Source organism: Allokutzneria sp. A3M-2-11 16 (assembly GCF_024213555.1).
Lineage (GTDB): Bacteria > Actinomycetota > Actinomycetes > Mycobacteriales > Pseudonocardiaceae > Allokutzneria.
Map to the genome: position 1 here is coordinate 1 of NZ_JANAVO010000017.1, position 90,805 is coordinate 90,805.

At 70.3% G+C, this 90,805-nt stretch carries 87 protein-coding genes; 45 read left to right on the plus strand and 42 right to left on the minus strand.

What is annotated here, in order from left to right; all coding sequences use genetic code 11:
- Window positions 1-402: 402 nt before the first annotated feature.
- From NLX83_RS36090 to NLX83_RS36110, 5 genes are all read left to right on the plus strand, one after another.
- Window positions 403-1,173 carry a MerR family transcriptional regulator gene (locus NLX83_RS36090; protein WP_254239755.1) on the plus strand — a complete coding sequence of 257 codons (771 nt, stop codon included), beginning with the start codon at window positions 403-405 and terminating at the stop codon, window positions 1,171-1,173.
- 58 nt (window positions 1,174-1,231) lie between these two features.
- On the plus strand, window positions 1,232-2,266 hold the full coding sequence (locus NLX83_RS36095) for a hypothetical protein (RefSeq protein ID WP_254239756.1): 1,035 nt from the start codon (window positions 1,232-1,234) through the stop codon (window positions 2,264-2,266).
- 45 nt (window positions 2,267-2,311) lie between these two features.
- Window positions 2,312-3,118, plus strand: coding sequence for a M15 family metallopeptidase (locus NLX83_RS36100; protein ID WP_254239757.1), 807 nt, complete (start codon window positions 2,312-2,314; stop codon window positions 3,116-3,118).
- Between the two features lie 47 nt (window positions 3,119-3,165).
- Window positions 3,166-4,596 (plus strand): NADP-dependent phosphogluconate dehydrogenase, encoded by a 1,431-nt coding sequence (gndA, locus tag NLX83_RS36105; protein ID WP_254239758.1) that lies wholly within the window; start codon window positions 3,166-3,168, stop codon window positions 4,594-4,596.
- A gap of 66 nt (window positions 4,597-4,662) precedes the next feature.
- A complete protein-coding gene (locus NLX83_RS36110; RefSeq protein WP_254239759.1) occupies window positions 4,663-5,151 on the plus strand; it encodes a hypothetical protein in 489 nt (162 codons plus the stop codon).
- Here NLX83_RS36110 and NLX83_RS36115 read toward each other — a convergent pair.
- Together NLX83_RS36115 and NLX83_RS36120 are read right to left on the minus strand one after the other, a co-directional pair.
- Entirely contained in the window at window positions 5,108-6,685 is a 1,578-nt protein-coding gene (locus NLX83_RS36115; RefSeq protein ID WP_254239760.1) for an alpha-amylase family glycosyl hydrolase, read from the minus strand. The genes NLX83_RS36110 and NLX83_RS36115 overlap by 44 nt on opposite strands.
- Complete coding sequence (locus NLX83_RS36120; RefSeq protein WP_254239761.1) at window positions 6,682-6,954, minus strand: SemiSWEET family sugar transporter; 273 nt, start codon at window positions 6,952-6,954, stop codon at window positions 6,682-6,684. Before NLX83_RS36120 ends, NLX83_RS36115 begins: the two co-directional genes overlap by 4 nt.
- A 65-nt stretch (window positions 6,955-7,019) precedes the next feature.
- On the opposite strand from NLX83_RS36120, the gene NLX83_RS36125 reads away from it, so the two are divergent.
- Entirely contained in the window at window positions 7,020-8,207 is a 1,188-nt protein-coding gene (locus NLX83_RS36125; protein WP_254239762.1) for an ROK family protein, read from the plus strand.
- Here NLX83_RS36125 and NLX83_RS36130 read toward each other — a convergent pair.
- A complete protein-coding gene (locus NLX83_RS36130) occupies window positions 8,200-9,300 on the minus strand; it encodes an ROK family transcriptional regulator (RefSeq protein ID WP_254239763.1) in 1,101 nt (366 codons plus the stop codon). The genes NLX83_RS36125 and NLX83_RS36130 overlap by 8 nt on opposite strands.
- 71 nt (window positions 9,301-9,371) lie before the next feature.
- Between NLX83_RS36130 and NLX83_RS36135 the strand changes: the two genes are divergently transcribed.
- Complete coding sequence (locus tag NLX83_RS36135) at window positions 9,372-10,613, plus strand: glycosyltransferase (protein ID WP_254239764.1); 1,242 nt, start codon at window positions 9,372-9,374, stop codon at window positions 10,611-10,613.
- Between the two features lie 157 nt (window positions 10,614-10,770).
- Here the strand turns inward: NLX83_RS36135 and nadE are convergent, their stop codons facing one another.
- The gene (gene nadE / locus NLX83_RS36140; protein ID WP_305884223.1) at window positions 10,771-11,595 is read right to left on the minus strand and encodes an ammonia-dependent NAD(+) synthetase; all 825 of its coding nucleotides are present in this window, start codon (window positions 11,593-11,595) and stop codon (window positions 10,771-10,773) included.
- A gap of 58 nt (window positions 11,596-11,653) precedes the next feature.
- On the opposite strand from nadE, the gene NLX83_RS36145 reads away from it, so the two are divergent.
- Both NLX83_RS36145 and NLX83_RS36150 read left to right on the plus strand, forming a co-directional pair.
- The gene (locus NLX83_RS36145; protein WP_254239765.1) at window positions 11,654-12,091 is read left to right on the plus strand and encodes an SRPBCC family protein; all 438 of its coding nucleotides are present in this window, start codon (window positions 11,654-11,656) and stop codon (window positions 12,089-12,091) included.
- Window positions 12,092-12,185: 94 nt separating this feature from the next.
- Window positions 12,186-13,589 (plus strand): alpha/beta fold hydrolase, encoded by a 1,404-nt coding sequence (locus NLX83_RS36150; RefSeq protein ID WP_254239766.1) that lies wholly within the window; start codon window positions 12,186-12,188, stop codon window positions 13,587-13,589.
- Here the strand turns inward: NLX83_RS36150 and NLX83_RS36155 are convergent.
- The 7 genes from NLX83_RS36155 to exaC form a co-directional block, all read right to left on the minus strand.
- Window positions 13,579-15,177, minus strand: coding sequence for a phytoene desaturase family protein (locus NLX83_RS36155; protein ID WP_254239767.1), 1,599 nt, complete (start codon window positions 15,175-15,177; stop codon window positions 13,579-13,581). The genes NLX83_RS36150 and NLX83_RS36155 overlap by 11 nt on opposite strands.
- Complete coding sequence (locus tag NLX83_RS36160) at window positions 15,174-16,217, minus strand: NAD-dependent epimerase/dehydratase family protein (protein WP_254239768.1); 1,044 nt, start codon at window positions 16,215-16,217, stop codon at window positions 15,174-15,176. Before NLX83_RS36160 ends, NLX83_RS36155 begins: the two co-directional genes overlap by 4 nt.
- A gap of 34 nt (window positions 16,218-16,251) precedes the next feature.
- Complete coding sequence (locus NLX83_RS42365) at window positions 16,252-17,100, minus strand: MSMEG_6728 family protein (RefSeq protein ID WP_374118855.1); 849 nt, start codon at window positions 17,098-17,100, stop codon at window positions 16,252-16,254.
- Window positions 17,101-17,210: 110 nt separating this feature from the next.
- A complete protein-coding gene (locus NLX83_RS36170; RefSeq protein WP_254239769.1) occupies window positions 17,211-17,822 on the minus strand; it encodes an MBL fold metallo-hydrolase in 612 nt (203 codons plus the stop codon).
- Window positions 17,822-18,910 (minus strand): S-(hydroxymethyl)mycothiol dehydrogenase, encoded by a 1,089-nt coding sequence (locus NLX83_RS36175; RefSeq protein ID WP_254239770.1) that lies wholly within the window; start codon window positions 18,908-18,910, stop codon window positions 17,822-17,824. Before NLX83_RS36175 ends, NLX83_RS36170 begins: the two co-directional genes overlap by 1 nt.
- A gap of 59 nt (window positions 18,911-18,969) precedes the next feature.
- Window positions 18,970-19,350 carry a DUF779 domain-containing protein gene (locus NLX83_RS36180; protein ID WP_254239771.1) on the minus strand — a complete coding sequence of 127 codons (381 nt, stop codon included), beginning with the start codon at window positions 19,348-19,350 and terminating at the stop codon, window positions 18,970-18,972.
- Window positions 19,350-20,873 carry an acetaldehyde dehydrogenase ExaC gene (gene exaC / locus NLX83_RS36185; RefSeq protein WP_254239772.1) on the minus strand — a complete coding sequence of 508 codons (1,524 nt, stop codon included), beginning with the start codon at window positions 20,871-20,873 and terminating at the stop codon, window positions 19,350-19,352. The genes NLX83_RS36180 and exaC overlap by 1 nt, the downstream gene beginning before the upstream one ends.
- A gap of 108 nt (window positions 20,874-20,981) precedes the next feature.
- Here exaC and NLX83_RS36190 point away from each other — a divergent pair, with 108 nt between their 5' ends.
- Genes NLX83_RS36190 through NLX83_RS36200 form a run of 3 tightly spaced genes read left to right on the plus strand, consistent with a single transcriptional unit; the run spans window position 20,982 to window position 23,598 of the window.
- Entirely contained in the window at window positions 20,982-22,427 is a 1,446-nt protein-coding gene (locus NLX83_RS36190) for a GAF domain-containing protein (RefSeq protein ID WP_254239773.1), read from the plus strand.
- Entirely contained in the window at window positions 22,424-23,188 is a 765-nt protein-coding gene (locus NLX83_RS42150; RefSeq protein WP_254239774.1) for a DddA-like double-stranded DNA deaminase toxin, read from the plus strand. Before NLX83_RS36190 ends, NLX83_RS42150 begins: the two co-directional genes overlap by 4 nt.
- Entirely contained in the window at window positions 23,185-23,598 is a 414-nt protein-coding gene (locus NLX83_RS36200) for an Imm1 family immunity protein (RefSeq protein ID WP_254239775.1), read from the plus strand. Before NLX83_RS42150 ends, NLX83_RS36200 begins: the two co-directional genes overlap by 4 nt.
- Before the next feature lie 21 nt (window positions 23,599-23,619).
- Here NLX83_RS36200 and NLX83_RS42370 read toward each other — a convergent pair whose 3' ends face one another.
- From NLX83_RS42370 to NLX83_RS36210, 3 genes are all read right to left on the minus strand, one after another.
- Entirely contained in the window at window positions 23,620-23,814 is a 195-nt protein-coding gene (locus NLX83_RS42370) for an Imm1 family immunity protein (RefSeq protein WP_374118859.1), read from the minus strand.
- Between the two features lie 164 nt (window positions 23,815-23,978).
- Window positions 23,979-25,190: a benzoate/H(+) symporter BenE family transporter gene (locus NLX83_RS36205; protein WP_254239776.1), complete on the minus strand. Its 1,212-nt coding sequence runs from the start codon at window positions 25,188-25,190 to the stop codon at window positions 23,979-23,981.
- Between the two features lie 64 nt (window positions 25,191-25,254).
- The gene (locus tag NLX83_RS36210) at window positions 25,255-25,848 is read right to left on the minus strand and encodes a hypothetical protein (protein WP_254239777.1); all 594 of its coding nucleotides are present in this window, start codon (window positions 25,846-25,848) and stop codon (window positions 25,255-25,257) included.
- A gap of 328 nt (window positions 25,849-26,176) precedes the next feature.
- Here NLX83_RS36210 and NLX83_RS36215 point away from each other — a divergent pair, with 328 nt between their 5' ends.
- Entirely contained in the window at window positions 26,177-26,941 is a 765-nt protein-coding gene (locus tag NLX83_RS36215) for a glycoside hydrolase family 16 protein (RefSeq protein WP_254239778.1), read from the plus strand.
- A gap of 5 nt (window positions 26,942-26,946) precedes the next feature.
- Here the strand turns inward: NLX83_RS36215 and NLX83_RS36220 are convergent, their stop codons facing one another.
- Entirely contained in the window at window positions 26,947-28,935 is a 1,989-nt protein-coding gene (locus NLX83_RS36220) for a sensor histidine kinase (RefSeq protein ID WP_254239779.1), read from the minus strand.
- A gap of 94 nt (window positions 28,936-29,029) precedes the next feature.
- On the opposite strand from NLX83_RS36220, the gene NLX83_RS36225 reads away from it, so the two are divergent.
- Window positions 29,030-29,437 (plus strand): hypothetical protein, encoded by a 408-nt coding sequence (locus NLX83_RS36225; RefSeq protein WP_254239780.1) that lies wholly within the window; start codon window positions 29,030-29,032, stop codon window positions 29,435-29,437.
- Between the two features lie 40 nt (window positions 29,438-29,477).
- On the opposite strand, the gene NLX83_RS36230 is transcribed toward NLX83_RS36225, so the two are convergent.
- The 7 genes from NLX83_RS36230 to NLX83_RS36260 form a co-directional block, all read right to left on the minus strand.
- Complete coding sequence (locus NLX83_RS36230) at window positions 29,478-29,753, minus strand: DUF6355 family natural product biosynthesis protein (protein ID WP_254239781.1); 276 nt, start codon at window positions 29,751-29,753, stop codon at window positions 29,478-29,480.
- 83 nt (window positions 29,754-29,836) lie between these two features.
- Window positions 29,837-31,771, minus strand: coding sequence for an AfsR/SARP family transcriptional regulator (locus tag NLX83_RS36235; RefSeq protein ID WP_254239782.1), 1,935 nt, complete (start codon window positions 31,769-31,771; stop codon window positions 29,837-29,839).
- A gap of 82 nt (window positions 31,772-31,853) precedes the next feature.
- The gene (locus NLX83_RS36240) at window positions 31,854-32,966 is read right to left on the minus strand and encodes a low temperature requirement protein A (RefSeq protein WP_254239836.1); all 1,113 of its coding nucleotides are present in this window, start codon (window positions 32,964-32,966) and stop codon (window positions 31,854-31,856) included.
- Between the two features lie 28 nt (window positions 32,967-32,994).
- Complete coding sequence (locus NLX83_RS36245; protein ID WP_254239783.1) at window positions 32,995-33,666, minus strand: DUF6766 family protein; 672 nt, start codon at window positions 33,664-33,666, stop codon at window positions 32,995-32,997.
- 82 nt (window positions 33,667-33,748) lie between these two features.
- A complete protein-coding gene (locus tag NLX83_RS36250; RefSeq protein ID WP_254239784.1) occupies window positions 33,749-34,150 on the minus strand; it encodes a hypothetical protein in 402 nt (133 codons plus the stop codon).
- 9 nt (window positions 34,151-34,159) lie between these two features.
- The gene (locus NLX83_RS36255; protein ID WP_254239785.1) at window positions 34,160-34,798 is read right to left on the minus strand and encodes a UdgX family uracil-DNA binding protein; all 639 of its coding nucleotides are present in this window, start codon (window positions 34,796-34,798) and stop codon (window positions 34,160-34,162) included.
- 22 nt (window positions 34,799-34,820) lie between these two features.
- Complete coding sequence (locus NLX83_RS36260) at window positions 34,821-36,716, minus strand: ABC1 kinase family protein (RefSeq protein WP_256564993.1); 1,896 nt, start codon at window positions 36,714-36,716, stop codon at window positions 34,821-34,823.
- 184 nt (window positions 36,717-36,900) lie between these two features.
- Here NLX83_RS36260 and NLX83_RS36265 point away from each other — a divergent pair, with 184 nt between their 5' ends.
- Both NLX83_RS36265 and arfB read left to right on the plus strand, forming a co-directional pair.
- Window positions 36,901-38,649, plus strand: a complete 1,749-nt coding sequence (locus NLX83_RS36265; RefSeq protein WP_254239787.1) for a peptidoglycan D,D-transpeptidase FtsI family protein — start codon at window positions 36,901-36,903, stop codon at window positions 38,647-38,649.
- A gap of 42 nt (window positions 38,650-38,691) precedes the next feature.
- On the plus strand, window positions 38,692-39,126 hold the full coding sequence (gene arfB, locus NLX83_RS36270) for an alternative ribosome rescue aminoacyl-tRNA hydrolase ArfB (protein WP_254239788.1): 435 nt from the start codon (window positions 38,692-38,694) through the stop codon (window positions 39,124-39,126).
- A 213-nt stretch (window positions 39,127-39,339) separates the two neighbouring features.
- Here arfB and NLX83_RS36275 read toward each other — a convergent pair whose 3' ends face one another.
- Complete coding sequence (locus NLX83_RS36275; protein WP_254239789.1) at window positions 39,340-40,560, minus strand: HNH endonuclease signature motif containing protein; 1,221 nt, start codon at window positions 40,558-40,560, stop codon at window positions 39,340-39,342.
- A 290-nt stretch (window positions 40,561-40,850) separates the two neighbouring features.
- On the minus strand, window positions 40,851-41,006 hold the full coding sequence (locus NLX83_RS36280; protein ID WP_254239790.1) for a hypothetical protein: 156 nt from the start codon (window positions 41,004-41,006) through the stop codon (window positions 40,851-40,853).
- Here NLX83_RS36280 and NLX83_RS36285 point away from each other — a divergent pair.
- Window positions 41,005-41,580, plus strand: a complete 576-nt coding sequence (locus NLX83_RS36285; protein WP_254239791.1) for a phosphotransferase — start codon at window positions 41,005-41,007, stop codon at window positions 41,578-41,580. The genes NLX83_RS36280 and NLX83_RS36285 overlap by 2 nt on opposite strands.
- Here the strand turns inward: NLX83_RS36285 and NLX83_RS36290 are convergent.
- Window positions 41,577-43,238: an FAD-binding dehydrogenase gene (locus NLX83_RS36290; protein ID WP_254239792.1), complete on the minus strand. Its 1,662-nt coding sequence runs from the start codon at window positions 43,236-43,238 to the stop codon at window positions 41,577-41,579. The genes NLX83_RS36285 and NLX83_RS36290 overlap by 4 nt on opposite strands.
- 92 nt (window positions 43,239-43,330) lie before the next feature.
- Between NLX83_RS36290 and NLX83_RS36295 the strand changes: the two genes are divergently transcribed.
- The 10 genes from NLX83_RS36295 to NLX83_RS36340 all read left to right on the plus strand — a co-directional run bounded on the left by NLX83_RS36295 (window position 43,331) and on the right by NLX83_RS36340 (window position 52,913).
- Window positions 43,331-43,810 (plus strand): universal stress protein, encoded by a 480-nt coding sequence (locus tag NLX83_RS36295; protein ID WP_254239793.1) that lies wholly within the window; start codon window positions 43,331-43,333, stop codon window positions 43,808-43,810.
- A gap of 60 nt (window positions 43,811-43,870) precedes the next feature.
- The gene (locus NLX83_RS36300) at window positions 43,871-44,881 is read left to right on the plus strand and encodes a FecCD family ABC transporter permease (RefSeq protein ID WP_254239794.1); all 1,011 of its coding nucleotides are present in this window, start codon (window positions 43,871-43,873) and stop codon (window positions 44,879-44,881) included.
- Window positions 44,878-45,861 (plus strand): FecCD family ABC transporter permease, encoded by a 984-nt coding sequence (locus NLX83_RS36305; protein WP_254239795.1) that lies wholly within the window; start codon window positions 44,878-44,880, stop codon window positions 45,859-45,861. Before NLX83_RS36300 ends, NLX83_RS36305 begins: the two co-directional genes overlap by 4 nt.
- A gap of 15 nt (window positions 45,862-45,876) precedes the next feature.
- Complete coding sequence (locus NLX83_RS36310; RefSeq protein WP_254239796.1) at window positions 45,877-46,839, plus strand: ABC transporter substrate-binding protein; 963 nt, start codon at window positions 45,877-45,879, stop codon at window positions 46,837-46,839.
- On the plus strand, window positions 46,749-47,057 hold the full coding sequence (locus NLX83_RS42375) for a helix-turn-helix domain-containing protein (RefSeq protein WP_374118857.1): 309 nt from the start codon (window positions 46,749-46,751) through the stop codon (window positions 47,055-47,057). Before NLX83_RS36310 ends, NLX83_RS42375 begins: the two co-directional genes overlap by 91 nt.
- A gap of 30 nt (window positions 47,058-47,087) precedes the next feature.
- On the plus strand, window positions 47,088-48,116 hold the full coding sequence (locus NLX83_RS36320) for a hypothetical protein (protein WP_254239798.1): 1,029 nt from the start codon (window positions 47,088-47,090) through the stop codon (window positions 48,114-48,116).
- Between the two features lie 9 nt (window positions 48,117-48,125).
- Entirely contained in the window at window positions 48,126-49,496 is a 1,371-nt protein-coding gene (locus NLX83_RS36325; RefSeq protein ID WP_254239799.1) for a cytosine permease, read from the plus strand.
- An 18-nt stretch (window positions 49,497-49,514) separates the two neighbouring features.
- A complete protein-coding gene (locus NLX83_RS36330) occupies window positions 49,515-49,886 on the plus strand; it encodes a hypothetical protein (RefSeq protein ID WP_254239800.1) in 372 nt (123 codons plus the stop codon).
- Window positions 49,887-49,986: 100 nt separating this feature from the next.
- A complete protein-coding gene (gene secD, locus NLX83_RS36335; RefSeq protein WP_308209444.1) occupies window positions 49,987-52,257 on the plus strand; it encodes a protein translocase subunit SecD in 2,271 nt (756 codons plus the stop codon).
- Between the two features lie 305 nt (window positions 52,258-52,562).
- Complete coding sequence (locus NLX83_RS36340; RefSeq protein WP_254239802.1) at window positions 52,563-52,913, plus strand: hypothetical protein; 351 nt, start codon at window positions 52,563-52,565, stop codon at window positions 52,911-52,913.
- On the opposite strand, the gene NLX83_RS36345 is transcribed toward NLX83_RS36340, so the two are convergent.
- A complete protein-coding gene (locus tag NLX83_RS36345) occupies window positions 52,910-54,652 on the minus strand; it encodes an ABC transporter ATP-binding protein (RefSeq protein ID WP_254239803.1) in 1,743 nt (580 codons plus the stop codon). The genes NLX83_RS36340 and NLX83_RS36345 overlap by 4 nt on opposite strands.
- A 93-nt stretch (window positions 54,653-54,745) precedes the next feature.
- On the opposite strand from NLX83_RS36345, the gene NLX83_RS36350 reads away from it, so the two are divergent.
- The gene (locus NLX83_RS36350; RefSeq protein WP_254239804.1) at window positions 54,746-55,327 is read left to right on the plus strand and encodes a TetR/AcrR family transcriptional regulator; all 582 of its coding nucleotides are present in this window, start codon (window positions 54,746-54,748) and stop codon (window positions 55,325-55,327) included.
- A gap of 475 nt (window positions 55,328-55,802) precedes the next feature.
- On the opposite strand, the gene NLX83_RS36355 is transcribed toward NLX83_RS36350, so the two are convergent.
- Window positions 55,803-55,946, minus strand: coding sequence for a hypothetical protein (locus NLX83_RS36355; protein WP_254239805.1), 144 nt, complete (start codon window positions 55,944-55,946; stop codon window positions 55,803-55,805).
- Between the two features lie 100 nt (window positions 55,947-56,046).
- On the opposite strand from NLX83_RS36355, the gene NLX83_RS36360 reads away from it, so the two are divergent.
- Window positions 56,047-57,081, plus strand: coding sequence for a zinc-dependent alcohol dehydrogenase family protein (locus tag NLX83_RS36360; RefSeq protein ID WP_254239806.1), 1,035 nt, complete (start codon window positions 56,047-56,049; stop codon window positions 57,079-57,081).
- Between the two features lie 32 nt (window positions 57,082-57,113).
- Window positions 57,114-57,419, plus strand: a complete 306-nt coding sequence (locus NLX83_RS36365) for a DUF3024 domain-containing protein (protein ID WP_254239807.1) — start codon at window positions 57,114-57,116, stop codon at window positions 57,417-57,419.
- Between the two features lies 1 nt (window position 57,420).
- Here NLX83_RS36365 and NLX83_RS36370 read toward each other — a convergent pair whose 3' ends face one another.
- Window positions 57,421-58,788 (minus strand): serine/threonine-protein kinase, encoded by a 1,368-nt coding sequence (locus NLX83_RS36370; protein ID WP_254239808.1) that lies wholly within the window; start codon window positions 58,786-58,788, stop codon window positions 57,421-57,423.
- Window positions 58,789-59,391: 603 nt separating this feature from the next.
- Here NLX83_RS36370 and NLX83_RS36375 point away from each other — a divergent pair.
- From NLX83_RS36375 to NLX83_RS36385, 3 genes are all read left to right on the plus strand, one after another.
- The gene (locus NLX83_RS36375; RefSeq protein ID WP_254239809.1) at window positions 59,392-59,691 is read left to right on the plus strand and encodes a septal ring lytic transglycosylase RlpA family protein; all 300 of its coding nucleotides are present in this window, start codon (window positions 59,392-59,394) and stop codon (window positions 59,689-59,691) included.
- Window positions 59,692-59,704: 13 nt separating this feature from the next.
- The gene (locus NLX83_RS36380; protein WP_254239810.1) at window positions 59,705-60,304 is read left to right on the plus strand and encodes a DUF5666 domain-containing protein; all 600 of its coding nucleotides are present in this window, start codon (window positions 59,705-59,707) and stop codon (window positions 60,302-60,304) included.
- 77 nt (window positions 60,305-60,381) lie between these two features.
- Window positions 60,382-61,194 (plus strand): MauE/DoxX family redox-associated membrane protein, encoded by an 813-nt coding sequence (locus NLX83_RS36385; RefSeq protein ID WP_254239811.1) that lies wholly within the window; start codon window positions 60,382-60,384, stop codon window positions 61,192-61,194.
- 108 nt (window positions 61,195-61,302) lie between these two features.
- Here NLX83_RS36385 and NLX83_RS36390 read toward each other — a convergent pair whose 3' ends face one another.
- Window positions 61,303-62,523 carry an HNH endonuclease signature motif containing protein gene (locus tag NLX83_RS36390; protein WP_254239812.1) on the minus strand — a complete coding sequence of 407 codons (1,221 nt, stop codon included), beginning with the start codon at window positions 62,521-62,523 and terminating at the stop codon, window positions 61,303-61,305.
- A gap of 499 nt (window positions 62,524-63,022) precedes the next feature.
- On the opposite strand from NLX83_RS36390, the gene NLX83_RS36395 reads away from it, so the two are divergent.
- Window positions 63,023-64,162: a glycoside hydrolase family 88/105 protein gene (locus NLX83_RS36395; protein WP_254239813.1), complete on the plus strand. Its 1,140-nt coding sequence runs from the start codon at window positions 63,023-63,025 to the stop codon at window positions 64,160-64,162.
- Between the two features lie 51 nt (window positions 64,163-64,213).
- Window positions 64,214-65,425, plus strand: a complete 1,212-nt coding sequence (locus NLX83_RS36400; RefSeq protein WP_254239814.1) for a sulfite oxidase — start codon at window positions 64,214-64,216, stop codon at window positions 65,423-65,425.
- A gap of 23 nt (window positions 65,426-65,448) precedes the next feature.
- Here the strand turns inward: NLX83_RS36400 and NLX83_RS36405 are convergent, their stop codons facing one another.
- Entirely contained in the window at window positions 65,449-66,639 is a 1,191-nt protein-coding gene (locus tag NLX83_RS36405) for a lipase family protein (protein ID WP_254239815.1), read from the minus strand.
- A 126-nt stretch (window positions 66,640-66,765) separates the two neighbouring features.
- Here NLX83_RS36405 and NLX83_RS36410 point away from each other — a divergent pair, with 126 nt between their 5' ends.
- Window positions 66,766-67,392: a TetR/AcrR family transcriptional regulator gene (locus tag NLX83_RS36410; protein ID WP_254239816.1), complete on the plus strand. Its 627-nt coding sequence runs from the start codon at window positions 66,766-66,768 to the stop codon at window positions 67,390-67,392.
- Here NLX83_RS36410 and NLX83_RS36415 read toward each other — a convergent pair.
- Window positions 67,389-68,627 carry an FAD-dependent oxidoreductase gene (locus tag NLX83_RS36415; RefSeq protein ID WP_254239817.1) on the minus strand — a complete coding sequence of 413 codons (1,239 nt, stop codon included), beginning with the start codon at window positions 68,625-68,627 and terminating at the stop codon, window positions 67,389-67,391. The genes NLX83_RS36410 and NLX83_RS36415 overlap by 4 nt on opposite strands.
- On the minus strand, window positions 68,624-69,103 hold the full coding sequence (locus NLX83_RS36420; protein WP_254239818.1) for a MarR family winged helix-turn-helix transcriptional regulator: 480 nt from the start codon (window positions 69,101-69,103) through the stop codon (window positions 68,624-68,626). Before NLX83_RS36420 ends, NLX83_RS36415 begins: the two co-directional genes overlap by 4 nt.
- Before the next feature lie 87 nt (window positions 69,104-69,190).
- Here NLX83_RS36420 and NLX83_RS36425 point away from each other — a divergent pair, with 87 nt between their 5' ends.
- Window positions 69,191-70,543: an FAD-binding protein gene (locus tag NLX83_RS36425; protein ID WP_254239837.1), complete on the plus strand. Its 1,353-nt coding sequence runs from the start codon at window positions 69,191-69,193 to the stop codon at window positions 70,541-70,543.
- 213 nt (window positions 70,544-70,756) lie between these two features.
- Here NLX83_RS36425 and NLX83_RS36430 read toward each other — a convergent pair whose 3' ends face one another.
- Genes NLX83_RS36430 through NLX83_RS41670 form a run of 3 tightly spaced genes read right to left on the minus strand, consistent with a single transcriptional unit; the run spans window position 70,757 to window position 73,847 of the window.
- Window positions 70,757-72,337, minus strand: a complete 1,581-nt coding sequence (locus NLX83_RS36430) for an ABC transporter permease (RefSeq protein WP_254239819.1) — start codon at window positions 72,335-72,337, stop codon at window positions 70,757-70,759.
- Window positions 72,334-73,218, minus strand: coding sequence for an ABC transporter ATP-binding protein (locus NLX83_RS36435; protein ID WP_254239820.1), 885 nt, complete (start codon window positions 73,216-73,218; stop codon window positions 72,334-72,336). Before NLX83_RS36435 ends, NLX83_RS36430 begins: the two co-directional genes overlap by 4 nt.
- Complete coding sequence (locus NLX83_RS41670) at window positions 73,215-73,847, minus strand: TetR/AcrR family transcriptional regulator (RefSeq protein ID WP_308209447.1); 633 nt, start codon at window positions 73,845-73,847, stop codon at window positions 73,215-73,217. Before NLX83_RS41670 ends, NLX83_RS36435 begins: the two co-directional genes overlap by 4 nt.
- Before the next feature lie 68 nt (window positions 73,848-73,915).
- On the opposite strand from NLX83_RS41670, the gene NLX83_RS36445 reads away from it, so the two are divergent.
- The 3 genes from NLX83_RS36445 to NLX83_RS36455 all read left to right on the plus strand — a co-directional run bounded on the left by NLX83_RS36445 (window position 73,916) and on the right by NLX83_RS36455 (window position 76,005).
- Window positions 73,916-74,869, plus strand: coding sequence for a DUF5914 domain-containing protein (locus NLX83_RS36445; protein WP_254239821.1), 954 nt, complete (start codon window positions 73,916-73,918; stop codon window positions 74,867-74,869).
- Window positions 74,870-74,897: 28 nt separating this feature from the next.
- Entirely contained in the window at window positions 74,898-75,521 is a 624-nt protein-coding gene (locus NLX83_RS36450) for a flavodoxin family protein (RefSeq protein ID WP_254239822.1), read from the plus strand.
- Window positions 75,522-75,603: 82 nt separating this feature from the next.
- Complete coding sequence (locus NLX83_RS36455; RefSeq protein WP_254239823.1) at window positions 75,604-76,005, plus strand: hypothetical protein; 402 nt, start codon at window positions 75,604-75,606, stop codon at window positions 76,003-76,005.
- Here the strand turns inward: NLX83_RS36455 and NLX83_RS36460 are convergent.
- The 4 genes from NLX83_RS36460 to NLX83_RS36475 are packed head-to-tail and all read right to left on the minus strand — an operon-like array spanning window position 75,995 to window position 79,836.
- Window positions 75,995-77,485 carry an FAD-dependent oxidoreductase gene (locus NLX83_RS36460; protein ID WP_374118858.1) on the minus strand — a complete coding sequence of 497 codons (1,491 nt, stop codon included), beginning with the start codon at window positions 77,483-77,485 and terminating at the stop codon, window positions 75,995-75,997. The two genes, NLX83_RS36455 and NLX83_RS36460, sit on opposite strands and share 11 nt — an antisense overlap.
- Window positions 77,482-78,171, minus strand: coding sequence for a class I SAM-dependent methyltransferase (locus tag NLX83_RS36465; protein ID WP_254239824.1), 690 nt, complete (start codon window positions 78,169-78,171; stop codon window positions 77,482-77,484). The genes NLX83_RS36460 and NLX83_RS36465 overlap by 4 nt, the downstream gene beginning before the upstream one ends.
- 1 nt (window position 78,172) lies before the next feature.
- Window positions 78,173-78,910 (minus strand): SDR family oxidoreductase, encoded by a 738-nt coding sequence (locus NLX83_RS36470; protein ID WP_254239825.1) that lies wholly within the window; start codon window positions 78,908-78,910, stop codon window positions 78,173-78,175.
- Window positions 78,907-79,836: a phytoene/squalene synthase family protein gene (locus tag NLX83_RS36475; RefSeq protein ID WP_254239826.1), complete on the minus strand. Its 930-nt coding sequence runs from the start codon at window positions 79,834-79,836 to the stop codon at window positions 78,907-78,909. The genes NLX83_RS36470 and NLX83_RS36475 overlap by 4 nt, the downstream gene beginning before the upstream one ends.
- Before the next feature lie 287 nt (window positions 79,837-80,123).
- On the opposite strand from NLX83_RS36475, the gene crtI reads away from it, so the two are divergent.
- Window positions 80,124-81,599: a phytoene desaturase family protein gene (crtI, locus tag NLX83_RS36480; RefSeq protein ID WP_254239827.1), complete on the plus strand. Its 1,476-nt coding sequence runs from the start codon at window positions 80,124-80,126 to the stop codon at window positions 81,597-81,599.
- Here the strand turns inward: crtI and NLX83_RS36485 are convergent.
- Together NLX83_RS36485 and NLX83_RS36490 are read right to left on the minus strand one after the other, a co-directional pair.
- Window positions 81,586-82,206, minus strand: coding sequence for a response regulator (locus NLX83_RS36485; protein WP_254239828.1), 621 nt, complete (start codon window positions 82,204-82,206; stop codon window positions 81,586-81,588). The two genes, crtI and NLX83_RS36485, sit on opposite strands and share 14 nt — an antisense overlap.
- Window positions 82,203-83,273, minus strand: a complete 1,071-nt coding sequence (locus NLX83_RS36490; protein WP_254239829.1) for a sensor histidine kinase — start codon at window positions 83,271-83,273, stop codon at window positions 82,203-82,205. Before NLX83_RS36490 ends, NLX83_RS36485 begins: the two co-directional genes overlap by 4 nt.
- Window positions 83,274-83,372: 99 nt before the next feature.
- On the opposite strand from NLX83_RS36490, the gene NLX83_RS36495 reads away from it, so the two are divergent.
- Window positions 83,373-84,146 carry a CPBP family intramembrane glutamic endopeptidase gene (locus tag NLX83_RS36495; RefSeq protein WP_254239830.1) on the plus strand — a complete coding sequence of 258 codons (774 nt, stop codon included), beginning with the start codon at window positions 83,373-83,375 and terminating at the stop codon, window positions 84,144-84,146.
- Here the strand turns inward: NLX83_RS36495 and NLX83_RS36500 are convergent.
- Window positions 84,113-84,892 carry an SGNH/GDSL hydrolase family protein gene (locus NLX83_RS36500; protein ID WP_254239831.1) on the minus strand — a complete coding sequence of 260 codons (780 nt, stop codon included), beginning with the start codon at window positions 84,890-84,892 and terminating at the stop codon, window positions 84,113-84,115. The two genes, NLX83_RS36495 and NLX83_RS36500, sit on opposite strands and share 34 nt — an antisense overlap.
- 242 nt (window positions 84,893-85,134) lie before the next feature.
- Here NLX83_RS36500 and NLX83_RS36505 point away from each other — a divergent pair, with 242 nt between their 5' ends.
- The 3 genes from NLX83_RS36505 to NLX83_RS36515 form a co-directional block, all read left to right on the plus strand.
- Window positions 85,135-88,743, plus strand: a complete 3,609-nt coding sequence (locus NLX83_RS36505; RefSeq protein WP_254239832.1) for a S8 family serine peptidase — start codon at window positions 85,135-85,137, stop codon at window positions 88,741-88,743.
- A gap of 95 nt (window positions 88,744-88,838) precedes the next feature.
- Window positions 88,839-90,596, plus strand: coding sequence for an AfsR/SARP family transcriptional regulator (locus NLX83_RS36510; RefSeq protein ID WP_254239833.1), 1,758 nt, complete (start codon window positions 88,839-88,841; stop codon window positions 90,594-90,596).
- 19 nt (window positions 90,597-90,615) lie between these two features.
- The coding region (locus tag NLX83_RS36515; protein WP_254239834.1) for a hypothetical protein at window positions 90,616-90,805 on the plus strand (190 nt) is incomplete at its 3' end.

A 90,805-nucleotide genomic window follows, 5' to 3' on the forward strand; every position in this document is an offset into this window, starting at 1 on the left:
AGGGGTTCAATCTATATAAGCTCACTGGCTTACATCGGCACACTGTTGAGTTCTCAAAGAACACACGCACACCATCCCGGGAACCTTTACCAGATTCCCCGTCCGGGGCTCTCGCTCTGTTGTGTCCGAAGCTTATCCGGCTCGATTTCCCGGTGTCAAATCGGGGGTCAACCCGCTTTGTCGTCCACTTCGGAACATATTTTGTTGAGCTGTGCCACTTCGCGGTGACCCGCTCGGTGTGGGAAGAAAGTTAGCAGGACGTTCACGGGCCGTTTTCACCACCCCCCTCTTAACGTGATCTCGCAGGTCAGCGGCGTGTCGGCGAGCGAAGCCCGCCGCCGGGCTTGACCCTCACGTGGCGTGAGGCGGCACGGTGACGCGCGGAGTCGGGAGGAAACGCCAGTGGACTACACGGTCGGCCGGGTCGCGGCTATCGCGAATGTGACGGTGCGCACTCTTCATCACTACGACGAGATCGGGCTCTTGTCGCCGAGTGGGCGCACTCCCGCCGGGTACCGCACTTATGACGAGGCGGACCTGGATCGGCTGCACCGCGTCCTCGCTTACCGCGAGCTGGGTTTCCCGCTCGACGAGATCGCGGCGATCGTCACCGACCCGGGCACCGACACCATGGGGCACCTGCGCAGGCAGCGCGACCTGTTGCTCTCCAAGATCGAGCGGCTGCGGGGCATGGTCGTCGCCGTGGACCGGGAGATGGAGTCGCAGCGCATGGGCGTCGCGCTGACACCGGAGGAGCGGTTCGAGATCTTCGGCGACTGGGAACCGGAGCCCGGCTACGGCGAGCAGGCCGAGCAGCGGTGGGGGCACACCAAGGAGTGGCGGCAGGCTCAGGAACGGATGTCCGGGTTCGCCAAGGAGGACTTCGTCCACATGCAGTCCGAGCAGGCGGCGTGGGTGCGGCGGCTGCTCGCGGCACTGGACGACGGCGTGGCTCCGGACAGTGAACGAGCGATGGACCTGGCCGAGGAGCACCGGCAGCTGATCGGTCTGCTCTACGACTGCGCTCCGGCTCGGCACGTGCAGATCGCCGAGATGTACGCGAACGAACCGGAGCAGTTGAACTTCCTCATCCCGCCTGACCAGCAACGGCCGGGGACGGGGGCGTTCATCTGTACCGCGGTGCGAGCAAATGCCCGCCGATTGGGCGAATGACTCCACCGTTCAGCCCTACAAGGATCTACGGACTTTCGTAGCTTCTGGGGAGGCTGAGATGGCTGATCGTTCTGTGCACTACGTCGGGAGCCTGCCGGGTGAGGACGCCGAGTCGGCGATGTCCGGGGCCTTGGCGCGATCCGGGCCGCGACTGCGGACACTCGCGGACGGTGAGACCGGGGAACGCAACCGGTGGATCGTGAACTTCGTCGACGGTCTCGACGGTCATCCGGACCTGGAGACACTGGCCAGGGGCGCGTGGTCGAGCTATGAGGACATCCCGAAGTACCGCGTCCGCAAGGGGCGGACGCTGACCGGGGACGCGCTGAACCTCGGCTATCTCGACGAGTTCCGCCGCAGCTACCCGGTGTTCAAGAAGCTGCGCGAGGAGCACGGGAACGAAGGGCTGCGGTACCAGGTGGGCCTTCCGGGGCCGCTTGACCTGGCGATGTTCGTCTTCGGGCCGATCGGTCCCTTCAAGCACGTCGCGCCGTTCCAGGAGGCCACCGTCCGGGAGCTCCGGCAGATTCATGCCGAGGCCGGGGACGACGTGCTGTTCCAGATCGAGGTGCCGGTCGAGCTGGTGTTCATGACCAAGGCGCCGAAGCCGCTGCACGGGGTGCTCTCGCGGTGGCTGGCGAAGAAGGTCGCCGCTGTCGCCGCGGGCGCTCCGGAGGGCACGAACTTCGGGGTGCACCTGTGTCTCGGCGATCTGAACAACAAGGCGCTCGGGAAGATGAAGAGCGCCGCGCCGCTGGTGACGCTGTCGAACGCGATCGTGGCCGCGTGGCCCGCCGGGCGGACGTTGGAGTACATGCACGCCCCGCTGGCGATGGGTGACCTGCCGCCGTCGCCGGAGGAGTCCTACTACCGCGCGCTGAGCGGGATCAAGCTGCCCGCGGGCTGCCGGTTCATCGCGGGGTTGGCGCACGAGAACCAGGACTTGGAGACGCAGCGGCGGTTGCTGGGACTGGTCGAACGACTTGTCGGTGACCGGGTGGACATCGCGTGCGCGTGCGGACTGGGCAGGCGAAACCCTGATCAGGCGGCCAGGGCGATGGACCGGTGCAACGAACTGGCAGAGACGGGCTGATCAGCCGACTTGCATGACGGGGGCGGGTGGCGTACCCCCTGGGGGATGACTACGCGCCCCGTCGTGCTCGGCACCCTGCTGGTCGCGGGAGTGCTGGTGGCGTGCTCGGACACTCCGCCGCCGCCAGCACCGCCCGCACCGACCACTAGTACGACGACAACAACGACTGCCGCGAGCACGGGCCCTCTCGTGTCCATTCAGGACGTGGACCCGAGCATCCTCGTCGAGGCGCGTTACTTCACCGACCACAACTTCGTCGGCGAGCGCATCGAGGGCTATGAGGCCAACAAGTGCCTGCTGACGCCGCAGGCCGCCGAGGGGCTCAAACGCGTGCAGGCCGAGCTCAAGCCGAAGTCGCTGAGCTTGAAGGTCTACGACTGCTACCGCCCGCAGCGCGCCGTGAACCACTTCGTCCGGTGGGCGAAGAACGCGGACACGCGGATGAAGGGCGAGTTCTACCCCACGCTCGCGAAGGACCGGTTGTTCCCGGACGGCTACATCGCCGAGCGCTCCGGACACAGCCGCGGCAGCACGATGGATCTCACGCTGGTCGCCGTGCCTCCACCGCCGCAGGCGCAGTTCCGCGCCGGTGACGGGCTGGTGAGCTGCACGGCGCCGAAGGAGCGGCGGTTCGCGGACAACAGCGTGGACATGGGCACGGGCTACGACTGCTTCGACAAGCTCGCGCACACCGCGAACCCCGCGATCGCGCAGCCCGCGCAGGCGAACCGGGCGCTGCTGAAGTCCTTGATGGACAAACACGGCTTCACCAACTACGCGCAGGAGTGGTGGCACTTCACCCTGCGCGGTGAACCACATCCTGAGACCTACTTCGACCTCCCGGTGCGGTGACCCGGGAAGTCGCTACGTTGCTGACAGGACCTGAAGAGGGAGAGTGCATGGCTGCCGATATCGGCGTGACCGGACTCGCGGTGATGGGCCGCAACCTGGCGCGCAACTTCGCCCGCAACGGCTTCTCGGTGGCGGTGCACAACCGCTCGCGGGCGAAGACCGACGCGCTGGTGTCCGAGTTCGGGCACGAGGGCGAGTTCGTGGGCAGCGCGACGGCGGAGGAGTTCGTCGCGTCGCTGGCCACCCCGCGCAAGATCGTGATCATGGTGAAGGCCGGTGGGCCGACGGACGCGGTGATCGACGAGCTGACGCCGCTGCTGGAGCCGGGCGACATCCTGGTGGACGGCGGCAACGCGCACTTCGCCGACACCCGCCGCCGCGAGGCCGCGCTGAAGGAGAAGGGCATCCACTTCGCCGGGGTCGGCATCTCCGGCGGTGAGGAGGGCGCGCTGCTCGGGCCGAGCATCATGCCCGGTGGCTCGAAGGAGTCCTACGCCGCGCTCGGGCCGATGCTGGAGAAGGTCTCGGCGAAGGTGGACGGGACGCCGTGCTGCGTGCACGTGGGCCCGGACGGCGCGGGGCACTTCGTGAAGATGGTGCACAACGGCATCGAGTACGCCGACATGCAGCTGATCGCGGAGTCCTACGACCTGCTGCGGCAGGGGCTGGACCTGAGCGCGAAGGAGCTGGCGGAGGTCTTCCGCGGCTGGAACACCGGTGAGCTGGACTCGTACCTGATCGAGATCACCGCCGAGGTGCTCGACCAGGTCGACGCGGCCACCGGCAAGGCGTTCGTGGACATCGTGCTGGACCAGGCGGAACAGAAGGGCACCGGGCGCTGGACGGTGCAGACCGCCCTGGAGCTGGGCGTGCCGATCAGCGGGATCGCGGAGGCGGTGTTCGCGCGGTCGCTGTCCGGGCACGCGGACCAGCGCGCGGCGGCGGCGAACCTGCCCGGCCCGAGCGGTGGCCGGGTGTCCGGCGCGGGCGCGGAGACGCTGGTGGAGGACGTCCGGCTGGCGCTCTACGCGTCGAAGATGGTCGCCTACGCGCAGGGCTTCGACCAGATCATCGCGGCCAGCAAGGAGTACGGCTGGGACGTGGACCTGGGTTCTACCGCGACGATCTGGCGCGGCGGCTGCATCATCCGGGCGCGGTTCCTCGATCGCATCCGCGAGGCTTATGACGAGTCCGGTGACCTGCCGTCGCTGCTGGTCGCGCCGTTCTTCGCCAAGGCGCTGGAGCAGGCGCAGCAGTCGTGGCGCCGCGTGGTGACCACGGCGGTGGAACTGGGCGTTCCGACGCCGGGCTTCGCGTCGTCGCTGGCCTACTACGACGGTCTGCGGCGGGAGCGGCTGCCCGCGGCGCTGATCCAGGGCCAGCGGGACTTCTTCGGCGCGCACACCTATCGCCGGGTGGACCGCGAGGGCAGCTTCCACGTGGACTGGTCCGGCAAGCGCGAGGAGAATCCGGCCTGACCCGAAACACCGCGAAGCCGGGCCGTCCTCAGGGCGGCCCGGCTTTCGTTTTGACAGGCTGTGGCGGTGAAGGGACTGTTGTCGATCTTGGCTGCCGCCGCGCTCCTCTGCGCTGGTTGTGGTGGTGGCGGTGCTGGCGGTCGCGGTGGTGAACCCGCGGCGAAGGACCTGTGCGACGTGCTCGGCAAGGCGGACTTCCCGTGGCCCGGCGAGCCGACGTTGCAGCGCACTACGGACTCGGTGGGGCTGACCTGCACGTGGTCGGCGGACGGCTACAGCGTCGATCTGAAGCAGATGCGGGACATGCGCATGGAGCCGTTGCGGAAGGCGTGGAACCTCAAGGAGCCCGCGATGTCGCTCGGCGGGCGTGAGGTGTTCGTGCGGAAGTCCGCCTTCGACCTGCAAGCGGAGGAGCAGCTGGCGGTCGAGTGCCGCGCGGCCATGCAGGACGGGACCGGTTTGGTGACACTGCGGGTGCGCAACTACGACGCCGCCGATCTGTACGGCGATGTCACGAAGCTGGCTGAGAAGGTCGCGGAGCGCATTCCACGATGACCGCCTCGTTGGGCGCGAGCGGTCCCAGCGACGTTCGGTCCACTGTGGAGTAACGCACCCGCCAGGAGCTGTCCAGGTCGAGTTCGGCCGCGGTGGTGCCGAGGTTGGCGGCGACAACGGTGTTCCCGCAACGGTATGCGGTCATTCCGGGAGCCGTGTCCAGCCACGTCGGTTCGGTGCGGCGGAGGTCCGGCAACTCGCGGCGCACGTGCAGCAACCGCCGGTGTGCGTGCAGGATCGAACGCGGATCTTGTTGCTGCACCTCGACTGTGTCCGCCGGAGTCCGGTCGCCGAACGGCAGCCACGCCGTGGCCGCGCTGGTGAAGCCCAGGTTTTCGCTTGCGCACCAAGGCATCGGGGTGCGGGATGCGTCGCGGTTGTGCTCGTGGTTGCCGCCGCGCTTGGCCAGCGGGTCCTGGGCTTGCTCGGCGGGTACGACGCCGTTCACCAGGCCGAGCTCGTCGCCCTGGTAGAGGAAGGGCGTTCCGGGCAGCCCCATGGTCAGCGTGGTGAGCGCGAGCGAGCGGGCCGCGCCGTACCTGGTGGCCGCCCGGCTCCAGTCGTGGCTGCTCTGCGCCCACGACAGCGCGGGGCTCGCGGTGGTGGCGGCCCGGAGCAGGTCGGCCTCGGTTCCACTGTCCACTGTGGATTGGATGAGGCCGAAGTAGAAGTAGGAGTGCAGCCCGTCGCGGCCGGTCAGGTAGTCCGCGAGCGCGCTCGGGTCCACCATGTGCGTCTCCCCGACGAGGAAGGCGCCGTAGTCGTCGGCGATCATGCGCCACCGGCGGTGGATGTCGTGCAGCGCGGGCTGGCCGATGTCGTGCCGGTGGTCGTAGCGGTACCAGTCCGCGACGGCGCCGCCGATCAGCCGCACCCGGTCGTCGGGCAGGCGGGGGTTGTCCGGCAGGTCGGGGTGCTTGGCCAGGTAGTGCGCGGTGTCGACGCGGAACCCGTCCAGGCCGCGGTCCAGCCAGAACCGCATGATCGCCTCGACCTCGTCGGCGATCTTCGGGTTGCCCCAGTCGAGGTCGGGCTGCTCGGGGGTGAACAGGTGCGCGTACCACTCGTCGGTGCCGGGGTCGTGCGTCCACGCCGGGCCGCCGAAGGTCGCGACCCAGTTGTTGGGCGGCTGCCCGGGGCCGCGGCCGGGCCGCCACAGGTAGTGGTCCCGATAGGGATTGTCCTTGTCCGCCTTGGACATCCGGAACCACGGGTGCTCGTGGGAGGTGTGGTTGACGACGAGATCGCTGATCACCCGGATGCCGCGGGCGTGTGCCTCCGCGACGAGCCGGTCCAGGTCGTCGAGCGTGCCGAAGCGCGGGTCGACCGCCCGGTGGTCGGCGATGTCGTAGCCGTGGTCGTGCATGGGCGAGACGTAGAACGGGGTGAGCCACAGCAGGTCGACGCCAAGCCACTGGAGGTAGTCGAGTTTGCCGATCACACCGGGCAGATCGCCCCACCCGTCGCCGTCGCTGTCGCAGAAGGACGGCAGGTACACCTCGTAGCCGACCGCGTCGGCCCACCAGTCGCTCATCGGTCCCCCGCTCCCGTAGTCAGGGGCCGGGTGCGCGCCTTCAGCACCACCAGCACGGAGACCAGGCCCAGGGTGATCACGTTGGTCGCGGCCACCGGCACGTCCTCCAGCACGAGCCCGTAGACCGCCCACATCGCCACCCCGGTGCCGAAGAGCAGCAACCACCCCCAGGAGAGGTCGCCCGCGCTGCGGGTGCGTGCGGTGCGGAGCACCTGCGGCAGGAAGCTGAGCATGGTCAGCGCTCCCGCGGTCAAGCCGAAGACCGTCATCGCGTTCCCTCCGGTTTGTGCAGTACCAGTTTGTGCAGTAGCTGTACAAACTTAGACTACGGAGTATGGGACCCCCCGCACAAGAACGCGCCCGGGATTCGCTGGGCAGCCTGGTGCTCCAGCTGCACACGCTGGGCGGGGTGGCGAGCCGGGCCGAGCTGACCGAGCGGCTCGGCTGCGGGCGCAGCGCGATGGGCTACCTGCTCGGGGAACTGCGCTCACGTGGCCTGGTCTCCATCGACCCCGCGGGCGGACGGACGTCCTCGGCGGACGGTGGGCGGCCCTCGCACTCGGTGCTGGTCGCCGACGACGCGCCGACCGTTGTTGCCGCCCAACTGGGCGTCGACTCGGTGACGGTCGCCCGGGTCGGGCTCGGCGGCAAGGTGCACGCCCGCGTCGAGCGGTCCCTGCGCACGCGCGACACCACCGACGCGCTCGACACGCTGAGCGAGCTGATCACCGAGTTGACTGCGCCGAAGGTGCTCGGCGTCGGCCTCGCGGTGCCGTCGCCGGTCCGCCGCACCGACGGATACGCCGCGGCCGCGCTGCACCTGGGCTGGCGCGGCGTGCCTCTGCGCGAGCTGCTGCTGGAGCGACTCCCGCTCCCCCTGGCGCTGGGCAACGACGCGAACCTCGCGGCCATGGCGGAGTACCGGCACGGCGCGGGCAAGGGCGCGACGCAGCTGCTCTACCTGATGACCGGTCACGTCGGTCTCGGCGGCGCCGTGGTCAGCGAGGGCAGGCTGTTCCTCGGCGCCCGTGGCTACGCGATGGAACCCGGGCACCTCACCGTCGACCCGGCCGGGGCGCCGTGCCCGTGCGGCTCCACCGGTTGTCTGGAGGTCGAGGCCGACCACCGGGGTCTGCTGCGCGCGGCCGGTCGCACCGATCACGCGCTGCACGACGTGCCGGAGGCGGTCGAAGAGGTCTTCAAGGAGGCAGTCGCCGGAGATCCGCGCTGCGGCGCGGCGCTCGACCAGGCCGCGCGCCACCTGGGCAACGGTCTCGCCAGCTTGATCAACTTGGCCGACGCCGACCGGATCGTGCTCGGCGGCACCCTCGGCCGCCTCTACTCGTTGCGCTCGCGGCTCGTGGACGAGCGGGTGACCGGCCGGTCGTTCCTCAACGACGGCGGCGAGATCCCCGTCCTGCCCGGCGCCCTGCCGGACAGCGTGCTGCTCGGGGCGGCCGAGCTCGCCCTGCAACCGCTGCTGGACGATCCGAAGCGCGTCCTGGACGGGCTGGCTAGATAGCGAAGAGGCGCTTTTCGGCCGCGTCGAGCGCCACGCGCAACGCGCCGAGCGCCACGGCGTCGTCGATCAGCTCCGACAGCAGCAGGCGCGGTGGGATGAGGCACAGATCGGAGACACGGGCGGTCAGGCGTTCGAGGAGCGCAGGCCCGCAGTCGGCGATGACACCGCCCAGCACCACCAGCTCCGGGTCGACGGCGAGCGCCATGGTGGCGATGCCGTTGGCCAGGTCCTCGATGAACGCGGTGACCTCGGCCGCAGCGCGCGGGTCGGCGAACACGCGCGCGGGGTCGTGCTCGGACTTGACCATGAAGTCGTTGGCGGCGGCCCACGGTGAGTGCGGTAGCGCGCCCAGTTCGCCCGCGGCGCCGTGGCTGCCCCGGTGCACGCGGCCGTTGATCACCACGCCCACCCCGAGCTTGTGGTCGGCGAGCACGAAGACCACGTCGTCGACGTCGCGGGCGGCGCCGCGCCAGCGCTCCCCCATCGCCGCGGTGTTGGCGTCGTTCTCCACCAGGACGGGGCACGGGAAGTGGGCGCCGAGCTCGCCGGCCACGTCGAGGCCGGTCCAGCCGTCGAGCACCGAGCAGAGCGAGATCTTGCCGGTGCGACCGACCAGTCCGGGGGTGCCGACGGCCAGCGCCCACAGGTCGTCCTTGGTGACTCCGGCGGCCTGGAGGCACTGCTGCGCGGTGCGGCGGACCCGCACCAGGCGTTCGGGGCCGGGCAGGTCGGGGGTCAGCTCGACCCGCTTGCCGCCGACGATCTCGCCGTGCAGGTCGGCGAGGACGGCGTAGACCTTGTGCGGGCCGACGTGGAGGCCGAGCACGTGCCCGGCGTCGGTGCGGAAGCGGAACCGGCGGGCGGGTCTGCCGAGCGGGCGGGTCCCGCCGGAGACGGGCTCGGCCTCGGCGGCCAGCCCGGCGGAGAGCAGCTCCTCGACCGCGCCCTCAACGGCGGAGCGGGAGAGGTCGGTGGCCTTGGTCAGCTCGGTCAGCGTGACCGCGGCGGCGCGGTGCAGCACCCGCAGCACCCTGGCCGTGTTCAGTTTCCGCAGGGCCGTGGCGTCCCCGCCGAGCCCACGCACTCCGTCCACCGGCACAGGCTAGCCGGAGATCACACTTCAGTTACTTCAAGAATTTGTGAATTCTGTGTAGTTTGAGCGGCATGAGGATCGTGATCGTGACCGTGGGCTCGCGCGGCGACATCGCCCCGTACACCGGCCCCGCGGTGCGGCTCCGAGAAGCGGGCCACGAGGTCGTCGTCTCCGCCCAGTCCGCCTTCGCCGGCATGATCGCCGAACTGGGGCTCGGCTACCTCGCGATGCCCGGCGACATGCGCGCCCTGCTGGAGTCCGAGGAGGGCCGCGCCTGGTCGGCGAAGGGCACCGGGCTCCGCGGGGTGAAGGCGCAGCTCGACATCGCCAAGCAGATGATGGACACCGTCGCCGAGGGCGTGATGACCGCGGCGGAGAACGCGGATCTCCTTCTGCTGCAACGAGGTGCGCTGATCAACGGTTACCTGGCGGGCAAGGCGCTCGGCATTCCCACCGCCGCGCTCGAACTGTTCCCCGGTGTGCCCACCGCGGAGTTCGGCCTCGCCGGGCTGGGCGGCAAGGACCTCGGCCGCGTGCTGAACCGGTGGCTTCCCAGGCTCGCGTTGCGCGCGCCGACGCCGCTGGACGCGTCGATGAAGGAGTTCTGCCGCCGTCTCGGGCTGCCGCCGATGCGGGTCGGCCGGGTGCGGCGGATGATGCTCGACGACCAGGACTACCCGGTGCTGCACGGGTTCAGCAGGCACGTGGTGCGGCGCCCGGCGGACTGGCCGCGCGGCACGGACGTGGTCGGGTACTGGTGGCCGGAGCGCCCGCCCGGGTGGACCGCGCCCGCCGAGCTGGTGGACTTCCTCCAGGCCGGTCCGCCGCCGGTGTTCCTCGGCTTCGGCAGCATGGCGCCGGGCGAGGGGGAACGCCTGTCGGAGGTGGTGACGGAGACGGTGCGCCGCGCCAAGGTCCGCGCCGTCGTGCAGGCCGGGTGGTCCGGGCTCACCGCGACCGGCGACGACGTGATGTGCGTGGAGAGCGTTCCGCACGACTGGCTGTTCCCGCAGGTGGCGGCGGTGGTGCACCACTGCGGCGCGGGGACGACCGGGGCGAGCGTGCGCGCCGGAGTGCCGGTCGTGCCCACGCCGGTGCTGGCCGATCAGCCGTTCTGGGCCTCCCGGCTGGCGAAGATCGGCGTCAGCCCGGGCTCGGTGCCGTTCGCGGAGCTCGCCGCCGAACCACTGGCCACGCTGATCACCCGCGCCGTCACCGATCCCGGCTACCGCGCTCGCGCCCAGTCGCTGGCCGAACGCGTGCGCGCCGAGGACGGTGCTGGCGCGATCCTCCGGCTGGTCGAACGCGTGTGACGGTCTTCAAGTACCCCCGACCCCCTCTCCAGCAGTCGTTAACCGCCCCCAACCCCGGCAGCGGCGCGCGGGGGTTGGGGGGCGGTTAGTGGTGATCATCGGCGGGGTGCGTGGTACTTGAAGACGCACGAACTACGGCGGTGGTGGAGGTTGGGGGTCAGCGCCACCAGTCGTCGAACGGAGTGACGGGGACAGCGCGCTTGTGCCTGGTCGCGCGGAACATCGACTCCAGCTTCCGCGCCACCTCGGGGGTGACGTCGAGGCCCTCCAGGTAGTCGTCGATCTCGGCGTAGGACATGCCGAGCGCGACCTCGTCGGGCAGCGCGGGCCGCTCGGCCTCCAGGTCCGCGGTCGGCACCTTCTCCCACACGCTCGGCGGCGCGCCGAGCTCCTGCAGCAGCGCGGCGCCCTGGCGCTTGGTCAGGCCGGTCAGCGGGGTGATGTCGACGCCGCCGTCGCCGTACTTGGTGAAGAACCCGGTGACCGCCTCGGCCGCGTGGTCGGTGCCCACGACGAGCAGGTTGTGCTGTCCGGCGATCGCGTACTGGAGCACCATGCGCTCGCGGGCTTTGACGTTGCCGTGCACGAAGTCCCGCAGCTTCGGCTCGTCCAGGGCGCGCGCGGCTTCGGCGGCGACGACGTCCGCGCTCGGCTTGACGTTCACCGTGACCACGCGGTCGGGCTTGATGAACTCCAGCGCGGTCTGCGCGTCGTGCTCGTCGGCCTGCACGCCGTAGGGCAGGCGCACCGCGACGAAGCTCGCCTCGTGGCCCTCCTCGCGCAGTTCCTCGCTCGCGAGCTGGCACAGCCTGCCGGTCAGCGTGCTGTCCTGGCCCCCGCTGATCCCGAGCACGAACCCCTTGGCCGGTGTCGAGCGCAGGTAGTCCTTGAGGAAGTCGATCCGTTGCCGGACTTCGACTTTGGGCACGATGGTCGGCTTGACGGCCAGCTCGGCGAGGATCCGCTCCCGGAGGTTCAGCATCCTCGTACTCTACGACCGCCGCCGGTTGGCCCCCGGGCCGCTCGGGTACCCGGGCGCAATGGTGAAGACGGAGATGCGGATCGCGGCGAGCGCTGAGGACGTGTTCGACGTCCTGGCCGACGGGTGGTCCTACGCGGGGTGGGTGGTGGGCGCCTCGCACATCCGCGAGGTCGACCCGGGCTGGCCCGCCGAGGGCACCCGCATTCACCACAGCGTCGGGCCGTGGCCCCTGCACGTGCAGGACGTGACGCGGGTGCTGCACGTGGTGCACGGCAGGCTGATCGACCTGGAGGCGCGGATGTGGCCGGTCGGCAGCGCGCGGGTGCGGCTGACGCTCACCCCGGCCGGGCCGGACGCGACGGACGTGCTGATGGAGGAGGAGGTCACCCAGGGCCCCGGACGGGTGATCCCCACGCCCGTGCAGGCGATGCTGCTGAAGCCGCGCAACGCGGAGGCACTGCGAAGGCTCGCCGACATCGCCAAGGGCCGGGGGTGATCTCAGGGGCGGAGTACGCCCTTCGGCAGATGGCATGGCATGCGGATGTTCCTAGGTTGACGACTGCTAGCCAGTTGCGACTTAGGAGAAATCCGTGCGGTACAAGGGAATAGCGCTCGCCGCGGCAGTGACGGCGCTCATGGCGGGCGGGGTGGTCATCGCCCAGGGCCAGCCGATCGCGCTGTCGTGGCAGTCCTGCGGCGGGGTCTGGCAGGCGCCGCGCGTGGAGTGCGCGACCATCGAGGTGCCGATCGACTGGGAACGCCCGGGGAAGAAGATCGCGATCGCCGTCGGCAGGCTCAAGCACACGGGATCCGGGCCGAGCCGGGGCGTGGTGCTCAGCGTCCCCGGCGGGCCGGGCGGTTCCGGGATCATGGACCTGAAGGAGCACGAGGCCAGCTTCACCGAGCTGCGGCGGCACTACGACGTCGTCTCCTTCGACCGGCGTGGCCTGGAGCTGTACGACCACCTGCCGAAGGCGTGCCACCAGCGCGAGATGCCGTTGGGCGCGCCCGCCACCAGGGCCGAGTTCGACGAACTCGCCGCCACGAACCGGGCCGCCGTGCGCGCGTGCCGGGACGGCGATCCGGGGAAGCTGATCGACCGGGTGGACTCCGCCGACGTCGCCAGGGACATGGACTCGATCCGGGCCGTCCTGGGACAGGAGCAGCTGCGGATCATCGCGAACTCCTACGGCGGAGTACCTGGCTCGACCTACGCGCGCCTGTTCCCGAAGCGCGTCGCGGCGCTGGTGATGGACGGCACGGTCGACCACGTGTCCACCCATGACCAGGCGACCCAGGAGAGAGTCGAGTCCGTCAAGGAGCGGCTCGGCGCCTTCGTCGACTGGTGCGCCGCCGACACCTCGTGCGCGCTGCACGGCCGGGACGTGCGGGCCGACTGGCGCGGTGTGATCGACAAGGCCGAGCGGGAGCCGCTGCCCGTCCCGGGGACCGACATCACCTACTCCAGCGGTGACCTCCAGTGGGCCGCGGGCGCGTACCTCACCCGGGACGACAAGCGGCGGGAGCTGTCCATCGCCATCGACCAGGCCGTGAAGGGCAGCGCGAAGGTCTTCCACGACACCTTCAGGCAGAAGCCTCAGGGCTCGCCCTGGCTGGTCAGCGTCGAATGCGGTGACGGCATGGCCAGGACCTGGCGGGACCACCAGGACTACGAGCGCGAGCGGAAGGGCGCCGAGGCCGCGCTGCCGGAGTTCTGGGCGTACCTGTTGCGCGGCTCCATGTGCATTGGCACGGACTACCCGGTGAACAACGCCCGCGCCCCGCTGACCGGGACGCCGCTGCCGCCGATCATGGGCGTCCAGAGCTTCAGCGACGGTCACGGGCCGGGCGCGGCCGTGGCGCAGGTCCCCGGCTCCGGGCTGATCCGGTTCAACGGCTACGGGCACACGATGTACCTCACCGGCAACACGTGCGTGATCGACCACGTCAACAGGTACTTCCTGGACGGGAAGGTGGTCAGCGCTACCTGTTGACTCTGGACAGCGTCGCCGCGATCAAGGCCCGGTAGGCGCCGCCCCCGAAACCGTTGCGCAGCAACGCGACGTGGGCCGCCGTCCCGCCGGGTCCGCCGTGCACCGCGCCGCCGGGGTGGGCCGACGCGCTCGCTAGGTAGAGCCGGTCGACCGGCGTGTCCGGGCGGGCCAGCCCCGGGGTCGGCCGGAAGATCAACTGCTGGTGGATGGCCGCCGTCCCGCCGTTGACCGCGCCGTCGACGAGGCTGATGTTGTGCCGCCCCAGCTCTTCCGGGCCCGCGACGTGCCGGGCGATCACCTTCGAGGTGAAGCCGGGCGCGTGCTTCTCGATCGTCTGCTCGACGCGTTCGGCGGCGCGCTGCAACCGGGTCTGGTCCCACTTCTGGCCGCGCGGCACGTGGGTGTAGGCCCAGACCGACTCGGTCCCGCGCGGCGACCGGCTCGGATCGGTCGTGGTCATCTGGCCCAGCAACAGGAACGGGACCTTCGGCGTCTGCCCGCAGGAGAGCTGCGAGCTGAACCGCGCCAGCCCGTTGAGGTCACCGCCGAGGTGCAGCGTGCCCGCGCCCGCGGCCTCCTTCGCGGTCCACGGCACCGGCCCGGACAGCGCCCAGTCGACCTTGACCGTGGAGTCGTCCCAGTGGAAGCGGGTGAGGTCGTCGACCATGCGGGACGGCAGGTGCTCGGCGCCGACCAGCTCCAGGTAGAGGCTCGGCGCGGGGACGTCGGCGAGGACCGCTTTGCGGGCGCGGACCAGTTCGCCGCTCGCGTCGCGCACTCCGACCGCGGTGCCGCGCGCGATGAGGACGCGGTCCACCCTGCGGCCGCAGTCCACCCGCCCGCCGAGCGATTCGAGCCGCCGCACCAGGGCCGCGGTGATCTCACCCGCTCCGCCGACCGGGGCGGGGAAACCGACGTCCTGGCCCAGCATCGCCAGCAGCCAGCCGAAAATCGAGCTGCCCGCCGTGTCCGGGCCGAGGTCGGAGTGCAGGGCGTTGCCCGCGTAGAGCAACCGCGCGCCCTCCCCTGTGAACAGCTCGTTCGTGAGCGCGCGCACCGGCATCACCGCGCGCCGTGCGAACCGGAGCGCGTCGCCGGTGCCCATGCGGCGGAACAACCGTGCGGCCGCGCGGATCGGCGGGAACGGCCGGAAGAGCGCTTCCACCAGGTCATCGCGGATGTGTTGCCACGTCTGGAACTCCGCCCGCCAGGCGTCTCCGTCCGGCTCGGCGAACTGTGCGACCGACTCCGCTGTGCGGTCGACGTCGCGGGAGAGCAGCGCGACCCGGTCGTCGGGGAGGATGTGCGCGAGCACGTCCGGCGCGTGCCGCCAGGCCAGGCCGTGCCGCTCCAGATCCAGACCGGTCATGAACGGCGACACCGCGCTCAACGGGTAGAACGCGCTGCAGAAGTCGGTCCGGAAGCCCGGCGCGGTGACCTCGCCGCTGCGCACCGAACCGCCCGGCTCGTCGGCGGCTTCGAGTACCACGACGCTCCACCCCGCGTCCGCCAGCAGATTCGCCGCGACCAGGCCGTTCGGGCCCGCACCGATCACCACGGCATCGGCGGTGTCACCTGAGTGCGTCACGGCTCTCCTTGGGACTGATGGGTGGGCCTGCCCCACCGTAGATCGCGGAGCCTCCCCGTGGGGCCTTGATCAGGTTTCAGCGGCGGGCTCTGCGCCCCGGCACCGTGGGCCATCCCGCTGATCACCTCGGCGAGCGCGTCCGCGCTGTCGTGCTCGGGATGCCAGTCCAGCTCCGCCCGCGCCCGCGAGGAGAGCACCAGGCACGCCTTGTCAGCGAGCGCCAGCCAGCCCGGGTGCAGCGGTTGCAGCCCGAGCCGCCACGCGGGCCAGGTCAGCCCGGCCAGCGGCAGGAACGGCACCGGGACCCTGATCCCGCCGAGCACCCGGCCGATGTCGTTCGCGGTGAGCACCGGGTCGGCGGCCAGGTTGAAGGCGCCCGTGGCTCCGCGCTCCAAGATCCGCACCAGTGCGGACGCGACATCGTCGGCATGCACGAGCTGAAGCCGCAGTCCGGGCCACAGCGGTAACGGCAGCCAGCGCTTTTTCAGCAGCGACAAGGGAAACAGCGAGCTGAGCAGCCACCGCCGCAACTCCGTCCCCGCGGCGCGCTGCACGACCGACGCCGGGCGTACGCACGCGAACCGGAGACCCGATCCGGCGAACAGGGCTTCGGCCTCCGCCTTGTGCCTGCTGTACGCGCTGCCCTTGACGCCGCCGAGCGGCCAGTCCTCGTCGACCATCGCCCACCTGTCGGCGGGCTTGTACGCGGCGACCGAGGAGCCGAACACCACGTGCGGGACCTTGGCGCGGCGCGCGGCGGCCAGGACGTTCTCGGTGCCGACGATGTTGGTGCGGCGCATCTCGGGATCGTCGGTGCGCGGGTGGATCGCCCAGGCCAGGTGCACCACCGCGTCGGCCCCGGCGAACACCCCGCTCAGGTCCCCCGTGCCGATGTCGCGTTCCGTCCAGTCGGCCCGCGCGTACGGTTCCACCTGGTCAGGGCGCCTGCGCGCGACAGCGGCGACGCTCCACTCCTGTGGGAGGGCCCGGAGCAAGGCGGTTCCCACGTTCCCGCTGGCACCGGTCACCGCGATTCGCATAGGACTGGAGTTTCCCCACGCGGCGCACGGCTAATCAGTGCAACCGGAGCACGGGAACCCCGGTGTCGGGCGTGGTCGGGGCGGCGTCCAGTACGACCAGGCCGATGCCCGCGCCGACCGCGACTTCACCTCGGCGGAAGAGGAATTCCGGATCGTGGGTCCACTCGTCCCGTATCGCGGCGACCTCGCGCGGCCCGGCGGCGCGGGCGAGCTTCGGCCGGTCGCTCGGTGTCCGCGCGGGGAGGTCCGGACGCGGACCCCTGCCGACCTCCAGCGGTTCTCCTGGGAGCAGCCAGAGCGTTCGGCCCTCCGTGCGCAGCCCGGCCAGCAAGCCGATCTGCCCGAGGCGGTCGCTGCGCAGCTCGGTGGAACGACCCCAACGCGGGCACACCGGCTTCGGCCAGGCGTACGGCAGGTCGTCGGGAACGTCGGGGAAGAACCGGCGGTAGTGCTCGGGAGCCTTGCGCACCAAGGCAGATCGGTGCGACAGGTGCACCGCCTCGTCACCGAGCCACGGCGGCACGGCGCCCGCGTCGATCAGCTCGCCCTGATCGGGGACTTCCCCGCCGCTGAACTCCAGCAAGGAGTCCACAGTGGAGTCAGCGTGCCCGCGCGCTCCCCACTCGCGGCACATCTCCACGCCGTAGCCGACGAGTGCCCTGGTGAAACCGCGCCACATGGTGACCGCGGGATGGCGCTTCCAGCCGTATTCGGGCCACACCAGCGCTCGCAGGATCTGCAGCGCCTCCACGCGCTGCTTGCCGAGGCGGCGGTCGTCGAGGACCGCGGCGCTCGCGGCGAAGTCGGCGTGCGGCAGGAACGTCTGCATCCCCGCCGGGTTCCCCAACATCCGCCAGGCATGCTTCGCCCGTTTCGTACTCATAGCAGGATTTGGGAGCGCTCTCTTTCCCGCTATGAGTACGAAACGGGGTTCTCTAGACCACCTCGGCCCGGGTTGGGTGGGGGAGGAGGGTGGGGTGCATGACGTGGATTCTAGCCGCGGATGCCGGGTGCTTCCGCCGCGATCGTGGTGCTGGCGCCGTGGCCGGTGTGCACGACCGTGTCGGGCGGTAGCTCCAGGAGCCGTTTGGTGATCGAGTCGACGATCGTGTCGTAGTCGGAGAACGACCGCCCCGTCGCGCCGGGCCCGCCCTGGAACAGGGTGTCGCCGGTGAACACGACGCCGAGGTCCGGAACGTGGAAGCAGCAGGCGCCCGGCGCGTGCCCCGGGGTGTGCAGCACGTGCACCGCCGTCCCGGCGACCTCGATGACCTGCCCGTCGGCCAGCTCGCCGCCGGGGCGCACGTCCGGGTGGGTCATGTGCCAGAGCACGAGATCGGCCGGGTGCAACAGGATCGGCGCCCCCGTGGCCTCGGCCAGCTCCGGCGCGAAGCGCACGTGGTCGTCGTGCGCGTGCGTCGCGATGATCGCCTTGACGCTGCGACCGCCGATCACGTCCAGGATCGCGGCGACGTCGTGCGGCGCGTCGAAGACGACGCACTCGGAGTCGTCGCCGAGCACCCACACGTTGTTGTCCACGTCGAAGGTCTGCCCGTCCAGCGAGAACGTGCCGGAGGTGACGGCGTGGTCAATGCGCGCTGTCATCAGAAGATCACCACCGAGCGGAGCACGTCGCCGTGGTGCATCTTCCCGAAGGCGGCCTCCACGTCGTCGAGGGCGATCTCCTCGGTGACGAACGCGTCGAGGTCCAGGCGGCCCTGCCGGTAGAGGTCGACCAGCATCGGGAAGTCCCGCGTCGGCAGGCAGTCGCCGTACCAGCTGGACTTCAGCGCGCCACCTCGGCTGAAGAAGTCGATCATCGGCATCTCGATCCGCATGTCCGGCGTCGGCACGCCGACCAGCACCACCGTCCCGGCCAGGTCGCGGGCGTAGAACGCCTGCTTCCAGGTCTCCGGGCGGCCGACCGCGTCGATCACCACGTCCGCGCCGTTGCCGTCGGTCAGCTCCTGGATCGCGGTCACCACGTCGTCCACCGCGCGGGCGTCGATCGTGTGCGTGGCGCCGAACCCGCGCGCCCACTCCAGCTTCCTGGCGTCGGTGTCCACCGCGATGATCTTCGCGGCGCCCGCCAGCCTGGCCCCGGCAACCGCGCCGTCCCCGACACCGCCGCACCCGATCACCGCGACCGAGTCGCCCCGGCCGACGCCGCCGGTGTTGATCGCCGCGCCGATGCCCGCCATCACCCCGCAGCCGAGCAGCCCGACCGCGGCGGCCCGCGCCTCCGGGTCGACCTTCGTGCACTGTCCACTGTGGACGAGCGTCTTCTCGGCGAACGCGCCGATGCCCAGCGCCGGGCTGAGCCGGGTGCCGTCGGTCAGCGTCATCGGCTGCGCCGCGTTGTGCGTGCTGAAGCAGTACCAGGGCCGTCCACGCCTGCAGGCCCGGCAGTCACCGCACACCGCGCGCCAGTTCAGCACGACGAAGTCGCCCGGCTCCAGGCCGCTGACGCCCTCGCCGACCGACTCGACGACGCCCGCCGCCTCGTGCCCGAGCAGGAACGGGAACTCGTCGTTGATCCCGCCCTCCCGGTAGTGCAGGTCGGTGTGGCAGACCCCGCACGCCTGGACCTTCACCACGGCCTCGCCGGGGCCCGGATCGGGGACCACGATCGTCTCCACCGTGACCGGCTCACCACGTCCCCTGGCGATGACGCCCCTGACCTGTTGTGCCACGACCGGGCCTCCAGATTCGTCTCGACGCATGTGGATCTCCGACGACCGTAGCCCCGCCTTCACCGCCCGTCGAGTTCGGCGAGTTCGACGTCGGACAGCAGCCGGGAGCGGATCAGGAACCGCACCCCCTCCGGCGCCTCCAGGGAGAACCCGCTGCCCCGGCCGGGAACCACGTCCACGGTGAGGTGGGTGTGCCGCCAGTACTCGAACTGCGCCGCCGACATCCAGAACGGCACCGGTTCGGGCACTCCCGCTATCTCCAGGTCGGCGAGGTGCACGTCCGCGCCACCCGTGCGGAACTCCCCCGCGAGGTAGCACATGGGCGCGCTGCCGTCGCAGCAGCCGCCGGACTGGTGGAACATCAGCGCTCCGTAGGCACCCCGGAGGCGGCGGAGCAGGATCGCCGCCTCCGGGGTCACCGCGACTCGTGCGACGGACATCAGAAGAAGCCCTGCGCGTTCTCCGAGTAGCTCACCAACAGGTTCTTCGTCTGCTGGTAGTGGTCGAGCATGGCGCGGTGGTTCTCCCTGCCGATGCCGGACTGCTTGTAGCCGCCGAAGGCCGCGTGCGCCGGATAGGCGTGGTAGCAGTTGGTCCACACGCGTCCGGCCTGGATCGCGCGCCCGGCCTTGAACGCGGTGTTGGTGTCGCGGGACCACACTCCGGCGCCGAGGCCGTAGAGGGTGTCGTTGGCGGTCCTGATCGCGTCGTCGAAGTCCTCGAAGCGGGTCACCGAGACCACCGGGCCGAAGATCTCCTCCTGGAAGATCCGCATCGAGTTGTCGCCCTCGAAGATCGTCGGCTGCACGTAGTACCCGCCGGAGAACGCCCCGCCGAGATCGACGCGTTCGCCTCCGATGGCGACCTTCGCGCCCTCCTGCTTGCCGATGTCGATGTAGGACAGGATCTTCTCCAGCTGGTCGTTGCTGGCCTGCGCGCCCACCATCGTCTCGGTGTCCAGCGGGTTGCCCTGCTTGATCTTCCTGGTCCGCTCGACCGCGTCGCCCAGGAAGCGGTCGTAGATGGAGCTCTGGATCAGCGCGCGGGACGGGCAGGTGCAGACCTCGCCCTGGTTCAACGCGAACATCGCGAAGCCTTCGAGTGCCTTGTCGTAGAAGGCGTCCTGCGCACCGGCCACATCGGCGAAGAACAGGTTCGGGCTCTTCCCGCCCAGCTCCAGGGTCACCGGGATGATGTTCTCGCTGGCGTACTGCATGATCAGCCGCCCGGTGGTGGTCTCGCCGGTGAAGGCGATCTTCGCGATGCGGTTGCTGGAGGCCAGCGGTTTGCCCGCCTCCACACCGAAACCGTTGACCACGTTGAGCACGCCCGCCGGGAGCAGGTCGGCGACCAGCTCCAGCAGCACGTGGATCGAGGCCGGGGTCTGCTCGGCGGGCTTGAGCACCACGGCGTTGCCCGCCGCCAGCGCGGGCGCGAGCTTCCACGTCGCCATCAGCAACGGGAAGTTCCACGGGATGATCTGCCCGACCACGCCGAGGGGTTCCTGGAAGTGGTAGGCCACGGTGTCGGCGTCGATCTGCGAGATCCCGCCCTCCTGCGCGCGCAGCACCCCGGCGAAGTACCGCCAGTGGTCCACCGCCAGCGGAAGGTCCGCGGCCAGGGTCTCGCGGACGGGTTTGCCGTTCTCCCAGCTCTCCGCGACGGCCAGCTGTTCGAGGTTCTGCTCGATCCGGTCGGCGATCTTGAGCAGCACACCGGAGCGCTCGGCCAGCGATGCCCCGCCCCAGCTCGCCGCGGCGCCGTGCGCGGCGTCCAGCGCGCGGTCGACGTCCTCGGCGGTGCCCCTGGCGACCTCGGTGAAGACCTCGCCGGTGACGGGGCTGGGGTTGTCGAAGTACTGGCCCTTGGCGGGCGGCACGCACTCGCCGCCGATGAAGTGGTCGTACCGCGAGCGGTAGGACACGATGCTGCCTTCGGAGCCTGGAGCGGCGTAGATCGCCATCTGCTGCCTCCCACGTCTTCGGGGTGAGTGGCGGCGACGCTAGGCGGGGCGACGTTGCAGTCACGTTGCACTTGCGCCGGGCGGGATCGGGGGTCAATCATCGAGGTGATGGCCACCCCGTCTGCCGATCCGGTTGAGAGCGCCCGGGTTCTGGTCCGCGTGCACGAGGCGGTGCTCGGCGGAGGCCGCGCGCCACAGGCTCCCCGCACGGTGATCGCGGAGTCCTGGCGGCGGTCCCTCGACGCCCGCGTGGATCCCGACCGCACCGAGGCGCCGACGGTCTACGCCCAGCGCGAGGTTTCCGAGCTGCGCGCGGCGCATCCGCTGGCGGGCACGCTGCCCGCGCTGCGCGGCCTGCTCCGCGGTCTCGCCGAGGAAGCCGGTCAGATCATGATCGTCACCGACGCGGCGGGCCACATCCTGTGGTGTGAAGGGAACAACGCCGTCCGGCACGCCGCCGAGCGGGCCGCGCTGGCCGAGGGCACGCGCTGGTCCGAGGACGTGATCGGCACGAACGCGATGGGCACAGCGCTGGCGCTGGGCCGTTCGGTGCGCATCCACTCCGGTGAACACCTTGTGCGCAGCTACCATTCGTGGACCTGCGCGGCGAGTCCGGTGCGCGATCCCGACACCGGCGCCGTGCTGGGCGTCGTCGATGTCAGCGGTCCGGTGCACACCGCGCATCCCGCCGTCGCCGCGCTCGTGGAGGCCGCGGCCAAGCTCGCCGAGTCGCAGCTCCAGGCATCGTTGGCGGCTCGCGAACAGCGCTTGCGCGAGCGGAACATGCCGCACCTGTTGGGATTGCGCGGCGAACCGGGTGCTTTGCTGACGCCGACCGGCCGCGTGCTCGTGTCGGCCGTCAGCGGCCTGCCGACGCGCGTGGACGTGTCCGGCCCGGAGATCCGGTTCACCGATGGGCGCACCGGCCTGCTGGAGCCGCTTCACGAAGGCTATCTGTTGCGCGTGCCGACGTCTCCGGGGCCGCGAACTCCACGGTTGTCGTTGTCGCTACTGGAAGATCCCGTCGCGATCCTCGACGGCCGCCGGCACTCGTTGAGCCTGCGTCACGCCGAAATCCTTGCCGCACTGGCGCTTCGGCCCGATGGGCTCAGCGGTGAGGCCCTCGCTCTCGCCACGCACGGCGAGGACGGCAATGCCGTGACCGTGCGCGCAGAGGTGCACCGGTTGCGCGCACAACTCGGCATCGCCTTGGGGCGCAAGCCTTATCGACTCCTCGCAGCCGTCGACGCCGACTTCCTGCGCGCGCGTGCTGCCGCGCGGTCAGGCGATGCCGCGCTCGCCGTGCGGTCGTATCGCGGGCCGCTGCTCCCCCGGTCCGAGGCGCCCATCGTTCGGGCCGAACGCGAGGAACTGCACGCCGCCGTTCGCTCCGCGGCCTTGCACTGCGGGCGGCCAGATGTGTTGTGGGAGTTCGCCCAACACCCGCACGGCGCCGACGACATCGAGGTGCACGAAGTCCTGGCCCGCCTGCTGTCCCCCGCCGATCCGCGCCGCGCTGCGGTACTCGCGCGGCTGCGGGCACTGCATTTGTGAAGGACATCGTCGAACCGTTCCCGTTCGAGTGGATCGCTCTGGTACCGGCCCATACCGGCTCGTATGCGTCCAAGCTGCAAGTCATGGAGTCGGTTCGGAAACAGGTCGGTGCAGCTGCGCGGAACGCTGTGGCCGCTCTCCCGTCCGCTCTGCTCGACGTCGCCGAAGACGCACTCGACCAGACGGCGAGACTGTGGGAACACGCGACCCGGGGAAGCCCGTCCGGGGCCCGCGACGACGTCCACAGGTTGCTGGAGCAAGCCCTGGACACGCTGCACGAGGCACGGCGTCTCATGACGCGCACACCCGAGCGGATCGAGTCCTGGATCACTGGGCTTGGTGGCGAAACTGGTGTCACACCACCGAGCACGGCTCGTCCGGACCTGGCAGAACGCATGCCGACCGCGGCCTCCGCTGAGAGAAGGAACCGGCGCTTGGAGGAACTTCGGGCACAACTTTCCAGCGGGAAGAACGATGTCTGGTTCACCCGCACACAGGCGTTCGCCCGTGAGCGCGGAATCGCACCGCCTGTGGGCATCTGGGACATGGCGAAACACGTTGAGCTGAAGTTCGCGGTACGAATGCGTGACCAAGCGCTTCGGAACGAAGTGATCGTCATCGACAGAGACCCGTGCGAGCCGGTCGTGCCCGGCGGACCATCCTGTGCCACGCTGCTACCCGAGTTCCTGCCCCCTGGTGCGCGGCTCACTGTCATCGTGAGGTCGGGGACACGTTACGACTTCGAAGGGGATCGGTCGTGAGCGGAATCGACGTCATGTGGCGCACGCCCAAAGAGAACGGGCTGGAGACGGTGCGCGTCGTGGTCGAGACGCCCGATGACGTGCGTGCGGTGCTGCGTCGCCTGGAAGACGAGAAGGCGTTGGACGCCAGCGCGGTGCACCGCGACCGGCCACGTGTTCCCCCACGCGACATTCCCGACCACACGGTGCTTTTCGGCGTGCGGGATCAAGTCGGGGCGATCATGTTCTCCGACCGGACGGGGTCATGGGCGACGCTGGGCGACGGCCCGGACGAGGAGCCTGTCTACGCCGAGATCGAGTTCCCGTCGCGGTGCGAGATCCCCGTGCACCGGGTCGAGGCGGCGTTGACGGAGTTCCTTCGCACCCACCAGCGGCCGACCGTCGTGGACTGGCAGCCCGTCGCCGAATGAGGCGCGACGGACACCCGAGCGTCAGACCAAGCGAGCCGGTTGCCAGCTGAGGCAACTGGAGCGACGGCCCGTCACAGCGAACTCCGCCACCGCCGCGCGCACACGATCCAAACGAACGGTTGCGGAGACCGGGAAAAGTGAGCCTCCGACAAGGTCGAAGAGCAGCTGAGGCACGTCTCCGCGTTGCGCTTCGGTGCTCGCGCGACTGCGGACGATCTCCTGACGCGCGGTGGTTGGGGTGTCTTCAAGTACCGCGAACCCCCTCCTGCCATGTCTTCAACCGCTACAGACCGGAGCCAGACCGCGCGACCACACGGGGGTTTGCTGCGGTTAGCGACCGCTGGGCACGGGGTTCGCTGTACTTGAAGACCGGCGTACCGCTACGGGGTCTTTCGGCGCACGGTGAGGACGACGTGGGTGAACAGGCCGAAGACGAGGCCCCAGAACGCGGAGCCGATGCCGAACAGGGACAGGCCGGAGGCGGTGACGAGGAAGGTGACCGCGGCGGCCTCGCGGTCGCGCGGCGTGGCCATGGCGCCGCTGAGGCCGGTGATCAGCGCGCCGATCAGGGCGACGCCGGCGATGGCGGCCACGAGCTCCTTCGGCAGGCCGGTGAAGACGCCGATCAGGGTGCCGCCGAAGGTGCCGACGGCGAGGCAGAGCAGGCCGCAGAACACCCCGGCCGGGTAGCGCTTGCGGGGGTCGGGGTGGGACTCCTCGCCGGTGCAGATGGCGGCGATGATCGCGGCGAGGTTGACGGCGTGGCAACCGAACGGGGCGAGCACGAGCGAGGTGAGCCCGGTGCCGCCGACCAGGAGGCGGTCGCCGGGGCGGTAGCCGCTGGCGTGCAGCACGGCGAGGCCGGGGGCGTTCTGCGAAGCCATGGTGACCACGAACAGCGGAACCCCGATGCCGATGACCGCGGCGACGTCGAAGACCGGAGTTGTCCACTGTGGACTGGCCAGTTCCAGTGTGACACCGCGGAAGTCGAGCCGACCGCTGACCGCCGCGGCGAGCACGCCGAGCAGCAGTGCGACCGGGACGGCGTAGCGGGCGCTGTAGCGCTTGGCCAGCACGTAGCCGACGAGCACGGCGGCGGCGACGAGCGGGCCCTGGCCGAGCGCGCGGAACGCCTCGACGCCGAAGGAGAACAGGATTCCCGCGAGCATCGCCGAGACCAGCGCGTCGGGCACGTACGCCATCAACCTGCCGAACACCCCGGAGAAGCCGACCAGGGTGATCGCCAGCGCGGAGACCAGGAAGGCACCGATGGCCGACGCGTAGGAGTAGTGGCCCATGCTGGTGACGAGCAGGGCGGCGCCGGGCGTGGACCACGCGGTGATCACCGGGACCTTGGTCACCAGGCTGAGCGCCAGGCAGGTGATGCCGCTACCGATGGAGATCGCCCACAGCCAGGAGGTGGTCTGCTCCGGCGTCAGCCGCCCGGCCTGGGCCGCCGTCAGCACGATCACCACGGGACCGGAGTAGGAGACCACGACCGCGATCAGCGCGGCGACGAAGGACGACAGCGAGGCGTCGGAGAAAAAGGGCCGACGGCCTGTCCCTTGTGCGGCAAGAACTTCCTCGGTCATCGGCAAACCCTATGCAGTCCACCCCTGTGCAGTCCACCATGGCCAGTCGAGGGTGATGGTCGACTCAGTCGTCGTACACGATGCCCTTCCGGCGCCGCACGTGCCCGCGCCACCCGGCCAGCACGGTGATAACGGTCCAACCGACGACGCCGATGACCAGACCCTTGAGCCTGCCGCGCGGATCGACGTTGGCGGCGTCCTCCAGTGGCACGACACCGTCCGGGTCGCGGATCACCTCGATCCGGTCGCCCACGCGGTAGCTCGAACCGCTCCCCCGGTACTCCAAGGTCTCCGCGAGTTTGCCGCCCTTGCCGAGGAGGGTGTAGCGGTGGTGCGTGCTCGCCGTGGAACCGGCGCTGTCCGCGGTGATCACCACGCTCTCGCGGATGCCGCGGTCGGCCAGAACCGCCTCGGGCGCGTGCTGGACCGAGCCCACCAGGATCAGCAGTCCGGGCAGGACGGACAGCGCCGCGAGCCACCAGGCGCGGTGGAGCACGCGGAGCGCGATCACGAACACGAGGCACAGCGCGGTACCGATGATGATCGGAATGACGTCGTTGCCCACCGTGGCGTAGGCGAGCCCGGTGTTGCCCGCGGCGATCACCCAGCCGAACACCATCACCGTCAGCGCGGCCAGCACCGAGTTCGTGTCACGCACTCGAACAGCATAGAAGCCGCGCGCGCTTTCCTTGCACAGCAGGGGCACTTCACATTCGGAACAAGCCGAATTGACACACCGTGACGTCGAGCACCCGCCACAGATCTCCCGGGTGGCCACCGCGAGCCGTGTCGCGAGCAGTTTTCCCGTCAGCACCAAAGGATTCTCACCAATCCGAGCGGTAGTGCCGCGGAGCGCCGAGGCTTGCTCCTTCGCGGACCCGCCATTCGTTGTTCGCACATCAGCGATTCCGAAACCCCCTTCCCTCACCGGGGTTCCGTGAACAGCATGGGCACCCCCTGGCCGGCATCACGTTTCGGAGTCCCCGATGTCCAGAGCAGCCCTGCTCGCCGCCGCCCTGATCGCGGGCGCCGCCGTCACCGCGCCGCATGCGGGCGCCGTGACCGAACCCCCGACGAGCTGGCCGATCGCCTTCGCGGACGAGTTCGACGGCACCGAGATCGACCGCGACCGGTGGACCATCCACTCCAATGCCGAAGGCGACCGATGCCTTGGTAACAAAGGGAACAACGAGCAGCTGGAGTGGCACACCTGGAACGCGCTCGCCCTCCGCGACGGAAAACTGGTGATGACCGCCCGCAAGGACAACCCGGAGCCGGGTTACGAGTGGTCCGGAGCCCTGATCACCACCGCGCACGGCTGCGGCAAGGGACCGGCCCGGGAATTCCAGGTCCAGGCCGGTGACTACGTCGAGACGCGGCTGAAACTGCCCAAGGACAAGGGTTTCTGGCCCTCCACCTGGACGTGGGATGGCAGCGGCAAAACAGAGCAGGACAACTACGAGTACTACAGCGACAACCCGTTCCGGCTCTACTTCACCAACCACCAGAGCCCCGGCGGGCAGTGCCAGCACCAGAACCCGGTGGACCTGACCCAGGACTGGCACACCATCGGGCAGCTGCTCGGGCCGGACGAGACGGTGTGGTTCCTCGACGGCAAGGAGGTCTGCCGCCAGGGCTCGTTCGCCGGAAACGGGGCCCTGGTGCTGGACATGTTCGTCTACTCCAAGATCCCGCCGGAGGTCACCGAGGGCTCGATGGAGATCGACCACGTGCGCGTCCACCGCAAGTAGGGAGATCACGACAGCGGGACCAGCGCGCGGACGGTCGTGCCGCCGGGACCGCTGTCGATCTCGCAGCCGCCGCCGACCGCGCGGGTGCGCTCGCGCAACGAGTCCAGGCCGACCCCGAGGCCGAGCGGCTCGACGATCCCGGTCCCGTCGTCGCGCGTCTCCACGACGATCCACTCCTCGCCGACCGAGACCCGCAACGCGATCGACCGCGCACCGGCGTGCCGCGCGGCGTTGGCCAAGGACTCCGCCGCCACGTGGAACACCACCTCCTCGTGCACCCCGGGCAGCGGGTCCGGCAGGTCGCACGTCACCGGCGTCTCCGTGGTGGACAGACGGCGGCACAGCTCCACCAGCGCACCGCGCAACCCGTGCTCCTCCAGCAGGAGCGGCCGTTGGTTCCTCGTCACACGGCGGAAATCGGCCACGATCTGTCGCATGTGGACCATCACGGAGGCCAGCAACGCCCCGGCCTCCGAGCGCGGTGGCACCATCGTCCGCACCGCGCCCAGCTGCAACGCCACCCCGGCCAGCGCCGGACCGAGACCGTCGTGCAGATCCCGCCGCAGCCGCAGCCGCTCCTCCTCGACACCGCGTTCCAGGCGCTCCCCCACCAGCACCGTGCCGATCACCGCCGCGGTCTGGTCGACGATCGGCTCCAACGCCGCGATGTCCAGCTCGTCCAACGTTTCCTGACCCGAGCGCGGCCACACCGACAACCGGCCGGACTTCCCGAGCGCGAACACCGTCGGCTCCGCGTCCGCGGCACCGACGCCCGCCAGTTGCCTGCCGTCGACCTCGATCGTCGCGGCGGGCAGGCGCAACACGCTCACCACCGTCTGGCACACGGCGAACGGGATCTCGTTCGGCGGCACCCCTTTCAGCCGTCGTGGCAACGCGCGCAGCAACCGGTACGGCTCCGCTCGATCCCCGTAGAAAGCCCGGTCGACGCGACGGCGCACAAAACGCACGGCATCGCGCAGCCCGAACCCGGCCACACCGGTGGCCAGAGCGACCACCAGCGCTCCCCAGGAAGCCGCACCGGGGAGCACCCTCGCCAGCAACGCCGTCACCAAGAGGTAGGACAGCACCAGACCACCGATGACCGTCACCACGATGACCGTGGCGCGTGCGGCGCGGTCGAGCTGGTACAGCCGCGTCCGGGTGAGGACGAACCCCAGCACGGGCAGGCCGACCAGGACGACCAGTCCGCGGCAGGTCAGGAAGAACTCGTCGGGCAGGACGATGACCGACGTGACGTAGGACCGCGTCGCGAACCAGGTCTCCAGCGAGAAGGCCAGGTAGATCAGCACGGAGATCACCAACGCGACGGCGATCTGCCTGCGGGCGAACCGTCCTGCCCGGCGCAGCCTGGAGAACAACGACACCAGGCACAACGCCCACAGCAGGTAGTGCGTCACCGCCGCGATCTTGAAGGCCGCGTCCCATGGCGAGTCGAGCCCGTGCGCGGGCCCCTGGCCGGGAACCGGCACCGACGACGACGCCAGCGGCACCGACGCCAGCACGATCAGCAACCCGGTCGACGCGACGACGGGCAGCGCGACCAGCACCGGCCGCCACCGCCTGCCCGGCAGCCTGCCGTCCGGGAAGAGCAGCGCCAGCGCGGGGAACACCACGACGCTGGTGAAGTTCAGCGTGATCCAGGTGACGAAGATCGCCACCCGGGCCCAGGGCGGCAGCTCGAACAGCATCGCCGCGCTGAGCAGCGGGTAGCACGAGGCCGTGACCCCGGCCGTGAGGAACAGCCACGCCAGCGGCTGCCTCGGCCGGCGCGTGACGACCAGGGCACCCATCACCGAGAACGCCAGCCCCTCGACCGACTGCTCCACCATCAGCGCCCAGAACCAGGCGGACCGGGCCGGGCCGCCCGTGGCCCACGCGTACGCCGCCCAGGCCGCGACGGTCGCGACGACGCAGCCGAAGCTGATGGCGGTGGCGAGGGCCGTGGCCCGGCCGGAGAACCGCTCCCCCTGCATGCCACGACCTTAGAACCGGCGGCAAGGAGGAGCGGTTGACCAGTCGAGTCGATCCCGTTTCCGCGATCGCGGCGCTGCGTGTTAGATGCACGGCATGAGCCTCAAGCCCGGCCGTGCGCTGCTGCTGATCCTGCCGCTGACCTTGGCCTTCACCGCGTGCAGCAGCAGTCAGGACCAGTTCGCGAAGGAACTCAAGGCAGCCGGTTTCACCACGGTGGGCGAACCGAGGACCGACACCGAGAAGAAAACGAAGAAGGTCGGCAAGCGAACGGTCAAGTCGTCCCAGAAGATCATCGAGATCACCGTCCGCGTCAAGGGCTGCGATCTGGAGTTCGCCAAGGCCGCGGACAGCTCCGGCTATTGGCTTGACGAATTGCACGTCAACGGGCAGGAACCGGACTGGCCGGAATACCCGGAGAACCTGCGCTACGCCGATGCGGTCGCCCTGCTGGGCAGTGGAAAGCCGAAGCCGCCCGGATTCGCGAGCTGTTACCGGCCGTGACGCGTGTTCGACCCCGCCAACCCTCACGCTTGAACGCTCGTCAGCAGGTGCGACCGGCGTAGTGCGCCCCGCGCACCTGCAGCACGCTGCCCAGGTAGTGGTCACCGCGGCCGACGCACTTCTCGTAGTCCGGCGCGAGGACCGTGTTCACGTAGATGACGACGCGGCCCCCGCCGCAGTGGTTGTAGCGCGCTTCCTCGACCTTCTTGTAGTAGCCGCACGGGGCCGCGGACGCCTCGCCGGAAACTGCGACCGACATCCCGAGCACCGCTCCGGTGATCGACAGCACGGCGACGGCATGACGAACAAAACTCATCTTTTTCCACCTTGGAAAATAGGAAACAAATACACAAACTGGCGAATGTGCCATTTCCAAGCTGAATGAGGGTCACTTCGAAGTCAACGCGTTCGAGCCGCCGCCAACTCGGACACGCGCAGGCCCTTGGCGTCGCAGTAGCCGCGCAGGGTCAGCGCGAGCTGCCCCGCGTGCCGCTCGTGCTTCTCCCGGCGGGCGAACTCGATCACCGCGCGCAGGTTCGGCAGCTCGCGGTCGAACCACGTCACCCCGTTGCCGACGAAGGCGATCACCGCGTCCGGCACCGGGGTGAACCGCGCCCGCCCGGTGATCTGCCGGTCGGCCTCGTTGGCGGAGTACAGGTAGTGGTCCAGCAGCCGGACCGCCGCGGCGGGCTCGTCGGGCTCGTCGAGGCCGAGCGCGTGCTCGCGGAGCAGGTCGTGCAGCCGGTAGCGGCCCGGAACATGTTGCTGCACAAGGTGAACGCCGAGCAAGGCCTCCAGCGTGTCCTCGGCGTCGTCCACCGAGACGTCCAGCAGCGCGGCCGCGGCGTGCGGGGTGATGTCGACCCCGGGATGCCTGCCGAGCAGTCGGAAAGCACGGCACAGCAAGGGCTCCAGCGCTTCGCAGGAGACCGCTAACGCCGTGGAGCCCTTGCGCAGCCTGATGACCAGCTCTTCATCCGTCCACTTAGGACAGATCGCTCCGACGAGGCGCAACGCGAGCGGGAGATAGCCGCACAGCCCGGCGACGGCGCCACCGTGCGCGGAGCGGCGACCGGCCGCGCGTTCGAAGAGCTCCACCGCCTCCGGCTCCGGCAGCGGGCCCAGCGACAACGCGGCCGCGTCGAGCCCGGTCGGCCGCTGCCGCGCGGTGATCAGCGTCAGGCAACCGGGCGCACCGGGGAGCAGCGGCCGGAGCCGGTCGGCCTCGGCGGCGTTGTCCAGCACGAGCAGCACCCGCCTGCCCGCCAGCCGCGCCCGCCAGGCGGCCGCGCGCTCGCCCAGCTCGTCGGGGATGTCCTCCGGGGCCGCCCCCACCGCGCGCAGCAGCGACTCCAGCGCGTCGCCCACGGACACGGCATTCCCTTGCAGGTCGAGGAAGAGCTGCCCGTCCGGGTACCCGGCGGCGAGCAGTCGCGCCGCGCACGAGACGAGCGTGGTCTTGCCGACGCCAGCCGCCCCGTCGACGGTGAGCACGCTCGCGCCCTCGGACACGGTGTCGGACAACCACTTCAGCTCGCGGTCGCGACCGGTGAAGTCGGTGGGCACGCGCGGCAGGTCGGTTCGCGCCGTCCACGTGCGCTCCACCACGGGCGGGGCACCGCGCAGCACGCGTTCGTGCAGGTCACGCAGTTCCGATCCGGGCTCGACGCCCAGCTCGCCGACGATCCGGGCGCGCGCGTCGCGGAAGGTCTCCAGCGCCTCGGCCCGGCGGTCCGCGTGCCAGAGCGCGAGCATCCGCAGCTCCAGCAGCTTCTCGTGCAACGGGTGCGCCGCCAGCAGGTCGCCCACGTCGGCCAGCACCTCACCGGCCCTGCCGAGCCGCAGCTGCTCCTCGCCGAACCGGCACCGCGTCAGCAGCCACTGCTCCTCAAGGGCTTCCCGCGTCCGCTGCGCCCACTCGCCCTCGATCCCGGCGAGCGGCGGGCCGCGCCGGAGGGCGAGCGCCGGGCCCAGGTCCCCGGCGGCGACGAGCGCGCGGAACCGCACCAGGTCGACGTGCTCCGGCTCGATCGCCAGGCGGTAGCCGTCGTTCTGGAACACCAGGACGGAGGCGCCGTCGGCACCGGCCGCGACGAGGACCCGCCGCAACCGGGCGACGTAGGTCTGCACGAGGTTGCGGGCCCCGGCGGGCGGGCGGTCCGCCCAGACCCGGTCGACCAGCGCGGGCACGCCGACCACCCGGTCCGCCTCGGCGGCCAGGATCGCCAGCACGCACTGCTGGCGCGCGGGCCCGACCTGGACCGCGCGATCGCCGTCGCGGACCCGGACCGGACCGAGCAGGTCGATCTCCATCGCCGTCCCCCAAGTGATCAAGCCGAGTTTTCCGCGTCGTCACCAGGCGGTCCAGCGTTGTTACAGCTCCGTTCCAGCGCATTTGCCCAATCTCTGCCGCGACTTAACGTGGGCTGGGCAGACCGACCAGCACCAGCAGCCCGACGAGCACGGCGGTCACGTACAGCGAGGCCCCGGCCAGCGGGCTGACCGCGACGAGCACCGCGACCACCGGGAACGCGATCGCCAGGGGTGAGCGACCGCGCGGCAGGACGTGCAGCGCCCACACCCCGAGCAGGTACGACGCCACCGGGACCGCCGTCGCCATGCCCGCGGCGAACTCCGGGACGCCGTCCGCGCCGGTGCGGAGATCGACGGCGACTTCGAGGCCCGCGCCGACCGCCCCGGCCGAAGCGAAGATCACCAGGTGCCCGTAGCCCCACCGCAGCGAGGCGTTCAGCGAGGTCAGCAGGTCCTCGGCGGGCTTGTCGAAGTACAGCCACCACAACGAGAACACGATGACCAGCCCGGCCGCCGCGACCCCGAACAGGCTCACCGAACCGTGGCCCTCGTCGATCGCCGACCGCACCGCGTTGGTGGCGGCGAGGATCGACTCACCGAGCACGATCAGCGTGAACAGGCCGTAGCGCTCGGCGATGTGGCCCGGGTGCCACGGTGTGGTCGCGCCGCGCTCCGCGAGCGCCGGGACCGCGATCTCGGCGAGCAGCAGCACGAAGAACGCGGGCAGCAACCACTGCTGCGGCAACGCCAGCCGGACGAGCCAGCCGATCTGCACGAGGGTGATCCCGGCCGCGTAGCGCAGCGCGGTCCGCCGCCGCTCGGGGTCGGCCTTGGCGGCGCGCAGCCACTGCGTCACCATGGCCAGCCGCATCAGCACGTAGCCGTAGGTGATCACCGTGAAGTCGCCGTGGTCCAACGCCTGCCCGACACCCGCCGCGAGCACAAGCGCGCCCGCGATCTGCACGAGCGTCGTCACCCGGTAGGCCGTGTCGTCGGTGTCGTAGGCGGAGGCGAACCAGGTGAAGTTCATCCACGCCCACCAGATCGCGAAGAACACCATCGCGTAGCCGAGCACGCCCTGACCGGCGTGGTGTTCGACGACGGCGTGGTGCAGCCCCGCCGCGGCCTGGGCGACGGCGACGACGAAACACAGGTCGAACAACAGCTCGAGCGGGGTCGCGGCGCGGTGCGCCTCGTTCGCCCCGCGCGCCGTCATCGGCCGGTACCAGGTGGTCACGTGCTCCTCATCCCGCTTCGTCGGTGGTGGAGTGGGCGGCGCCGACCGGCTTGGACTCCGGCGACCCGCGCTGCCGCAGGTACACGCTGAACACCGCCATCGACCCGATCGCGAGGAACTCCGACTGCCAGTTCTGCAGGCTGCGGTTCCAGAAGTCGGCCGTGCCCAGGTACTCCGCCCACGGCACCGGGTCCTCCAGCATCGCGAGCTGGTCGGCGTTGTACGCGCTCACCCCGGCGACGGACTGCACCAGCCACGACAGCAGGAAGATCCCGCCCATCACCAGGCCGAGGGAGTTGGAGAAGACCCTGGTCCGCCAGCCGCCCGCGTGCGCCCACTTCGGCGCTTCGGGTCCGGCGTGCGAGCCGACCTGCTGCTTCTGGTCGGACTCCAGCCCGATGTCCCGCGGTGGCTTGGACTCCGGGGAGCCGCGCTGGATGAGCCAGACCGTGGCGATGATGTAGAGGAAGAACTGGAGGTACTCCGACTGCCAGTTCTCCGCGACGTCCACGGCGAACTCCGAGGACGCGAGGTAGCGGAAGAAGCCCGGTTCGGCGCCGCCGTCCGCGAGCCGCCGCTGCACCAGATCGGCGTACCCGGCGAAGGCCTGGCCCCCGAGCGCGCCGAGGAAGAGCAGGCCGAAGAAGACGCCAACACCGTTGTCGCGCAAGAACTTCATCGGCCGAGCACCCCCAGCACGAAGAAGAACACCAGCGCGCCGATGACGATGATCAAGTACGCGGAGAACATGCCGCGGGAGATCACGACCCCTCCAGCACGCAGTCGTAGGGCTGGTCGCCGCGCGGGGTGCAGCCCGCGCCGGAGATCCGCCAGCCGTGGGCGAACTCCCGCAGGAACAACGTGTCGCCGCCGGTCCGGACCTGCGCGGCGTCGCCCCACACCTCGACCTCGCGCACCGCGGCCGAGGGGAGCTTGAGCGTGCCGAGCGCGATCGCACAGCCTTCCGGCCGCAGCGCCTCCATGCGGCGCAAGGTCTTCGGCGTGAGCAGTTCGCACGCGGCCTTGGCGTCGCCCTTGGCCAACGCGCCGACGAACGCGTCCGCGGCGGATCTGACGGAGTCTGTTTCCGAGTTGGACACTGAGGCACATCCGCTCGCGAGGACCGCGGCGGCCACGGCGATCACAACCCTGGAGCCGGGCACCGTCGCACCCTAACCAGGCTGTCGCGATCCGGCGCGCTGAAGTTCTTCGGCGGCGCCCCGCAGGTCCCGCACGAGATCTTGGTAGGCGGCGTCCCGATCGGGAGCGCGGAGCACCGCCGAGGGGTGCTGCGTCGCGGTGACGCGGGCCGGGAAGTCAGGCAGGTCAAGGATTTCACCGCGGTGCTCGGTCAGCTTGAAACCGGGCCCGAGCAACGACTGCGCCGCCGTCGCGCCCAGGCAGACCACGAGCGCGGGGCGGATCGCGGCGAGCTCGGCGACCAACCACGGGCGGCACGCGACGGCCTCGGAGCGCGTCGGCTTCTTGTGGATGCGGCGCTTGCCCCGGGCCTCGAACTTGAAGTGCTTCACCGCGTTGGTGACGTAGGCGCGTTCGCGATCGATGCCCGCCTCTTCGAGCGCGCGGTCGAGCAGGCGGCCAGCGGGCCCGACGAACGGCTCACCCGCGCGGTCTTCCTGATCACCGGGCTGCTCGCCGACGAAGACGGCGTCGGCCGAGCCGGGCCCGTCGCCGAACACCGTCTGGGTCGCGTCACGATAGAGGTCGCAGCCCTCGCAAGACGCCGCCGCGGACCTCAGTTCACCGAGGTCGGCGGTGTCCGGCGGCTGCGCTCCGGGATGCTTCACCACGCCTGGGGCATTGCCCCGCGCGCTATCTCCGAAACATCAGCACCAGGACGCGCAGCACCAGGACGACGCTGATCAGCAGCAGGTTGTAGCCGAACAGCGCGTACAGGCTCACCGACGACGTCACCATCGGTCCGCCCGGCGTGCCCAGCAACATCACCGCCATGATCCCCGCCGTCGCGCCGAGCACCGTGAACAGCACCTGGTGCAGGAGAGCGGTCACGTGCGAGCGGTCGCGCTCATCGGAGAACAACCGGATGTTGACCGTGAGACGGCCGTTCTCCACGGCACCGGCGATGCGCTCGACGCGACGCGGCAGCCGCCGCAGCATCGGGAGCACGGCCGCCGCCTCCTGGATCACCGCCTCCTTCAGCGAGCCCGCGTCGAGCTGCTCGACCACGTAGCCGCGCGCGAACGACCTCGCCTCGGCGACCAGGTCGAAGCCGGGGGCGAGCTGCGCCAGCGCACCCTCCACAGTGGCCAGTGCGCGGAACACCGCGGCCACCTCCGGCGGGATCGACAGGCGGTGATCGGTGATGATCCGGAACAGGTCGGTGAACATCCGGACGCTCCGCACCGACCCTCCGCCCAGGTGGCGGGCCATGAACTGGCCGAGCGCGCGTTCGAGCCGCTGCTCGTCGATCTCGTCCGGCCGTGGCGCGATCTCCAGCAACGCGTCCCCCGCCGCGAGCGGGTCGCCGCGGTCCATGGCCAGCAGCAGCCGCTGCAACGCCGCCCGCAGCGCCGCGTCGAGCCTGCCGACGGAGCCGAAGTCCAGCATCCCCAGGCGTCCGTCGCGCAGCAGCAGCACGTTGCCCGGATGCGGGTCCGCGTGGAAGACGCCGTCGATCATGATCTGCCGCAGCAGGCACTCCACCAGGGTTCTGGCCAGCTCCCGGCGGTCCAGCCCGGAGGCGGTGATCTCCTTCTCCGCGGCGCCGAGCTGCACGCCGTCCAGGCGCTGCATCACCAGGACGCGCTCACCGCACAACGGCTCGTGCGGCACGGGATAGACGACAGCTCCGCCGGAGTTCGCCGCCACCGCCCCCATGTTCGCGGCCTCGATGCGGAAGTCCAGCTCCTCGCGCACCGCGTCGGCGAACCCGGACGCCAGCTCGCGCAGCCCGAGCGAACGACCCCATTTCGTGCGCAGCTCCAGGGTCCGCGCGAGCCGGTCGACGATGTCGATATCCCGTTCGACCAGGTCGCGGGTGCCCGGCCGCTGCACCTTGACCACGACCTCCTCGCCGTCGTGCAGGCGGGCCACGTGCACCTGCGCGATCGAGGCCGCCGCCAGCGGGGTGCGGTCAAAAGACGCGAAGATCTCGTCCACCGGCGCGCCGAACTCCTCGATGAGCACCGCTTCGACCTCGGCCCACGGGGCGGCCGGGACCTTGTCGCGCAGGCGGCTCAGCTCGGTGACGAACTCCTCCGGCAGCAGGTCGCGCCTGGTGGACAGGATCTGGCCGAGCTTGACGAAGGTGACCCCGCCGTCCTCCAGCGCTCCGCGCAAGGACCTCGCGAGCGTCGTCCGGCTCTGCTCGGTGCGGTCGCGGCCACGCAGGTAGGGGCCGAGGCCGTGGCGGATCGCGATACGGGTGATCTGCGAGTACCGGCGCGCGCGACGGAACCGCCCGCCCAGGCCGCGCAGCCACTCCAGCGGCGTCGGCAGCGAGCCGGTCGGCACCAGCGCTGCCGACACCGCGAGGAAGACCATGCCCGCGAGCACGGCGCAGCCCGTGGCCAGGATGAAGAACCAGAGGATGGTGTTCTGGTCGTCGCCCGGAGCCACCGCACCGCGCATGGCCTGCGCGATCGGCATCGCCAGCAGGTAGGCGAACAGTCCCGCGGCGAGCGTGCGCACCGTGCCGAAGGCGGTTCCGAGCAGGCGGCGCACGGCCGCGGCGAACAACAGCACCATGCCGAACACGGCGAGGCCGATGAAGACCTCCGCGAGCAGATCCACGGCCGAAGTCTAGGTATTCGGTCGTGTCCTGTACTCGAATCACCCCAACGTGAAGCCCCCTGATCGGTACGGTGTGTCGGGTGCGCGTGATCTTTCCCCGGCTCGGCTCACCCGTATCGCCGACTCAAGTCATCACCCGATGAGGGGAAGCGGCGCGCAACGGCCACGAATGGTGCTCGGCTGCGTGTTCCTCGTGCTGCTGTTGCTGGTGGCCGCGACGAAGCTGGTGTACGTCCAGGTCTTCCAGGCCGAGGCGCTCTCCGCCAAGGCCGCGCGGCAACGCGCGACCCCGCTGGACATCCCGGCCCAACGGGGCTCCATTGTGGACAGAGCGGGCCGCCCGCTGGCGTTCAGCGTGGACTCGCGGGTTCTCTACGTCGTCCCGCAGCGGCTGCGGGCGAACTGGCAGAAGGCCAGGGACAAGCGGCCGGACAAGACCCCGGACTTCGAGACCTTCACCGCGCAGATCGCCGACACGATCGTCCGCGCGGCCGGGGACGGCGCGAACCGGGAGCAGGTCCTGGCGAAGCTGCGCGGGGGCGGCCACCGCGAGGAGCTGGCCGAGAACATCGGCCCGGCCACCGCGTGGGAGATCACCAGCGCCTTCCCCGACATCGGCTCGGAGTACCGGGCGGCGCGGGTGTACCCGAACGGGTCGCTCGCCGCGAACGTGATCGGCACGACGGTGTGGCGCAAGGACCAGAAACCCGCGGGCACCCGCGGCGTCACCGGCCTGGAGAGCTCTCGCGACCAGGTGCTCGCCGGGCGCACCGGACGGCGGATCGTGGACACCGAGCAGGGCCGCGACGACGTGGTGATCCCCGGGACCGAGCGCGATCTCGAACCCGCGACGCCCGGCGCGAGCCTGGAGCTGACGCTCGACATCGACGTCCAGTTCCTGGCCCAGCAGCTGGTCACCGAGCACGCCAGGCGCCTGGGCGCGCACGACGCCGCCGTGCTCGTGCTGGACGCCAAGACCGCCGAGGTGCTCGCCATGGCAACCGAGCAGAAGATCAACACCGCCGTCTCCGTCCCGTTCGAACCGGGCGGGACCGCCGCGCTGATCACCGCCGCCGGAGCCGTCGAGGACGGCACCCTCGGCCGCGACCAGACGCTGACCGTCCCCGAGCGCGTCCGCGTCGACGGCGTCGAGGTGCGCGACCAGCACGGCCACGCCACCCAGGACTTCACCCTGGCCGGTGTGCTCGCGCGGTCCTCGGACGTCGGCACCGTGCAGACAGCGCGCAAGCTCGGCGACGACCGCTTCGCCAACCTGGTCTCCCGTTTCGGCCTCGGCGTGCGCACCGAGATCGGGCTGCCCGGCGAGAGCGCGGGCCAGCTGCCGCCGCGCGAGCACTGGTCCGCTTCGACCCTGGCCCGCCTGCCGATCGGCCACGACGTGTCGGTGACGCTGCCCCAGCTCGCCGGGATGTACCAGGCGATCGCCAACGACGGCCTCCGCGTTCCGCCGCGCCTGGTCCGGGCCGAGACCAAGCAGAACGGCCACCGCGTCGAGCTGCCCGGGCCCACCGGTGTCCGGGTCGTCAGCCCGCAGACCGCCGCGACCGTGCGCGGCATGCTGCGCGCCGTGGTGCAGGACGCCCCCGGCCAGAAGGGCACCTCGCCCGTCGCCGCCCTGCCCGGCTACCAGGTGGCGGGCAAGCCCGGCACGCGCACGCAACCGAGCGGCCAGCGCGCGTGGAACTGCTTCGCCGGGATGTTCCCCGCCGAGTCCCCGCGCTTCGTGATCGCCACGATGGTCGACGCTGCCGAGACCGACGCCGCCGCCCGCCTGTTCCGCGAGGTCGCCGACTACCTCGCCCAGCGCTACCACGTGCCCATGGCCAAGGAGCGCGCTCCGGTCCAGGATCTGGTCGCGCCCCGGTAAATCCGAATGTGCGCCGCCGGGGTGGTGAGGCATCCTTGAGGCATGGCTACCGATCTGACCGTCACTGCGTCGCTGGTGATCCCCGGCGTCGAGCTGGCTGAGCGGTTCTCCCGCTCGTCCGGCCCTGGCGGCCAGTCGGTCAACACCACCGACAGCCGCGTCGAGCTGTCCTTCGACGTGGCCACGTCGTCCGCGTTCACCTCCGAGCGCCAGCGCGAGCGCGCCCTCGACCGCCTCTCCGGCCGCTTGGTCGACGGCGTGCTCACCATCGCCGCCTCCGAGCAACGCAGCCAGCTCCAGAACCGCCACGCCGCCCGTGACCGTCTCGCCTCCCTGCTCCGCGAGGCGATCGCCCCGCCTCCTCCGCCTCGCCGGGCCACGAAGCCCAGCCGTGGCGCCCGCGAACGCCGCCTCACTGCGAAGCGCCAGCGCTCCGACGTGAAGCGCGGGCGTGGCCAGGTGCGCCACACCGACTGACTCCCAGCTGTTTCCGGCTGCTTTCCGGCGTGGGGTCGGCTTGACCTGGGGCCCCTTGCGCGTGCCCTTGGGCCTCTCGGGGGCACGGGATGAAACCCCGGCCCTCGCGGGGGAGCGTATGGCACGCGCACCCCAGGTAAAGCCTCGGTTGCGTTGCGCCCCTTGCCTTCCAGCCTGCGCCGGGGCGTCCGTCCACTCTGGACGCCCCGGGGTCTATAGCTTCAGCGGGCAGTCCACCCTGATGTTCCGCAGAGGTTCCTGGTCAGGGTCGATCCACTTCGGTGGGATGAACGCCGGTATCCCGTGGTCGAAAATGATCTCCCAGTCCTGATCATGGATCACATGGTGGTGATGCACGCACAGCAGGACGAGGTTGTCGAGATCGGTCGGGCCGCCGTCGATCCAATGCACCACATGATGAGCTTCTGTCCACGAGGGTGGCCGATCACATCCGGGGAAGGCGCATCCCTTGTCCCTCACCGCCAGTGCGCGTTTCTGGGCGAGGGAGGCCAGGCGTCGTTCGCGTCCGTAGGCGAGGGGTTCACCTTCTCCGCCGAGCACGATCGGGATGACTGCGGTGTCGCAGGCGGTCTGCCGCAGCAGGTCCGCTGACATGGGCTGGCCGGTGTGGGTTTCCCCGCAGCCGGTCCTGTGCTCCAGGTCGTCCAACCCCATGGTGACGATCAACAGGGTACGGGGCAGTCCGGGCATGTCCTGGACCGACATCGCCATGGTCATGGCCTCGATGAAAGCATCGGCCAACCGCTGCTCAAACCTACGGGGGTCTTTCTCGCCGTTGACGGACTTGGGTTTGGCCAACGCGGAGAGGAAGTTCCAGATCTTCTCGCCGTTGATCGGATCAATCATCGCCTTGAGATGCAGGCACCCGTCCTGGTCACGGCCCATCCGCGCTGATCGCCGGGCGAGCGCTTCTTGTTCGTCGCGGTAGACGCCGTCGGGGTCGACGTGCTGTCGCACGCGTTTGCCGACCACCATCAGATCACGCGGGTTCACCTTGCGTGCCGCCTTCGCCAGAGCCGCGTCGGCCTTGGCCGCGTACTGCTCGGGGATGCGCTTGATGGCATCGGAGATGACCAGCGCGTGTTCGCCGCTGATCGTTCCGGTGTAGACGGCTTGCCGGGTGCGGGGCAGTTTCGGTAGTTCGTGGACCAATCGCTTGCGGCGGTTGGCTTCGGCAGGAGCGATATTCAACTCGCTGCGCAGCAGGATCGCGAGATCCTTACAGCCGCGTGAGGTGTGCAGGCCGCGTTCCTCAGCCTGGGTGGCGACATCGGTCTTCACGGCGGTGAGCAGATTACTGATCCGCTCCAACTCCTTCAGCAACGCGACATGGTCCTTCTCGGAGAGTCGGTAGGAGTCGTTGATCTCGATCTCGGTCGTCAGCATGTCTGTGATTGCCTTGGTATCCAACATGATTCACCCCCTTCTCCGTGGATACCTCTATTATCTCAAGACGCAAGATCGACATCCAAGTACCAGTGGGTGAATCCCTGCACGCCAACGGTTCCAGCGTGTCACCGAATTCGGCATTCGGGGAGGGTCCCCCAAGTGGGCGACACCAATCGCAAGTCCCAGCGAAACATAAGGGGCGCAACGGGATCGAGGCTTTACCTGGGGAGCGCGTGCCATACGCTCCCCCGCGAGGGCCGGGGTTCCATCCCGTGCCCCTGAAAGGCCCAAGGGCACGCGCAAGGGGCCCCAGGTCAAGCCGACCCCATGCTGGAAGCCAAATTCGCTTGGACGACAACGAAAAACGCCACACCGCCGAGAACGACGACCTCGTCCTCAAGCTCTACCCGCCGGTGCACCGCGACGAATGCGCCCTGGAATCCGGCGTGCTGCGCGATCTGGCTCCTCATGACGCGCCTGCACGGCCGGAACCTGGGCGAGGTCTGGCCGGAGCTGACGGCATCAGAGCGCGACGAACTGGCCGACCAGCTCGGCGAGAGCCTGGCGATCCTGCACAGGACGACAGTGCCGACGCTGCCCGACGTGGACTGGGACAAGTTCGTGATCGGGCAGCGCGCGAAGCTGGTCGAGCACCATCGGAAGCGCGAACTCGACCCGGTGTGGCTGGACCAACTGGACGGCTTCCTGAACACGGTGGACCTGATCACGCCGCGCGCGCCGGTGCCGCTGCACACCGAGGTGATGCCCGCATCTGCTTACACACAAAGGAAAACTCAGCGGGCTCTTCGACTTCGAGCCTGCGATGCGCGGCGCGCGGGAGTACGAGTTCGCGGCGACCGCCGGGTCCTGAGGAGGGTGCTGAAGGCGTACGGCTTCACCGATCTCGGGCCGGAGCTGTCCCGCCAACTGCTGGGGATGACGATCATCCACGTGTACAGCAACCTCGGCTGGTACATGCGCGAGCTGGGCGTCCCGGCCGAGAAGACCCTGGACGCCCTCGCCCGCCACTGGTTCCCGCTCTAGGCCGTCGCCGCCGCGGCCGCTCGACCCGCCACGCGCCCGGAGAAGATGCAGCCACCGAGGAACGTGCCCTCCAGCGCGCGGTACCCGTGCATGCCGCCGCCGCCGAACCCGGCCGCCTCGCCCGCCGCGTAGACGCCCGGCAGCGGCTCGCCCGAACCCTGGAGCACGCGGGAGGACAGGTCGGTCTCCAGTCCGCCCAGGCTCTTCCGCGTGATGATCGACAGCCGGACCGCGATCAGCGGACCGGCCTTCGGGTCGAGCAGGCGGTGCGGGGTGGCGACGCGGATCAGCTTGTCGCCCAGGTAGTTCCGGGCCCCGCGCAGCGCGGTGATCTGGAGGTCCTTGGTGAACGGGTTGCGGATCTCCCGGTCGCGGGCCCGGATCTCGCGCTCGACCTGCTCCTCGTCGAGCAGCGGCTCCGGGGTCAGCGCGTTCATCCTGGAGATCAGCGTCCTGAGGTCGTTCTCGACGATGAAGTCCACGCCGTGCTTCTTGAACGCCTCGACCGGACCGGGGGCGCCGGGCAGCGCCCTGCCGAGCACCCCGCGCACGCTGCGCCCGGTGAGGTCGGGGTTCTGCTCGGAACCCGACAGCGCGAACTCCTTCTCGATGATCTTCTGGGTGAGCACGAACCACGTGTGCTCGTGGCCGCCGCGCATGATGTGCTCCAGCGTGCCCAGGGTGTCGAAGCCGGGGAACAGCGGCACCGGCAGCCGCTTGCCGCGCGCGTCCAGCCACAGCGAGGACGGTCCGGGCAGGATGCGGATGCCGTGCATCGGCCAGATCGGGTCCCAGTTCTGGATGCCCTCGGTGTAGTGCCACATCCGGTCGCCGTTGATGGCGTTGCCACCGGCCTTCTCGGTGATCCCGATCATCCGGCCGTCCACGTGCGCGGGCACCCCGCTGAGCATGTGCTTCGGCGGCGTGCCAAGCCTTTCCGGCCAGTTGCGGCGCACCAGGTCGTGGTTGCCGCCGATCCCGCCCGACGTCACGACCACCGCCTGCGCGGAGAACTCGAACGGCCGCAGCTCGACCCGCGAGCTCTTCTCGCCGCGCGCCACGTCGCTGTGCTCCAGGACCTGCCCCCGCACCCCGTCCACGGCGCCCGCCGTCACGGTCAGCTCATCGACGCGATGGCGGGTCTTCAAGACCACCAGACCCTTGTCGATCGCCGCGCGCACCCGTCGCAGGAACGGCTCGACCACACCCGGCCCGGTGCCCCACGTGATGTGGAAGCGGGGCACGGAGTTGCCGTGGCCCATGGCGTCGTAGCCACCGCGCTCGGCCCAGCCGACGACCGGGAAGAACTTCATGCCCTGTGCCTTCAGCCACGCGCGTTTCTCGCCCGCGGCGAAGTCCACGTACGCCTCGGCCCAGCGGCGCGGCCAGGTGTCGCAGTCGCGGTCGAAACCCGCGGTGCCCAGCCAGTCCTGGAGGGCCAGCTCGTGGGAGTCGCGGATGCGCATCCGGCGCTGCTCCGGCGAGTCCACGAAGAACAGCCCGCCGAAGGACCAGTGCGCCTGGCCGCCGAGCGAGGCGGGCGGCTCCTGGTCGAGCAACAGCACCTTCCGCCCGGTGTCGGCCAGTTCGGCCGTGGCCACCAGCCCGGCCAGCCCCGCTCCGACGACGATCACGTCCGCGCTCGCCTCTGCCGCCATCACCACACCCTTCGATCGAGGACGAACGATTGTCCCCTGCGAGATCCACTCACGCGTGGTAGGGCTAGTGAACCGCCGAAAGGAGGCAGCACATGTCCACCTGCTCGCACCGCAACACGATCGTCGTCGGAGTCGACGGGTCGGAACCGAGCGTCCAGGCGCTGCGCTGGGGCTTCAAGGAGGCGATGCTGCGCGACGCGTCGGTGACCGCCGCGATCTTCTGGACGCCGCCGGGGATCTCACCGTCGAGCATGCCGATCCCGGTGGTCACGCCGATGGACGACGAGACCGAGGTCTACCGCGAGGTGCTGGCCGAGGCGCTGCGCCGGGCCCGCCCCGGCTACGAGAAGGTGCCGGTCCGGGAGGTGGTGGAGCCGGGTCTGGCGGGCTCGCGCCTGGTGGAGCTGGCCGAGGGCTCGGAGATGCTGATCCTGGGCAGCCACGGGCACGGGCACGTGATGACGGCGCTGATGGGCTCGGTGAGCGCGGCGGTGATCCGCAAGGCGAACTGCCCCGTCGTGGTCATCCCGACCCGCCTGGTCGCCGAGCTGGAGCCGTCCTGCTCCCGGTAGTTCGACCAGATCCGGCCCCGGGAACAGGGAGAGCAACTTAGGTATGGCTATCCTCACCGGGTGACGTGGGGAAGCGCTCTCACCTCGCGGCGGATCGGTCTGCTGCTCGCGCTGGCCGGGCTGGCCGCGTGCGCGCTGCTGTCGATCATGGTCGGCAGCCGGTGGCTCGGCGTCGGGGCGGTGCTCGACGCCCTGCTCCACCCCGCTGGGGATCAGACCGAGGCGATCGTCTGGGGCTTGCGCGTCCCCAGGACCGGTTTCGGCCTCGCGGTGGGTGCCGCGTTGGGCATGGCGGGCGCGCTGATGCAGGGGCTGACCCGCAATCCGCTGGCCGATCCCGGGCTGCTCGGGGTGAGCGCGGGCGCGTCGCTGGCCGTGGTGCTGGCCACCGGTTTCCTCGGCGTCACCTCGCTCTCCGGGTACATCTGGTTCGCTTTCGCGGGCGCCGCGGTGGCCGCCGTGGTGGTGTTCCTGCTCGCCGCACGAGGGGTCGGCGGGGCGACGCCCACGAAGCTCGCGCTGGCCGGGGCCGGGGTGACGGCGATGATCGGTTCGCTGACCACGAGCGTGCTGCTGGCCGACGCGGCCACCCTGGACCGCTACCGCTTCTGGTCGGTCGGCGCGCTCAGCGGCCAGGACCCGGCGACGCTGCTCCAGGTGCTGCCGTTCCTCGCGGTGGGCGCGCTGCTCGCGGCGATGATCTCGCCGGGGATGAACGCGCTCTCGCTCGGCGAGGACGCCGCGCGCGGGCTGGGCCAGCGGATCGGGCTGATCCGTGTCGCCGGGGTCGTCGCGATCACGCTGCTCGCCGGAGCCGGGGTCGCCGTGTGCGGGCCGATCGCGTTCGTCGGCCTGGTCGTGCCGCACCTGGCGCGGGCGATCTGCGGCCCCGACCACCGCTGGGTGCTCGCGTACTCCGCCGTGCTCGCGCCCGCGCTGCTGCTGGCCGCCGACGTGCTCGGCAGGCTCGTGGCCCATCCGGACGAGCTGCACGTCGGCATCGTGGTCGCCGCGCTCGGGGCCCCGTTCTTCATCGCCTTCGTCCGCCGCAGCCGGGTGGCGGAGCTGTGACGGCCCGGCCGAGGACGATCGTCGCCTGCTTCCTGCTCGGGGCGAGCGCGTTCTTGTTGCTGTGCTTGGAGATCACCATCGGTGACTTCCCGTTGACCGTGCCCGAGGTCGCGGCGGGCCTGTTCGGTTCCGGTGACCCGGCGGCCCTGCTGGTGATCAACGAGATCCGGCTGCCGCGCGCGCTGGTCGGCCTTCTGATCGGGATCGCCTTCGGTGTCGGCGGGCTGCTTTTCCAGGCTCTGGCGCGGAATCCGCTGGCCAGCCCGGATGTGATCGGTGTGACCGACGGCGCGAACACCTTCGCCGTCGCGACGTTGCTGGCCGGTGCCGGGACGGGGCTCGGCATGTCCACGATGGCCGTGCTGGGCGGGTTCACGGTGTCCGCGATCGTGGTCGGCTTGTCCTGGAAGCAGGGCACCACGGGCATCCGCATCGTGCTCGTGGGCATCGGCATGGCCGCGCTGTGCGGCAGCATCACCGACTACCTGCTGCTCAAGTCCGGTGCTTTCCAGGCGCAGCAGGCGGTTGTGTGGTTGACCGGCAGTCTCAGCGGACGCACCTGGGGCAGCGTTCCCGCGTTGGCCGTCGCGGTCGCGCTGCTCGTGCCCGCCGCGCTGGCGCTCGGGAAGTGGTTGGCGGGCTTGGAGCTCGGCGAGGACACCGCCCGCGGCCTCGGCGTCCCCGTTCAGGGCGCCCGCCTGGCGATCATGGCTGTCGGCGTCGGCCTGGTCTCTTTCGCGACCGCCGCGGCCGGTCCGGTCGCGTTCGTCGCGCTGCTCGCTCCGCAGATCGCGCGGCGGCTCGTGCACCCCTCCGTCCCGCCGCTGATGACGTCGGGTCTGGTCGGGGCGGTCGTGGTACTGGCAGCCGATCTCGTTGCCCGCACGCTGTTGTCCTCCGGCGAGCTGCCCGTGGGAGTGGTGACCGGAGTGGTCGGGGCTCCGGTCCTGCTGTGGCTGCTCGCCAGAAGTTTCCGTTGACGGGAAAGGAAAACCATGAGCACGACACGACGCGCCTTCCTCGGCGGCATGGGTTTGCTCGCGCTGGGCGCCTGCGGTTCCCCGCGCGGCGCGGCGGGCGGCACCGCCTGGGAGTTCACCGATGACCGGGGCCGCAAGGCCGGTCGCCCAGCTCGCCCGCAGCGCGTCGTCGCCCAGATCACCGCCGCCGCGGCCTTGTGGGACTTGGGGATTCGGCCTGTCGGCGTGTTCGGCCCGCAGAAGCGCCCCGACGGCTCCAACGAGGTCATGATCGGCAATGTGGACCTGTCCACGACGCAGTCGGTCGGCATCACCTACGGCGAGTTCAACGTCGACAAGTTCCTGTCGCTGCGCCCCGACCTCCTCGTGACCGTGATGTACGGCGATGAGCTCTGGTACGTCCCCAAGGAGCCGACGCCCACCATCGAGTCCGTCGCCCCCATCGTCGGCATCCGTTTGAACGGCCGCTCCGCCCGCACCAACATCGAGGCTTTCGTCAAGCTCGCCGGTGACCTCGGCGCCGACCCCAATGCTCCCGCCGTCGTCGAGGCGAGGGCCGATTTCGACCGCGCCGCCGAGAGTCTTTCCGCTGCCGCCAAGTCCGGCTTGAAGGTGCTGATCGTCAGCGCCAACAAGGACAAGCTCTACATCGCCACCCCCACCTACCACGGCGACCTGAAGTTCTTCCAGGAGCTCGGCGTGGACGTCGTGGTCCCCAACGCGGGCAAGGACGCCTTCGAGTCCCTGAGCTGGGAGCAGGCCGACCGCTACCCCGCCGACGTCATCCTGGTCGACAGCCGCGCCGCCACGTCCATCCCCCGCGCCGGGCTGAACGCGATCCCGACGTGGTCCCGCCACCCGGCCGTCAAGGCGGGCCAGGTTTTCGAGTGGGCGGCGGAGACCCCGTACAGCTACAACCGTTTCGCCCCGGTCCTCCGCTCGCTGACCGAGGCGCTCGGCAAGTCCCACCGCGTCTAGAACGGCGCCGGTTCCGCGCCGAGACCGGCGTGTCGCCGCAGCAGTGGATCCTGCGCCAGCGCATCGCGACGGCGCAACGGCTGCTGGAGCTGACGGAGATCCCGGTGGAGGGGGTGGCCCGCGCGGTCGGCTTCAGCTGCGCGGCGGCGTTGCGCACCCACTTCCAGTCCACAGTGGACACCACACCGACGAAGTACCGCGCCCGCATGCGCACCTGACTGTCGAGGGCGGATGCCACAATCCCGCCCATGACGCGGACGACGATCGTCGAACTGGCCAGCCGGATGGTGTGGCTGGGCATGCTGTCGGAGGAGAAGGCCGTCGCGTTCCTGACCGACATCGGCAAGCGGGACAAGGACTACCTCGACAAGCAGGAGGAGGCGCGCGATCTCGTCCCGTGGTTCTCCGAGCTGGGTGTCGCCTTCTCGGTCCACGGCGAGGACGTCGACTCCGTGGCGCAGTACTACCGCTACCTGTTGGAGGAGGAGGTCTCCGCGGTCACCGGCGTGACCTTCTCCGACGTCGTGCTGGTGCGCGACGAGGACGGTGACGAGGCGTTGCACTTCCTGCGCGACGGCGAGCCGGTCTGGTGGCGGGTCGAGCACGTCTCGGAGGACTACGCGGATCAGGGCGCGTTCGCCACGCAGATCGGTGACCTGGAGCCGGGTGCGGCCGATCCGCGCGTGTTCCACCACGTCCGCCCGGAGAAGGTGGAGTCCTGCCAGGACGACGTCTACCTGCTGGCGACGCCGGACCAGGCGCGGGCGTTGCACGAGGAGTTCGGCTTCGACCTCTCCGGGCTCGACAGGAAGGAGGCTGTCGAAGACCCCGGCACTTGGCTGTCCGAAATGGACAGTTCACTCGCTGTGTGGCGCAAGGGGTTCCTCCCGGCGGAGTTCCCCTTCGACTTCTCCCCCGGCTCGCTCGACGCGCTGGAATCGCTCGTGCGGGCACGGTTCTCCGGCTGGGACGCGGTCAAGGACGCCGCGGACGACCCGTTCGTCGTCGGGGCCGTCCGCTACCTGGGCGAGACGGTGCTCCGGAACGCGCCCGCGCGCTGGGACTACGACGGGCGCGTGGTGCTCCGAGCAGACGTCCCGGCGGCGTTCAGCGTGACCGAAGTCCCGCTGCACCTGCTCTGCCGCGTGGCGGAGAGCAGCGAACCCGGCACGCTGCGCGAGGTCGTCGACGACGTCCGGCAGTCGACCCGCAGCTACCGATCAGCGCTGCGTCTTCTGGAAGAGCAGAGTCTTCTCGAAAAGCAGGGGGATGCCTAAAGTGTGCCGATGGCGTTCGACGCGCACGGCATTGAGCCGATCCCGACCGAGCACCGGGACTCCACTCCGTGGGAGCAGTTCTGGATCTGGTCCGGGGCCAACATCGCGCCCATCAACTGGGTGCTCGGCGCCCTCGGCGTCACGCTCGGGCTGAGCCTGGCCGAGACGCTGATCGTGATCGCGCTCGGCAACCTGGTCGGCTGCGCGGTCTTCGGGCTGTTCAACATCATCGGGCACCGCACCGCGGTGAACCAGATGGTGCTCGGGCGGGCGCCGTTCGGCAGGCGCGGCGCGATCGTGCCGGGCGTGGTGCAGTGCCTGGTCTCGATGGGCTGGGTCGGCGTGAACACCTGGGTGGTGCTCGACCTGGTGATGGCGGTGCTGCGGCAGCTCGGCGTGCACGGCGGCACCGGGATGAAGTACTTCATCGCCGCGATCATCATGGTGGTGCAGCTCGGGCTCGCGCTCTACGGCTTCTACGCGATCCGGACGTTCGAGAAGTACACCGTGCCCGCGACGGTGCTGGTGATGGCGATCATGACCGTGCTCGCGCTGAGCCAGACCGACCTGGACTGGACCACGGCGACGGCCACCGCGCCCGCCGACAAGCTCACCGCGATCACCCAGCTGCTCACCGCGATCGGCATCGGCTGGGGCATCACGTGGCTGCCGTACTCGGCCGACTACAGCCGGTTCGTCCGCCCGGGGGCCTCTGCGCGGTCGGTGTTCTGGTCGACGGCGCTGGGCATGTACGTGCCGACCGTGTGGCTCGCCGGGCTCGGCGCGTGCCTGGCCAGCTCCGGCGGCAGCACCGATCCGTCCGCGCTGGTGGTGAGCGCGTTCGGCGCGATGGCGCTGCCCGTGCTGCTGCTGATCATGCACGGGCCGGTGGCGACGAACATCCTCAACCTGTACTCGTGCTCGCTGGCCGCGCTGTCCATCGGGATCAAGGCGGCGCGGTGGAAGGTCACGCTGGTGGCCGGGGTCGTCGCGTCGGCGGTGCTCGTGGTGTTCGTGCAGGCCGATGACTTCGCGCGGGCCTTCGACCACTGGCTGGTGTCGATCCTGGTCTGGATCAGCCCGTGGGCGAGCATCGTGCTCGTCGACTTCTTCGTGCTGCGCAAGGGAAAGATCGTCATCAGCGACCTGTACGAGGAGTCGAGCTCGGTGAACGCGCGCGCACTCGTCAGCCTGGGCGCCGGACTCGTGGCGGGCTGGGCGTGGCAGTACGGCATGGTCCCGCTGATGCAGGGCCCGCTGGCGAAGGCGCTGGGCAACACCGACTTCTCCTGGCTGTCCGGGGCGCTGGTCGCGGGGGTCCTTTACTACGTCCTCTGTGGAGAACGGACTCCGGATGGCCGGAGACAGCCTGTGACGTAGCCCGCTACTGTGTGCCACATGATGCGGACGAGCGAGCGGCAGCGCCCCCTGCTGCCGACGCTGCTCGTCCTGCTCGCGGCACTGGCCGCCCTCGGGCTGGCATCCCCCGCGTTCGCCTCGGTCCCCGACGACGGTGACCAGCACGCGCGGCACGTCGTCTCCGAGTTGGCGCACCCGAGCCCGACGCTGCGCGGGCGCCAGCACGCCCACGCCGTCCCGGTGCGCGGTTACCTCGCCACCGGGCCGGTGCTGATCGCGCTGCTGCCGCCCGCCGAGCCGGTGCCGGAACCCCTTGCGCCGCTGGGCGACGCCCCGCAGGACCGGCTCTCCGGATCGTTCGCCGAGCCCACCACCGCGGTCGGCTCGCGCGCACCGCCTCCGCGCGCCTGACCCCAGCGCCCGTCACCACCCCCGTCTGTCCTTTGTGGACAGCGGCTCATCCGGAGGCTTTCCACCCATGTCGCGCCCACGCGCGCGCCGGGGACCCGTCGTGAGGGTGTTGCTCGCCCTCGCGGTCCTCGCCGCGTCCGTCTACCTCATCCTGTCCACCGCCCCGCGCCTCGGCCTCGACCTGCGCGGCGGCACCCAGATCGTGTTGCAGGCCAAGGACTCCGCCCAGGCCAAGGCCGACGCCGCCACCACCGACCGGGCCCTGGAAGTGCTGCGCCGCCGCGTCGACCAGCTCGGCGTCGCCGAGCCGACGCTGGCCCGCTCCGGGGAGAACCGGATCATCATCGAGCTGCCCGGCGTGCAGGACCCGCGCCGGGCCGTGGAGGTCATCGGCCGCACCGCGCAGCTGACCTTCCACCCGGTGATCGGCGCCCAGCAGCCCGGCGCGCAGCCCAAGCCTGGGCAGAAGGTGCTGCCGACCGCCGAGGGCGAGCAGCTGGTGCTCGGCCCCGCCGCGCTGACCGGTGAGGGCGTCGCCGACGCCACCGCGGGCCCGGCCCCGAACGGCCCCGGTTACGTGGTGTCGATCAACTTCCAGTCGGCGGGCGGCAACGCCTGGGCCAAGCTCACCGGGCAGGCCGCGTGCGCGCCCGTCGGCAGCCCGGTGCGCCGCGTCGCCATCGCGCTCGACGACAAGATCATCTCGGCTCCCGAGGTGAACCCGCAGGTCAGCTGCAACGTCGGCATCCTCGGTGGCTCCACCCAGATCACCGGCAAGTTCACCAACCAGCAGGCGTCCGAGCTGGCCGTGCTGATCAAGGGCGGCGCGCTGCCGGTGCCGGTCGAGGTCGTCGAGCAGCGCACGGTCGGCCCGACCCTGGGCGCCGACGCCATCCGCGCCAGCATCGAGGCGGGCGTCATCGGCCTCGGCCTGACCGCGCTGTTCCTGATCGTCGTCTACCGCCTCGCCGGGCTGATCTCGGTGATCGCGCTCATCGGCTACTCCGCGCTGTCCTACGCGATGCTGCTGTTCATCGGCGCGACGCTGACGCTGCCCGGCCTCGCGGGCCTGGTGCTCGCCATCGGCATGGCGGTGGACTCCACGGTGCTGGTCTTCGAGCGAACGCGGGAGGAGTTCCTCGGCGCGCGCACCGACCAGCGACTGCCGAAGGCGCTCGACCGCGGTTTCGGCAACGCGCTGTCGGCGATCGTGGACTCCAACATCACCACGCTCCTCGCCGCCGGGCTGTTGTTCTGGCTCGCCACCGGGCCGGTGAAGGGCTTCGGCGTCACGCTGACCATCGGTGTGCTGGGCGCGATGTTCTCCACGCTGGTGCTCACCAGGGCGCTGCTGTTCCTCGCCATTCGTGGGCCTTTCGCCAAGCACCCCAAGCTCACCGGCCTCGCTCACCACGGCATCGTCCGGCGCAAGCTCGAGGCGCGCGACCCGAAGCTCTACGACCGGCCGGGCCGCTGGCTGATCGGTTCCGCGATCGTGCTCGTGCTGCTGTTCGCGGGCGTGTTCGTGCGCGGCATCAACCTCGGCGTCGAGTTCACCGGTGGACGCGTCTTGGAGTACTCGACCAGCGCGCCCGCGAACGTCGAGAAGGTCCGCAACGCCGTCAGCGAGGCCGGTTTCCCGCGCGCGATCGTGCAGGCGTCGGGCCAGGACGCGGTGACCGTGCGCACCGAGCCGGTCGAGAACACCGCGCCGATCCGTGACGCGGTCGCCAAGGCCGCGGGCAAGGCGGAGCAGATCCGCGACGAGAAGATCGGCCCGAGCCTCGGTGTCGAACTGCGGAACAACGCCCTGATCGCGTTGCTGCTCGCGGTTCTGGCGCAGTTGGCCTACCTGGCGTTCCGGTTCGACTGGCGGCTCGGCGTGGCGACCGTGCTCGCGCTCACCGCCGACGTGCTGATCGTGCTCGGCACGTTCGCGTGGATGGACAAGACGCTCGACGCGGTGTTCCTCGCCGCGATGCTCACAGTGATCGGTTACTCGGTGAACGACTCCGTGGTCGTCTTCGACCGGGTGCGCGAGCTCCGCGGACTGCGGCCGAAGGAGACCTTCGCCAGGGTCAGCAGCGCGGCCGTGCTGCAAACCCTGCCGCGCACGGTGAACACGGGTATCGGTGTGCTGTTCGTGCTCGGCGCGCTGCTCGCGCTCGGCGGTGGATCGCTGGCCGACTTCGCGCTGGCCATGCTGCTCGGCCTGATCGCGGGCACGGCGTCCACGATCGTCACGGCCGCGCCGATCGCGGTGCTGCTGGACAAGCGGTGGCCCGGCGCGGGCAAGCAGCGCTCCAAGAAGAAGTCGCACTACTCCGCGACGCCGGCCCACAAGCGCGACCACACCGGCGCCGTCGTCTAGCCCCAGCGTGGTTGGCCCGTCTTCAAGTACAGCCAACCCCACCGCAGAACGTCTCAAACCGCAGCACACCTCCGGGTGCGCTGCGGTTTGAGACTTCGGCAAGGGGGGTGCGTTGTACTTGAAGACGCCCGAACCCGGGCTGGGACGGCGGGGCGGGGAACACGGATGAGGCGCGGTGGGCGGGCCTATCCGAATGATTGTCGTAAATCGATGCACAATGCTCGGTTGACGTTCTCCCTTAGGGATTCTAGGGTCGTGCTGCGTTTCTTTGGTAAATCGATAGACTGCGTTCTGAGGAGCCTTTCGTGAAGCAGTCCTCCTTCTGGCGGCGAGCCGCGTCCGTGCTGACGACAGCGGGCGTCGCGGCCGCGATGCTCACCGTCGGCTCGGGCGCGGCCCACGCGGACCCCTACAACTGCTCGGACCAGTACGTGTACTGGTCGCCCTCAACGCCCGATCCCTACTACCGAGCGATCTGCCGAGGCGGAACCGGCAGGATCCAGGCGTTCGCCACGTGCTCGGACGTCAGGGTCATGCCGCCCCGGCGCGTCCGAATCGCCGGGAACCTCGCGCGCGTCGGTGAGTACAGCCGAATCCTCTGCCCTCCGACGCACGACGCGGTCATCGACGGCATCTACCGGGTCGTGGAGCACTAGGCGGGGACGGCGATGCGGAGTGCTCCGACGAGGTCACGGTAGAGCTCGTCGGAGCGCACCAGTTCCCCGTGCGTGCCGACTGCGCGCAGCTTCCCCTTGTCCAGCACCACGATCCGGTCCGCGTCGACCACAGTGGACAGTCGGTGCGCGATGGTCAGCACGGCACCCTTGCCAGCGGCGCGCTTGATCACCTCCTGCACGGCGGCCTCGGTCAGCCCGTCGAGCTGCGCGGTCGCCTCGTCCAGCAACAGGATCTCCGGATCGGTCACCAGCGCGCGGGCCAACGCGATCCGCTGACGCTCACCACCGGAGATCGCCGCGCCGGACAACGGCGTGTCCAGCCCGTGCTCCAACCTCCGCACGCGCTCGTCGAGGCGCACGGCGCGCAACGCGGCCCACACGGCCTCCTCGGAAGCGTCGGCGTGCGTGTAGAGCACGTTCTCGCGCACGGTCCCCGGAAGCAGCGGCGTGTCCTGCTCGACGTAGACGATCCGCTTGCGCACGTCCTCGATGGACAACTGTCCAAAGGGGACACCGTCGAGGGACAGCTCGCCGTGCTCCGGCTGGAGGAACCGCAGCATCAACGAGAACATCGTCGTCTTGCCCGCGCCCGAAGGTCCGACGAACGCGGTGTGCCCGATCCTCGGGATCTCCAGGTCGACCCCGTCAAGCGCAGGCGGTCCGCCGGGCACGTAGCGCGCGGTGACCCCGTTGAAGGACAACACGTTCGGCGTCGCGCGCTCCCCCATCGAGGTCACGCTCGCGTTGGACTCCTCGACCCCGAAGCTCTCCACCTCGCGGATGCGCGAGGCGGCGGCGATCCCGGACTGGAGGTGGGTGACGGCCTGGGTCAGCATGTTCACCGGGTCCATCACCTGGAACGCGTACAGCAGGAACGCGACCAGGCCGGAGACGGCGAGCTGACCGGAGCTGACCCGCCACGCGCCGAGCGCGAGCACGAACAGGATCGCCAGCTGCACACCGAAACTGGAGACGCACCAGGCGATCGCCTGGATGTGCACGGCGCGGACGCTCTGCCGGTTGGACTCGCGGGCCTCGGCGAGCACGCGGTCGCTCTCCCGGGCCTCGGCGCGGCTGGCCTTGACCGTGCGGATGGCCCGCAGCGCGCCTTCGAGCACCCCGCCGAGGCGGCCGACCGCGGCCTGCGCCTGCCGCTGCGCGCCGGACATCGACGGCATCAGGACCGCGACGGAGATCCCGACGATCGCGAGCATGCCGATCGTCGTGGACAGCAGCACCCAGTCCAGTGTGGCCATCAGCACCAGCGAGCCGACGAGTAGCACGGTGCCGTTGACGAAGTCGACCAGGCTGGCCGCGGCGGCCTCGCGCAGCAGCAGCGTGTCGGAGGTGACCCGGGTGACCAGCTCACCGCTGGTGCGGTTGGACAGCTCGGCGACCCGGACCCGGAACAGCCGCCGCACCATCGACGTGCGCGCGTCGAGCACGATCCGCTCGGCGAGCCTGCCCAGCAGCGTCCACTGCCCCAGGCCGAACAGCGAGCCGACCACCAGCAGCACGACCAGCACCGTCACCGGCCCGCTCACCGACCCCGACAGCGCGAGCGCGTCCAGGACCGCCTTGGTCACCATCGGCGTGGCCAGCGCGGCGGCCGTCGCCCCCAGCGCCAGCAGCAGCCCGCCCAGCAGCACCCCGCGGTGCGGGTGGACGAAGCTCCACAGCACCCGCATGTTCTGCCACTTCGCCGGTTTCGGCCCCATCGCTTCCCCCTCGCGTCGAGCCCGACCGTAGCACTTTGGGACACTCATGTCCCACAAATGGAGCTGAACGTCTCTGATCGCTAGAGTGGGCGGATGCCGAGCACGACCAGGGAATCGGGAAGCAGGAGCCGGACCAGGCGGGCCATCCTCGACGCCGCGATCGCCCTGCTAGCCACCCGGCCGCAGGCCTCGCTTGCCGAGGTCGCGGACGCGGCCGGCGTCGGCCGGAGCACGCTGCACCGCTACTTCCCGGAGCGCACCGAACTGCTCTCGGCGGTGGTGGAGGACTCGATGGCGCAGCTGACCGCCGCGGTCGCCGCCGCCGAGCTGGACCGGGGAACGCCCGCCCAGGGGCTGCGCCGGATCATCCACACCTACTTCGAGCTGAGCCCGGTGCTGCTGGTGCTCTTCGGCGAGCACCTGATCGACACGCGCAAGGACCTGGTCGGCGACCTCGACGAGCTGGACGCGCCGGTGTTCGCGCTGTTGGAGCGCGGCCAACGAGAGGGCTATTTCGACGCCGAGGTGAGCAAGGAATGGCTCAACCGCGTGCTGTGGGCGGTCGTCTACGTGGGCATCGACGCGACCGCCGAGGGCACGATGACCAGGCACGCCGCGCTTGAGTCCATCACCAGGACCTTGGAGCACGGAATGCTCGCACGACCCGGAGCGTAAAAAACCGTTGCGGCGCTTGGGAGCGCGGATTTAGCCTGGCCGCACACGGGAGAGGAGGTGGTCCAACGTTGAATATCAACAGGACTCGTGAGGTGGCTGTCCGCTAGGACCGCCAACGGCCTTCACAACGTCGGCCCCGTGGTGCACCGCGGGATAAGCGTCCGGCGAATACCAGGCAGCTACCCGGCCCCCGGAGTTCCGAGCCACAGTCCAGGCTCGGCCTGCGCAGCAGGAAGAAGCCCGGGGGTCGCTGCCGTCCACGGGGCCCTCGAACCCGCACCCATCCTGAACCCGCCCATCCTGAACCGCGCGGTGGTTGGGGCGTCTTCAAGTACCCCCAACCCCCACCTGAACAGTCGTTAACCGCCTCCAACCCCCTGCGGGTCGCCGGGGTTCGTCGTCGTTGAAGACCGCTGGGGCGGGGGTGGGTGGTACTTGAAGACCGGCGAACCCGGTGGTCGTGACCGCGCGCGCTCTACCGCCTGCGGAACTTCCGCAGCGCGTCGGTCACCTTGCGGCGCGTGTGCGGGTCCTTCGCGATCCGGCGCGCCTTGTGCTGGAGTTCACGCCCCTTGGGACTGCGCAGGAAGCGCTGGATCTTGCTGAAGAGTCCGGCCATTTCGCGTCCCCTTTGTCCGTTTGTCCTCGAGTGTGCCAGGTTTTGTGGTGCAAGCTGGTGGGGCCGCCGCCACGGCTGACGATCGACCCCAGGGACACACATGCTCGCGACCACCCTCCACGGCCCCGGCGACATCCGCGTCGAGCGGGTACCCGACCCGGTGATCACTCAACCGACCGACGCCGTGGTCACCGTCACCCACTCCTGCATCTGCGGCAGCGACCTCTGGCCCTACCAGGGCGTCTCCCCCTCGCAGCCGGGCGCGCGGATCGGCCACGAGTTCCTCGGCCGCGTCGCCGCGGTCGGCGCGGACGTCTCCTCGCTGCGCGTCGGCGACCTCGTGGTGGCGCCGTTCATGTTCAGCGACGGCGAGTGCGTGTACTGCCGCGAACAGCTGCCGACCTCCTGCCGCAACGGCGGCATGTGGGGCAAGGCGAACGACGGCGGGCAGGGCGAGGCGGTGCGCGTCCCCTTCGCCGACGCCACCCTCGTCAAGCTCCCCTCGGACGTCGACGAGGCCCTGATGCCCGCGCTGCTGTCGCTGTCCGACGTGCTGCCGACCGGCCACCACGCGGCCACCATCGCCGGTGTCCGCCCCGGGGCGACCGTCGCGGTGGTCGGAGACGGCGCGGTCGGCCTGTGCGCGGTGCTCGCCGCCCGGCGCCTCGGTGCGGAGCGGATCATCGCCATGGGCCGCCACGAGACCCGCACCGCGATCGCCCGCACGTTCGGCGCCACGGACGTCGTGGCCGCGCGCGGTGACGAGGCGGTCGAGGCCGTCAACGAGCTCACCGGTGGCGAGGGCGCACACGCGGTGATCGAAGCGGTCGGCACCTCGCAGTCCATGCGGACCGCCATCTCCATCGCCCGGCCCGGCGGCGGCATCGGCTACGTGGGCGTGCCGCACCTGGGCGGGGAGGGCCTGGACGTCAACCGCCTCTTCCAGCGCAACATCGCGCTGCGCGGCGGGGTCGCCCCGGCCCGCGCCTACATCGAGGAGCTGCTGCCGGACGTGCTCTCCGGCGCGGTCGACCCGTCCCCGGTCTTCGACACCACGATCAAGCTGGACGAGGTCGCCGAGGGCTACGCGGCCATGAACGACCGTCGTGCGCTGAAGGTCCTGATCACCCTTTGACGCACCCGTGGGCGGCCGTGCCACCATCTCGCATGGCCGTCCCGGACCCGCACCTGCGCCAGATCCTCCGCTGGTGTGAAGGGCGCATCCCCGAGCGCGCCCTCCACCAGGTCCGCGTCGAGTGCACGGTGCGCGCCGCGCACGTCACGATCTTCGAGGTCCGCGCGCCCTGGGCGGACGGTCCCCGCAGGGCGATCGCGCAGCTGCGCCACGACGGCGCGCTGTGGCGGCTCTACGGGCCGGACCGCAACGCCCGCTGGCAGCGGCTCGCCGACGTGCCCCCGCACAGCTCGCCCGGTCCCCTGCTGGACGTGGTGGGCCAACCCCGCTTCTGGTAGGTCAGTGCAGGCGGTTCGGCCCGCCGATGTCCACGCCGCCCGGGTCCGGCGGGGTCGACGGCGAACTGGGCTGGGTCGTCGGCCTGGTCGTGGTCGGCTTCGACGGCGTGGTGGTCGGCTGCTGCGGGGTGGTGGTCGTCGGCTGACCCGGCGTCGTGGAGCTGGGCGTGGACGGCGTGGTCGTCTGCGACCGGCTCCGCCTCGACGTGGTCGTCTCCTCGCCGCTGATCGGGGGCACCGAGGGCTGGGTGTAGCTCGGGGAGTTCCCGGCCCCACCGTCCCCACCGCCGCCGCCCGGGTCCTGCCGGCTCATCAGCAGCGCGATCGCCAGAGCTGTTCCCGCGGCCAGGATCGCGATGCCCAGACCCGCGCCGACCTTCGCCGGAGTGCCGCGGTACCACGGCTGCGCGGCGGCCGCGGCGGCCTTGAGCGCGGGCTGCACGCGCGTCGGCTCACCCTTGACCAGGGACGCGGTCGCACCCGCTCCGGCGCCCGAGGAGACGAGCACCGTCGCCGCCTCGTCCTCGCCGAGGTCCCCAAGCGCGACGCGGCGCAGGACGCCCTCCACCTCGGCCGGGGCCGGGCGCTCCGTGGGCTCCTTGCGCAGCATCGCCTCGATCAGCGGGCCCAGCGGGCCGGCGTTGCGCATCGGCTCCGGGTCCTCGGTGAGCACCGCGGTCAGCGTCGGCAGCGCCCCCGTGCGGTCGAACGGCGGTTTGCCCTCCACGGCGGCGTACATGGTGGCCGCGAGGGACCACAGGTCGGAGGCGGCGCCGACCTCAAGGCCGCGGGCGCGCTCCGGGGCGATGTAGCCGGGTGCCCCGACCAGCATCCCGGAGACGGTCAGCGACGCGTCGCCCTGCACGGTCGCGATGCCGAAGTCCGTCAGCACGGTGCGCCCGGTGTCGTGCACCAGCACGTTGCCCGGCTTCACGTCCCGGTGCAGGATGCCGTGCTCGTGCGCGGCGCTGAGCGCGGCGAAGACCTGGAGCGCGATCGCGGCGACGCGGCTCGGCGCCAGCGCTCCGTCCCGCTCGACGACCTGGGCCAGCGAAGGCGCCCTGACCAGCTCCATCACGATCCACGGGCGGCCGTCCTCGTCGACGACGTCGTAGACCGTCACCACGTTGGGGTGGCTGATCCTGGCGGCGGCGCGGGCCTCGCGCATGGTCCGGTCGGCCAGCGAGCGGCGCTCGTCGTCGCTGACCCACGCGGGCGCGGCGACCTCCTTGACCGCGACGTCGCGGCGGAGCATCTCGTCGACAGCGCTCCACACGGAGCCCATGCCGCCGCGCCCGATCAGCTCGCCGAGGCGGTAGCGCCCGCCCAGCAACCGTCCCTGATCGTCGCCAGCCTCCGTCGACGTCATCTACTACCCCGGGTTTCCGTACTCGTCGATGCCTGTTCGCCTCCTAGCCTAGGAGGCCGGAGCCCTCGTCCGGATGACAAAACACCGGCGGTCGGGTGGCAGCGCCGAACGGACGGCCGTGACCTGCGACTACTCCGTTCGAAGGACCCTGTGGCGCAGAGCACGTGGCATTCGTGGCAACCACGGACGGGCGTGGGCCGTTAGGCGGTACCGGCTGCCACGGACGGAGCCTCCCGGAAACCCGTTCTCGGGTTTACCGTGATTTTGGTTACTCGGTAACCGTTCCCTGCGTCAGCACGCCGCTCGCCGACGCCGGGCCAGCCCGGAGACGGCGGGCTCGCCTGGCGCGTTTCGTGAGTTCCCCCTCGGGCGGCGTCGTCCGCGCGCGGCCGGACTCCCTGCCCCGGCCGCCGCGGATCTTCACCACGGGGCCGCCTCCCCTGCCTTGGTGGCCCCGTCAGTTCGCTGTGCTCCACCGTGCGAAATGAGGGCAACCACATGGCTCCAGTCACCGGGTCCACGACCTGGTTCTGTTGCGGTGCCGCTTGGGGTCCGTGCGGCTCCACCGGTAAGGGCGCTTGCGGGACCTGCAACTCCGCCAGCATGCAGTGCGCATGGCCCAACGCGTCCAACAACTGCTTCGACATCACCCGGCCGGACAAGTGCGGCAAGAACCTGGTCCGCCGCACCTGCGGGCACCAGTTCACCATCACCAGCCTGTGCAACAACAAGGCGGTCCGGGTCAAGATCGCCGACTGCGGCCCGCAGACCGACCTGTGGTGCGGTGAGAAGACGTGCTGCGGCGCCAAGTGCGGCACGAACCGGATCATGGACCTCACCCCGGCCGCGTACAGCGCGATCGGCAGTCTCTCCGGCGGGCGCCTGCCCTGCACGGTCGCGTGAGAGGGGCTGGACGATGAGTTCCTTGGGACGCAGGCGTTTCCTCAGTTCGGCGGCACTCGGCGGCGCGGCCGTCGTCGGTGCCACCGCGTTCGGTTCGGTGGCCCCGGAACAGGCGCTGGCCTCGCCCAGCCTGGAGCTGGACCCGGCGCTGCCGGACCCGAACTTCGCCGAGGGGCGGATCTCGGCGATCACCGGCTCGATGCTGATGGTGACCGGGTCCGACCGGACGCTGCACCGCATCCACGTCACCGACGGCACCAGCCTCTGGAAGCTGCGGCCGACCACCTTCGACGCCATCAAGGTCGGCGACGGGCTCTACGCCCGCGGCCTGAAACTGGACGACGGCACCCTGGCCGCCGATTCGGTGTGGGTCAACATCGTCAACCTGACCGCGCACATCACCGCGATGGAGCGGGACGTGCTGCACCTGGACCACCACGGGGACCGGGTGGTCGGGCACGTGGTCGCGGGCACCACCGCGGCGGTCTACAACGACACCCCGGCCGTCTCCGACCTGTCGCTGTTGCAGGTCGGCAAGCACGTGCAGGTCATCGGCGCGTGGCGGCCCGACACCAACGAGGTCGACATCGCGACGGTGTTCGCCGCCGCGTAGTCCGGCGCCGGACCACGAGGGATCCGGGCGGCCCTGTTCCGCCCGGATCCCTCCCCGGCAGTGGGAGGGAGACCCCGATGTTGTTGTCCTCGCAGGTTTTCGTGGTGGCGATCGTGCTCGCCTGGACGGGCGGCGTGAAACTCTTCGGCCCCGCGCCCGGCCTCGCCGCGCGCCGCACCGCGCTCGACCGCCTGGTGGGCAAGGGCCGCGAGCTGACCGCCTACCGCGCGGTCGGCGTCGTCGAACTGCTGATCGCCGCCGCGCTCGCCCTGCCCCCGGTGGAGTTCGCCGAGGGCCTCGCCGCGACCGCTCTGGCCCTGGGTTTCGTCGCGTACCTGGTGTACGCGCGGCGAGTCCGGCCCGAGTCCGACTGCGGTTGCATGGGCGGCAAGGGCGGTCCGATCGGCTGGCGTTCGCTGAGCCGCGCCTGCCTGCTCGTGCTCGCGTCCGCGATGGCCGCTGGCGCTGGCCAGGAAGCCGCTTCGCCTCTGGTCGTGCTCGCCGGTCTGGCTGTTTTCGTGGCCCTGTCGGCGGAGCTCGACCGGTACTGGCTGTTGCCGTTGCGGCGCTTGCGGGTCCGCCTCAGCCATCCGCTGGCCGGGCTTCCCGTGCGGGTCCCGTTGGCGGCGGGCGTCGAGCAGGTGGAGCGCAGCCCCGCCTACCGCGCCGTCGCGGGCTTGTTGCGTTCCGACGTGCGCGATACGTGGACCGAGGGCGAGTGGCGCTTCGTGAGCTATTCCGCCCGCTACCAGGACCGTGCCGCGACCGTCGTGTTCGCCGTCCCGACCGATCGGTTCGTCCCGGAGGAGGTGCAGGCGGCTCTGGTGGACGAGAGCACCGAGGAGACCTTGTGGAGGTTCGCGCCCACTGCCAGCGTGGGTTTGGCTTGACCTGGGGCGCGTGCGCCCTTCGCGCGTGACCGTGTGGCACGCGCACGCCAGGTAAGTCTCCTTTCCGTTGCGCTGCTCCGGGGCGTCCGTCCACTGTGGACGTCCCGGCTATAGCACCAATGGGCAATCCACCCTGATGTTCCGCAACGGCGCCTGGTCAGGGTCGATCCATTTCGGTGGGATGAAGCTCGGTATCCCGTGCTCGAAGATGATCACCCAATCCTGTTCGTGGATCACATGATGGTGATACACGCAGAGCAGGACGAGGTTGTCGAGGTCGGTCGGTCCGCCGTCGATCCAATGCACCACATGATGAGCTTCTGTCCACGAGGGAGGCCGATCGCAGCCGGGGAAGGCGCATCCCTTGTCCCGCACCGCGAGTGCTCGTCGTTGGGCGAGTGAGGCGAGTCGTCGTCCGCGTCCGTAGGCGAGGGGTTCACCCTTCTCCCCGAGCACGACCTCAGCGATATCGGCATCGCAGGCGACGTGCTGGGCCAGGTCCGGGGACACCGGCTGACCAGTGTCAGTCCGGGCACACCCGGTCTTGTCCTTGAGGTTGTCGGCGTTCATGGTCATGACCAGCAGCGAGCGGGGCAAGCCCGGGATGTCGTGGTGGGCCATCGCGATGGTCATGGCCTCGATGAAGGCATCGGCCAACCGCTGTTCGAAGGTGCGGGGGTCTTTCTCGCCGTCCACGGATCGGGGTTTGGCCATGGCGAGGAGGAAGTTGGAGACCTTCTCACCGTCGAGTGGACCCATCGTGGCACTGAGGCGCACACTCCCGTCCTTGCCTCGGGACATCCGCGCCGCACGCCGCTCGATCGCGTCCTTCTCATCCTTGTAGACGCCGTCGGGGTCGACCACCGTCCGCACGTACTTCCCCGCGCGCTTCAGGAACTCCGGGTCCAACGTCGGAGCGACATCCGCCAGCACACGTTCAGCACGTGCCTCGTGCTCCGGCGGGAGACGCTTGATGGCATCGGAGATCACCAACGCGTGTTCACCACTGATCTCACCCGCATACATCGCCTCCCGGGTATTCGGGAGTGTCGGCAACTCCCGCACCAACCGAGTCCGCCGCTTCGCCTCACCGGGATGGATCTGCAGCTTGTTACACAACAACATCGCCAAGTCCTTGCACCCGTACGTGGCGTGCAAGACACGATCGTCGGCCTGAGTGTTGGCATCGGTCTTCACCGCCATCAGGAGCCTGCCGATCGTCTCCAACTCCGACAGGAATTCGAGGTGGTCGTTTTCGGAGAGCTGGTAGGAGTCGTTGGCCGCCAGCTGCGCGGCGAGCATCTCCCGCATTGCCTTGGTATCCAACATGATCACACCTCCCTCCCATGTGGATACCTCCACTTAATCACATCTTTTCAGCATGTCAAATCGTTGCCACACAAGGGAAAACCCAGGCGCCGGACAAGCGTGAGCCGCCGCTGGAACGGTCGGCTTTACCTGGGGAGCGCGTGCCATACGCTCATCGCGAGGGCCGGGGTTTCATCCCGTGCCCCCGAGAGGCCCAAGGGCACGCGCAAGGGGCCCCAGGTCAAGCCGACCCCACCGCTGGAAGTCCAGCCAACTCCGCTGGAAGTCCAGCCCGCGAACGCTGGAAGTCGCAGCCCGCGAACGCTGGAAGCCCAGCCCGTGCAAGCCGGAAGACACCCCGAAACACCCCACCTTTACCCCAGATCCCACCCCACAAATGCTCCATTCATGCGAATACATCCGACCTTTGCTTGACCGGCGCCCGGTGTCCCGTGTACCCCTGAGAACAAGACCCGAGAAACCGAGCCTCCCGCCGCGGGCTCAGCTGGAGGAGCAACCGATGCCCAGCCCGCAGCCGTTGTCCCGCGTCGCCGTCCTGCTGGTGACCGCGATGCTGTCCTTCCCGATCCCGGCCAACGCCGCCCCCGACTGGTCGAAGTCCATTGTGGACTCGACGATGAAGCGCCACACCCCGGCCACGCTCGGCGGCTGGGGTTACACGCGGGGGCTCTACCTGTACGCGCAGTACCTGGTCTACAAGCGCACTGGCGACAAGCGGTATCTGAGCTATATCAAGGAATGGGTGGATCGCTTCGTCGCCGAGGACGGGAGCATCCAGCAGAGTTTCACGCACCTCGACGAGATGCGGTCGGGCACGTTGCTGGTGATCCTGCACGCCGAGACGGGGCAGGCGAAGTATCGCAAGGCGGCAGACAAGATCCGCGCGGCGATCACTGGTTACCCGCGCACCTCGGACGGCGGAATGTGGCACGCGAAAGGCAAAGTCGGACAGCTGTGGGCGGACGGTGTGTACATGGCGCAGCCCTTCCTCGCCATGTACGGCAAGGAATACGGCGACGGCGCGTACGCCTATGAGGAAGCCGTGGACAACATGGCCGTCTACTTCAAGCATCTCAAGGCGGACAACGGTTTGCTGTGGCACGCCTACGACGAGCAGGGCGACGAGCCGTGGGCGAACAATCCCGGCAAGCATTCCGCGGAACACTGGGCGCGGGCGATCGGCTGGTTCGGCATGGCCGCGATCGACCTGCTGGAGATCCTGCCCGCCGACCACCCGCGACGCGCGGAGCTGATCGGCATCGTCCAGCACCTGGCCCGCGGTTACGAGCGGTACCAGGACAAAGCGACGGGGCGGTGGTTCCAGGTCGTCGACAAGGGCAGCGACGCCAGGAACTGGACGGAGACCTCGGCGTCCGCGATGTACACGTTCATGCTTTCCCGCGGAGTGCAAAGGGGTTTTCTCGACGCGCGGTACCGAACGGTTGCCTCAAAGGGTTATCGCGGCGTGCTGGCGAAGGTGTCGGTGAACCCGGACGGGCTGACCGACGTGCGCGACATTTCCGAAGGTACCAACGTCGGCGACGCGAGCTATTACTTCAACCGCAAGCGCAACACCAACGACCTGCACGGCCTCGGGGCGTTCCTGATCATGTCGGAACAGCTCCGCACCTTGGGGTAGCCCTTCGGTCCACGCGGTTGTTTTCGGCTCTGTTGAGCCAATACTGCGTTCGTGGCGATAGACGAGGCGAGCTATGACCAACGGCGGCTGACGCATTGGCTGTCCCGGCGGGGTTTCTTCCACCTCGGCGCGGGACTGGGTGCGGCCGCCGCGTTCTCCGGCCTGGGCGGGCAGAGCGCGTCCGCTCAGGCCGGCTCCATCGTGAAGCCGTTGCCGCCGGAGCTGTTCATCGATCACGGCACGAACGCAGAGATGCGCTGGGAAGCCATGCGCGGCAAGGGGTTCACCGTGCCCAACGACCGGTTCTTCGTGCGCAACCACACCAAGACCCCGTCGATCGACGCGCGGACCTGGCGGCTGCGGTTGTTCGGCACGGGACTGCGCGTTGGCCCGGTGTCGTTCAGCTACGAAGACCTGCTCGGCCTGCCCGCGGAGACGGTCACCGAGTTCGTCGAGTGCGCGGGCAACGGCAGAAGCCTTTACACCACGCAGCAAGGAACTCCGGTGCCCGGAACGCCGTGGCTGCTCGGCGGGATCGGTGTCGCGCGGTGGCGCGGCGTCCGGCTCTCCACGGTCCTGGAGCGGGCCGGGATGACCTCCGCGGCGGTGGACGTGATGGCGAGCGGCCTGGACCCGGACTTCGTTGACGGGCAAGCAAACCACGGTCGCGTTCGACGTCCGCTGCCCGTGGCCAAGGCGTTGCGGGACACGCTGCTGGCCTACGAGATGAACGGCGAGACGCTTCCGCCGGACCACGGTTTCCCGGTGCGGCTGATCGTGCCGTCGTGGACCGGGATCTCGAACATCAAGTGGGTCGGCTCCATCGAGGTCTCCGCGACGCCGTTGTTCTCGCCGTGGAACACCCAGTTCTACCGCCTGTTCGGCCCGACCTACCCGCCCGAGGGCAGTGCGCCGCTGACCACTCAGGTCTCCAAGTGCGCCTTCGAACTGCCGTGGGACGCACAGTTCACCGCGGGTCGCCGCCACGTGCTGACGGGCCGCGCGTGGTCTGGCAAGGGCTACGTGCGGAGCGTCCGCATCAGCACGGATGGCGGCTCGACGTGGCACCAGGCGCGGCCATTGGGTCGCGACCGCGCCTGGTTGCAGTGGGCGTACACGTGGTGCCCGGAACGTCCCGGCCGCCACACCCTGATGGCCGCTGCCACCGACAGCACCGGTGCCACGCAACCACTTCAGGTGCCGTTCAACAAGTTCGGCTACCTCTTCGGCGCAGTGGCCCGCCACCCCGTCACAGTCACCTGACCGCCGGTGCGCACGTACTGCGGTCAGCAGGATGTGGGGGCGGGCTTGCCGGAGAAGCGGGCGGAGAGCCACTCCATCGCCAGCGGTGTGGCGACCACGTCGCCGGTGATGTGGCCCGCCAACGGGATCGTCCGCCACTGCACCCGCGCTCCGAGCGAGCAGTAGGAGTTCAGCAGGGGTTTGGCGATGCTGTGCGGGATCAACGGGTCGATGTCGCCGTGCACCAGGTAGACCGGCGCGCGCGGCGCCTTCTGCCCGGCGCGGTTCTCCGCGAGGCGCGCCTGCCACTTCGGGTTCGCCAACGGGTCGGGCACCGAGGCGATGGTGGCGAAGCTCTGGAAAGCGTTGCGCGGCACCATGACCGCGACGCAGTCCTTGCTCGTCTCCTCGACGAGGCGGCGGCCGTGGGCGTTGAGGAGGTCCTCGTAGGGCAGCTCGGGATACGCCGCCTTGTAGCCCGCCATCACGCCGACCGCGAGGCCGAAGAACGGCCCGCCGTTCATCACCGGCGCGAGCGCGGCGAGGTCACGCGGCACACCACCGGCCGCCACACCGACGAGGTTCAGCTCGGGCGCGTAGCTCGGCTGCAACTCCCCCGCGAACGCCGATGCCTGGCCGCCCTGCGAGAAGCCCCAGAGGCCGACCGGGCCGGAGCCGATGAGGTGCTGGGCGGCGCGGGCGGCGTCGAGCATGCTCCGCCCCTCGGACTGGCCGACCGCGTAGGTGTGCACACCGGGCGTGCCGAGGCCCTGGTAGTCGGTGATCACCACGGCCCAGCCCCTGAGCAGCGGCTGCGCGATCAGCGCGACCTCGTTCTCGATGCCCGCGCGGATCGTGAACGACGGCGCGCAGATGTCGCCGAGGCCGTGGGTGCCCACGGCGTAGGACAGCAGGGGGCGCGGGCCTGAAACCCAGGGCGTCGGCGGGACGAGCAGGGTGCCGGACACCGCGATCGGCTGACCGGTCGCGGAGGTCGAACGGTAGAGGATCTGCCACGCCTGAACCGGGGCGGGCAGCAACGCGAACTTCGCGACGATCTTCCGGGATCGAAGGATCTCGCCGGGCTTTCCGGCCGGAAGCGGGTCGGGAGGCTGGTAGAAGGGATCGGCCGACGGGATCGGAACCGAGGTGGCCGAGGCGGTGACAGGGATGCCGACCAGCAGGAACAACAGGGCGAGGACGGCGACGACGCGTGAGCGGGACAGCGGAGACATCGACGGCTCCTTTGCGAGCTACCCGACTTTGATAAGCGGGATTTTCACAAAGTAGCCACCCGAACACGGTCTGACAATCCCCCTGACCACTAAGGTGGTGATCACCAAGACCGCAGGAGGACCGCCATGGCTCGATCGACACGCACCTACCGGGGCGTGCCCGCCGAGCAGCGCAGGGCCGAGCGCCGCACCCGGCTGCTCGACGCCGCGCTGGAGCGCTTCACCACCGAGGGCTACCACGCCAGCCGGATCGAACGGATCTGCACCGACGCCGGGGTGTCGACCAGGAACTTCTACGAGGAGTTCCCGACCAAGCAGGCGCTGCTGCTCACGCTGCACGACCGGATCAACGAGGCCGCGCTGGACCGCGTCGCGAGCGCGCTGGAGCAGCTGACCGGCGAGGACGTGCCGAGCCGGATCGCCACCCTGCTCGACGCGTTCATGGGCAGCGTCACCGCCGATCCCCGGCTGCCCCGGCTGAACTACGTCGAGGCCGTCGGCGTCAGCCCGGAGCTCGAACGCCAGCACCAGGAGTGGGTGGCCAAGTGGGCCGCGCTGATCGAGGACGAGGCCGCGCACGCCGCCTCGGTCGGTCACGCCCCGGTGCGGGACTACCGGCTGATCTCCATCGCCCTGGTCGGTGTGGTGACCGGACTGCTGCGGGAGTGGCAGGCGCACGACACGCTGCGCCCGGTCGAGGAGATCACCGAGGCGATCCGGCACGTCATGGTCGCCGCGATCACCGCGCCCTAGCGGCCGATGTCGGCGAAGGCGCGGCGCTTCAGCGCGGGCACGGCGTCGAGAACGCGGAACGCGGCGCGCCCGGCCAACCGCGCGGCCCTGCCGCCGCTGACGGCCTGCTTGGCCGCGGTCAGCGAGGCGCGCACGGCGGCGAAGCCGTACTCGGTCATCTCCGCCTCGTACTCCGCGATGCGTTCCACCAACGGACGCTCGGCCTCGATCAGCTTGCGGCACAACAACTGTGCGTCGCGGAGCGCGATGTTCGCACCAACGCCGCGGAACGGTGTCATGCTGTGCGCGGCGTCGCCGAGCAGGGTGACCGAGCTGGCCGCCCACTTCGGCACCGGGGCGGCCGAACGGATCGGCAGCAGGGTCGTAGTGTCCACATCGGACAGTGCGACCAACGCGCGCAGCTGTGGCGCCCAGCCAGTGGTCGACCGCAACACGAGGTCGCGGAGTTCCCGAGCGCCCAAGGAATCCAGGTCCTCGCCGAAGTACTCGCGCTTCGCCGAGAACGACCAGAAGACATACGGCGCGGTGTTGTCGAACAACGCGTCCGGGTCGTCCTGATCGTTGACGCCGCCGTCGAAGTCGTGCGGGGCGATGAACATGCCACAGCTCTTGGAGGGCAAAACACTCAGCGGCCCGGCGAGGAACGCGGGCGGGATCAGCTCGCGCCTCTCCTCGGTCAGCATGTACTTGCCCGCGATGGCGACGATCCCGGTGTCGACGCGCTCGGCGTGCGGGAGGTACTGGCCGCGCACCCGCGATCCCGCACCGTCCGCGCCGACGAGGACATCGCCCACGGCCGTGGTCCCGTCAGCGAAATGCGCGGTGACCCGGCCGTCGTCGGCCACCGAGTAGCGCTCGAACTTCCTGTCGAAGCGCACCACGTCTTCCATGCCGGACAACAGGATCTGCCGCAGCGTGATCCGGCTGACGCCGTGGTGGCCGGTGCCGATGGTCTCCTCGTCCAGGTGCAGCAGGCGTTTCAGCCGCTCCGTGACCATCGTGAACTGGTTGCCGCCCTTGCCACTGCTCGCCAGGAACCGCTCGAACGCCTCGGCGGGCAGGCACTCCCGCAGCGCCGCCGCGCCGTCCGGGTTGATGTGAATCCTGAAGCCCTGCAAGCGATCCGTGCGGTGCCGGTCCCGCTCGTAGACCTCGACACCGAGCCCGGCCCCGCGCAGTCCCTGCGCCAGCGCCAAACCCCCGATCCCACCGCCGACGACGATCACCTTGGTCATGTCTCGCTCCACCCGAATCGACGTTTCGCGCGGTACGCGCGCTGGTGTTCGGTCCCCTTCTCGGCCCAGTCCGCGAGCAGGCGCTCCAGCAGTCCGTTCAGGGTGCGGAGGTCCTCGGCCGACCAGTCCGCGACGACCGCGCCGAAGACGTCCACGCCCGCCTGGACGAACTGCCGCACCTGGTCGCGCCCGGCGTCGGTCGCCTCGACCAGCGAGGCCCTGCGGTCGCTGGGATCGGTGGTCACCGCGAGGAAACCCTGCTCGGCGAGCACCTGCACGTGCCGCGTCACCGACGAGGGCAGCACGTCCAGCGCCTCGGCCACCTCGCCGGGCCGGACCTTCCCGCGCTCGGCGGCGATCCGCAGCACGCCCACCCGCACCGGGTCGTAGACCCGCGAGGTGCCCCGGCGCAGCGATTCGCCGAAGCGCTCGACCGTGGCCACCAGGGCCGCGACCTCCGATTTATGTGCTTGCATGAAACAAACGGTAGAACAGTTGTTTCACCGAAGCAAGCATCTGCCGTCCCTAGACTCGGCCAGGTGGCAGCCACCGAGATCCAGGCAGTGACCGACGTTCCCACGACGAACCGCACGCTCACCGGCTGGGGCCGCACGGCTCCCACCACCGCCAAGGTGGTGAGCACCGGCGACGTGGACGAGATCGCCCGCGCGGTGCGCACGGCCGGGCAGCGCGGGGTGATCGCCCGCGGTCTCGGCCGCAGCTACGGCGACTCCTCGCAGAACGCCGGCGGCCTGGTGATCGACATGACCGCGCTCGACAAGATCCACGCGATCAACGTGGACGAGGCGATCGTCGAGGCGGACTCCGGCGTCAGCCTGGACACCCTGGTCCGCCGCCTGCTGCCGTACGGGCTCTGGGTGCCGGTGCTGCCGGGCACCCGGCAGGTCACCGTGGGCGGCGCGATCGCCGCCGACGTGCACGGCGGGAACCACCACACGCAGGGCAGCTTCTGCAACCACGTGCTGTCCATGGACCTGCTCACGGCAAATGGTGAAATCCGCAGGATCACCCAGGACGACGAGCTGTTCTGGGCGACCGCGGGCGGCATGGGCCTCACCGGCGTCGTGCTGCGCGCGACCATCCGCCTCAAGCGCGTCGAGACCTCCTACTTCCTGGCCGACGTCGAGCAGACCGAGAACTTCGACCAGCTGCTGGAACGCTTGCAGGACAACGACGACCAGTACACCTACTCGAAGTCCTGGTTCGACTCGCTGACCACCGGCGAGCGCATGGGCCGGGGCACGCTGCTGCGCGGCTGGCCCGCGAAGCTGGAGGACCTGCCGAAGAAGCTGCGCAAGGACCCGCTGAAGTTCGACGCGCCGCAGCTGCTGACCATCCCGGACATCTTCCCCAACTGGGCGCTGAACAAGCTCACCGCGAAGATCATCAACGAGGCGTACTACCGGATGGGCGCGACGCGCTTCGGCTCGGTGCAGAACATCACCCAGTTCTTCCACCCGCTGGACATGTTCGGCGAGTGGAACCGCGGCTACGGCAGCAACGGGTTCCTGCAGTACCAGTTCGTGGTCCCGTTCGGCCAGGAACCGTTCCTGCGCACCACGATGGAGAAGATCTCCTCCTCCGGCCACATCTCCTGCCTGAACGTGCTCAAGCGCTTCGGCAAGGGCAACGCGGGCCACATCTCCTTCCCGGAGCCGGGATGGACCCTCGCGGTGGACATCCCGATCAAGCCGGGCCTGCACCGGCTGTGCGACGAGCTGGACGAGATGGTCCTGGGCGCGGGCGGGCGGCTGTACCTGGCGAAGGAATCGCGGACGCGCGCGGAGACGATCGAGAAGATGTACCCGCGGATCGAGGAGTGGCGCAAGATCCGCGCCACCGTCGACCCCGAGGGCGTCTTCGCCTCCGACCAGTCCCGCCGACTCGCCCTCTAGCACTCCGCACACCAAGTAAACTCTCCCCATGCGCCGCATTCGCCCGTCCACCCCATCCCCCGCGCGCGCCGTCTAGAGAACCCCGTTTCGTACTCATAACGGGAAAAAGAGCGCTCCAAAAACCCGTTTTGAGTACGAAACGGGATTTTGGGCTGCGCTGGTGAGGTTTCGGGGGGTGTTCACGATCGGTGGGGAGTGCTTGCGGGATACGGCCTAGCCGAAGTCGCGGCGGCGTAGGGCGATGAGGCCGCCGGAGAGCAGCACCGCGGACAACGCGACGAGCACCACGGCCGGGAGCGGGTCGAAAGCGCCTTGGGCGACCGTGTTCGGGATGTAGTGGAACGGTTCGAACGGGGTTCCGCCCCACACCCCGTACAGCGGGCCGACGACCTGGCCGAGGGTCGCCGTCGCCACCCAGGTGATCCACGAGATCGCCACGGCGGCCCTCGGCAGCACCCCGTAGGCGAACACGCAGACCGCGCCGACCAGCCACACGGCGGGCACGGTGCCCATGGCCCCGGCGAAGATGCGCAGGACGTCCGCGGGCCCTCCGACGAGCCAGGCGAAGAACGCGCCGAACACGAGCCCGGCGACGGCCAGCAACGCGGCCGTGCCGAGCCCGGCGACCACCAGCTGCCCTGCTGCCCAGTGCAGCCGGGTCGCGGGCGTCGCCTGGACGATCTCCGCACTACCACCGCGTTCCTCCGCACGCAGCCGCTGCACCATCAGCACCGGGTACAGCGCGATGACGTGCGCGAAGATCAGGATCAGCGGCCACAGCGCGGCGTCGAGCGCGGTTCCCGCCGGGTTGCCGAAGGCCGCGATGAGGTGCACCGCCGCGGGCACCTCGCCTAGCTGGTGCCCCAGGGTGCTCATCCCACCGGCGGCCGCGGCGAAGATCGCGGTCCCGGCCGCCCACTTGGCCAGCAGCCCCCGGTTCAGCCGCCACGACAGGCTGATCGGGCCGCGCAGGTGCGGTGCCTCCGCACGTCCCGCCCGCGCCGGGATCAGCCCTTCGCCGAGATCGCGCCGCTCCAGCAGCAGGTGGGCGACCGCCGAAAGCACCGCCGCGACCGCGATCGTGACCGCGAGCATCCACCACCGGTTCGTCTTGTACGGCTCGACCAGGTGGCTCCAGCCGATCGGCGAGACGTACTTCATCCACAGCTGCCCGCTCGCGTCGCCCGCGTACCGCAGCACGTAGGCGGCTCCGAGCACGGACATCGCGACAACCCTTGCGGTACGGGCGTTTCCGGCGAGCTGTGCGGCGACCGCACCAACTCCGGCGAACACCCACCCCGCGACGACGATGGCCGCCCCGTAGGCGATCGACCCCACCGGGTCGAGGCCGGTCATGATCAGCACGAGCGCCGTCGCCGCTCCTCCTGCCAGGCTGCCCGCGCCCGCGACCAGCAGCGCCGCGTGCAAACCGGTGTGGCGGCCGACCACCCCGGCGCGCACCAGCTCGGCCCGCCCGGAGTCCTCGTCCGCGCGGGTGTGCCGGACCACGGCGAGCAACGCGGCGAGTCCGCTTGCCACATAAAGGAATCCGCCGCTGCGCCACGACGAGAGCACGCCGAGGTCGGCTTCCACCGTGCCGCCGCCCAGCGCGCGGAAGAAGGCGTTGCGGTTGAGGATCTCGACGTAGGTCGCCTTCAGCTCGGGTGTGCCCATGTTCCGTTCGATGTAGGCGACCAGCACGACCGCCAAGGTGGTGAGCAGGAGGATCCACCACGGCGCGATGCCTCGTTCCCGGCGCAGCGCCAACCGGAACAGCGGCGCGGTCCCGTTCACCGTGCCGACCTGTCGTAGTGGCGCAGGAACAGCTCTTCCAACGTCGGTGGGCGGCCGGTGAAACCCTTGACCCCCAAGGAACTGAGCTGCCCCAGCACGGCGTCGAGCGCGTTGTTGTCCACGGCGAGGCGCACCTTGTCACCGCTGACGTGCAGGTCGTGCACACCCGGCAGACCGGCGAGCCCGTCGGCGGGCCGGACGAGCTCGGCCTCGATGGAGGTGCGGGTCAGGTGCCGCAGCTCGGTGAGCGTGCCGGTGTCCACGGCCCGCCCGTCCCGGATGATCGTGACCCGGTCGCACAGCGCCTCCACCTCGGAGAGGATGTGGCTGGACAGCAACACGGTCTGGCCGCGCCGCTCGGCGATCACCTCGCGGAAGACCGCTTCCATCAGCGGGTCCAGCCCGGAGGTGGGCTCGTCGAGGATCAGCAGCTCCACGTCGGCGGCGAGCGCGGCGATCAGCGCGACCTTCTGCCGGTTGCCCTTCGAGTAGGCGCGGCAGGCGGTGCGCGGATCGAGGTCGAAGCGCTCGACCAGTTCCTGTCGCCTGGCCCGGTCGGCGCCGCCGCGCAGGCGCGTGAGCAGGTCGATCACCTCGCCACCGGACAGGTTCGGCCAGAGCGTCACCTCGCCCGGCACGTAGGCGAGCCTCCGGTGCAGCTCGGTCGCGTCCCGCCACGGGTCGCCCCCGAGGAGCCTGGTCGTGCCCGCGTCCGTGCGCAGCAATCCGAGCAGCACCCGGATCGTGGTGCTCTTCCCCGCGCCGTTCGGCCCGAGGAAGCCGTGCACCTCGCCCGCGCGAACGCTGAGGTCGAGCCCGTCCAGCGCGGTGGTGCGGCCGAACCGCTTCACCAGCCCGCGCACCGCTATCGCTTCCGTCATCGCCGTTTCCTCGGCTTCCCCGGCAGGCGGGCGCGCATCGCGGCCGCCTCGTCCGGACTGAGCATCGGGTGGGAGTGGAGGTCGAGCAGGACGCGGGCCAGCAGGTCCTCGCCGTCGGGGCTGAACACGTCCACCCCGAGGCCGCGCGAGACGTGCTCGTGCAGCATCGTCACGGCCAGGGCCATCGCCGTGCTCACCGTCGCCCTGGCCTGCCGAGTGACGACCGGGCGGTCGGAGCGCTTCTTGTCGGCCTCGGCCATCCAGTCCGCGCTCAGCTCCACGACCTTGTCGAACAGCGGCTCGGCCCGCCCTTCGACCAGCGCACGGCGGATGTAGTCCCGGTACGGCCCCACCGCGGCCAGCGACACCGAGACGTAGTTGACCTCCCCCGGCGCCGGGTCGGCGCGGACCCGGTCGTTGATCTCCGAGACCATCCGCGCCAGGTGGGCGTCGCACGCGTCCCGCAACGCCTCCTTCGACCCGAAGTGGTGCCGCACCAGCCCCGACGACACCTCCGCGGTCGCGGCGATCCCCCTGATCGTCGCCCGGTCGAACCCGTGCTCGCCGAAGTGCCGCAGCGCCGCGTCGCGGATCCGCGCCCGTGCGGTGAGGTCCTCTCGACTATCCACGCGTGCAGCGTACTACACATGCGTGTAGTCAGCTGGAAGCCCGGCCGCGGCGGGCCTAGGGTCGGGGGATGAGCTGGCCGAAGAACTGGCCGATCCGGCCCATCTCCCCGCCGCCGTGGGCACGGCAGGAGCCGACGTGGCGCGGCGCCAGGCCCGGTCTGATCGCCGCGGCCCTGGACCGGGCGCTCGCCAAGCCCTCCGGCAACTGGTTCGTGCTCGCCGCCAGCTCCGAGATCACCGCGGCGCGGCCGTTCGGCAGGCACGTCGCCGGGCAGGAGCTGGTGGCGTGGCGGGCTCCTGACGGGGAGCTGCGCGTGGGTCCGGGCGCGTGCCCGCACCTCGGCGCTCCCCTCTGCGACGCGGCCGTGGACGGCGGCGCCCTGGTGTGCCGTTGGCACGGAATGTCGTTGGGAGACAAGCAAACTGCTGGTTGGGCGCGGTATCCCGCACACGACGACGGAGTGCTCGCGTGGGTGCGGCTGGACCGCGTCGGCGGCGAGGAACCGTTGGACGCGCCCGTGCTGCCAGCGCGTCCACCGCAAGGGGCCATCTCCGCGGTGGCGACCGTGCTCGGCCGGTGCGAGCCCGAGGACGTCGTGTTCAACCGGCTCGATCCGTGGCACGGCGCGTGGTTCCACCCGTACTCCTTCGCGGAGCTGCGCGTGCTGGACGCGAGCGACTTCCTCGTGGAGGTCACTTTCCGGCTCACCAAACGGATCGGGGTGCCCGTGATCGCGCGGTTCAGCTGCCCCGAGCCGCGCACGGTCGTCATGCACATCGTGGAGGGCGAGGGCGTTGGCAGCGTCGTGGAAACGCATGCGACTCCCATCGGCCCGGCAAGGACCGCGGTGATCGAAGCGACCATCGCGCACTCCGCGCGGCCAGGATTCGCCTACGCGCGACGGATGGCCGGGGCGGTGCGACCGGCGATGCGTTGGGCGGCGAAGCGGTTGTGGCGCGACGACATCGCCTATGCGGAGCGGCGCTTCGAACTCCGCAAGAACGGGCGCTGGCCCGGATAGGCGGGCGCGGGGCGGGTACCCGGGCCGCATGACACTGCGCGCACTGGTGCTGAACTGCACTTTGAAGAAGTCCCCTGCCGAGTCCAACACCGAGCAGTTGGCGTCAGTCGTCGTCACCGAACTGGAGAAGCTGGGCGTCGCCGTGGAGGAGCTGCGGCTCGTCGACCTCGGCATCCCGCCCGGCGTGGACACCGACCTCGGCGCGGGCGATCCGTGGCCCGCCGTGCACGACAAGCTGCTCAGCTCCGAGATCCTGGTGTTCGCGACGCCGACGTGGGTCGGGCACCCGTCGTCGATCGCCCAGCTGGCGCTGGAGCGGATGGACGCGATGATCTCCGAGACCGACGACGAGGAGCGGCCGGTCGCCTACAACCGGGTCGCCGGGGTGGTCGTGACCGGCAACGAGGACGGCGCCCACCACGTGATCAGCGAGCTGGCCGGAGGGCTCGGTGACATCGGCTACACGATCCCCGGCCAGGCGTGGACGTACTGGAACCGCGGGCCGGGGCCTGGACCGTCCTATGCGGACACTGGCTCGGACACTGATGACGGCAAGGACTGGTCACACAGCACCGGTCGGGCGATGGCGGGGAACCTGGTCGCTGTGGCAGCAGCCCTGCGTGACCAGCCGATTCCCCCACCGAGAAGTTGATCACACGATCGTGTGAGTACGCGGGCTCCGCCGACAGGGTAGAACCGATGCCGCCACCCAACACGCCCCCAGGAGTCCCCCCATGCGCGCACTGGTGCTCGACTGCACGCTCGACGGCCGCTCGGAGCACGCCGTCTGCTCGGACCTGCGCTCCTGGGGTGTGAACGTCGACTGCCTGCCCGCCACCGACGTGCCGGTCTCGGTCGAGGAGTACTCGGTGCTCGTGGTCCTCACGCCCAGCTGGCTGGGGCAGCCGTCGCGGCTCGCGCAGCGGGTGCTCAGTCAGCTACCCAGTGCCAATCGGACAACGGTGGCCGGTGTGGTGGCGCTCAGCGAGCTGGCCGAAGGGCAGTGGATGCGCACGACTCTGTCCTGGCACCTGTGGAATCTCGGTTACACCGTCCCGGTTCGACCGACCGCGGCGTACTTCGTGCGCACCGCCATCCAGGCGCGTCGCAACCGCGCGCTGACCGCTACTGGCTGAACCGCGCGGCGAGAGCGCGCAGCGGCGCCCATCGGCCGGCGACCGGAACAGTCCACAGTGGATGACCACGAACGCCGAACAGCTCCAGGAGCAGGTTCGCGGCGTGCGTTCCAGTGGTCGCCGCACGCTCCATCAACGCGACAGGGAGGTCGATGCGCACGAGATCTCCGGCCAGCACCAAGCCTTCCTGCGGCGTTGCCACGGTCGGCCGGTGCGCGAATCCGCCCGGCGGGAACAGCGGGCAGTCCTCGCGCAGCTCGTGACGCTCGTCGATGATCCGCGCTTCGGCAGTTTCCGGGTAGACGCGGTGCAGCTCCGCCAGCAACCTGTCGCGCGCATCGTCCACAGTGGTCAGTGCATAGCCGTGCAGCTCAACGACCGAACCACCCGTGCGCGCGGCCCAGGAGCGGGACTCTCCTTCGTAGCGGTTGAGCACGCTGATGTTGTCGAGCGGACCATATCCACTCGTACCAAGGAATCCTGGCCTCTCGGGGCGCACCGGCCGATCGAGCCACAACCGCGACACGAGAAACGGCGGTGCTGTGCGGAGGTCGTTGATCCGCGCGCGCCAGGCTTCGTCCCCGATCGTCGGCGACCGGTCGATCAGCCCGCGCAGCCCTGGCACGTCCACCGCGAGGACCACTCCGTCGACTTCGAGGCCGTCCACTGCAAAGCGGCGGGAGCCGCCGATCGCGATCGATTCCACTGCTGTGCCAAGGCGAATCTCCGCACCGCGGTTGCAGAGGTAGGCGCCGAGCGGTTCCCACAGGGTCGCGAACGAGTCGGCCGCGACGTCGAAGACCAGGCCCTCGCTGGAACCGAGGAAGTACAGGTGGAACATCGTAGCCAGCTCGGCCGCGGACAACTCGGTCGGTGCCGCGAAGAAGCTGCGGGAGAACACCTCGAACGCCAGATGCCTTGCGGCGGGCGGGAAACGCAGCTGCTCCAGGAACTCGGCGGCGTTGATGTGGTCGAGCTTGTCGTAGGTTCCCGGAACGCGCACGTCCACCAGCGGCAGGGCCGCGCGGGCGTTGAGGCGGGAGAGGTCGCGCAGGGTGAACGTGGGGCTGTTCAACGCGAAGGCGACAGCGTTGAACGGCGGGGTTTTCGGCAAGCTCTGAAAGGTGTCGCGGTAGCCGTCGCTGTGCACCAGCGGGTAGTCCAGCATCGGGGTGAGCCGTGACAGCATCGGATCGGTGCGGCGCAACAGGTCGCGGAGGTTGTAGTACTGGCGGAAGAACGCGTGGAACCCCCGGTTCATGGAGACCTGGGAACCGTCCGCCAGGATCGTCGGCCAGCCGCCGACGCGCCCGCCCAGGTACTGCTCGCGCTCCAGCAGAACGACCCGGACTCCGCGCTCCACCAACGCCGTCGCCGCCGCGAGGCCCGCGATTCCGCCGCCCACAACGGCGACGACGCGATCGGTCGCGGTCGCTCGGCCCGGGCGTGCGCGGTGCAGGACGGCACGGCGGTCCCTCACCGCAGTGTCCTCCTGGCGAAGAACGTGTGCGCGACGCCGCGCTGCCAGCCCGACATGCTTCCGGTTCGGATGGTGTCGAAACCGTTGCTGGACAAGCGGTTCTCGAAGTCGATCACTCCGTCGAAGTCCAGTACGCTGCGCCACAGGTAGCGGTAGAGCGAGGCGTCCCCGGAGGTCAGGCGGCCCGCCGGGATGATCACCGTCCAGCACACCGCCGTCCACACCGCCTTGGCGAGCACCGAATCCGCGACGGAGTACTCGTGCGCGACGAACGGGGCTCCCGGCCGCAGCAGCTTGCGGATCGTGCGCAGGCCGCCGTCGATGTCAGGCAGGTTCCGGACCAGGTAGGCGGCGAAGATCCCGTCGAAGGACCCATCGATCTTCAGGTCCTCGACGCGCGAGTGCACGAAGCTGACCGTGGGAGGCCAGTCCTTTTCCTTGGCGCGGGCCAACATTCCCGCCGATCCGTCCACGGCCACGATCTCCGCTTCCGGAGCGGCTCGCAGCAGCGCGGCCGTCGAGGCGCCCGTCCCGCAGCCGAGGTCGAGCAGGCGCTGTCCTCTCCCCCGAGCCGGAATTCCCATGCGGCGCGCCGACAGCCGTAGCTGTGCGTGGTAGCCGGGGTTCGCGCCGACCAGGCGGTCGTAGGCCGCCGCGGCCTTGTCGAAACCCTCGGTGACCCGCATGTCAGAGACCGCCCGCGATCCTGATCGTGGTGCCCGTCGTGAACGAGGCGTCCGGCGAGAACAGCCACGACACCGCGCCCGCGATCTCCTCCGGCTGCCCGGAACGGCCGAGCGGGATGCGGCTCGCGACGCGGTTGGGGCGGTCCGGGTCCCCCATGTCCGCGTGGATTCTGGTGTGCACCGTGCCCGGCGCGACGCCGTTCACCCGGATGCCGTCCTTGGCCAGTTCCTTTGCCAGGCCAACGGTCATCGCGTCCGTGGCCGCTTTGCTCGCGGCGTAGTGCACGTACTCGCCGGGGCTGCCCAGGGTCGCGGCGGCCGAGGAGATGTTGACGATCGCCCCACCGCGTCCGGCCATGTCCTTGGCCGCGCGGCGCGCGCACAGCAGGTAGCCGAAGACGTTGACGTCCAGCACCTGCCGCAGGTCCTCCGTGCTCGTGTCCACCAACGCGCCGAGTTTCCCGGTCACACCAGCGTTGTTGACCAGTCCGGAGATCGGCCCCAGCTCCGCGGCGGCGGTGTCGAAGAGGCGTTCGACGTCCGCCTCCACCGCGGTGTCCATCGCGACCAACAGCGATCGGCCGTCGCGCTCGGCGACCTCCTTGGCCACGGCCGCCGCGGCCTCGCGGTCGCTGCGGTAGCCGATCACCACGTCGTGCCCGTCCGCGGCCAGCCGGACGCAGATGGCGGCGCCGATGCCCCGGCCGCCGCCGGTGACGATGGTGATGGGACGGCTCATCGCGCTACCTCCTGGAGACCACGGGTGATCAGGGCCGCTCCGGCCACGGCGAGTCTACGCATCCTGGGCACGGCGACCCGGCCAGCGAACACGTCGTAGTCCGCGGCCACGAGCTCGTCGAGAATGCCGCTGTAGAGCCGAAAAGCCGTGCGGATGCAGGGCCGGGACTCCGGCGCGAGCAGCTCGATCCCCGGCTCGGCCGCCCGGTAGTCGGCGTAGTTCAACGCGATCAGGTGCGCCAGCGCGGCGCGCACGGCCCGGTCGGCCCCGCCGCGCGCCTGGCACCAGCGGAGGCGGTCGCGGTCCACGCCGAACGCCCCCAGTTCCGCCAGCGGCAGGTAGATCCGGCCGCGGTCCAGGTCCTCGGACACGTCCCGGAGGAAGTTGGTGATCTGGAAGGCCACGCCGAGCCGCGCGGCGTAGGGCTCGGCCTCCTCACGCGGGCCGACCGTGCCCAGGACCGGCAGCATCTGCAGGCCGATCACCTCGGCGGAGCCTCGGACGTAGCAGCCCAGATCGGCGAACGTGGCGTACTCGGTGACCGTCAGGTCCATCCGCATCGACGCCATGAAGTCGGTGAACAGCCCGTGCTCCAGGCCGAAGCGTTCGATCGTGTCGATGAGCGCCGACAGCACCGCGTGCCCGCTCTCGCCCTCTTTCAGCGCGTGCGCCAGGCACTCGTCCAGCTCGTCCAGCGCTCTTGCGCTGTCCTCAGTGTCCACTGTGGACGGATTGTCAACGAGCTCGTCCGCCCACCTGGCGAACCCGTACAGCGCGTGCACCGCGGGCCGCCGCGCCGGGCTGAGCAGCCTGGTGGCGAGGAAGTACGTCCGACCGTGGCGGGCGTTGAGCGCGCGGCAACGCAGGTACGCCCGCCGGAGCCGGGGTTCGGTGATCCCGGCCGCGTCGAGCTCGCGGCTGCCCATCCTGGCCCCTCCTCCGGCGGTGTCCCTCACCCGCCACGCTATCCGCCCCCACCCCTCCCCACCGGCCGGGCCACCACATGACCGCCGTGGTTGGGGCGTCTTCAAGTACGCCGTACCCCCTTCCCAGCGGTCGCTAACTGCCACTAACCCCGGGGTTAGTAGCGGTTTGAGACCGCGGAGGCCGGGGTTTGGTGGTCTTGAAGACGTCCCAACCTCGCTGGGACATACGCTGAGTGGAGAGGCGCTGAGTGGAGAGAGGTTGGGTGGGGAGGTTGGTGAGGAGGAGTGTGCGGGAGGTGACGGGGCGGTCTGATCACGTGGTGGTGGTCGGGGCGGGGCTGGCCGGGTTGTCGGCGGCGCTGCACCTGCTCGGCGCGGGCCGCCAGGTCACGGTGGTGGAGCGCGACGGGGTCCCGGGCGGTCGGGCGGGACGGCTGGACCTGGGCGGATACCGCTTCGACACCGGGCCGACGGTGTTGACGATGCCGGAGCTGCTCGACGAAGCCCTCGCCGCGGTCGGTTCGAGCCTGCGCGAGCACGTCGAGCTGGTGCCGCTGCACCCGGCCTACCGCGCGGAGTTCGCGGACGGCACGAGCATCGACGTGCACACCGACGCCGACGCGATGGAAGCCGAGGTCAGGCGCGTCGCGGGGCCGGAAGAGGCAGCGGGCTACGCGCGGCTGCGCAAGTGGCTGACCGACCTGTACGAGGCCGAGATCGACACGTTCATCGGCGCGAACTTCGACTCACCGCTGGACCTGCTCGGGCCCGAACTCGTCAGGCTGGCCAAGCTCAAAGGATTCGGCAGGCTCGGACCGGCGATCGGGCGGTTCGTGCGCGATGAGCGGCTGCGCCGGATCTTCTCGTTCCAAGCCCTCTACGCGGGTGTCGCGCCGCAAAAAGCGCTGGGCGCGTACGGAGTGATCGCGTACATGGACACCGTCGCGGGGGTCTGGTTCCCGAAGGGCGGAATGCGCGCGATCCCGGACGCCCTCGCGAACGCCGCGACCACCGCGGGCGCGAAGTTCCACTACGACACCACGGTGAAGAGCCTGGAACGCAGCGCGGATCGAATCACCGCCGTGCACACGGAGAACGGTGAGCGCATCCCCTGCGACGCGGTCGTGCTGACACCGGAGCTGCACTCCTCCTACCGACTGCTGGGCCACACCCCGAAACGCCCCGTGAAGCTCCGGTACTCACCGTCAGCCGTGGTGCTGCACGCGGGCTCCACGGGGAGTTGGCCACGGCTCAGACACCACACGATCTCGTTCGGCCGGGAGTGGAGCCGGACCTTCACGGAGATCATCGGCCGCGGCGTGCCGATGTCCGACCCGTCGTTGCTGATCACGCGGCCGACCGCAACCGACCCCGGGCTGGCCCCCTCCGGCAAACAGGCTTACTTCGTGCTCGCCCCCTGCCCGAACCTCCAGGCCGGACAGCTCGACTGGGCCCGGATCGGCCCGCGCTACCGGGACGAGCTGGTCGCGACGCTGGAAGCGCGCGGGTTGACCGGCTTCGGCGCGGGCATCGAGGTCGAGCGACTGGTCACGCCCGCCGACTGGGCGGCGATGGGGCACGCGGCCGGAACCCCGTTCGCGACGGCGCACACCTTCGCCCAGACCGGCCCGTTCCGCCCGGCCAACCTGGTCGGCGGCACGGCGAACGCGGTGCTGGCCGGGTGCGGGACGACGCCGGGGGTCGGGGTGCCGCCGGTGCTGATCTCCGGCAGGCTCGCCGCGCGGCGGATCACCGGCCGCTGAACCGCAGCGCCAGCCGCACCCGATCGCGCAGGCCGAGCTTGCGCAGCACCGCGGAGACGTGGTTCTTCACCGTGCCCTCGGTGATGAACAGGGCAGCGGCGATCTCCGCGTTGGTCGCGCCCGCGCCGACCAGCCGCGCCACCTCCAGCTCCCGCGCGGTCAGCGAACCGTCCACTGTGGAGGGGCGGCGCACGTCGGCCATCAGCCGGGCCGCCGCCGCGGAACCGAGCACGGTCTCGCCGCGCGCCGCCTTGTGGATCGCCGCGACCAGCTCGTCCGGTGACGTGTCCTTGAGCAGGTAACCGCGAGCGCCCGCGCGGATCGCCCCGAACAGGTAGTCGTCCTCGTCGAAAGTGGTCAACACCAGTGCGGCGACGCCGGGAAACCGCGCGGTCAGCTCCGCGATCAGCGCGACGCCGTCCATCCCCGGCATCCGCGCGTCCACCAAGGCGACCGCCGGGCGGCAGTCCGGGATCAGCGCGAGCGCGTCGGCTCCGTCGGCTGCGGTGCCGACCACCTCGATGTCATCCTCGATCTCCAGGAGCTTGGACAGCCCTTGCCGCATCAGCACCTGGTCATCGACGATCAGCACGCGCACCGGTGTCATGCGGGAAGCTCCGCTCGCACAGAGAATCCCCCGCCCGCCGAGTTGCCCGCCACGAGCGTGCCCCCGACCGCGCGAGCGCGTTCGGCCAAAGTGGACAGTCCGAATCCTGGCGATGCCTCGGCCCCGTGCCCGTCGTCGCGCACCTCGAACACCACGCGCCCCTCCTCGAAGCTCAACGTCGCCGTCGCGCTGTCGGCGTTCGCGTGGCGCAGCGCGTTGGTCAGCCCTTCCTGAAGCATCCGGTACAGCACGAGCTCGACATCCGGATCAAGCGGGCGTTCGGCGCCCTCCACGACGAACCGCACGGTGATCCCGGTGCCGTCGAAGGACCTCGCCAGCTCGGCGAGGGCGGCGCCGCCGAGCCGTCCGTCCAGCGCGAGCGGGCGCAGCGCGCGTACCCACCGCCGCGCCTCGGTCAGCGCTTCGACGGTCAACTCCTTGGCCTGGCGGACTTCCGCCCACGCCCGCTCGGGATCGCGGTCGCGGAAGCGCTCGGCGTTCTCCAGGCCGACCTTGATCACCGTCAGGTGGTGCCCGGTGGAGTCGTGCAGGTCGCGGGCCATGCGCGCGCGTTCCTCCGCCACGGTGAGCTCCCGGACGCGTTGGCGCGACGCCCGCGCCTCGTTGACCGCCGAAGCCAGCCCGAGCATGCAGGCGAACATCGTGCCGAGCGAGATCGCCTGGGACAACGAGCTCGCCCACGTCGCCCCGGCCAGTGTCGGCGCCGTCACCAGCATCGTGATCAACAGCGCGGCCGAGAGCACCGCACCGACCCGGAGTCCGAAGAGGAACACGAGATTCGCCAGCGCCACAACGAGAAGCGGCCCCTCCGTGCCATAACCACCGAGCACCGTGACGGCGATGCAGACGCCGAAGAACACCGGCCCGACGAACCTGCGGCTGGAGCCCGGGTCCCACGGCAGCACGAGCCACACCGCGACGAGCACCGCGAGCGCGATCGCCTGCGGGATCGGCCCGGCCCACCCCAACTCGGCGCCGGTCGCGTACCGCACCACCGGGACGGCGACCACCACCCAGAACACCACGCTGAACAACAGGGGTCTCACAGCGTCGACAGTAGAGCCGTTCACCCATGACCGTGGTCATGTCTTACCCGTGTCCCCGGCTCGATGTGCGGCGCGCGCGGCCGCCTTAGCGTCGTCCGCATGATCGATGAACACCGTGCACGCCTCCCGTGGGGAGCGCGCGTTGTCCTGCCGGTACTGGGTTTGTTCGCCCTCGTCCTCGGTGTCGGGCCGACGTTGACCAAGCCGTTGGGCATGCTGCCCGCGCTGCTGGTCATCTGCGTCGGCGCGCTGCTCCTTGCCTACAGCCTCCAACGGTTCGTCGACCGCGCACCGTGGTCGGGCCTCGGCATCACGTTCAACCTGAGGTCCGTGGCCCATCTTCTCCTCGGTGTGCTGCTCGGAGCCGCCGTGATGGCCGTGGCGCACGTGTTCTACGTGCTGTTCGGCCTCGCCGAGTGGCGAGCGGGCTTCCGGCTGGACGGCGTGTGGCTGGCGCTGTTGGGAGTTCTGCTCAGCCAGGCGTTCCCGGAGGAGGTGCTCTTCCGCGGCTACCTGTTCGGCACGGTGCGCCGCGAACGTCCACTATGGACAGCGGTGGTGGTCTCCTCCCTGGTGTTCGGCTCCATCCACATCTTCTCTTCCGGCGGCACGCACAACTTCTTCGAGCAGGTGCTCTACATGTTGATGGCGTGCGGCTTCGGGTTCGCGCTCGCGGCGTGCCGGGCGGCGACCGGCACGGTGTGGCTGGCGGTCGGCTTCCACACCGCGCACAACGTCTTCAGCAAAGCGTTCACCGTGACCAATCCCGGGCTGTACGGCTGGGAGATCGTGGTGCACGGCCTCGTGCTGCTGGCACTGGGCCTGCTCTGGCTCCGGGCTCAGCCGAGGAGCGCGGTCAGCGCGGGCAGGTAGCCCTTGGCGTGCCCCAGGCGGTTCGGGTGGTAGGAGTCGTCGGCGGGCAGGCCGGGCTCGTTGAGCCACGGGGCGCGCGAGCACAGTTCGTGCCCGGCGAACGCGGTCCGCCCGTCGAGGAACGCGAACCCGGCTGCCGCGGCGCGGGCGGAGATCACCCCGGCGAGGGAGTCGGTGATCGCGACGACCTCGGCGCGGCGGGACCGGGTGAGCACGTCGCAGGTCCGGCCCGGCTCGAAGATCCTCGGGTAGCCCACCACGACGACCTTCGCCGACGGGGCGGCCTTCCGGACCGCGGCGTAGGTGGCGTCGAGCTTGCCCGCCAGGGTGGTGGCGATCGTCTTCACCGCGTTGGCGAGGATGCGGTCGCAGCCCGCCTTGGAGCCGATCGTGCACTCCCGCATCGCCGCCGGGGCACCGATGTCGTTGCCACCGATGGAGATCGTGACGAGCGTTGTCTTCGCGGACAGCGCCTTGATCTGTCCATTGAGGACGTCCTTGGTCGTGGCGCCGGAGCACGCGACGGACGCGTAGCTCGCGACGGCGTTCGCGGCGGCCCACAGCGCGGAGTAGGCCAGCGGCCCGCGCGCGCAGTCCCCGGAGTCCCGGTAGTAGCGCGCGGTCCCCTGCCCGGAGGCGAACGAGTCGCCGAGCGCGACGTAGTGCGCTCCCTGGGCCGGAGTGGCGGCGAGCAGGACCGGCATCACCGACGCCATGGCCAGTGCGGCGAAACGGGATGAGCGCATGACGACCTCCGAAAGGGAACGCTTTCGACCTGATTACCAGCGCGCCCGGTTCCGCCGAAACACACGACCAGGTGACCTGATCAGTGGCAAGCGTCGCGAAAGGACAGGTTCTACCCGGATGGCCCAGCCTTGACCAGCGCGAATGGTTGACGCAGCCGAGGGGTTTTTAGTTCGTCGCGCAACTTCCACCGGTCAGCCCGAAAGGCGGGAACGCGGGGTGTGAAGTCGGGCAAGAAGGAAGCATGACCCGAAGAACACGGATTGCCGGAGTGGCCGTCGCGGTCTCCGTGGTGGCCGGTGTGCTCACCACGACGCCCGCGACGGCCGCCCCCGCGCCACCGTCCGGCTCGGCCCATCTCGTCACCCTGATCACCGGTGACCGCGTCCGCGCACAGGAGCGCGCTGACGGGCAGTGGTCGCTCACCCTCGACAACCCCGGGAAGACCGAGCGCTACAGCCAGTTCCAGGCGCGGCGCGGCGGTGTCACCGACTGGTACCTGATGCCCGAGGAAGCCTCCCGGCTGGTCTCGGCGGGCACGGTGGACCGCGAGCTGTTCAACATCACCGGCCTGATCCGCCAGGGCTACGACGACGCGCGCACGGACTCCATCCCACTGCTGGCGGAGTTCCCGGAGCAGGTCAGGGCGGCGTCCCCGCCCGGGGGCACCGTGACGCGCGCGCTGCCGGAGCTGAACCTGGCGTCGGTGGCCGAGCGCAAGCGGGACGCCGCGGAGTTCTGGCGCTCGCTGACCGCGTCCGGTCGGGCGTTGCAGGGACCGCGCAAGGTGTGGCTCAACGCCAAGATGCAGGCGTCGCTGGACGTCAGCGTGCCCAAGGTCGGCGCGCCCGCGGCCTGGCAGTCCGGCTTCACCGGCAAGGGCGTCACCGTCGCCGTGCTCGACACCGGCGCCGACGCCGCACACCCCGACCTCACCGGGAAAGTGGGGCCCGCCAAGGACTTCTCCGGCAAGGGCAACACCGGCGACGGCCACGGGCACGGCACGCACGTCGCCGCGACGGTCTCGGGTGTCGGCGCGAAGTTCAAGGGCGTCGCGCCGGACGCCACGCTGGCGATCGGCAAGGTGCTCGACGACAGCGGCAGCGGCTCCTTCGACGCGGTCCTCGCGGGCATGCACTGGGCCGCGGCCGAGGTGAAGGCCAAGATCGTCAACATGAGCCTCGGCAGCTACCCCACCGACGGCACCGACCCGGTGTCGCGGGCGGTGAACACGTTGAGCGGCAAGCACGGCACGCTGTTCGTGATCGCCGCGGGCAACTTCGGCGCCGACCAGTCGATCGGCTCACCGGCCACCGCCGATGCCGCGCTCGCGGTCGGCAACACCACCAAAGCCGACCGGCTCAGCCCCAGTTCCAGCCGCGGCCCTCGCCTCGGTGACGGCGCGCTGAAGCCGGAGATCGCCGCGCCGGGCACGGACATCGTGGCCGCCAAGGCGAAGGGCACGCAGCTCGGCGAGCCGGTCGGGGAGCACCACGTCCGGCTCACCGGCACCTCGATGGCCACCCCGCACGTCGCGGGCGGAGCCGCTTTGCTTGTGCAGCAACACCCGGACTGGTCCGGTGACCGGATCAAGTCCGCGCTGGTCAGCTCCGCCGCGCCCGCCGGTGACCTCGGCGCGTTCGCGGTCGGCGGTGGCCGCCTCGACCTGGCGCGCGCGACCAGGCAGCAGGTGCAGGCGCTCAGCGCGTCGGTGAACGCGTACCTGCGCTGGCCGTCCAAGGACAAGCAGAAGCGGAAGCTGACCTACCGCAACGACGGCGCGGCCCCCGTCACGCTCGCGCTCGACCTGAAGATCCCGGGCGCTCCGGCCGGGCTCGCCACCTTGAACACCAACACGATCACCGTCCCCGCCAAGGGAACCGCGGACGTCGAGCTGACCGCGACCCCGCGCTCCGGCAAACCCGGGAACCACGGCGGAGTTCTCGTGGCGTCCACTTCGGACGGTGCGGCGCAGGTGCGCACGCCGGTCGCGGTGCACGACGAGCCGGAGATGCACGATCTCAAGATCGAAGCATTGGACCGCAAGGGAAACCCGGCCCAGAACGCCACGTTCACGCTGATCAACCCCGAGACCGGCGACCGGCTCGGCGGCGCCGCCGGTGAGCCGATCCGGGTCGCGCCCGGCACGTACACGGTCACCGGCTACGTCGACACCCCCGGCGAGACGGCGATGGGCACCGTCGCGAACCCGAACGTCCGGGTCGGCGACGGCGCCACCACGGTCCGCTTCGACATGCGCAAGGGCAAGCAGGTCACGCTGACCACCGACCAGACCGGGGCGCGGCCGGAACTCTGGACGCAGCGGTTCACCACCAAGGTGAAGGGCTACGACTACCCGTTCAGCAACCTCCTGTTCGCGCACCCCAGGTTCACCACCGTCTACACCTACTCCGAGCCGGGCGTGACCTCGCCGAACTTCGGCTACTCCAACGATTTCGGCGTGCGCCAGTCGCAGTTCGAGTTCTGGGCCGAGACGCCGAAGCGCTTCGAGGTCGCCGCGTACCCGTTCGACGGGCCGCAACAGCCCAACGGCACCGTGCGGCACAAGACCGTGCACGGCGGCCAGGGCACGGCGCAGGACCTCGCGGGCATCGACGCCAAGGGCAAGCTCGTCGTGCTCGACCTGCCGGAGAACATCAGCCGGGACGAGATGCTAAAGCGGGTCCTCGCGACGCAGAAGGCCGGTGCCAAGGCGATCGGTCTGCTGCCCGTCGCCCCGGCCCTGACCAAGAACGCCGAGCCGATCACCGTTCCCGTGGTGGTCTTCACCGGCGACAGCGGCAAGCAGTTCTCCGCCGCGGTCAAGGCGGGCGGCGTCGAGGCATCGGTCATGACCAATACCGGAAACGCGCACCGGATGGAGCTGTCGTTCCCGAGCGTGGGCCGGGTGCCGGACCAGCTCGCCTACGACGTGAAGACCCGGGATCTCGCGTCGGTGCGCACGGCCTACCACGCCTACGACAACGCGCCGCTCACCAGGAGTTTCGCCAAGCGGGAGTGGCCGTTCGGTGACACGGGCACGCAGGTCATGGACCCGGTGCCCGCACAGACCGAGCGCGTGGAGTACTTCACGCCGGGCACGTGGAACCTGTTCCTCGGCGGGCCGTACAACTCGGCGTCGCTTTCGGAGCGGATCACGTTGGAGGCGGGCAAGTCCTACAACCTGGCGTGGGACATCCCCGTCGCCGGACCGGGTTTCGCGGGCAAGACCAGCAGTGTGCTGGGGAAGAACCACCCGTGGGCCTGGCGCAACCGGAACCTCCTGGACGTGACCATCCCGGTGTTCTCCGACGGTGCCGGGCGTTCGAGGACCGCCGCGAGCACCGACACGGGCAAGACCAGCCTGTACGCGGGAGACAAGCTCGTGGGGACGCAGGAGCTGCCCGGGCGCGGCACGTTCGTCGTGCCCAACGACGAGCAGCGCTACCGGCTGACCACGTCGGTCACCCGGCAGGTCTCTTCGACGAAGATCGAAGCCGCGTGGACCTTCGCTTCGGGCTACGCGGAAGGTGACGCGCTGCCGTTGCTGGCGGTTCGCTACGCACCCGCGGTGGATCTGCGCAACCGGGCACCGGGCGGCAAGGAGTTCTCCTTCCCCGTGCGGGTGCAGGCCCAGGACGCCAAGATCACCGCCGACAAGCTGGAGGTGGAGATCTCCTACAACGACGGCGGCACATGGCAATCGGTCCAGCTCGCCCGCGAGGGCGACCACTGGAAGGCCACCGTCACCCACCCGGCCTCCGGCCACGCGTCGCTGCGGGCCAAGGCATCCGACGCCGACGGCAACACCGTGGAGCAGACGATCGTCCGCGCATACCAGATCGGAGGCTGATGCCAGCGCCGGAAAGAATTTCCTGAAGCTCTGAACGTTGGGGACTTGGCATCCGTAGTGCCGGATACGTGCGTTTCCAACGTGAAGGGGCAGGAATGGACTTCCGGGTGCTCGGTCCCGTCCTGGTTCGCGACCTCGTCCTCGGTGCGGGCAAGCACCGCGCCGTGCTCGCGGTGCTGCTGCTGGAGGCCAATCGGGCGGTCCGGATCGAGCGGCTGGTCGACCTGCTCTGGGCCGACCAGCCGCCCGAGCGGGCCCGGAACCTGGTGTCCGGCTACGTCTCCAAGGTGCGCAAGGCGCTCGACGGCCGGACCGACGTCCGGGTCGAGACCTGGCGCGGCGGGTACCGGCTGGTCGTCCCCCCGGACTCGGTGGACCTGTACCGCTTCCGCCGTCTGGTCCAGGAAGCCCGGGGGGGCACCGGCGACCACGCCGTCGTCGACGTGCTGTCGGAGGCGCTGGCCCTGTGGACCGGGCCCGCGCTGGTCGACGTGGACCTGCCGGGGCTGGCGCCCTCGGTCACCGAGGCACTGGAACAGGAACGCGTCGCGGCCTTCGAGGAGCTGGTCGACGCGCGGCTGCGGATCGGCGCCGACACCGATCTGCTGCGCAGGCTCGGCGAAGCCGTCGACGCGCACCCGTTCCGCGAACGGCTCGTCGGCCAGCACATGACCGCGCTCGCCCAGTGCGGCAGGCCCGCCGAGGCCCTCGCCGCCTACCGGCGCTGCGCCGACGCCCTGCGCGACGAGCTCGGCGTCGCCCCCGGCGCGGCGCTGCGCGAACTCGAACGAGCCGTCCGCGCCGACGCCTTCACTCCCCCCGCTCCCCGGCTCCGCCCGGCGCAACTGCCCGCCGACCTCGCCGATTTCACCGGCCGCACCGAGGAACTGGCCGCGCTCACCCCCGGCGAGGGCCCGCTGGTGATCACCGGCATGCCCGGGACCGGCAAGACCGCCCTGGCCGTGCACTGGGCGCACCGCATGCGCGAACGGTTCCCCGACGGCCAGCTGCACGTCGACCTCCGCGGCGAGGTCACCCCGCGCCAGGCCCTGCTCCGGCTGCTCGACGGACTGGGGGTGCGGCCGGAGCAGGGCGACGAGCGCGCACTCTCCGCCCTGTTCCGGTCCACTGTGGACGGCAAGAAGCTGTTGCTGCTGCTCGACGGCGCCACCAGCACCGCCCAGGTCCGACCCCTGCTCCCCGGCTCGCCGTCCTGCCAGGTGATCATCACCAGCTCTCGGCGGCTCGACGGCCTCGCGCTCCGCTGCGGGGTAAGATCGTTGCGGTTGGGCGGTTTTCGCTCCGCAGACTCCGTCGCGCTGCTCCAGTCCCTGCTCGGCGAGCGCGCGCTCCGCGACCCCGTCTCCGTGCGCCGCCTGGCAACCCTGTGCTGCGGCCTCCCCGTAGCCGTGCGCACCGCCGCCGTCCGGCTCGCCGCGCACCCCACGTGGCCCGTGGCCCACCTCGTCGAGCACATGGCCGACGAGGAGCGGTGGGCCACCTCCCTGACCCTGCCAGAGGACGACGGCTCCTTCCTCGCGTCCGCTTTCCAGGAGCTGCCCGACGGCGCGCGTTCACTGCTCGGCTACTTCGGCCTGCTGCCGCGCGAGGAACTCGGCGCATCCGCGTTGACCACGTTGACGAATCGGCCTCAGCGGTGGGTGGAGGACGGCCTCGCCGCTCTGCACGATGCGCACCTCTTGCTGGAGACGGTGCCAGGGGTGTATCGCTTGCCGACAGTGGTTCGGTTGTCCGTCAAGCCTTTTCTTCCCGCACGGGAGGTGGCGGCGGAGGCTTTGGAGCGGTGGCGGTATCCGGGGGTGGTGCGGCTCTTCGCGGTCGACTCGGCGTGAGGTTGGGTTTTCTGGTCGTGTGGCTTCCAGCTTGCGCGGGCTGGGCTTCCAGCTTGCGCGGGCTGAGCTTCCAGCGTTCGCGGGCTGCGACTTCCAGCGGAGTTGGCTGGGCTTCCAGCGTGGGGCGCTGGACTTCCAGCGGTGGGTCGGCTTGACCTGGGGCCCCTTGCGCGTGCCCTTGGGCCTCTCGGGGGCACGGGATGAAACCC

What these genes read in the sequence shown, in the direction of transcription:
- NLX83_RS36280 (WP_254239790.1), bottom strand. Translation starts at nt 41,006, where the DNA reads ATGAGGAGCCAGATCGCGCAGCACGCCGGATTCCAGGGCGCATTCGTC.
- NLX83_RS36190 (WP_254239773.1), top strand. Translation starts at nt 20,982, where the DNA reads ATGGCCACCCCGTCTGCCGATCCGGTTGAGAGCGCCCGGGTTCTGGTC.
- NLX83_RS36095 (WP_254239756.1), top strand. Translation starts at nt 1,232, where the DNA reads ATGGCTGATCGTTCTGTGCACTACGTCGGGAGCCTGCCGGGTGAGGAC.
- NLX83_RS36495 (WP_254239830.1), top strand. Translation starts at nt 83,373, where the DNA reads ATGATCGATGAACACCGTGCACGCCTCCCGTGGGGAGCGCGCGTTGTC.
- NLX83_RS36475 (WP_254239826.1), bottom strand. Translation starts at nt 79,836, where the DNA reads ATGGGCAGCCGCGAGCTCGACGCGGCCGGGATCACCGAACCCCGGCTC.
- exaC (WP_254239772.1), bottom strand. Translation starts at nt 20,873, where the DNA reads ATGGCGATCTACGCCGCTCCAGGCTCCGAAGGCAGCATCGTGTCCTAC.
- NLX83_RS36420 (WP_254239818.1), bottom strand. Translation starts at nt 69,103, where the DNA reads ATGCAAGCACATAAATCGGAGGTCGCGGCCCTGGTGGCCACGGTCGAG.
- NLX83_RS36180 (WP_254239771.1), bottom strand. Translation starts at nt 19,350, where the DNA reads ATGTCCGTCGCACGAGTCGCGGTGACCCCGGAGGCGGCGATCCTGCTC.
- NLX83_RS36245 (WP_254239783.1), bottom strand. Translation starts at nt 33,666, where the DNA reads ATGAAGTTCTTGCGCGACAACGGTGTTGGCGTCTTCTTCGGCCTGCTC.
- NLX83_RS36290 (WP_254239792.1), bottom strand. Translation starts at nt 43,238, where the DNA reads ATGGCGGCAGAGGCGAGCGCGGACGTGATCGTCGTCGGAGCGGGGCTG.
- NLX83_RS36390 (WP_254239812.1), bottom strand. Translation starts at nt 62,523, where the DNA reads ATGTTGGATACCAAGGCAATGCGGGAGATGCTCGCCGCGCAGCTGGCG.
- NLX83_RS36450 (WP_254239822.1), top strand. Translation starts at nt 74,898, where the DNA reads ATGACACTGCGCGCACTGGTGCTGAACTGCACTTTGAAGAAGTCCCCT.
- NLX83_RS36485 (WP_254239828.1), bottom strand. Translation starts at nt 82,206, where the DNA reads ATGACACCGGTGCGCGTGCTGATCGTCGATGACCAGGTGCTGATGCGG.
- NLX83_RS36230 (WP_254239781.1), bottom strand. Translation starts at nt 29,753, where the DNA reads ATGAGTTTTGTTCGTCATGCCGTCGCCGTGCTGTCGATCACCGGAGCG.
- NLX83_RS36120 (WP_254239761.1), bottom strand. Translation starts at nt 6,954, where the DNA reads ATGACGGTCTTCGGCTTGACCGCGGGAGCGCTGACCATGCTCAGCTTC.
- NLX83_RS36385 (WP_254239811.1), top strand. Translation starts at nt 60,382, where the DNA reads ATGTTGTTGTCCTCGCAGGTTTTCGTGGTGGCGATCGTGCTCGCCTGG.
- NLX83_RS36410 (WP_254239816.1), top strand. Translation starts at nt 66,766, where the DNA reads ATGGCTCGATCGACACGCACCTACCGGGGCGTGCCCGCCGAGCAGCGC.
- NLX83_RS36365 (WP_254239807.1), top strand. Translation starts at nt 57,114, where the DNA reads ATGGCCGTCCCGGACCCGCACCTGCGCCAGATCCTCCGCTGGTGTGAA.
- NLX83_RS36445 (WP_254239821.1), top strand. Translation starts at nt 73,916, where the DNA reads ATGAGCTGGCCGAAGAACTGGCCGATCCGGCCCATCTCCCCGCCGCCG.
- NLX83_RS36345 (WP_254239803.1), bottom strand. Translation starts at nt 54,652, where the DNA reads ATGGGGCCGAAACCGGCGAAGTGGCAGAACATGCGGGTGCTGTGGAGC.
- NLX83_RS36465 (WP_254239824.1), bottom strand. Translation starts at nt 78,171, where the DNA reads ATGCGGGTCACCGAGGGTTTCGACAAGGCCGCGGCGGCCTACGACCGC.
- NLX83_RS36320 (WP_254239798.1), top strand. Translation starts at nt 47,088, where the DNA reads ATGACGCGGACGACGATCGTCGAACTGGCCAGCCGGATGGTGTGGCTG.
- NLX83_RS36435 (WP_254239820.1), bottom strand. Translation starts at nt 73,218, where the DNA reads ATGACGGAAGCGATAGCGGTGCGCGGGCTGGTGAAGCGGTTCGGCCGC.
- NLX83_RS42365 (WP_374118855.1), bottom strand. Translation starts at nt 17,100, where the DNA reads ATGAGTACGAAACGGGCGAAGCATGCCTGGCGGATGTTGGGGAACCCG.
- NLX83_RS36370 (WP_254239808.1), bottom strand. Translation starts at nt 58,788, where the DNA reads ATGACGTCGACGGAGGCTGGCGACGATCAGGGACGGTTGCTGGGCGGG.
- NLX83_RS36295 (WP_254239793.1), top strand. Translation starts at nt 43,331, where the DNA reads ATGTCCACCTGCTCGCACCGCAACACGATCGTCGTCGGAGTCGACGGG.
- NLX83_RS36415 (WP_254239817.1), bottom strand. Translation starts at nt 68,627, where the DNA reads ATGACCAAGGTGATCGTCGTCGGCGGTGGGATCGGGGGTTTGGCGCTG.
- NLX83_RS36405 (WP_254239815.1), bottom strand. Translation starts at nt 66,639, where the DNA reads ATGTCTCCGCTGTCCCGCTCACGCGTCGTCGCCGTCCTCGCCCTGTTG.
- NLX83_RS36215 (WP_254239778.1), top strand. Translation starts at nt 26,177, where the DNA reads ATGTCCAGAGCAGCCCTGCTCGCCGCCGCCCTGATCGCGGGCGCCGCC.
- NLX83_RS36355 (WP_254239805.1), bottom strand. Translation starts at nt 55,946, where the DNA reads ATGGCCGGACTCTTCAGCAAGATCCAGCGCTTCCTGCGCAGTCCCAAG.
- NLX83_RS36265 (WP_254239787.1), top strand. Translation starts at nt 36,901, where the DNA reads ATGAGGGGAAGCGGCGCGCAACGGCCACGAATGGTGCTCGGCTGCGTG.
- NLX83_RS36395 (WP_254239813.1), top strand. Translation starts at nt 63,023, where the DNA reads ATGCCCAGCCCGCAGCCGTTGTCCCGCGTCGCCGTCCTGCTGGTGACC.
- NLX83_RS36330 (WP_254239800.1), top strand. Translation starts at nt 49,515, where the DNA reads ATGATGCGGACGAGCGAGCGGCAGCGCCCCCTGCTGCCGACGCTGCTC.
- NLX83_RS36240 (WP_254239836.1), bottom strand. Translation starts at nt 32,966, where the DNA reads ATGACGGCGCGCGGGGCGAACGAGGCGCACCGCGCCGCGACCCCGCTC.
- NLX83_RS36500 (WP_254239831.1), bottom strand. Translation starts at nt 84,892, where the DNA reads ATGCGCTCATCCCGTTTCGCCGCACTGGCCATGGCGTCGGTGATGCCG.
- NLX83_RS36115 (WP_254239760.1), bottom strand. Translation starts at nt 6,685, where the DNA reads ATGAGCGACTGGTGGGCCGACGCGGTCGGCTACGAGGTGTACCTGCCG.
- NLX83_RS36135 (WP_254239764.1), top strand. Translation starts at nt 9,372, where the DNA reads ATGAGGATCGTGATCGTGACCGTGGGCTCGCGCGGCGACATCGCCCCG.
- NLX83_RS36170 (WP_254239769.1), bottom strand. Translation starts at nt 17,822, where the DNA reads ATGACAGCGCGCATTGACCACGCCGTCACCTCCGGCACGTTCTCGCTG.
- NLX83_RS36510 (WP_254239833.1), top strand. Translation starts at nt 88,839, where the DNA reads ATGGACTTCCGGGTGCTCGGTCCCGTCCTGGTTCGCGACCTCGTCCTC.
- NLX83_RS36375 (WP_254239809.1), top strand. Translation starts at nt 59,392, where the DNA reads ATGCAGTGCGCATGGCCCAACGCGTCCAACAACTGCTTCGACATCACC.
- NLX83_RS36360 (WP_254239806.1), top strand. Translation starts at nt 56,047, where the DNA reads ATGCTCGCGACCACCCTCCACGGCCCCGGCGACATCCGCGTCGAGCGG.
- NLX83_RS36205 (WP_254239776.1), bottom strand. Translation starts at nt 25,190, where the DNA reads ATGACCGAGGAAGTTCTTGCCGCACAAGGGACAGGCCGTCGGCCCTTT.
- NLX83_RS36145 (WP_254239765.1), top strand. Translation starts at nt 11,654, where the DNA reads ATGGTGAAGACGGAGATGCGGATCGCGGCGAGCGCTGAGGACGTGTTC.
- NLX83_RS36455 (WP_254239823.1), top strand. Translation starts at nt 75,604, where the DNA reads ATGCGCGCACTGGTGCTCGACTGCACGCTCGACGGCCGCTCGGAGCAC.
- arfB (WP_254239788.1), top strand. Translation starts at nt 38,692, where the DNA reads ATGGCTACCGATCTGACCGTCACTGCGTCGCTGGTGATCCCCGGCGTC.
- NLX83_RS36325 (WP_254239799.1), top strand. Translation starts at nt 48,126, where the DNA reads ATGGCGTTCGACGCGCACGGCATTGAGCCGATCCCGACCGAGCACCGG.
- NLX83_RS36160 (WP_254239768.1), bottom strand. Translation starts at nt 16,217, where the DNA reads ATGCGAATCGCGGTGACCGGTGCCAGCGGGAACGTGGGAACCGCCTTG.
- NLX83_RS36310 (WP_254239796.1), top strand. Translation starts at nt 45,877, where the DNA reads ATGAGCACGACACGACGCGCCTTCCTCGGCGGCATGGGTTTGCTCGCG.
- NLX83_RS36100 (WP_254239757.1), top strand. Translation starts at nt 2,312, where the DNA reads ATGACTACGCGCCCCGTCGTGCTCGGCACCCTGCTGGTCGCGGGAGTG.
- NLX83_RS36380 (WP_254239810.1), top strand. Translation starts at nt 59,705, where the DNA reads ATGAGTTCCTTGGGACGCAGGCGTTTCCTCAGTTCGGCGGCACTCGGC.
- NLX83_RS36260 (WP_256564993.1), bottom strand. Translation starts at nt 36,716, where the DNA reads ATGGTGCTGTTGTTCGCCGCGGCCGTGCGCCGCCTGCTCGGAACCGCC.
- gndA (WP_254239758.1), top strand. Translation starts at nt 3,166, where the DNA reads ATGGCTGCCGATATCGGCGTGACCGGACTCGCGGTGATGGGCCGCAAC.
- NLX83_RS36350 (WP_254239804.1), top strand. Translation starts at nt 54,746, where the DNA reads ATGCCGAGCACGACCAGGGAATCGGGAAGCAGGAGCCGGACCAGGCGG.
- NLX83_RS36470 (WP_254239825.1), bottom strand. Translation starts at nt 78,910, where the DNA reads ATGAGCCGTCCCATCACCATCGTCACCGGCGGCGGCCGGGGCATCGGC.
- NLX83_RS36220 (WP_254239779.1), bottom strand. Translation starts at nt 28,935, where the DNA reads ATGCAGGGGGAGCGGTTCTCCGGCCGGGCCACGGCCCTCGCCACCGCC.
- NLX83_RS36275 (WP_254239789.1), bottom strand. Translation starts at nt 40,560, where the DNA reads ATGTTGGATACCAAGGCAATCACAGACATGCTGACGACCGAGATCGAG.
- NLX83_RS36505 (WP_254239832.1), top strand. Translation starts at nt 85,135, where the DNA reads ATGACCCGAAGAACACGGATTGCCGGAGTGGCCGTCGCGGTCTCCGTG.
- NLX83_RS36125 (WP_254239762.1), top strand. Translation starts at nt 7,020, where the DNA reads ATGGGACCCCCCGCACAAGAACGCGCCCGGGATTCGCTGGGCAGCCTG.
- NLX83_RS36225 (WP_254239780.1), top strand. Translation starts at nt 29,030, where the DNA reads ATGAGCCTCAAGCCCGGCCGTGCGCTGCTGCTGATCCTGCCGCTGACC.
- nadE (WP_305884223.1), bottom strand. Translation starts at nt 11,595, where the DNA reads ATGCTGAACCTCCGGGAGCGGATCCTCGCCGAGCTGGCCGTCAAGCCG.
- NLX83_RS36285 (WP_254239791.1), top strand. Translation starts at nt 41,005, where the DNA reads ATGACGCGCCTGCACGGCCGGAACCTGGGCGAGGTCTGGCCGGAGCTG.